The 114,674-nt window shown below is 57.6% G+C and carries 102 protein-coding genes, 1 tRNA gene, 1 other RNA gene and 2 pseudogenes (2 of these 106 running past the window's edge); 57 read left to right on the top strand and 49 right to left on the bottom strand.

What is annotated here, in order from left to right:
- The 10 genes from ACTNB1_RS04760 to ACTNB1_RS04715 all read left to right on the top strand — a co-directional run.
- Positions 1 to 571: the 3' portion of an N-acetylmuramoyl-L-alanine amidase gene (locus ACTNB1_RS04760; RefSeq protein ID WP_441168121.1), read on the top strand. Its footprint begins 359 nt before the window's first position; the window shows 571 of its 930 coding nt (coding positions 360-930); the start codon falls outside the window, past its left edge; it ends in the stop codon at positions 569 to 571.
- A 427-nt stretch (positions 572 to 998) separates the two neighbouring features.
- On the top strand, positions 999 to 1,331 hold the full coding sequence (locus ACTNB1_RS04755) for a hypothetical protein (RefSeq protein WP_441168120.1): 333 nt from the start codon (positions 999 to 1,001) through the stop codon (positions 1,329 to 1,331).
- A 103-nt stretch (positions 1,332 to 1,434) separates the two neighbouring features.
- Positions 1,435 to 1,626, top strand: coding sequence for a hypothetical protein (locus ACTNB1_RS04750; protein ID WP_441168119.1), 192 nt, complete (start codon positions 1,435 to 1,437; stop codon positions 1,624 to 1,626).
- 75 nt (positions 1,627 to 1,701) lie between these two features.
- Complete coding sequence (locus ACTNB1_RS04745) at positions 1,702 to 2,430, top strand: N-6 DNA methylase (RefSeq protein ID WP_441168118.1); 729 nt, start codon at positions 1,702 to 1,704, stop codon at positions 2,428 to 2,430.
- Between the two features lie 27 nt (positions 2,431 to 2,457).
- Entirely contained in the window at positions 2,458 to 3,027 is a 570-nt protein-coding gene (locus ACTNB1_RS04740) for a DUF6273 domain-containing protein (RefSeq protein WP_441168117.1), read from the top strand.
- Between the two features lie 57 nt (positions 3,028 to 3,084).
- Positions 3,085 to 3,291 (top strand): helix-turn-helix transcriptional regulator, encoded by a 207-nt coding sequence (locus ACTNB1_RS04735; protein ID WP_256151309.1) that lies wholly within the window; start codon positions 3,085 to 3,087, stop codon positions 3,289 to 3,291.
- Positions 3,291 to 3,473: a hypothetical protein gene (locus tag ACTNB1_RS04730; protein ID WP_256151308.1), complete on the top strand. Its 183-nt coding sequence runs from the start codon at positions 3,291 to 3,293 to the stop codon at positions 3,471 to 3,473. Before ACTNB1_RS04735 ends, ACTNB1_RS04730 begins: the two co-directional genes overlap by 1 nt.
- A complete protein-coding gene (gene folD / locus ACTNB1_RS04725) occupies positions 3,470 to 4,267 on the top strand; it encodes a bifunctional methylenetetrahydrofolate dehydrogenase/methenyltetrahydrofolate cyclohydrolase FolD (RefSeq protein WP_441168116.1) in 798 nt (265 codons plus the stop codon). The genes ACTNB1_RS04730 and folD overlap by 4 nt, the downstream gene beginning before the upstream one ends.
- 119 nt (positions 4,268 to 4,386) lie before the next feature.
- Positions 4,387 to 5,229, top strand: coding sequence for a SprT-like domain-containing protein (locus ACTNB1_RS04720; RefSeq protein ID WP_441168115.1), 843 nt, complete (start codon positions 4,387 to 4,389; stop codon positions 5,227 to 5,229).
- A 111-nt stretch (positions 5,230 to 5,340) separates the two neighbouring features.
- Positions 5,341 to 5,928: a hypothetical protein gene (locus ACTNB1_RS04715; RefSeq protein WP_441168114.1), complete on the top strand. Its 588-nt coding sequence runs from the start codon at positions 5,341 to 5,343 to the stop codon at positions 5,926 to 5,928.
- Positions 5,929 to 6,189: 261 nt separating this feature from the next.
- Here ACTNB1_RS04715 and ssrA read toward each other — a convergent pair.
- The 4 genes from ssrA to ACTNB1_RS04695 all read right to left on the bottom strand — a co-directional run bounded on the left by ssrA (position 6,190) and on the right by ACTNB1_RS04695 (position 8,164).
- Positions 6,190 to 6,537: a transfer-messenger RNA gene (ssrA, locus tag ACTNB1_RS04710) on the bottom strand.
- 51 nt (positions 6,538 to 6,588) lie between these two features.
- Positions 6,589 to 7,110: a peptidylprolyl isomerase gene (locus tag ACTNB1_RS04705; RefSeq protein ID WP_441168113.1), complete on the bottom strand. Its 522-nt coding sequence runs from the start codon at positions 7,108 to 7,110 to the stop codon at positions 6,589 to 6,591.
- 24 nt (positions 7,111 to 7,134) lie between these two features.
- Complete coding sequence (gene smpB / locus ACTNB1_RS04700) at positions 7,135 to 7,608, bottom strand: SsrA-binding protein SmpB (protein WP_441168112.1); 474 nt, start codon at positions 7,606 to 7,608, stop codon at positions 7,135 to 7,137.
- 61 nt (positions 7,609 to 7,669) lie between these two features.
- A complete protein-coding gene (locus ACTNB1_RS04695) occupies positions 7,670 to 8,164 on the bottom strand; it encodes a hypothetical protein (protein ID WP_441168111.1) in 495 nt (164 codons plus the stop codon).
- Between the two features lie 176 nt (positions 8,165 to 8,340).
- Here ACTNB1_RS04695 and ACTNB1_RS04690 point away from each other — a divergent pair, with 176 nt between their 5' ends.
- The 5 genes from ACTNB1_RS04690 to ACTNB1_RS04670 are packed head-to-tail and all read left to right on the top strand — an operon-like array spanning position 8,341 to position 13,607.
- Complete coding sequence (locus ACTNB1_RS04690) at positions 8,341 to 8,877, top strand: NUDIX hydrolase (RefSeq protein WP_441168110.1); 537 nt, start codon at positions 8,341 to 8,343, stop codon at positions 8,875 to 8,877.
- A 19-nt stretch (positions 8,878 to 8,896) separates the two neighbouring features.
- Positions 8,897 to 9,610 carry a response regulator gene (locus ACTNB1_RS04685; protein ID WP_441168109.1) on the top strand — a complete coding sequence of 238 codons (714 nt, stop codon included), beginning with the start codon at positions 8,897 to 8,899 and terminating at the stop codon, positions 9,608 to 9,610.
- Between the two features lie 36 nt (positions 9,611 to 9,646).
- Positions 9,647 to 11,437: an ATP-binding protein gene (locus ACTNB1_RS04680; protein ID WP_441168108.1), complete on the top strand. Its 1,791-nt coding sequence runs from the start codon at positions 9,647 to 9,649 to the stop codon at positions 11,435 to 11,437.
- Positions 11,424 to 12,770 carry a hypothetical protein gene (locus ACTNB1_RS04675; protein WP_441168107.1) on the top strand — a complete coding sequence of 449 codons (1,347 nt, stop codon included), beginning with the start codon at positions 11,424 to 11,426 and terminating at the stop codon, positions 12,768 to 12,770. Before ACTNB1_RS04680 ends, ACTNB1_RS04675 begins: the two co-directional genes overlap by 14 nt.
- Before the next feature lie 12 nt (positions 12,771 to 12,782).
- Positions 12,783 to 13,607, top strand: a complete 825-nt coding sequence (locus ACTNB1_RS04670) for a hypothetical protein (RefSeq protein ID WP_441168106.1) — start codon at positions 12,783 to 12,785, stop codon at positions 13,605 to 13,607.
- 53 nt (positions 13,608 to 13,660) lie between these two features.
- Here the strand turns inward: ACTNB1_RS04670 and ACTNB1_RS04665 are convergent, their stop codons facing one another.
- Together ACTNB1_RS04665 and ACTNB1_RS04660 are read right to left on the bottom strand one after the other, a co-directional pair.
- Positions 13,661 to 14,491, bottom strand: coding sequence for an NYN domain-containing protein (locus ACTNB1_RS04665; protein WP_441168105.1), 831 nt, complete (start codon positions 14,489 to 14,491; stop codon positions 13,661 to 13,663).
- 14 nt (positions 14,492 to 14,505) lie between these two features.
- Entirely contained in the window at positions 14,506 to 15,252 is a 747-nt protein-coding gene (locus ACTNB1_RS04660) for an NTP transferase domain-containing protein (RefSeq protein WP_441168104.1), read from the bottom strand.
- Between the two features lie 226 nt (positions 15,253 to 15,478).
- Between ACTNB1_RS04660 and ACTNB1_RS04655 the strand changes: the two genes are divergently transcribed.
- On the top strand, positions 15,479 to 16,948 hold the full coding sequence (locus ACTNB1_RS04655) for a carbon starvation CstA family protein (protein ID WP_441168103.1): 1,470 nt from the start codon (positions 15,479 to 15,481) through the stop codon (positions 16,946 to 16,948).
- A gap of 57 nt (positions 16,949 to 17,005) precedes the next feature.
- Here the strand turns inward: ACTNB1_RS04655 and ACTNB1_RS04650 are convergent, their stop codons facing one another.
- The 5 genes from ACTNB1_RS04650 to ACTNB1_RS04630 form a co-directional block, all read right to left on the bottom strand.
- Positions 17,006 to 18,157, bottom strand: coding sequence for an amidohydrolase (locus tag ACTNB1_RS04650; RefSeq protein WP_441168102.1), 1,152 nt, complete (start codon positions 18,155 to 18,157; stop codon positions 17,006 to 17,008).
- 146 nt (positions 18,158 to 18,303) lie between these two features.
- Positions 18,304 to 19,542, bottom strand: a complete 1,239-nt coding sequence (locus tag ACTNB1_RS04645; RefSeq protein ID WP_441168101.1) for a S1C family serine protease — start codon at positions 19,540 to 19,542, stop codon at positions 18,304 to 18,306.
- A 9-nt stretch (positions 19,543 to 19,551) separates the two neighbouring features.
- Positions 19,552 to 21,009, bottom strand: a complete 1,458-nt coding sequence (locus tag ACTNB1_RS04640; protein ID WP_441168100.1) for a sensor histidine kinase — start codon at positions 21,007 to 21,009, stop codon at positions 19,552 to 19,554.
- Positions 21,006 to 21,701, bottom strand: coding sequence for a response regulator transcription factor (locus tag ACTNB1_RS04635; protein ID WP_441168099.1), 696 nt, complete (start codon positions 21,699 to 21,701; stop codon positions 21,006 to 21,008). The genes ACTNB1_RS04640 and ACTNB1_RS04635 overlap by 4 nt, the downstream gene beginning before the upstream one ends.
- A gap of 96 nt (positions 21,702 to 21,797) precedes the next feature.
- Positions 21,798 to 22,964 carry a cation diffusion facilitator family transporter gene (locus ACTNB1_RS04630; protein ID WP_441168098.1) on the bottom strand — a complete coding sequence of 389 codons (1,167 nt, stop codon included), beginning with the start codon at positions 22,962 to 22,964 and terminating at the stop codon, positions 21,798 to 21,800.
- Positions 22,965 to 23,128: 164 nt separating this feature from the next.
- Here ACTNB1_RS04630 and ACTNB1_RS04625 point away from each other — a divergent pair, with 164 nt between their 5' ends.
- The 4 genes from ACTNB1_RS04625 to ACTNB1_RS04610 all read left to right on the top strand — a co-directional run bounded on the left by ACTNB1_RS04625 (position 23,129) and on the right by ACTNB1_RS04610 (position 28,135).
- The gene (locus ACTNB1_RS04625; protein ID WP_441168097.1) at positions 23,129 to 24,556 is read left to right on the top strand and encodes a sigma-54 interaction domain-containing protein; all 1,428 of its coding nucleotides are present in this window, start codon (positions 23,129 to 23,131) and stop codon (positions 24,554 to 24,556) included.
- 313 nt (positions 24,557 to 24,869) lie between these two features.
- A complete protein-coding gene (locus tag ACTNB1_RS04620; RefSeq protein WP_441168096.1) occupies positions 24,870 to 25,709 on the top strand; it encodes a 3-keto-5-aminohexanoate cleavage protein in 840 nt (279 codons plus the stop codon).
- 16 nt (positions 25,710 to 25,725) lie between these two features.
- On the top strand, positions 25,726 to 26,664 hold the full coding sequence (locus ACTNB1_RS04615; RefSeq protein WP_441168095.1) for a 3-hydroxyacyl-CoA dehydrogenase family protein: 939 nt from the start codon (positions 25,726 to 25,728) through the stop codon (positions 26,662 to 26,664).
- 76 nt (positions 26,665 to 26,740) lie between these two features.
- A complete protein-coding gene (locus ACTNB1_RS04610) occupies positions 26,741 to 28,135 on the top strand; it encodes a TIGR00366 family protein (RefSeq protein ID WP_441168094.1) in 1,395 nt (464 codons plus the stop codon).
- A 63-nt stretch (positions 28,136 to 28,198) separates the two neighbouring features.
- On the opposite strand, the gene feoB is transcribed toward ACTNB1_RS04610, so the two are convergent.
- The gene (gene feoB, locus ACTNB1_RS04605) at positions 28,199 to 30,289 is read right to left on the bottom strand and encodes a ferrous iron transport protein B (RefSeq protein WP_441168093.1); all 2,091 of its coding nucleotides are present in this window, start codon (positions 30,287 to 30,289) and stop codon (positions 28,199 to 28,201) included.
- Positions 30,280 to 30,522, bottom strand: a complete 243-nt coding sequence (locus tag ACTNB1_RS04600) for a FeoA family protein (RefSeq protein WP_441168092.1) — start codon at positions 30,520 to 30,522, stop codon at positions 30,280 to 30,282. Before ACTNB1_RS04600 ends, feoB begins: the two co-directional genes overlap by 10 nt.
- Before the next feature lie 217 nt (positions 30,523 to 30,739).
- Between ACTNB1_RS04600 and ACTNB1_RS04595 the strand changes: the two genes are divergently transcribed.
- The gene (locus tag ACTNB1_RS04595; protein ID WP_441168091.1) at positions 30,740 to 32,104 is read left to right on the top strand and encodes an MATE family efflux transporter; all 1,365 of its coding nucleotides are present in this window, start codon (positions 30,740 to 30,742) and stop codon (positions 32,102 to 32,104) included.
- A gap of 55 nt (positions 32,105 to 32,159) precedes the next feature.
- On the opposite strand, the gene ACTNB1_RS04590 is transcribed toward ACTNB1_RS04595, so the two are convergent.
- Positions 32,160 to 34,466 (bottom strand): vitamin B12-dependent ribonucleotide reductase, encoded by a 2,307-nt coding sequence (locus ACTNB1_RS04590; protein WP_441168090.1) that lies wholly within the window; start codon positions 34,464 to 34,466, stop codon positions 32,160 to 32,162.
- 142 nt (positions 34,467 to 34,608) lie between these two features.
- Here ACTNB1_RS04590 and ACTNB1_RS04585 point away from each other — a divergent pair, with 142 nt between their 5' ends.
- The 3 genes from ACTNB1_RS04585 to ACTNB1_RS04575 all read left to right on the top strand — a co-directional run bounded on the left by ACTNB1_RS04585 (position 34,609) and on the right by ACTNB1_RS04575 (position 38,292).
- A complete protein-coding gene (locus ACTNB1_RS04585) occupies positions 34,609 to 35,553 on the top strand; it encodes a lysostaphin resistance A-like protein (protein WP_441168089.1) in 945 nt (314 codons plus the stop codon).
- A 75-nt stretch (positions 35,554 to 35,628) separates the two neighbouring features.
- Positions 35,629 to 36,735 carry a glycosyltransferase family 4 protein gene (locus tag ACTNB1_RS04580; RefSeq protein ID WP_441168088.1) on the top strand — a complete coding sequence of 369 codons (1,107 nt, stop codon included), beginning with the start codon at positions 35,629 to 35,631 and terminating at the stop codon, positions 36,733 to 36,735.
- Positions 36,736 to 36,756: 21 nt separating this feature from the next.
- The gene (locus ACTNB1_RS04575) at positions 36,757 to 38,292 is read left to right on the top strand and encodes an O-antigen ligase family protein (protein ID WP_441168087.1); all 1,536 of its coding nucleotides are present in this window, start codon (positions 36,757 to 36,759) and stop codon (positions 38,290 to 38,292) included.
- Between the two features lie 42 nt (positions 38,293 to 38,334).
- On the opposite strand, the gene ACTNB1_RS04570 is transcribed toward ACTNB1_RS04575, so the two are convergent.
- A complete protein-coding gene (locus tag ACTNB1_RS04570; RefSeq protein ID WP_441168086.1) occupies positions 38,335 to 39,759 on the bottom strand; it encodes an AAA family ATPase in 1,425 nt (474 codons plus the stop codon).
- A gap of 181 nt (positions 39,760 to 39,940) precedes the next feature.
- Between ACTNB1_RS04570 and ACTNB1_RS04565 the strand changes: the two genes are divergently transcribed.
- Complete coding sequence (locus ACTNB1_RS04565) at positions 39,941 to 40,930, top strand: Ig-like domain-containing protein (RefSeq protein ID WP_441168085.1); 990 nt, start codon at positions 39,941 to 39,943, stop codon at positions 40,928 to 40,930.
- 52 nt (positions 40,931 to 40,982) lie between these two features.
- Here the strand turns inward: ACTNB1_RS04565 and ACTNB1_RS04560 are convergent, their stop codons facing one another.
- From ACTNB1_RS04560 to mobA, 6 genes are all read right to left on the bottom strand, one after another.
- Complete coding sequence (locus tag ACTNB1_RS04560; RefSeq protein WP_441168084.1) at positions 40,983 to 41,174, bottom strand: hypothetical protein; 192 nt, start codon at positions 41,172 to 41,174, stop codon at positions 40,983 to 40,985.
- Positions 41,175 to 41,243: 69 nt separating this feature from the next.
- Complete coding sequence (locus ACTNB1_RS04555; RefSeq protein WP_441168083.1) at positions 41,244 to 41,588, bottom strand: hypothetical protein; 345 nt, start codon at positions 41,586 to 41,588, stop codon at positions 41,244 to 41,246.
- Between the two features lie 61 nt (positions 41,589 to 41,649).
- Positions 41,650 to 42,435: an amino acid ABC transporter ATP-binding protein gene (locus tag ACTNB1_RS04550; protein ID WP_441168082.1), complete on the bottom strand. Its 786-nt coding sequence runs from the start codon at positions 42,433 to 42,435 to the stop codon at positions 41,650 to 41,652.
- A 13-nt stretch (positions 42,436 to 42,448) separates the two neighbouring features.
- A complete protein-coding gene (locus tag ACTNB1_RS04545; RefSeq protein WP_441168081.1) occupies positions 42,449 to 43,087 on the bottom strand; it encodes an amino acid ABC transporter permease in 639 nt (212 codons plus the stop codon).
- A gap of 70 nt (positions 43,088 to 43,157) precedes the next feature.
- On the bottom strand, positions 43,158 to 44,015 hold the full coding sequence (locus ACTNB1_RS04540; protein ID WP_441168080.1) for a transporter substrate-binding domain-containing protein: 858 nt from the start codon (positions 44,013 to 44,015) through the stop codon (positions 43,158 to 43,160).
- Positions 44,016 to 44,074: 59 nt separating this feature from the next.
- Positions 44,075 to 44,641, bottom strand: coding sequence for a molybdenum cofactor guanylyltransferase (mobA, locus tag ACTNB1_RS04535; protein ID WP_441168079.1), 567 nt, complete (start codon positions 44,639 to 44,641; stop codon positions 44,075 to 44,077).
- 124 nt (positions 44,642 to 44,765) lie between these two features.
- On the opposite strand from mobA, the gene ACTNB1_RS04530 reads away from it, so the two are divergent.
- The 8 genes from ACTNB1_RS04530 (at position 44,766) to ACTNB1_RS04495 (ending at position 56,709) form a co-directional block, all read left to right on the top strand.
- A complete protein-coding gene (locus ACTNB1_RS04530) occupies positions 44,766 to 45,899 on the top strand; it encodes a D-alanyl-D-alanine carboxypeptidase family protein (protein ID WP_441168078.1) in 1,134 nt (377 codons plus the stop codon).
- Positions 45,900 to 46,149: 250 nt separating this feature from the next.
- Positions 46,150 to 48,381 carry a 1,4-alpha-glucan branching protein GlgB gene (glgB, locus tag ACTNB1_RS04525; protein WP_441168077.1) on the top strand — a complete coding sequence of 744 codons (2,232 nt, stop codon included), beginning with the start codon at positions 46,150 to 46,152 and terminating at the stop codon, positions 48,379 to 48,381.
- Positions 48,382 to 48,539: 158 nt separating this feature from the next.
- Complete coding sequence (locus ACTNB1_RS04520; RefSeq protein WP_441168076.1) at positions 48,540 to 49,748, top strand: glucose-1-phosphate adenylyltransferase; 1,209 nt, start codon at positions 48,540 to 48,542, stop codon at positions 49,746 to 49,748.
- Positions 49,745 to 50,860 (top strand): glucose-1-phosphate adenylyltransferase subunit GlgD, encoded by a 1,116-nt coding sequence (gene glgD / locus ACTNB1_RS04515; protein ID WP_441168075.1) that lies wholly within the window; start codon positions 49,745 to 49,747, stop codon positions 50,858 to 50,860. Before ACTNB1_RS04520 ends, glgD begins: the two co-directional genes overlap by 4 nt.
- 76 nt (positions 50,861 to 50,936) lie before the next feature.
- Positions 50,937 to 52,373, top strand: coding sequence for a glycogen synthase GlgA (gene glgA, locus ACTNB1_RS04510; protein WP_441168074.1), 1,437 nt, complete (start codon positions 50,937 to 50,939; stop codon positions 52,371 to 52,373).
- Positions 52,374 to 52,486: 113 nt separating this feature from the next.
- Entirely contained in the window at positions 52,487 to 54,934 is a 2,448-nt protein-coding gene (locus ACTNB1_RS04505; protein WP_441168073.1) for a glycogen/starch/alpha-glucan phosphorylase, read from the top strand.
- Positions 54,935 to 55,042: 108 nt separating this feature from the next.
- Entirely contained in the window at positions 55,043 to 55,531 is a 489-nt protein-coding gene (locus tag ACTNB1_RS04500; RefSeq protein WP_441168072.1) for an RNA polymerase sigma factor, read from the top strand.
- Positions 55,528 to 56,709, top strand: coding sequence for a hypothetical protein (locus ACTNB1_RS04495; RefSeq protein ID WP_441168071.1), 1,182 nt, complete (start codon positions 55,528 to 55,530; stop codon positions 56,707 to 56,709). Before ACTNB1_RS04500 ends, ACTNB1_RS04495 begins: the two co-directional genes overlap by 4 nt.
- Positions 56,710 to 56,772: 63 nt before the next feature.
- On the opposite strand, the gene ACTNB1_RS04490 is transcribed toward ACTNB1_RS04495, so the two are convergent.
- From ACTNB1_RS04490 to ACTNB1_RS04470, 5 genes are all read right to left on the bottom strand, one after another.
- The gene (locus tag ACTNB1_RS04490; RefSeq protein ID WP_441168070.1) at positions 56,773 to 58,653 is read right to left on the bottom strand and encodes an S-layer homology domain-containing protein; all 1,881 of its coding nucleotides are present in this window, start codon (positions 58,651 to 58,653) and stop codon (positions 56,773 to 56,775) included.
- 70 nt (positions 58,654 to 58,723) lie between these two features.
- Positions 58,724 to 59,944, bottom strand: coding sequence for an ABC transporter permease (locus ACTNB1_RS04485; protein ID WP_441168069.1), 1,221 nt, complete (start codon positions 59,942 to 59,944; stop codon positions 58,724 to 58,726).
- Positions 59,941 to 60,675 carry an ABC transporter ATP-binding protein gene (locus ACTNB1_RS04480; RefSeq protein ID WP_441168068.1) on the bottom strand — a complete coding sequence of 245 codons (735 nt, stop codon included), beginning with the start codon at positions 60,673 to 60,675 and terminating at the stop codon, positions 59,941 to 59,943. Before ACTNB1_RS04480 ends, ACTNB1_RS04485 begins: the two co-directional genes overlap by 4 nt.
- A 3-nt stretch (positions 60,676 to 60,678) precedes the next feature.
- Complete coding sequence (locus ACTNB1_RS04475; RefSeq protein ID WP_441168067.1) at positions 60,679 to 62,334, bottom strand: HlyD family efflux transporter periplasmic adaptor subunit; 1,656 nt, start codon at positions 62,332 to 62,334, stop codon at positions 60,679 to 60,681.
- Between the two features lie 21 nt (positions 62,335 to 62,355).
- A complete protein-coding gene (locus ACTNB1_RS04470; RefSeq protein WP_441168066.1) occupies positions 62,356 to 62,976 on the bottom strand; it encodes a TetR/AcrR family transcriptional regulator in 621 nt (206 codons plus the stop codon).
- A gap of 275 nt (positions 62,977 to 63,251) precedes the next feature.
- Here ACTNB1_RS04470 and ACTNB1_RS04465 point away from each other — a divergent pair, with 275 nt between their 5' ends.
- Positions 63,252 to 63,974, top strand: a complete 723-nt coding sequence (locus ACTNB1_RS04465; protein WP_441168065.1) for a peptidoglycan DD-metalloendopeptidase family protein — start codon at positions 63,252 to 63,254, stop codon at positions 63,972 to 63,974.
- Positions 63,975 to 64,039: 65 nt separating this feature from the next.
- Here ACTNB1_RS04465 and ACTNB1_RS04460 read toward each other — a convergent pair whose 3' ends face one another.
- Both ACTNB1_RS04460 and ACTNB1_RS04455 read right to left on the bottom strand, forming a co-directional pair.
- Complete coding sequence (locus ACTNB1_RS04460) at positions 64,040 to 66,385, bottom strand: SpoIIE family protein phosphatase (protein WP_441168064.1); 2,346 nt, start codon at positions 66,383 to 66,385, stop codon at positions 64,040 to 64,042.
- 114 nt (positions 66,386 to 66,499) lie between these two features.
- Complete coding sequence (locus ACTNB1_RS04455) at positions 66,500 to 67,570, bottom strand: alanine racemase (protein ID WP_441168063.1); 1,071 nt, start codon at positions 67,568 to 67,570, stop codon at positions 66,500 to 66,502.
- A gap of 153 nt (positions 67,571 to 67,723) precedes the next feature.
- Here ACTNB1_RS04455 and ACTNB1_RS04450 point away from each other — a divergent pair, with 153 nt between their 5' ends.
- The 6 genes from ACTNB1_RS04450 to ACTNB1_RS04425 all read left to right on the top strand — a co-directional run bounded on the left by ACTNB1_RS04450 (position 67,724) and on the right by ACTNB1_RS04425 (position 73,360).
- A complete protein-coding gene (locus ACTNB1_RS04450) occupies positions 67,724 to 68,107 on the top strand; it encodes a GntR family transcriptional regulator (protein WP_191397910.1) in 384 nt (127 codons plus the stop codon).
- Positions 68,100 to 68,960, top strand: coding sequence for an ABC transporter ATP-binding protein (locus ACTNB1_RS04445; RefSeq protein ID WP_441168062.1), 861 nt, complete (start codon positions 68,100 to 68,102; stop codon positions 68,958 to 68,960). Before ACTNB1_RS04450 ends, ACTNB1_RS04445 begins: the two co-directional genes overlap by 8 nt.
- Positions 68,957 to 69,601, top strand: a complete 645-nt coding sequence (locus ACTNB1_RS04440; RefSeq protein WP_441168061.1) for an ABC-2 transporter permease — start codon at positions 68,957 to 68,959, stop codon at positions 69,599 to 69,601. Before ACTNB1_RS04445 ends, ACTNB1_RS04440 begins: the two co-directional genes overlap by 4 nt.
- Before the next feature lie 69 nt (positions 69,602 to 69,670).
- Positions 69,671 to 70,738 (top strand): type I phosphomannose isomerase catalytic subunit, encoded by a 1,068-nt coding sequence (locus ACTNB1_RS04435; RefSeq protein WP_441168060.1) that lies wholly within the window; start codon positions 69,671 to 69,673, stop codon positions 70,736 to 70,738.
- A 115-nt stretch (positions 70,739 to 70,853) separates the two neighbouring features.
- Positions 70,854 to 71,228 carry a BlaI/MecI/CopY family transcriptional regulator gene (locus ACTNB1_RS04430; protein WP_441168059.1) on the top strand — a complete coding sequence of 125 codons (375 nt, stop codon included), beginning with the start codon at positions 70,854 to 70,856 and terminating at the stop codon, positions 71,226 to 71,228.
- Positions 71,225 to 73,360, top strand: a complete 2,136-nt coding sequence (locus tag ACTNB1_RS04425; RefSeq protein WP_441168058.1) for a M56 family metallopeptidase — start codon at positions 71,225 to 71,227, stop codon at positions 73,358 to 73,360. The genes ACTNB1_RS04430 and ACTNB1_RS04425 overlap by 4 nt, the downstream gene beginning before the upstream one ends.
- 40 nt (positions 73,361 to 73,400) lie before the next feature.
- On the opposite strand, the gene ACTNB1_RS04420 is transcribed toward ACTNB1_RS04425, so the two are convergent.
- The 3 genes from ACTNB1_RS04420 to ACTNB1_RS04410 form a co-directional block, all read right to left on the bottom strand.
- Positions 73,401 to 73,916 (bottom strand): YbjQ family protein, encoded by a 516-nt coding sequence (locus ACTNB1_RS04420; RefSeq protein WP_441168057.1) that lies wholly within the window; start codon positions 73,914 to 73,916, stop codon positions 73,401 to 73,403.
- A gap of 142 nt (positions 73,917 to 74,058) precedes the next feature.
- Entirely contained in the window at positions 74,059 to 74,547 is a 489-nt protein-coding gene (locus ACTNB1_RS04415; RefSeq protein ID WP_441168056.1) for a hypothetical protein, read from the bottom strand.
- A 181-nt stretch (positions 74,548 to 74,728) separates the two neighbouring features.
- Positions 74,729 to 76,654, bottom strand: coding sequence for an ATP-dependent nuclease (locus tag ACTNB1_RS04410; RefSeq protein ID WP_441168055.1), 1,926 nt, complete (start codon positions 76,652 to 76,654; stop codon positions 74,729 to 74,731).
- A 304-nt stretch (positions 76,655 to 76,958) separates the two neighbouring features.
- On the opposite strand from ACTNB1_RS04410, the pseudogene ACTNB1_RS04405 reads away from it, so the two are divergent.
- A pseudogene (locus tag ACTNB1_RS04405) lies at positions 76,959 to 77,744 on the top strand (ParB N-terminal domain-containing protein); the annotation flags it as partial.
- 36 nt (positions 77,745 to 77,780) lie between these two features.
- On the opposite strand, the pseudogene ACTNB1_RS04400 reads toward ACTNB1_RS04405, so the two are convergent.
- Positions 77,781 to 78,053 (bottom strand): annotated as a pseudogene (locus ACTNB1_RS04400) (helix-turn-helix transcriptional regulator); the annotation flags it as partial.
- Positions 78,054 to 78,203: 150 nt separating this feature from the next.
- Between ACTNB1_RS04400 and ACTNB1_RS04395 the strand changes: the two are divergent.
- The 6 genes from ACTNB1_RS04395 to ACTNB1_RS04370 all read left to right on the top strand — a co-directional run bounded on the left by ACTNB1_RS04395 (position 78,204) and on the right by ACTNB1_RS04370 (position 83,532).
- Complete coding sequence (locus tag ACTNB1_RS04395; protein ID WP_441168054.1) at positions 78,204 to 78,875, top strand: response regulator transcription factor; 672 nt, start codon at positions 78,204 to 78,206, stop codon at positions 78,873 to 78,875.
- Positions 78,853 to 80,340, top strand: a complete 1,488-nt coding sequence (locus ACTNB1_RS04390) for an ATP-binding protein (RefSeq protein ID WP_441168053.1) — start codon at positions 78,853 to 78,855, stop codon at positions 80,338 to 80,340. Before ACTNB1_RS04395 ends, ACTNB1_RS04390 begins: the two co-directional genes overlap by 23 nt.
- Positions 80,341 to 80,478: 138 nt before the next feature.
- Positions 80,479 to 81,339, top strand: coding sequence for an ATP-binding cassette domain-containing protein (locus ACTNB1_RS04385; protein ID WP_441168052.1), 861 nt, complete (start codon positions 80,479 to 80,481; stop codon positions 81,337 to 81,339).
- On the top strand, positions 81,336 to 83,027 hold the full coding sequence (locus ACTNB1_RS04380) for a hypothetical protein (RefSeq protein ID WP_441168051.1): 1,692 nt from the start codon (positions 81,336 to 81,338) through the stop codon (positions 83,025 to 83,027). The genes ACTNB1_RS04385 and ACTNB1_RS04380 overlap by 4 nt, the downstream gene beginning before the upstream one ends.
- A complete protein-coding gene (locus ACTNB1_RS04375) occupies positions 82,949 to 83,143 on the top strand; it encodes a DUF4368 domain-containing protein (protein ID WP_441168050.1) in 195 nt (64 codons plus the stop codon). Before ACTNB1_RS04380 ends, ACTNB1_RS04375 begins: the two co-directional genes overlap by 79 nt.
- A gap of 14 nt (positions 83,144 to 83,157) precedes the next feature.
- On the top strand, positions 83,158 to 83,532 hold the full coding sequence (locus ACTNB1_RS04370) for a recombinase family protein (protein WP_441168049.1): 375 nt from the start codon (positions 83,158 to 83,160) through the stop codon (positions 83,530 to 83,532).
- A gap of 306 nt (positions 83,533 to 83,838) precedes the next feature.
- Here ACTNB1_RS04370 and ACTNB1_RS04365 read toward each other — a convergent pair whose 3' ends face one another.
- From ACTNB1_RS04365 to ACTNB1_RS04320, 10 genes are all read right to left on the bottom strand, one after another.
- Positions 83,839 to 84,801, bottom strand: a complete 963-nt coding sequence (locus ACTNB1_RS04365) for a hypothetical protein (protein WP_441168048.1) — start codon at positions 84,799 to 84,801, stop codon at positions 83,839 to 83,841.
- 537 nt (positions 84,802 to 85,338) lie between these two features.
- On the bottom strand, positions 85,339 to 85,551 hold the full coding sequence (locus tag ACTNB1_RS04360; protein ID WP_441168047.1) for a hypothetical protein: 213 nt from the start codon (positions 85,549 to 85,551) through the stop codon (positions 85,339 to 85,341).
- 1,239 nt (positions 85,552 to 86,790) lie between these two features.
- Positions 86,791 to 88,008 (bottom strand): tyrosine-type recombinase/integrase, encoded by a 1,218-nt coding sequence (locus ACTNB1_RS04355; protein ID WP_441168045.1) that lies wholly within the window; start codon positions 88,006 to 88,008, stop codon positions 86,791 to 86,793.
- 153 nt (positions 88,009 to 88,161) lie between these two features.
- A tRNA-Pro gene (locus ACTNB1_RS04350) sits at positions 88,162 to 88,238 on the bottom strand.
- Between the two features lie 96 nt (positions 88,239 to 88,334).
- On the bottom strand, positions 88,335 to 89,336 hold the full coding sequence (locus ACTNB1_RS04345) for an NAD(P)H-dependent glycerol-3-phosphate dehydrogenase (RefSeq protein ID WP_441168044.1): 1,002 nt from the start codon (positions 89,334 to 89,336) through the stop codon (positions 88,335 to 88,337).
- A 17-nt stretch (positions 89,337 to 89,353) separates the two neighbouring features.
- Complete coding sequence (locus tag ACTNB1_RS04340) at positions 89,354 to 90,055, bottom strand: glycerol-3-phosphate acyltransferase (protein WP_441168042.1); 702 nt, start codon at positions 90,053 to 90,055, stop codon at positions 89,354 to 89,356.
- 2 nt (positions 90,056 to 90,057) lie between these two features.
- The gene (der, locus tag ACTNB1_RS04335; RefSeq protein WP_441168040.1) at positions 90,058 to 91,383 is read right to left on the bottom strand and encodes a ribosome biogenesis GTPase Der; all 1,326 of its coding nucleotides are present in this window, start codon (positions 91,381 to 91,383) and stop codon (positions 90,058 to 90,060) included.
- 19 nt (positions 91,384 to 91,402) lie between these two features.
- The gene (locus ACTNB1_RS04330; protein WP_441168038.1) at positions 91,403 to 92,770 is read right to left on the bottom strand and encodes a DUF512 domain-containing protein; all 1,368 of its coding nucleotides are present in this window, start codon (positions 92,768 to 92,770) and stop codon (positions 91,403 to 91,405) included.
- 98 nt (positions 92,771 to 92,868) lie between these two features.
- Positions 92,869 to 93,063, bottom strand: coding sequence for a 50S ribosomal protein L32 (gene rpmF / locus ACTNB1_RS04325; protein ID WP_297288670.1), 195 nt, complete (start codon positions 93,061 to 93,063; stop codon positions 92,869 to 92,871).
- A 41-nt stretch (positions 93,064 to 93,104) separates the two neighbouring features.
- Complete coding sequence (locus tag ACTNB1_RS04320) at positions 93,105 to 93,608, bottom strand: YceD family protein (RefSeq protein ID WP_441168037.1); 504 nt, start codon at positions 93,606 to 93,608, stop codon at positions 93,105 to 93,107.
- A gap of 140 nt (positions 93,609 to 93,748) precedes the next feature.
- Here ACTNB1_RS04320 and ACTNB1_RS04315 point away from each other — a divergent pair, with 140 nt between their 5' ends.
- The 7 genes from ACTNB1_RS04315 (at position 93,749) to ACTNB1_RS04285 (ending at position 100,463) form a co-directional block, all read left to right on the top strand.
- Positions 93,749 to 94,711, top strand: coding sequence for an RluA family pseudouridine synthase (locus ACTNB1_RS04315; protein ID WP_441168036.1), 963 nt, complete (start codon positions 93,749 to 93,751; stop codon positions 94,709 to 94,711).
- Positions 94,712 to 94,851: 140 nt separating this feature from the next.
- Complete coding sequence (locus ACTNB1_RS04310; protein WP_441168035.1) at positions 94,852 to 96,024, top strand: ABC transporter ATP-binding protein; 1,173 nt, start codon at positions 94,852 to 94,854, stop codon at positions 96,022 to 96,024.
- Entirely contained in the window at positions 96,014 to 96,862 is an 849-nt protein-coding gene (locus ACTNB1_RS04305) for an ABC transporter permease (RefSeq protein WP_441168034.1), read from the top strand. Before ACTNB1_RS04310 ends, ACTNB1_RS04305 begins: the two co-directional genes overlap by 11 nt.
- The gene (locus tag ACTNB1_RS04300) at positions 96,859 to 97,719 is read left to right on the top strand and encodes an ABC transporter permease (protein ID WP_441168032.1); all 861 of its coding nucleotides are present in this window, start codon (positions 96,859 to 96,861) and stop codon (positions 97,717 to 97,719) included. Before ACTNB1_RS04305 ends, ACTNB1_RS04300 begins: the two co-directional genes overlap by 4 nt.
- Positions 97,720 to 97,799: 80 nt before the next feature.
- Positions 97,800 to 98,879 (top strand): ABC transporter substrate-binding protein, encoded by a 1,080-nt coding sequence (locus tag ACTNB1_RS04295; protein WP_441168031.1) that lies wholly within the window; start codon positions 97,800 to 97,802, stop codon positions 98,877 to 98,879.
- Between the two features lie 110 nt (positions 98,880 to 98,989).
- Positions 98,990 to 99,490, top strand: a complete 501-nt coding sequence (locus tag ACTNB1_RS04290; RefSeq protein WP_441168030.1) for an RNA polymerase sigma factor — start codon at positions 98,990 to 98,992, stop codon at positions 99,488 to 99,490.
- Positions 99,483 to 100,463, top strand: coding sequence for a zf-HC2 domain-containing protein (locus ACTNB1_RS04285; RefSeq protein ID WP_441168029.1), 981 nt, complete (start codon positions 99,483 to 99,485; stop codon positions 100,461 to 100,463). The genes ACTNB1_RS04290 and ACTNB1_RS04285 overlap by 8 nt, the downstream gene beginning before the upstream one ends.
- Before the next feature lie 43 nt (positions 100,464 to 100,506).
- Here the strand turns inward: ACTNB1_RS04285 and ACTNB1_RS04280 are convergent, their stop codons facing one another.
- Positions 100,507 to 101,769, bottom strand: a complete 1,263-nt coding sequence (locus ACTNB1_RS04280) for a diaminopimelate decarboxylase (protein WP_441168028.1) — start codon at positions 101,767 to 101,769, stop codon at positions 100,507 to 100,509.
- Positions 101,770 to 102,091: 322 nt separating this feature from the next.
- On the opposite strand from ACTNB1_RS04280, the gene ACTNB1_RS04275 reads away from it, so the two are divergent.
- The 3 genes from ACTNB1_RS04275 (at position 102,092) to ACTNB1_RS04265 (ending at position 104,825) form a co-directional block, all read left to right on the top strand.
- Positions 102,092 to 103,474: a uracil-xanthine permease family protein gene (locus ACTNB1_RS04275; protein WP_441168027.1), complete on the top strand. Its 1,383-nt coding sequence runs from the start codon at positions 102,092 to 102,094 to the stop codon at positions 103,472 to 103,474.
- 99 nt (positions 103,475 to 103,573) lie between these two features.
- Positions 103,574 to 104,116: a helix-turn-helix domain-containing protein gene (locus ACTNB1_RS04270; RefSeq protein WP_441168026.1), complete on the top strand. Its 543-nt coding sequence runs from the start codon at positions 103,574 to 103,576 to the stop codon at positions 104,114 to 104,116.
- A 136-nt stretch (positions 104,117 to 104,252) separates the two neighbouring features.
- Positions 104,253 to 104,825 carry an ECF transporter S component gene (locus tag ACTNB1_RS04265; protein WP_441168024.1) on the top strand — a complete coding sequence of 191 codons (573 nt, stop codon included), beginning with the start codon at positions 104,253 to 104,255 and terminating at the stop codon, positions 104,823 to 104,825.
- A 52-nt stretch (positions 104,826 to 104,877) separates the two neighbouring features.
- Here the strand turns inward: ACTNB1_RS04265 and galU are convergent, their stop codons facing one another.
- From galU to ACTNB1_RS04235, 6 genes are all read right to left on the bottom strand, one after another.
- A complete protein-coding gene (gene galU, locus ACTNB1_RS04260) occupies positions 104,878 to 105,747 on the bottom strand; it encodes a UTP--glucose-1-phosphate uridylyltransferase GalU (RefSeq protein ID WP_441168023.1) in 870 nt (289 codons plus the stop codon).
- Between the two features lie 36 nt (positions 105,748 to 105,783).
- Complete coding sequence (locus ACTNB1_RS04255; protein WP_441168021.1) at positions 105,784 to 106,311, bottom strand: QueT transporter family protein; 528 nt, start codon at positions 106,309 to 106,311, stop codon at positions 105,784 to 105,786.
- Positions 106,312 to 106,495: 184 nt separating this feature from the next.
- Positions 106,496 to 111,493, bottom strand: coding sequence for a chitobiase/beta-hexosaminidase C-terminal domain-containing protein (locus ACTNB1_RS04250; protein WP_441168020.1), 4,998 nt, complete (start codon positions 111,491 to 111,493; stop codon positions 106,496 to 106,498).
- Between the two features lie 147 nt (positions 111,494 to 111,640).
- Complete coding sequence (locus ACTNB1_RS04245) at positions 111,641 to 112,906, bottom strand: amidohydrolase family protein (protein WP_441168019.1); 1,266 nt, start codon at positions 112,904 to 112,906, stop codon at positions 111,641 to 111,643.
- Complete coding sequence (locus ACTNB1_RS04240; protein WP_441168018.1) at positions 112,903 to 113,193, bottom strand: NifU family protein; 291 nt, start codon at positions 113,191 to 113,193, stop codon at positions 112,903 to 112,905. The genes ACTNB1_RS04245 and ACTNB1_RS04240 overlap by 4 nt, the downstream gene beginning before the upstream one ends.
- A gap of 127 nt (positions 113,194 to 113,320) precedes the next feature.
- On the bottom strand, positions 113,321 to 114,674 hold the 3' portion of the coding sequence (locus ACTNB1_RS04235; protein ID WP_441168017.1) for a TraB/GumN family protein. 23 nt of this gene lie beyond the right edge of the window; 1,354 of the gene's 1,377 nt are visible here — the last part of the coding sequence; its start codon lies off the right edge, out of view; its stop codon occupies positions 113,321 to 113,323.

Here is a 114,674-nt window from a genome sequence, read left to right as displayed (position 1 = left end):
CGGTATCAAAGAGCTCAAGTGGAAGGCCGACAAGTCTCTTATCGGCCAGCCGGACAAGCAGAACATGACCGTGCACCGGTGGTTTGCGAATAAGAGCTGCCCCGGTACATACCTCTATGAACGGCACGCCCAGATTGCCTCTGAGGTCAACAAACACCTCGGGAGTACAAATATCAAGCCCGAGCCTGAAAAGCCGTCTGGGGGCTTGTATCGCGTCCAGACGGGCGCCTTTAAGGCCAAGGCAAACGCGGATGCCATGCTGGCTAAGGTCAAGGCGAAAGGCTTTGATACCTACATGGTAAAGGTCGGAGACCTCTACAAGATTCAGGTCGGGGCCTTCAAGGTCAAAGCGAATGCGGAGACCATGCTGAAGAAGCTGCAGGCGGCAGGCTTCTCGGGCTTCATCACTATCGAACAGGACTCGGCTGCGGGCGCCAGTAAATCGGTCGACGAGCTTGCCAGAGAAGTCCTGCAAGGCAAGTGGGGCAATGGCGCAGAGCGTAAGAAGCGACTTGAGGCCGCAGGGTATGACTACGCCGCCGTACAGAAAAAAGTAAATCAGCTCGCCTAAGAGATAAGGCCGGAGTCGTTCCTTCGCGGGACGGCTCCGGCCTTTTACTATTTGCGGTAAAACCGCAACGGAAAGTTCGCAGAATCCCGGCAGTTTTGCGCGCTCCCTTTTCTTACCAAACACGGTAAAATAATAATTGTCAAGGGGAAAACCTTGACAAAGAAAAGAGCCCCCGTTGCTGGAACAACGAGAGCTCAGAAAGGAGGTCAATCATGGACGGCTACCACACCGACTACGGATTCATGGGCTTGGTAAACGGAGAGTACATGCTCTTCGCGACAGACACCGAGTACCTTGAATACGTAACTGACGACTAACCTCGTCCGCTCGAGAGCTTAGCCGGTCACAAGACCGGCTGAGCTCGAGAGTGTTCATATATTATATCGCATTCAGGCGAGAAAGTAAACCCTAAGGAGGTAACGATTCTATGAATTTCCAACGCGCTTGCTATAGCTACTCCGCCTTGCTGCGATGCGCGGACGCCGTAAAGGCTACTAACTGGACCGTTCGCCGGTCAGCAGAGCATTTCAGCAAATGCTTTGAGGTAAAGAAGGTATTCGAGCTTTGCTATGACGAGACGCATTGCCTGCTCTTCGACCCGGACTTTTCCCCGTGGTATGATTACCTTAAAGCAGTTGACCGCAAATACACGAAGAAGGAGCTCGACATGAAGCTGCGTATGTGCCACCGCTTCCTTGCGAATGAGCTCAACGCGATTCTGGCCGCTATGAGAACTGGCGAGGTAGACGCGATTGACTGAAAGCGGTAGAACTGCAATGAAAAGTTCGCAGAATCCCGGCTGTTTTGCGCGCTCCCGAAAACAGTAAAACGCGGCATAATAAATAATACAAGGAGGCAATAACATGAAAGTTTACATCGTTCAAGTGATTCCCGAAGCAAGCCTCGGGAAAGTCAGTCAGGAGGGCTACTCGACTTTAGAAAAGGCGCAGGCCTTTGTCGAGAGCCGCTCCGACCGTCCGCAGCAAATCTCGCCGTACCTTTATCACACGGCAGACTTCACCGACTACCTCATTTACGAGGTCAATATCGTCTGAGAAAGATTCGCCCGCAAGGGCGTTTCTTTCGGACTGATTACTTTAGCACACTACTTTATTAAAGGAGGCAACTCAATGGCAAAAAGAGTCGGAAAGACCGATGACCAACCTTTTGTAAAGCTCTTCCGAGAGCTTACATACCGCTGGACTCCGTGGGAGGTCTGGCAGGACTTCGTTACAATGTATGCTTGCGCTATCTCGAACGCAGTCGACAAGTCTCACTTTGAAAAGCGCGAAGAGCTCTACCTCAAGCGGATTCAGAAGTACAGCAAGAAGGAGCAGGAGATTTTTCCTCAGCTCGCTGCGGAAGTGGTCCTTGCTCTCGAGAAGAATCCGGAGCAGGACTTCCTCGGAAGTATCTTCATGGCGCTTAACCTCGGCAATGACTCCGGCGGGCAGTTCTTTACGCCCTACGATGTTTGCCGAATGATGGCAGAAATGACTTGCAGCAACGTGCTGCCGACTATCGAGGCGAAAGGCTATATCTCAATTAACGACTGCGCTTGCGGTGCCGGCGCTACTCTGATTGCCGGCGTTCACGCTGCGGCTAAGCAGATAGGCAAGGCCGGTCTGAACTGGCAGAATCACATTCTCGTGACCGCGCAGGACGTTGACTACACCGTAGCCTATATGTGTTATATCCAGCTCTCGCTTCTCGGCGTCGCCGGTTATATCAAAGTAGGCAACTCGCTTACCGAGCCCATGTGCTCGGACGACTCATTGGAGAACTACTGGTTTACGCCGATGTACTGCTCCGATGTGTGGACTATCAGAAGGCTTCTCAAGGGCGGAACGCTCTTATAAGCAAATATTTTTCAGGAGGTTTTTATTATGGCAACTATCACAACGAAAGAGACCCGCGCCTTCAACTGGGCGAATCCGGGTATGCTCAAGGTCGGCGATGAAATCGTCGAGACTCTCAAGGACGGCCGCGAGGTCGTGTTCGTCGTCGTGGACGACGGTGTTATCGGACTGAAGAACCTGCTCGGCTACCACTGCATGAATGAGGACTGGACCAACAAAGGAGGCTGGCTTACCTGCGATATGCGTCGCTACCTCAACGAGGAAATTATCGCGCTGCTTCCTGACGAGCTCGTCGCGGCTATCAAGCCCCGCAAGTTCGGCAAAGAGGAGGACAAGCTCTGGCTCTTCTCAGAGATGGAGGTCTTCGGCGACCACGACTGGACCGAGAACGACCCTGACTGCGGCTTCCAGTTCGAGTACTTCAAGGACCGCCGCAACCGTATCAAGGTCGACGAAGACGGAGATGCGCACTGGTGGTGGGAGCGTTCTCCTAATGGGAGCAACTCCAACAGCTTCTGCACTGTGGGCAGCAACGGCTACGCGAACAATAACACCGCCAGCCACGCCCACGGCGTTTGCTTCGGCTTCTATATCTAATCATCAATCTATGAATCCGCGGGGCCTTGTGCCCCGCGGTGAAAGGAGAACGACACTTTGGGACTTAAAGATTTGCGGCTTGCGAAAGGCTATAGCCGCACCGAACTGGCGAAAGTCAGCGGAATCCGCTATCAGAAAATCCGTGATATTGAGGTCGGTATCATCAAGCCTGAGAATATCACGCTCAAAACGGCGCTCAAGCTCGCGCAGGCTCTCGACTGCCAGCCCGAGGACCTGACAAAACCGGATAAGGAGGAAGAATAATGGCTCGATATTTTAAGGTTACTGAAATCGACCGAGACAGCTTTATCGAGGCGGTCGGTGAAGATTTAGACTGCGCTCAGTTAGTTACCGCATGTGACGGCATTGGCTATGCTGCGGTAGATGATACCGAAGAGGATGAAATCGCCATTCCCCTTGATGTTTTTGAGGAGGAAAGCGAATGATTATTGACGGAAAAGCTATTGCCGCTCAGGTGAAGGCTTCTTTGCAAGGCTCTAACGCAAAGCTCGCCGTTATTATGGTCGGCGACGACCCCGCTTCCTCGGTCTATGTCCGCAACAAGGAACGCGCTTGCGCCGAGGTCGATATTCAGTCCTGCTCTCGCAGGCTGCCGGCTACGGCGTCGACCGAAGAGGTCATCGCGTCTATCGCAGAGCTCAGCGCATGGGCTGACGGTATTCTCGTACAGCTTCCTCTTCCGGAGCATATTGACGAGAAGAAGGTACTCGGTGCAATACCGCCGGAGAAAGATGTGGACTGCTTCCACCCCTATAATATCGGGAAACTATTGACCGGGGAGACTGGCCTCAGGCCCTGCACTCCAGCCGGAATCCTTCATTTGCTGGGAGACGTAAGCGGGAAGCGCTGTGTCATTGTCGGGCGCAGCAATATCGTAGGCAAGCCCCTTGCCCTTATGCTTCTGCAAGCCGACGCTACTGTTACCGTATGCCACTCTAAGACGAGAGACCTTGCGAGCTATACTCGTCAGGCTGACGTACTTATCTCGGCAGTCGGTAAGCCTCGCTTTATTACCGCTGATATGGTTAAGGCCGGGGCGGTCGTTATCGACGTTGGAATCAACCGGGACAAGAATGGTAAGCTCTGCGGGGATGTCGCTTTTGAGGAGGTCGCGGCAAAGGTGTCCGCGATTACTCCGGTACCCGGTGGCGTGGGTCCGATGACTGTCGCCATGCTGCTCAAGAACACCGTGGAAGCAGCTTCTTACCAAAAGCGGTAGAACTGCAACGAAAAGTTCGCAGAATCCCGGCAGTTTTGCGCGCTCCCTTTTTCTACTGAACACGGTAAAATATAATTGTCAGTTGGAAAACACTGGGAATTACAAAGGAGGCAAACATAATGAAAGACATGAGCATTATCGCTAACAAGAAGATTATTAACAAGGAAACCAACGAGGTCCGTCTGGTCGTGAGCATTGACGAGGAGAATCGCAAGATTCACTCTGTCCCCGTGGACGAGCCTAACGCCGAGCCGAGTATCATGACTGCTGCAAGCTATGACCGTCGCTGGAAGCTCTACGAAGAGCCTGAGACTACCGTTGAGACTGAGCCCGAGGCTACTGAGCCCGAAGTCAACCATGACGAGCCCATGAAAATGTCGGACGTCGTGACTAAGCTCGAGAGCCTGTTCGACATTCTGAATCGCGTCTACTTCGACAACGCGCTACCGAAACCGGTCATCACCGTTCAGTCCACCCCTAAGGCTTACGGCCACTGCTCTACTAAGAAGATTTGGAAGAGCGAGAACGACGGCCAGTATGAAATTAACATCGGCGCCGAGTTCCTCAATCGTCCGTCCGCTAACACGGCCGCGACGATGTGCCACGAGATGGTACATCTTTACTGCCTCGTGAATGAGATTCAGGACACTTGCCAGAAGGGCCGCTACCACAACAAGACCTTCAAGGCCGAGGCTGAGGCGAGAGACCTTGAAATCGGGTACGACCGTACCGTGGGCTTTTCCCACACAAATCCGACCGAGGCCTTTAAGAAGACCCTCGAGGATAACGGCTTTGTACTTGAGGTCCCGTTCGCCCGCGTTATGCCTGAGGAGAAAGCGAAGGCCGAATGCGAAAAGCCTCACCGCTACGTTTGCCCGGTCTGCGGGCAGGAAGTTAAGACGACCGCCGACCTCAGCCTCATTTGCGGTATCTGTGAGGTCGCTATGGAGAGGGCTGACTAAAAGGACTCCAGAATGGCCCGTATCGCGTCCAAAGTTTTCAGAGGGTAAATCTAAGGGCCCCTGAGCTAAAACGCGATACGGGAGGTCTGGGGCTTGCCCGGGGAGGTTTATATGAGAGACGAAGAGTACCTCTTCAAAGAAGATGTACGAGAAAAGGCGATAACGGCCCGGAGTGCTAAGAAGCGCATCAGCCACAGCGGTTGCCGCCTACCGCAATACACGGCAAAGGAGATGAGAGAAATGAGCGGTCCTACCTACACGCTCAACCTGAAAAAGCGTATCACTTACGCAGAGTTCAAGGCCCTTCCCGGGGGCTTGCAGAAGAGCTACGTGCAGAACATCGTTGACAAGTACCGCGTCGGGCCTTCTGCGCTCGCCGAGCTTATGGGCGCGAACGCCGGTGCGGTCGGCGTTTACCTGAGCAAGAGAGGCTTTTCCTTCAAGCGAGGTTTTCAGCCTACGAAGGACGACCTCGAGAGATTCCGAGAGGACTACGGTATCAGCGCGAATGCGCCGACAAAAAAAATAACTTTGGAAAACTTCTCGTTCTGCTTCTCCGGAGCCTTCAACGCGGCGAGCTTTGTAAAGCAAATCAAGGCCTTCGTCCCCGAAGGACAGCTCCTGCGGGTCTCCGTAGCAGTCGAGGTAGTCGAGCCCGAGCCCTCTGCTACTGAGCCTGCTACCGAAGAAAGTCCTTGATTTACAAGGCTTTTGGCCATCTGGTAGTGCTTGTAGTTCGTAAAAACTGAAAAGATTTTTCCAAAAAGTAAAGGGACTCAAAGCGCAATCTCGTCGCTCCCTCGTATTACACGTATATATAAGGAAAATTCGTTAAAACGGACTACCGACTACCAAAAGAAAAAGGACAGGCTCAAAGCCTATCCTTAATCTGGGTCACAAGTACGAAACCGTAAGGCAAGACGATTATCGTCACCTCAGGTGTTCGACCTGCGATTAAAATGGTGGAGGCGGGGGGAGTCGAACCCCCGTCCGAAAACGCTTCCTCAGGAACCTCTCCGGGCGCAGACGGTCGTTTACATTCCCTTACCCTGACGTAGGCCGTCAAACTTCAGGACTTGGTAGCTTCATTGTTCATGGTGCGCTCAAAGCTTTGCGCACACACGTGCACCACTAAACGACGCCCCATCCCGGACCGTGGTCCTTCCGGGTGGGACGGTCACGGCTTAAGCCGCGACAAGCTCAACGTTATCGTTGTTCTTTAATTTATAAGTTGCCCATTTTTAGGATGCTGGGCGCATCCGCCCGCTATTCCTGCCTCTACGTCCCCGTCGAAACCAGTACGCCCCCATGGAGCGGCGCGGCAAAACCGCGCCGCGGGACGAAAAAGTCAGGGTTTTATCAGCACTTCTCAGGAGCGGGATAGTCCACACCGAAGGTCTCCACGGTGACGGACTTCATCCGCTGATCCTCATAGGGCCGGTCCATCCGGTCCCGCTTGGTATTGACGATAGCGTCGGCCACGTCCATGCCCTCGATCACCTTGCCGAAGGCGGCATACTCGCCGTCCAGGTGAGGGGCCTTCTCCACCATGATGAAGAACTGGCTGCCGGCGGAGTTGGGATTCATGGCACGGGCCATGGACAGCACACCCCGGTCATGCTTCAGGTCGTTCTTCACGCCGTTGTGGGCAAACTCGCCGCGGATGGAGTAACCGGGGCCGCCCATGCCGGTGCCCTGGGGGCAGCCGCCCTGGATCATAAAGCCGGGAATCACCCGGTGGAAAATCAGGCCGTTATAAAAGCCAGACTTCACCAGGCTGATAAAGTTGTTGACGGAGTTGGGAGCCACCTCGGGGTAGAGCTCAGCCACCATTTTTCCGCCGTTTTCCATTTCAAAGGTCACGATGGGATTCTGTGCCATGTGAGTTCCTTCCTTTCTGTTGGTTCAATAGCCGCCCCGGCGCTGGGTCTTCATCGCCCGGTCCATCTCCCGCTTGGCGTCCTTGGCGGCGGCTGCGTCACGCTTGTCATAGAGCTTCTTGCCCTTGGCCAGGCCCACTTCCAGCTTCACCCGGGGACCCTTGAAGTAAATGGACAGGGGTACCAGGGCATAGCCGTCCTGCTTCACCTTGGCAAACAGCTTCAGGATCTCCCGCTTGTGCATCAGCAGCTTACGGGCGCGCAGAGGGTCCTTGTTGAAGATATTTCCCTTCTCATAGGGACTGATGTGCATGCCGTGGACGTGCATCTCCCCGTCCTTGACGATGCAGAAGGAATCCTTCAGGTTGACGTGGCCCTGCCGGATGGATTTGACCTCGGTGCCCGCCAGCTCAATGCCCGCCTCGTACCTATCTTCAATAAAATAATCATGGTAGGCCTTGCTGTTCTTGGCCACAATCTTGATACCCTTTCCCTCCATGGGTCCGCCTCCCTTCCGGGAAAATTCCTTGGAAATTTATTATACCATATCTGTCAATAGCTCAGACGGGGAAATAGGTCAAAATACCGGTCAGGGCATTTTTGTCCAGCACCCGGCGGCCATGCTCAGCCAGGCAAGCATCCAGGTGGGGCCGGTCAGTCTCACAGCGGCCGAACTCAGAAAGGAAGGCAGTCGTCTCCTGCTGGTCTCCGGGCAGAGAAAGCCACCACCGTTCCCCCCACCAAAAGAGCACTGCTTCCGGGCTTGGGCCGGACATACACCGGGCAGCGGCAGCCAGATCCTCCAGGCGCTCAAAGGAAAACCAGCTCCGCTCCGCTGGGCGCACATGGGCAAATACCAGCACCCCGCAGTTTTCCGGATAGGCCTCGATCTCGATCCCGCCTTCCAGCGTAATGCCCGCTTCCTGAAAGGCAGTGCGGGTCAGTTCCAGGGCCCGTTCCAGGGTTAGCTCCGCCGGAGTCAGTCCATATTCTTTTAAATCGGCGGGGGTGATGTAAAGCGCCACACTGGCGCTGCCGATGGATTGGATGGTCATAACGTTCCTCCTTAGGGTCATGGTCACATTATACCGGACAGATCGTGTGAGAGATAGCTGTAATCCTTGGAGAGATTGGAAAAGGAGAGACTGGAACCGCTCAGGAAATTGTGGTATACTATGGACATTCATACACAGCGCGGGCTGATGGCCCGGGCAGGAAGGGAGCGCGGAGCATGGAGCTGTGGGAAAAAACGGTGGATAGCCGTACTCTGTTTGAGGGAAAGATCGTCACGGTCAAGCTGGACCAGGCCCAGCTGGTCAACGGCGCAGTGGTAAGCCGGGAGGTTGTGGAGCATCCCGGCGGAGTATGCATTCTGCCTCTGTTCGACGACGGAACGGTAAGCATCGTACGGCAGTTCCGCTATCCCTTCCAGCAGGTGGTCACCGAGCTGCCCGCCGGTAAGCTGGAAAAGGGTGAGGCTCACCGCCCCGCCGCTCTGCGGGAATTGGAGGAAGAGGTGGGGGTCACCTGCGGCAAGCTGACCTATCTGGGCTGTCTGTATCTCTCCCCCGGCTTTTCCAGCGAGGTGCTGCACATGTATCTGGCCCAGGAGCTGAAGCAGGGCCAGTGTCATCCGGACGAGGACGAATTCCTGGAGACGGAGCGGATCCCCTTTTCCGCTCTGCTGGAGCAGGTCATGTCCGGAGAGATCGTGGACGCCAAGACCGTGGCGCTGGTGCTGAAGACAAAGCAGCTGTTGGGTCTGTAAACAAAATCAGGAGGCGGAAATGAGCAAACGCGTTTTGATCGTTGAGGACGAAAAGAACATTGTGGATATTCTCAGTTTCAACCTGAGCAAGGAGGGCTATGAGACTCTGGAAGCCTATGACGGCCAGGCGGGGCTCCAGCTGGCGCTGGAGCAGGACCCGGACCTCATCCTGCTGGATCTGATGCTGCCTAAGATGGACGGCTTCGACGTATGCCGTAACCTCCGCCAGGCGGGGCGGAGCACGCCGGTCATTATGCTCACCGCCCGCGAGGAGGAGACCGACAAGGTGCTGGGTCTGGAGCTGGGAGCGGACGACTACATCACCAAGCCCTTTTCCATGCGGGAGCTGCTTGCCCGGGTAAAGGCCAATATCCGCCGCAACGAGATGGCCGCGGCGTCGGCCTCCTCCGCCCCGGCCAAGCCTGCCGGCCAGCGTCTGGTGCTGGGTCGTATCACCATCGATCCTGAACTGATGGTAGTCTACAAGGACGACCGTCCCCTGGAGCTGACCCAGAGGGAATATGAACTGATCCGCTTTCTGGCCTCCCAGCCGGGAAAGGTCTTTTCCCGGGAGGCGCTCATGGAGCACGTCTGGAATTACGAAGGCTATGTGGGTGATGTGCGGGCCGTGGACGTGGCGGTGCGCCGCCTGCGTGAGAAAGTGGAGGATGATCCGGCGGCCCCTCAGTTTGTGGTGACTCGCAGAGGACTGGGTTACTACTTCAACGCCTGATCCCTATATTCAGAGAGAGGAGGTGTCCGCCGCCCCATGTTCCGCAGTCTGCACATGAAGCTGATGCTCATCATGACGCTGCTCATCATCTTGCTGATGACGGTGGTGGGCGCGTTCCTGATTAATTCGGTAGCCAACTACTATACCCAGGACTTCTATGCCCAGATGTCCGAAGCTTTTTCCGATCAGGACTTCTGGTCGGATCTCAACACCCCGGTCCAGGGCGAGGAGGACAGCGTCTCCAACATCGTTCAGATCCTGGACAACTATTACAGTGTGCTGGGTGTAGACAACCGCAGCCGGAAATATTACGTGCTGGACGGCAATGACGGCCGCCTGCTGGCCTGCTCCGACAAGCAGGAGAGCTCGACTCAGCTGGATATGGACTCCAGCAATCTGATGCAGGTGCTGGCTGGCGCGGACAAGAGCGACGACAGCGATCCCACCTCCCCCTACATGGATGTGGCAGTGGCAGTGCAGCGGGGCGCCAGCCGGTATATCATCTACGTCCGGGATGACGGCACCAACGCCGCCGCCCTGAACAGCGAGCTGATGACTCTCATCGTGGAGGCTCTGGTATTCGGCCTCATTATCTCGGTGCTGCTCTCCTTCCTGCTGTCCAAAACCCTTATCACGCCCATCGAGCGGCTGACCGAGGGTGCCGAACGGGTGGCCGACGGGGACTTTTCCCAAAAGCTGGAGGTTGCATCCCGAGACGAGATCGGTGTACTCACCGGCACCTTCAATGATATGGCCCAACAGCTGCGCACCACCCTGGAGGCCGTGGAAAACGAGCGCAACAAGCTGGGCACTCTGTTCCTTCACATGACCGACGGTGTGGTTGCCTTCTCCCGGGACGGATCGGTGATCCAGTCCAACCCTGCCGCCGAGGATATGCTGGGCCGGGCCATTCCCATCGGCGGCAGCGAGAACTACGACACGCTGTTTTCTGATGTAGCTCCCCTCCAAGGCGTGCTGGCAGTGGAATCTCCAGGTTATCTGGACGGCACCCGGACAGTAGATGGGCGCAGTCTGGAGCTGCTGCTCACCCCCTTTGATCAGGAGCGGCTTGGCGGCGTGCTGGTAGTGATCCACGACGTGACCGAGCAGCACAAGACCGAGGAGATGCGGCGCGAGTTTGTGGCCAATGTGTCCCATGAGCTGCGCACCCCCCTGACCAACATCCGCTCCTATGCAGAAACTCTGGTGGACAACGCCGGGGAGCTTCCCCCCAACACGGAGAAAAACTTCCTGGGGGTCATCCTCAACGAGTCCGACCGGATGACTCACATCGTCCAAGATCTGCTCACCCTCTCCCGGTTCGATTCTGGCCGGTCGGAGCTGAAGCTGGCTCCCTTCTCCTTCCCCCAGGCGGTGCATGACGTGTACGACGCCATATTGATGGAGGCTCAGCGGCACGGGCATACCGTTACGCTGGACATGCCGGATGGACTGCCGGAGATCGTGGGCGATCGGGAGCGCATCCTTCAGGTTATGATGAACGTAGTGTCCAACTCTATCAAATACACACCCGACGGCGGCAAGATCCGTATCTCCGCCGGCCAGTGGCCGGGCAAGGTTTGGATGGAGGTGGCAGACAACGGCATCGGTATCCCGGCGGAGGATCGTGACCGGATTTTTGAGCGATTTTACCGTGTGGACAAGGCCCGCTCCCGGGAGTCGGGCGGCACCGGCCTGGGGCTCTCCATCGCCAAGGAGATCATCGACCGGCACGAGGGTACCATCGAGCTGCTGGACCGCCCCGGCCCCGGCCTGACGGTACGTATCACCCTGTTGACGGAGGGACCGCGCCATGGACGGGAATAAGCGGGCCCGCCGCCGGCACCGGCGGGGTATAGAGACCCTCAAAAGCGTGCTGATCGTACTGCTGTCCCTGTCGGCCATCTACCTGGCACTGCTCAGCCTGGACTACAGCAAAGTATCCTGGGCGCCGCTCCAGGGCGTGCTCTCGCTGTTTGGAAGGCAGCCGGAACAGGCCGAAGCGGATCCCTTTACCCCTGGTCAGACTTCCATTACACCAAGACCGGTGCGCATCGCCGTATGTGACGGGGTAGACCGTTTTGCCTCTCAGTACGATACCCAGCAGACTGACCAGATGTTCGATGAACTCGTCATCCTGCTTACCGAGGGTTTGGCCGGAGCTTCCGCGCCCCAGGAGGTGTCGGAGTCAGTGTGGCGCCAAGCCCTCCAGGCCCCCGGCGTATGGTTTGATTTTCTCGGCACGTTCCCTCTGGATGCACTGTATGCCTGGCTGGGCGAAGGGGGCGTCAATCCCGCCCTCACACATTCCGCCCGTCAAATGGCGGTGGCATTGAACGAGGATGGCCAGGTGTGCCTATACTATCATAATGAATCTGACGGCCTGTATTATGCCTGCGTCACCACAGTGGTCTATCAGGGCCACATGGACGTTCTTGTCTCCGGCTATGGCAGCAACGGTGCCTCTTTTGTCTTTGAACAGGAGGAAGAAAGCGGCTACGAGGGGCTGGATCCCTATGTTCTGCTCTCAGCCAGTGCACTCCATCCGCCGGTCTATCACGCATCCAACCCTCTGGGTGAGGTCGACGACACCATGGTGAGCGAACTGCAGCAGGCTGTATCCTTCCAGCCCCAGAGCAATTCGGTCTATCCGGTAGCCAACGGCATCCGGATCCGGGAGGGGCGGGAAACACTGGAGATCAGTCGGGACGGCACCGCAGTCTATCATGCCGGCGACAGCGATTCCTTCCGCTATCCCATTCCGGAGGACGGCGGCGTACTTGCCCTGATCGAAGCCACCTGGCGGCTGGCCGCGGACACTGTTGGCCGCTGGTGCGGAGACGCCCGGCTGTATTTGATGGGCGTGGAGAACCTGGCGGACGGGAGCATACAGGTATGCTATGGTTATAGTTTGAATGGGGCGGAGGTATCTCTGCCCGACAGCGCCTGCGCCGCCGAGTTTATTGTCCAGGCAGGCCAGATCACAGACTACGCGCTGTACTTCCGCACCTATGAGGAGACCGGGCAGACCAATCTGGTAATGCGGGAGCTTCAGGCTGCCGCGGCGCTGGAGGCTTTGGATCCGGAGGGCCGGGAACTGGTCCTGTGTTACAGTGACGCCGGCGGAGACTCCGTCCAGGCCGGCTGGATCGCCAGATAAGCGGGAGGCATTATGGAATGGTCTAAAATCAAAACCATCATCCTGCTGATGCTGGTAGGAGTCAATGCGTTCCTCCTGCTGCTGGTAGGCATGCGGGCCGGTCGCGGGGCGCTTTACGAGGATGAAACCCGTCAGGCCGCCATCCAGGTCCTGGAGCGGGGCGGCATTGAATTTGGGCTGGAGCAGGTGCCCAAGGACATCGACCTGCCCACCCTTACTGTCGCCCGAGACCGGGAGAGTGAGCACAGCATGGCCCAAACTCTGCTGGGTGACGTGACCCAGACCGGTGAGAGCGAGGTGCGCCCCAGCTATACCAGCCAGATCGGCACGGCGGAGTTCTCTATGAACGGTTCCTTCGCCGTATCCTTTGTACAGGACCGATGGCGGTGTTCCGCGGGAGAGACCCTGAGTGAGGCCTCCCAGTCCTGCCTGGAACAGATCGGATTTACCGGCATTCTGGATCAGTCGGTCACCAAGGACAGCACCACTACACTCACCTATCTTCAGGAGTGGGAGGATTCTCCCATCTTTTCCTGTTCGGTCACTCTGGTCTGGGAGGATCAGGTGCTAACTTCCATGGAAGGCAGCCGTCTTGCAGGCACGGTAGACAGCAGCAGCACCCAGGCGCTGCTCTCCACGCCCACCATTCTGATGCGGTTTTTGTCCAGCGTCAGTGAGGGCGGCTCAGTTTGCAGCCGAATTGAAGCCATGACGCCCGGATATCTGACTGTCGGCAGCGGCCGTTCGGTGCAGCTCACGCCGGTATGGCGTATCCTCACCGACACCGGCGCCTATTATGTGGATGCCGTCACCGGCACTGTCACATCAGAATCCTGAACGAAAACGTAAAAAGCCCCGCCGTCTATTGGACGGCGGGGCTTCCTTTTCTGCTACTTTCGCGCCTTATCCCGCACATAGATGTGCTTAACATGGGGCAGGCTGGTCTGGCGCACATCCACCTCAAACCGGGGCAGATAGCGCACCAACTGGGTCAGTTTGGAAAAGCCAAAGTTCCGGGGATCGAAATCGGGCTGCTTCTTCACCAGCAGATTGCCCAGATCTCCCATGAAGGCGTAGCCGTCCTCGTCGGCCATAGTCTCTACCGCATCGGCAATCAGCTCCACCACTGCCCGGGGCACTTTGGATTCCGGCTCCGGCGGTTCGGGCACAGGAGTCGGAGTTTCTTCCTTCTTCTTGGCGGGCTTTTTGGCTTTGACCTGCTTCTCCAGTCTGGGCTCCTCCGGTTTGATCTCCTCCGCCCGTGCCTTTTCTGCCGCGGCGGAACGGATGACCTCGATATACACGAACTTGTCACAGGCCACGATGAAGGGGTTGGGAGTCTTCCGCTCCCCCATGCCGTACACCTTTTTCCCCGCCTCCCGCAGGCGGATAGCCAGGCGGGTGAAGTCACTGTCGCTGCTTACCAGCACAAAGCCATCCACCTGACCGGTGTAAAGGATATCCATGGCGTCGATGATCATGGCCGAGTCGGTAGAGTTTTTCCCAGTGGTATAGCCGTACTGCTGTACCGGCGTGATGGCATTTTCCAGCAGCAGCGGCTTCCAGGAGGCCAGGTTAGGCGTGGTCCAGTCGCCGTAGATGCGCTTGATGGTGGGTGTGCCGTATACCGCCACCTCCGCCATCACATCGCCGATGGCGGAGCGGGGCGCGTTGTCCGCGTCAATGAGCACCGCCAGGCGCAGGTCCTTCTGTTCCGCCATATGCTTTCCTCCGTTCAGTCCTGGCCGGCCTGTACGATGCGCTCCACCTGCTCCAGCTGCTCCACCGTGTTCACACCCAGCATTTCCTGAGGGGTGCAGGTTGGGCAGGCGTTTACCTTCCCGCCCTTGGCCAGAATATAGGCCGGGGCGTCGGTGAGATAGTACTCACCCTGGGCATTGTTGGGCTTAAGCTGGTCGATCGCTTCCCACAGGGCCGCTGCCTGGAAAACATATACACCCACATTCAGCTCCCGAATGGCCTTTTCCTCGGGGGTGCAGTCCTTGTCCTCCACAATGTGGGTAAAGGTCCCGTTCTTGTCCCGGACAATGCGGCCGTAGGGCAGCTCCTCGTCAGACACAGCGGAGAGCAGCGTACACTGGTTACCCTCCTCCCGGTGGGTGCGGATCAGGGACTCATAGGTGGCCCGGCGCATGAGGGGCATGTCGCCGTAGCACACCAGAATGTCTCCGTCAAACTGGCCCAGAGCCTCCCGGGCACACTGCACCGCGTGGCCGGTGCCCTTCTGGGGCTCCTGCACGGCGTGAGGGTAGTCGGGGAAGGCCGCAACCACTTTTTCCCGCTCGTAGCCCACTACCAGGACCACGTCCTTCTTGTCCAGGAAGGACAGCTCCTCCAGCACATAACCCAGCAGGGACCGTCCCGCCGCCTGCCGCAGCACCTTGGGCAGATCGATGCCTTCCGTACGCAGTCTGGTACCCTTTCCGGCGGCCAGTACTGCCGCTTTTACATGATATTCCATGGTCATCCTCCTTTTGGATTGCCTTTCCCTGTCAGTATAGCATAGCCCATTTTCACTGACAACGAAGGGCCAAAAATATTTTTTCAATTTGTTCGTTTCCCCTCTTGACTTTTCAAGGCACAGACCTATAATGTAGACGCTTCCGGTAGGATATCAGGGCCCATATTCCACTGGTAAAACCGATTCCCCCGCACATGCCCGGGAACCTTCTGGAGGACTGACTTTTATGCTCTCATTCTTCGCGTGCCTGATCCTGTTGATCGTGGGCTTTTTCACCTACAGTAAGCTGGTGGAAAAGATCTTCCGCATCGACGACCGGCCCACGCCCGCGGTGGCGCATCCCGATGGCGTGGACTATGTACCCATGAAAACCTGGCGTATTTTCCTGGTTCAGCTGCTGAACATTGCCGGTCTGGGGCCCATCTACGGCGCTCTGTCCGGCGCCTGCTGGGGACCATCTGTGTACCTTTGGATCGTATTGGGCACAATCCTGGGCGGCGGCGTTCACGACTTCCTCTCCGGCATGATGAGTGAGCGCAACGACGGCAAGTCTATTTCCGAGGTGGTAGGCCTCTACATGGGCAAGGTCATCACCTTCATCATGCGGATATTCTCCGTGGTGCTGCTGGTGATGGTAGGCGTCAACTTCTCCGTGGGTCCCGCCGACCTGCTGGCTAAGCTCACCCCTGAGGCCTTCGGCACCATGTTCTGGCTGGTGGTCATCATGCTCTACTATCTGGTGGCTACGTTCCTGCCTATCGACAAGATCATCGGCAAGCTCTATCCTGTGTTCGGCATCTGCCTGATCGTTATGGCTTTGGGTATCGGCGGCGGCATCCTGACCCAGATGGCCGGTGATATGCCGGAGATTACGCTGGCTAACCTGACCACCGTCCACCCCGACGGGCTGCCCAAGTGGTCCATGATGTTCGTCACCGTTGCCTGCGGCGCCATCTCCGGCTTCCACGCCACCCAGTCCCCCATGATGGCCCGGTGCATTACCAGCGAGAAGCAGGGCCGTACCATTTTCTACGGCGCTATGGTAGCCGAGGGCATCATCGCCCTGATCTGGGCCGCCGCCGGCGTCACCTTCTACACAAACCATGGTTCTCTGCTGGACGGTATGACTGGGCTGAGCAATGTAATCTCGGCCGAGGGCTCCGGTGAGGCCGTTTTCCAGATCTCCACCGGCCTTCTGGGCACTGTGGGCGGCGTTCTGGCCATCATCGGCGTCATTGCCTGCCCCATCACTTCCGGCGATACCGCTTATCGGGCCGCACGGCTCACCATCGCCGACTGGTTCCACATTGACCAGTCCAAGATCGGGCCTCGGGCTGCCCTGTCCATCCCCCTGCTGGGGGTAGGCGCCATTATCGCCCTGGCGCTGCCCTGGAACGTGCTGTGGCGCTACTTCTCCTGGTCCAACCAGACTCTGGCCATGATCGTACTGTGGACCGGTGCAGTGTTCCTGCATAAGTATGGTTTCCCGCCCAAGGCCTGCTTTATTGCCGCGCTTCCTGCCACCTTTATGTCCGCTGTGTCGGTGACCTACTTCTTCCAGGCTCCCGAGTGTCTGAATCTGTCCACTTCCATCGCCTACCCGGTGGGTATCGCGGCAGCCGCCCTCTTCCTGATTATTTTTATCTGGCGCATTCTGATCCTGGGCAAGAACGATATTGCTGCCAAGGCCTGCTGAGTTCTGCTGCAACCAAGAAAGGACGCTGCTACACAGCAGCGTCCTTTCTTAATTTGATTATCGGACCTGTTTTCCGTCGATAAAGACTGCCTTAATACGGCCATTCCAGTCAAAGGGATGGCCGTAGGTAACCACAACGTCGGCATCCTTGCCGGGAGTCAGGGTACCCACTCGCTTATCAATCCCCGCGATCTCCGCCGCAGCAGAGGTAATGGCTGCCAGAGCTTTTTCTTCCTCCATGCCGCCTCGCACCGCCATGGCAGCGCACAGGGGCAGATACTGGATGGGGGTTTCAGGATGATCGGTGCAGATGGCCACCTTGACCCCCGCCTTGGCCAGCAGCGCCGGGTTCTCCAGGGTCTGGCCCACCAGCTCCGGTTTGGAGCGTTCGGTAAGGCAAGGTCCGGTGATCACCGGTACGCCCTCGGCAGCCAACAGCTCGGCTACCTTGTATCCCTCGGTGCCGTGGACGATGACATAGTCCAGGCCGAACTCTTTGCTGAGCCGCACCGCCGTGGCGATGTCGTCCGCACGGTGGGCATGGAAGTGGGCGGGCACCTCTCCCTCCACTACCGGGACAAGGGCCTCCAGCTTGGCGTCGTAGTCCGGCATATCCGTATCCGGATCTTCATCGGCCTTAGACTGCTTGTCCTGGTACTCCTGGGCCTTGGACAGGTTCTCCCGGATGATAGCCGCTGTGGCCATCCGGGTCACCGGAGTCTCCTTGCGGTCGTTATACACCGACTTGGGATTCTCACCCAGGGCAAACTTCATGGCCGCCGGGGCCTTCACCACCATCTCGTCCACCCAACGTCCGTTGGTCTTCAGCGCCAGAAACTGTCCTGCAATGGGATTGGCCGATCCGGGTCCGGTGAGCACCGTGGTCACGCCCCCCTCCCGCGCCTCCTGAAAGCCGCGGTCCAGAGGATTCACCCCATCGATGGCCCGCAGCTGAGGGGTGCAGGGATCGGTAGACTCGTTGCCGTCGTCCGCCTCAAAACCCAGGGAGTCTCCAAACAACCCCAGGTGACAGTGGGCGTCGATGAAGCCGGGCAGGATATGTCCGCCCTGGGCGTCCAGGCCCTCAGGCTCGTGCTCCAGCTCCTCCATGGGTCCTACTGCCGTGATCTTGTCCCCCTCAAAGGCCACATAGCCTCTGGGGATGATCGGCCCATCCATGGGATGAACCACTCCGTTGTAAATGATCATATGACCGCGCCTTTCGACAAAACTTCTAATTGACATTTTATGGAATTCATATTATTCTATGAATACAGCTTATCCAATATGCGTGTACGATCCATTCTCCCGCAGACATCTGGATTTGGGCGCCTCCCAACGGAGGCGCCCCTTTTTTATGGTTCCAATGTATACTGTTCCACCAGAGCTACGTTCCGCTCCAGCCAGGTTCCCTCCCGCCAGAGGCGCAGGGAGAGGATATCCCCTGTCTGCAGCGCATCCTTGACTGCCATCAGATCATCGGTGGCGGCAATGGAGACCCCGTTGGCCTCCACGATGATGTCGCCCACCTCTAGCTTTCCATCTGCGTCAGAGCCGGCCTGAACAGACTCCACCCGCACTCCGGCAGGCGAGCCGTCGTAAGCTGCTACCGCCCGCACCGTGATGCCGATGGTAGGCCGGCCGGTGACCACCCCGTGGGCGATCAGCTCATCCACCACAGTTTTCACCGTGGCTGTGGGGATGGCAAAGCCCAGCCCCTCTACCGTGCTGTCGTAGGACTCCATCTTCAGGTTGGTAATGCCCACCACCTGGCCCCGGTCGTTGATGAGGGCGCCGCCGGAGTTGCCGGAATTGAGAGCGGCGGTGGTCTGGAGAAGCACCATGGTGTAGCCATCCACATATACGTCCCGGTTGATGGCGGAGATGATGCCGTCGGTCATGGTGCCCCGCAGCTCTTCTCCCAAGGGATTGCCGATGGCCAGCACGGTATCTCCTACCTGGAGGGCGGCGGAATCGCCGAACTCCGCCGGCTTCAGATCCTGGGCGTCGATCTTCAGCACTGCCAGATCGGTCTGCACATCGCTGCCTACCAGCAGAGCAGGAAACACCCGCTCGTCCTGGAGCACTACCTCCACCTCACTGCAGCCCTCGATGACGTGAGCGTTGGTGATAACGTATCCGTTCTCCGTCATGATGACCCCGGTACCGAAGTAGAGTCCCAGGTCGGAGGTGCCCCGGATGCTGACAATGGAGTCGATGTTTTCCTGATAGATCTCCTGAAAGCTGTGAGGCTCCTCGCCGCCGGTGGATACGATGGTGAGGGTAGTACCATCGCCGGTTGGAGCCCGCTCCACCGTAGTCTCGCCGGAAATCTCTCCCTCAGGCGTCTGGTCCTCTTGGTCCGTCCAGGGCTGACGCTCCTCCTGCCGGAACTGGACCTCCACCTTCTCCAGCCGGGTGGCGTCCCAGGCACCCAGGAGCACGGTTCCTCCTACCAGCACCAACAGGGTGCAGATAAACAGCAGCACCGCCGTGCCGCCCCCCCGCCGTCTGCGGCGGCGGGGCGGGGCGGCGGGCGGCGCAGGCCGGACAGGCGGCCTCAGATCGTCCTGATCGTAATAGTAGCCCCGCATACTTCCCCCTTACGCCAGGGTGAGCGTGAACACAAATTCAGTCACGCCGTCCTGGCTGGTCACAGTGATGTTTTCCTTGTGATTGTTCAGGATGGTCTTGACAATATACAGGCCCAGGCCCACACCCTCCCGATCCACGCTGCGGGATTTATCGCTCTTGTGGAACCGGTCAAAAATCATGGCCAGTTCGTCAGGCGGAATGGTTTGTCCTGTATTGCGCACGGAGACATGGGCCTTGCCGCTCTTGGTGGTGATGGAGATTCCCATGGTGCTCCCCTCTGTGGAGAACTTAATGGCATTGTCCAGCAGGTTATAGCACACCTGGGTGATGGCATCCGGGTCACCCCATACCATCACCGCATCGTCGGGCAGCTGGGTATCCACATCCAGATGGCGGGAGTTGATCTTGGTCTCCAGGCTCACCAGCACCCGCAGCATGACCTCAGATACGTCGAACTGCTCCTGAGCGGTGACGTTTTCTGCCGACTGGAGCCGGGACAGGTCCAGCATCCTCCGCACCAGGCGGGAGAGCCGCCGAGTCTCAGCGGAGATGGTCTGAAGGGCAGCCCGCTCCTTGTCCGGGGTAATCGTACCATCCAGGATGCCGTCGGAGAACCCGGCGATGGTGGTCATGGGCGTCTTAAGCTCATGGGAGATATTGGCCACAAACTCCGACCTGCGTTCCTCGCTCTTGGCGATGGAGTCGGCCATGGCGTTGAAGGCCTCGGCAAGCTCACCCACCTCGTCCTTCCGGTCTTCATAGCCCTTGACCCGCACGTCGTACTCCCCGTGGCCGAATTTCCGGGCGGTCTCGGCGATCTCCTGCAGGGGTCTGGTCTGCCTCAGAGAAGTCACCGAGCTGGTGAGGAAGGCGATGCACAGCACCACAATGGCGGTAAAGAAGAAAATAGAAGTGAAGGCCCTCCACAGCTCTGTCAGGCTGGAGACCTCCGCCGCCACATAGGCCACGCCCACCAGATTCTGCTGCGTTTTTCCGCTGGAAAAATCAACGGTCTTCACCGTAATGGGTGTGGCGGCCACATAGCGCTTTTCTGAGAAAAAGCCGCCCAAGTCGGTCATACCGGTGTAGCCGCCGCTCTGGGCCACCTGGTTGACGATGGACCGGGGCAGGTAGTTGCCTGCTAGGTCCTGATAGCCTCTAACGTTGATCCCATCGGTGGACACCACCAATTCCCCGTCCGCCTCGGTAATGATGACCACAGCGTCGGAGATCTTGGCAATGGTGGCGATCATGGCGATGTAGACCTCATCCTCCACACTTACGCCCAGGGAACGGGAAGTGGAGGTAAAATTTGCCACGTTATTGGCGTTGCGCTCCATGGAGTCTCTGGTCTGGCGGATGGTGTACTGATAGGAGAGGGTGAAAAAGGCGGTGCCCAGCAGGGCAAAGGAGATCAGAATCATCCCCGCCGTCAGGGCAAACTGCCGTTTGTACAGGCTTTTCATGAGCCGCTCACAACCTCGAACTTATAGCCCACGCCCCACACCGTCTTCAGGGACCACTGGCTGGAGACACCCTCCAGCTTTTCCCGCAGGCGCTTGATGTGCACATCCACCGTCCGGGAGTCGCCAAAGTAATCAAAGCCCCACACCTCGTCCAGCAGCTGGTTGCGGGTAAACACCCGGTTGGGGGAGGCGGCCAGATGGTACAGCAGCTCCAGCTCCTTGGGGGGAGTATCGATCCGCTTGCCGTCCACCAGCAGCTCGTAGGAGTCCAGGTTGATGACCAGCTTATCGAAGGACAGCTTCTTCTCCCCGCTGCCACTCTCGTCCCCGCCGAAGCGGCGGAGGACCGCGTGGATGCGGGCCAGCACTTCCTTCATCTCAAAGGGCTTGACGATATAGTCGTCCGCGCCCCCCTCCAGCCCGGCCACCTTGTCCTGGGTCTCGCCCTTGGCGGTGAGCATGATAACAGGGGTCTTGTCATTCTCCCGGATCTTCTTCAGCACCGACCAGCCGTCCATCACGGGCAGCATGATATCCAGCAGCACCAGGTCAGGGTGGAAGGAGCGGAACAGTTCCACACCCTTGCCGCCGTCGCCGGCCACTGCCGTTTCAAAGCCTTCCTTTTCCAGATAAAGATGGAGCAATTCCGCGATATTGGACTCATCTTCCACGATGAGGACTTTCTTGGCCATAACACACCGTCCTTTTCTTGCGTTTTCTTCAGAATACCTCTTTTTATTATAATCCGGCCGCGCCGGTTTAGGGTGAATATTTTGTAAATGTACGCACTATACGTAGGCCCGATCCAGCTGGAGCACCGCGTAGTAGGACGGGTCCAGTTCCCGGATCCGCCGGGTGATCTGCCCCACGATCTCCTCGTCGGACAGCTTACAGCGACGGGGCACCAGCACATCAAAAATCAGGTTGGTGTGCTGAGGGCCGCGGGTGACCCGGAAGTCGTGGATGGTCATCTCGCCATCCACCTCCTTTACCAACAGCCGTACCTGCTCCCGCAAACGGTTGACGTCCTCATCCTCGGTGGCGATGGGGTCCATATGGGCGGTAGTCTCCACCCCGTATTTTTCCAGAATCTCGCGCTCGATATGGTCGATGGCATCATGGGCCTCCATGATATCGGCATTCTGGGGCACCTCGGCGTGGAAGGAACACATCCGCCGGCCGGGTCCGTAGTCGTGGATCACCAGATCATGCATCCCCACCACCTGTTTATGGCTCATGACCAGTTCCTGGATTCCCTTCACCAGGGCGGGATCGGGGGCGCTGCCCAGCAGAGGATCCACAGTGTCCTTGGCCGCGCCCCAGCCGGCCCGCAGGATGAACACTGCCACCACCACACCGATCCAGCCGTCGATGCTCACGCCGGTAAGGCCGCCCACCAGGGTGCCCGCCAGAACCGCGGAGGTTGCCACCACGTCGGACAAAGAATCGGTAGCAGTCGCTTCCATGGCCGCTGAGCCGATTCGCTTCCCCAGCTTCCGGTTGAACAGGCACATCCACAGCTTCACCAGAATGGAGGCGGCCAGGATGCCTACCGACAGCAGAGAAAAGGCCACTTCCTCCGGATGGATAATCTTCTCAATGGAGCTTTTGCCCAGCTCCACGCCTACCATTAAGATAAGCAGGGACACCAGCAGGCCGGCCAGGTACTCAATCCGTCCATGCCCGAACGGATGTCCGTCGTCAGCCTTCTGGCCAGCCAGCTTGAAGCCAACCAAGGTGACCACTGAGGAACCTGCGTCGGACAGGTTATTGAATGCGTCGGCAGTCACGGCAATGGAGCCGGTCAGCAGCCCGGCCAGCATCTTGCCCACCGACAGCAGCAGGTTGAGGAAAATCCCCACCCCACCAGACAGAATTCCATACCGTTCCCGCACAGCGGGGTCTCCTACGTTCTCCCAGTCCGGGATAAAGCGCCGGACCAATCGCTCTGTCATAATACAGCCTCCCAAAAATAGGTTAACTTTAATTATCGCACGTCAAATACCTAACGTCAAGCAATGCTTCCCTCTCTTTGCCGATGCGGAAAAACCTTTTGTTGTCCCTCCCTATCCATGTTATAATGGACATAGCTGATCTCTGGAAGAAGGAGGCAACGAAAATGGATGATACCCCCAGCAGCCTGCGGAAAACAGAGTTGACCCAGGCTGATTTTCGTGAGATCTGTGAAAACCTGTATGACGGCATCCATGTGACGGATGGGGAGGGTACCATTCTCTTCATCAATGAGGCCTATACCCGCACCACCGGCATCCGGCCAGAGGATCTGCTGGGCCGAAAGGTACGGGACGTGGAACAGGAGGGCAAGCTCTACAAGGGCTCCGTCACCGACACCGTGCTGGCCAAGCGCACCCGTGTCAACTCGGTGGCCACGATCTTCCCGTTAAATAAGGAGGTCCTGGTCACCGGCACCCCGGTCTTTGATGAAAACGGCGCCATCAAAATGGTGGTGACCAACACCCGTGACTTTCCCGAGCTCAAGCGGCTGGAGCAGCAGCTGCTCACCTTGACGGAGGAGCGTCGGAAAGCGGATGAGGAGCTGGCCTACCTGCGCCTGCAGCAGGCAGGCGGCAAGCAGATGTACTATCGCAGCCAGTCCATGCGCAACGTGGTGGATCTGATCCACACCGTGGCGCCTACCGATGTCACGGTGCTCATCACCGGAGAATCCGGCACCGGCAAGGAACTCATTGCCAATGAGATCTATCAGAACAGCACCAGGAAAGGCAAGCCTTTTATAAAAGTAAACTGCGCCGCTATTCCCGCCGAACTGCTGGAATCCGAGTTGTTCGGCTACGAGGAGGGCGCCTTCACCGGCGCCCGGCGTTCCGGCAAAACAGGCATGTTCGAGCTGGCCAACAGCGGCGTCATTCTGCTGGACGAGATCGGCGATATGCCCCTTCCCCTTCAGGCGAAGCTGCTGCGGGTCCTTCAGCAGCGGGAAATCATGCGCATCGGCGGCAGTAAGACCATCAAGCTGGATCTGCGGGTCATCGCCTCCACCAACCTGGATCTGCAGGAGGAAGCCCGCCAGGGGCGCTTCCGGGAGGACCTGTACTACCGGCTCAACGTCGTTCCTATCGAGCTCAAGCCCCTGCGGGAACGAAAAGAGGACATTCCTTATCTGGTTGACCGCTTCTGTGAGGATTTCAGCAAGAAGTACGGAAAGGACACCCGCATCAGTGCCGCCGGACTGGACCTGCTGCAAAGCTACCGCTGGCCAGGCAACATCCGGGAGCTGGAAAATCTGCTAGAGCGCATCATAGTTACCAATCCCGGTGGCATCATCACCCGCGACGTGGTCTACGCCGCCCTGAACCCCGACGGCGGCTACTCCCACCTGCGCTCCTCTACCTCCGGCACCCTCCGGGAGCAGGTAGCCGAGTTCGAGCGGGAGATCATTCTCCGGGCCATCGAGCGGGAGGGTTCCCTGCGGAAAGCCGCCAAGGTCCTGGGTGTGGACCATTCCACGCTGGTCAAAAAATACCAGCGTCTCCACCCCGAGCCTGGTGAGCCCAGCGAACGGTGAATTTCGTCACCATGGGCGGTGATTTTTTTCACCGCTCGTTGTTTCCCTTGCTGCATCAAGCTTTTTGCCAAAATATCCTGCGCTCTTGCGCCGCGCTTCCATTTTACGTCCAGAAATTACCGGTGAATTTTTTCACCGGTAATTTTTTTGTATGCATTTTCTTACATGTCCGTTTTTCCTTGCGCCCCAATGGATAGCGGGTTATTTTTCTCTCTTTTCCTTTTTTGGCACAGCAGTTGCATTATAAGTAGGTGAATAAAACAGCGGCGGATTGTTCCGCCACCGCACAAAGAAAAGGAGAGGTGTTTTCATCATGGATAAGACCATTATTACTGTGGCTACTACCGGTGCCTGGCCCACCAAGGCCAACAACCCCAACGTGCCCATGACTCCCGAGGAGATCGCAGAAGACGTCTATGCCTGCTGGAAGGCCGGCGCCGCTGTCGCCCACCTGCACATGCGTGACGACGAGGGCAAGGGCACCATGGACAAGACCCGCTTTGCCAAGACCGTGGAGCTGCTGCGCACCAATCACCCCGACTGCGACATCATCCTGAACATGACCACCTCCGGCGACCTGAACGCCACTGAGGAGACTCGTCAGGCTCACCTGAAGGAGCTGCGCCCCGAGATGGGCTCCTATGACTGCGGCTCCATGAACTGGCTGCACACCTCCCTGTTCCTCAACCCCCCCAAGTTCCTGGAGGAGCTGGGCCAGAACATGCAGGCTTGGGGCGTGAAGCCTGAGATCGAGGCCTTTGACCCCGGCATGATCGCCAACGCCGCCTACTACCTGAAGAAGGGCGTGCTGAAGGCTCCCCTCCACTTCCAGTTCTGCATGGGCTGCGCCAACGGCATCCCCGGTTCCATGAAGAACCTGCTGTTCATGAAGGAGACCATGGAGTCCCTGTGCCCCGGCTCCACCTGGAGCTGCTTCGGCGTGGGCCACTCCGCCATGGAGATGCTGTACGGCGCCGTGGCTCTGGGCGGCCACATCCGCGTGGGCATGGAGGACAACGTCATGTACTCCAAGGGCGTGCTGGCTGAGAGCAACGTTCAGTTCGTGGAGCGCGCTCGCCGCGTCATCGAGGAGTACGGCAAGAAGGTCGCCACCCCCGACGAGGCCCGCGAGATCCTCAGCCTGAAGAAATAAGGGGAGGCATAAAGCAATGAAGACCACTCAGGACATTAAGAACATCCTGATCTGCGGCGCGGGCATGATGGGCAAGAACATCGGTTTTGTGTTCGCCTCCAACCCTGACTATCAGATCGGTATGTATGACCTCTATCCCACCGACGTGGAGGCCGGTATCCGCACCAACACCAAGCAGCTGGTGGACAAGGGCGTGATGACTGAGGCGGACATCAACGACCGTCTCTCCCGCATCCACTTCACCAACGACATCGACAGCGACCTGGTGAAGAACGCCGACCTGGTTATCGAGGCCGTGTTTGAAGACATGAATATCAAGCGCGAGACCTTTGCCAAGCTGGAGGCCCGCTGCGCTGAAGATACCATCTTCTGCACCAACTCCTCCGTCATGAGCCCCAGCGAGATCAGCCGCGACCTGAAGCATCGTGAGCGCTTCGTGGGCACCCACTTCTGGAACCCCGGTCACCTGATCCCCCTGGTGGAGGTGGTCAAATCCGACGCCTCCTCTGAGGAGACCGCCCAGACCGTGATGGACGTCCTGCGCTCCGTGGGCAAGAAGCCCGTGCTGTGCAAGAAGGACGTGCCCGGCTTCATCGCCAACCGCATGCAGCACGCCCTGTGGCGTGAGGCCATCTCCATCGTGGAGCACGGTATTGCTGACGCTGCCACCGTGGACGAGGCTGTGAAGTACTCCTTCGGTCTCCGTCTGCCCCAGCTGGGCCCCATGGAGAACGCCGACATGGTGGGTACTGACCTGACCTACAATATCCACGATTACATCCTCCAGGATCTGGAGGATACCCACACTCCTTCCCCCCTGCTCAAGCAGCTGCGTGATGAGGGCAAGATCGGCTTCAAGACCGGCGAGGGCTTCCAGAAGTGGACTCCCGAGCAGGTGGCCAAGTCCAACGCCGACCTGAACGAGTACCTGATCCGGATGCTTTACGGCAAATAATCTTCCCCCGCGCTTTCCGTTCCGTTGGAACGAGGGCATATAGATGAGAGAAGTTTGAGAGAAAGGAAGCGATCCCATGTCCCAGCAAGCTCAGACCAAGAAGCTGAAAGGAACTCCTCTGTGGAACATCAGTAAGAAGTTCAACTTTGCAGCCGAGAAGATCATTCCCGATTCCTTCGTATTTTGCGTTATCCTGATGATCGTCGTGTTCGTCCTGTCCCTGATCATCGGCAAGGGCCCCGTGGAGCTGCTCCAGGCCTGGTGGGGCGGCTTGAGCAGCCAGTTCACCCTGGCCTTCCAGATGGGCATCATGGTCTGCGTGTGTGCTACCTGCGCCCGCAGCCCTCAGGTCACCAAGCTGCTGAACGCCATTGCCAGCCACGTGCATAGCCGCTACACCGCCATCATCATCATGATGCTCTTCGGCTATGTGACCTCCATGATCAACTACGCGTTCTGCACCATCGTTACCCCCATCCTGTCCATGCAGCTGGCTAAGCGGGTCAAGGGCCTGCACTTCCCCATGATGGTTGCCGGCGGCTATACCTGCATGATCCTGGGCCAGTGCCTTGGGCCCTCCGCCACCCTGTACTCCAACCTGGCTACTGAGGGCAGCTCCTACGCCGAGATCGTGGGTCACACCATGTCCGTCCTGGAGACCTGCTACAACACCCCCAACGTGATCCTGTTCACCGTGCTGGCCATCGCCTTCATCCTGATCGTGCTGTTCACTCAGCCCGGCGAGGACGAGCTGATCGAGCTGCGCGACGTGGCTACCCAGGCCGACGTGGTTCCCAACGACTACAAGATCACCGGCAAGGCCACTACCTTTGCTCAGAAGGCCAACACCTGCAAGCCCGTTATGTGGGTCGTGGGCGCCTTCATCTTCATCAACATCATCTATGACTTTGCCACCAAGGGCTTCTTCGGCGCTCTGAACATGAACCTGGTTATCTTCATGTTCGTTGGCATCAACTGCTTCCTGTTCCCCCAGCCCAGCGCCTGGATCACCGCTCACGCCGACTCCATGCACCTGGCTACCGACATTATCATGCAGTTCCCCTTCTACGGCGCCATCATGGGCATGATGTACATCGAGGGCGGCCTGGGTTCCGTGCTGATCGGTGCCATCACTTCCGTGGCTACCGCTCACACCCTGCCCATCTTCACCTTCCTGTCCGCCTGCCTGGTTAACTGCTTCATCCCCTCTCAGGGTGGTCAGTTCACCGTTCAGGGTCCTCTGATCGTTCAGACCGTGCAGAACATCCAGGGTGCCGACCTGGCTACCTGCCTGAACGCCTTCGTTCTGGGCGACGAGTGCACCAACCTGCTGCAGCCCCTGTACGTCATCCCCGCTCTGTCCGTGGTGGGCATGAAGCTGAAGGATGTCTGGGGATTCATGGCCTTCATCTGTGTGTTCTGGATTGTGATCACCTGCCTGGGCCTGTACTTCATCCCCATGTTCGTCTAAGTTCCCTATACTCCCTTCTAACGACGGAGCCTGCCGCGTATATGCGGCAGGCTCCGTCTGATTTTATGCCAGACCCAGCAGTCGGGCGGCCGTGGCCACACAGAAGCACAGCAGCACACCCACCCCTGTGGGCAGGACCACTGCCAACGCCGTCCACTTGACGCTGCCGCTCTCCTTGGCAATGGAGAGACAGGTGGTGGAGCAGGGCCAGTGGAACAGGGAAAACAGCAGGGTACATACCGCCGTCAGCCAGGTCCAGCCGTTCTGCACCAGCAGCTGGTGCAGAGCGCCCAGTCCCTCCGTCTCCTGGATCGTACCGGTGGAGAGATAGGCCATGATGGCGATGGGTATGACGATCTCATTGGCGGGAAAGCCCAGGATAAAGGCCGTCAGGATCACCCCGTCCAGCCCGATCAGCCGGGCAAAGGGGTCCAAAAAGCCGGTTACGTGGTCCAGGATGGTCATGTCTCCCACCGTCACATTGGCGCACAGCCAGATCACCAGCCCCGCCGGGGCGGCAACCGCCGCCGCCCGGCCCAGCACGAAAATGGTGCGGTCCAGAATGGAGCGAACGATCACCTGGCCCACCCGGGGCCGCCGGTATGGTGGCAGCTCTAACGTAAAGGAGGATGGTACGCCCTTGAGCACAGTGGCGGAGAGCAGCCGGGATACCTGGAAGGTAGCCAGTACCCCCAGCACAATGACCCCTGTCAGCAGCAGGGCAGCCTGCAAACCCGCCCACAAGCCTCCCTCCGCTCCCACAAAAAACATGGTAATGACGGCGATGAGGGTGGGGAAGCGGCCGTTGCAGGGTACAAAGCTGTTGGTAAGCATGGCAATCAGCCGCTCCCGAGGGGAGTCGATGATGCGGCAGCCCACCACTCCGGCAGCATTGCAGCCAAAACCCATGCACATGGTAAGGGCCTGCTTGCCGCAGGCTTTGGCCTTCTGGAAGGCGTGGTCCAGCAGGAAGGCTACCCGGGGCAGGTAGCCGAAGTCCTCCAGCAGGGTAAACAGCGGAAAGAAGATTGCCATGGGGGGCAGCATGACGCTGATGACCCAGGCCAATACCCGGTACACCCCCAGCACCAGGGCACCGTGAAGCCATTCCGGCGCTCCCAGCCAGGCAAACAGCTCCGTCAAGCGGTCCTGGATCCAGAACAGGCCTTCAGACAGCAGAGCAGACGGATAGTTGGCTCCCTGAATGGTGAGCCACAGCACTCCAGCCAGCAAAAGAATCATCATGGGCACAGCGGTACGGCGGTGGGTGAGGATCCGGTCCAGTCGCCGGTCCCGATCCTCCTCCGGCCTCTTTTGCGCGTCCACCGCCGCCTGCGCGGTCTCCCGGGCAGTTCCCAGCAGGGCGGACACCAGCACGCTGTTAAGCTCCGCCGGATCCAGCCCAGCCCGAACCAGGTCCGCTCTGGCCTCTTCCACCGCCTCCTGCACTTCCATATCCTGTCTGGGGTCCCAGCCCAGGGCGGCGGACAGCGCGTCCAGCAGAGAGTCGTCCCCCTCCAGCAGCCGCAGCGCCACCCAGCGGGCGGGGAGCCGTCCCTTCAGCCTGCGTCCCAGCAAAGGCGTAAGGGAGGCCACCGCAAATTCCACCGGCGGCGGATAGTGCACTGTCAACGGTTTTGGCGGATCCTTTTGGGTCAGGACCTCTTCCACCTTGTCCAGCAGCTCCTCCAGCCCACGGCCCCGGCCGGCGGAGGTCCCCACCACCGGCACCCCCAGCTTTTCCGACAGAACATTTAGATCCACCCGGATTCCTTTTCGCTCCGCCTCGTCCAGCAGGTTAACACACACCACGGTACGGCTCTGAAGTTCCAGTACCTGGAGGGCCAGATTCAGGTTTCGTTCCAGACAGGTGGCATCGCACACCACCACCGCCCCGTGAGCGCCACCGAAGCAGAAGAAATCCCGGGCGACCTCCTCCTCCGGCGAACGCGCCATCAGGGAGTAAGTACCAGGCAGGTCCACCAGCATGTAATCCTGCCCCCGGTGTCGGCACCGCCCCTGGGCGGTGCCGACTGTTTTACCCGGCCAGTTTCCTGTGTGCTGGTGCAGACCGGTGAGGGCGTTGAATACGGTAGATTTACCTACATTGGGATTGCCGGCCAGGGCAACCACCCGTTCCTGATTCAGTTCCACGGCCCGCCTCCCAGCCGGACCCCCGCCGCATCCCTGCCCCGGATTGCAATGACCGCCCCCCGGATCAGATAGGCTGCCGGATCTCCGGCGGGGCTGACCGCAGTGCATGTAACGGCGGTGCCGGGCACCAGGCCCAGGTCAAACAGCCGACGGCGCATGGCGCACTCTCCCTCCACGCCGGCCACCACACCGCTCTCTCCCACCCTGAGGGCGTTGAGAAAACCATCGTTCATATCAGATCCATCTCCTTGTCAAAGGTATGGGAAGGTTTCTTTTCCACAGGATATCCTATGTCTGTTCCTGTCCGACGGTGCGGAAAAAATACGTTCTTCTCCTGAAAATGTCTTGACGAACTATTTTTATTCCGATACAATAAGAAATTATCCCTAATATGTGTGTGTTTGACCGCAGCGGCCTGCTGCGGTCCTATTTTGCGGCAGGAGGCGGAACATGTCACAAGTGAGCGAAAACAAAATGGGAGTTATGCCGATCAAACGGCTGGTCCTGTCCATGTCGCTGCCCATGATGATCTCCATGCTGGTCCAGGCGCTTTATAATGTGGTAGACAGCTACTTTGTTGCCAAGATCAGTGAGGATGCTCTTACGGCAGTAGGCATGGCCTTTCCCTTTCAGAACCTGATGATCGCCGTAGCGGTCGGTACCGGCGTAGGCGTAAACGCCCTGCTGTCCCGCAGTCTGGGCGCCAAGGACCAGGAGACCGCCAACCGTTCGGCGGAAAACGGCGTGCTGCTGGCCGCTATCAGCGCGGTAGTCTTTATGGCCATTGCCCTGCTGTTCGCCCAGCCCTTCTTTGAGCTGCAGAAAGCCACCCCGGAAATCGCCCGGCAGGGTGCCGCTTATCTGCGCATCTGCGGCGGGTTGTCCTTCGGTATCTTCCTGGAGGTCATGTTTGAGCGTCTGCTCCAGTCCACCGGTCGCACCTTCCACACCATGATCACTCAGGGCGTGGGCGCGGTCATCAACATCGTGATGGACCCGGTGCTCATCTTCGGTCTGGGGCCCTTCCCCAAAATGGGTGTGGCCGGGGCCGCCGCCGCCACCGTACTGGGCCAGATCGTGGCCGCCATTCTGGCTCTGATCTTCAACGTGGCCTGCAATCATGATATTCAGCCTTCCCTGAAGGGCTTCCGGCCCAGCGGCCACATCATTCGGCAGATTTACAGCGTAGGTGTGCCCACCATCGTCCTCAACTCCATCAGTTCCGTCATGACCTTCGGCATGAACCTGATTCTCATCTCCTTCACCTCCACTGCGGTGGCGGTATTCAACGTCTACTTTAAGCTCCAGAGCTTTGTATTTATGCCGGTATTCGGTCTGAACAACGGCCTGGTACCCATCGTGTCCTACAACTACGGCGCACGGAAGAAAAAGCGTCTGGTGGAAGCCGTCCGTTTCGGCGCTCTGCTGGCGGTAGGCATTATGCTGGTGGGCCTGGCCGTCATCCAGCTCTTCCCCGCCCCCATTCTGGGTATCTTTGAGGCTTCTGCCGATATGCTGCGCATCGGCGTGCCCGCCCTGCGGATCATCAGTCTGTGCTTCGTGTTTGCCGGCTTCAACGTGATCTGCTCCTCTACCTTCCAGGCCCTGGGCAACGGCGTGCTGAGCATGTTTATCTCCATCATCCGTCAGCTGGTGGTCCTGCTGCCCGCCGCCTTCCTGCTCTCCCTCACCGGAAATCTGGATCTGGTCTGGCTGGCCTTTCCCATTGCCGAGGTAGCCGCCGTATGTCTGAGTGTGGTGTTTCTTCGCCACACCTTCCGTACTGTGGTGGACCCGCTGGATGCGGAATCTTGATCATAAAAAACGCCCCACGTCCAATAAGGACGCGGGGCGTTTTTCTGTTTCTCTCTTATCCGCACTTGGAGTAGCCGCAGTCACGGCAGGTGACGCAGCCGCCCTCGTGCTCCAGCCGTGCTCCGCACTCGGGGCAGAACTTGGCCAGCTTGGCCTCGGCGGGAGTCATGCCCGGCCGGGGAATGGGCGCCGCCGCCTTGGTGGTAGCGCTGATGGGGGCAGGGGCGGGCTCGTGACCACCGCTCTGGGACACCTTCAGTACCTTCTCCAGGGCCTTGGCGATGGCGTCGGGGCAGGAGGTCACCGGTACCCCGGCCTGCCGCAGGCAGGAAGGGCAGCGGATGCCCTTGAGCTGCTGGATGATCTCCTTGGGATCCATTCCGGAGCGGATACCCACACTCACCAGGCGTGCGGTAGCCTCGCTCTGGCTGGGGCAGCCGCCGGCCCGGCCGGTGTTGGTAAACACCTCACAGATACCGTTCTCATCATAGTTGACGGTGATATACAGGTTGCCGCAGCCGATGCGCACCTTTTCAGTAAAGCCGGTGGTCACCGCGGGACGGGGACGGGGCAGGATGTGGCCGTACTCCTCCTGGGGCACCTGGCACTCCTCGCATACACGGCCGGCAGGCGCAGAAGCTTCCTTGCCATCGTTAACCTTGCCGATATTGAGCACCTGCTCATTGCGGCTGCCGTCCCGGTAGATGGTGGTGCCCTTGCAGCCCAGAGTGAAGGCCAGGCGATAGACCTCGGCCACCTCCTCCTTGGTGGCGGAGTTGGGGAAGTTCACCGTCTTGCTCACCGCGTTGTCGGTGTACTCCTGGAAGGCGGCCTGCATCCGCACATGCCAGATGGGAGAGACGTCGTGGGCGCAGACGAATACCCGCTTGATCTCTTCGGGGATGCCATCCACATGGGCCAGGGAGCCCTGCTCCACGATCTTCTGCATCAGCTCGTCGGAGTAGATCCCCGCCTCCACCAGCTTGTCCTTCAGGATCTGGTTGGTCTCAATGAGGTGGGTGTTGTCCATGACGTTGCGGATGTAGGCGTAAGCAAACACAGGCTCCACACCGGAGGACACGCCGGCGATGATGGACAGGGTGCCGGTGGGTGCGATAGTGGTAACGGTGGCGTTGCGGATGGGCTTACCATCCTTGAAGATGCTCTGCTCAAAGAGGGGGAAGGCGCCCCGGCTCTCAGCCAGCTTCTCGCTCTCCTGGTGACCGATGGTATTGATGGTATCCATGATCTCCCGGGCCAGGGCCACGCCCTCCTCGCTGTTATAAGGCACGCCCATGTAGAGCAGCATATCGGCAAAGCCCATGACACCCAAGCCGATTTTCCGGGTGGAGCGGGTCATCTGGTCGATCTCGGGCAGGGGGTACTGGTTGACCTCGATGACGTTGTCCAGGAAGTGGACGGCGGTGCGGATGGTCTTTTCCAGCTTGGCCCGGTCCAGCACCCAGCCCGCCACCGTCTTGGTGATGTGGTTGACCAGGTTGATGGAGCCCAGGTTGCAGCTCTCATAGGGCAGCAGCGGCTGCTCACCGCAGGGGTTGGTGGACTCGATCTCACCCTGGCCGGGCACCGCGTTGTCCCGGTTGAGCCGATCCAGGAAGATGATGCCCGGCTCGCCGGTCTGCCAGGCGGAGGTGACAATGGTGTCAAAGACCTCCTTGGCGTTGAGCTGGCCGGTGACCCGTCCGGTGGCGGGGTCCACCAGGTCGTACATGGCATTCTTCCCCGCCGCCTCCATAAAGGCCTCGGTGATACCCACAGAGATGTTAAAGTTGGTGATCTCACTGGTATCGTTCTTGCAGGTGATGAACTCCATGATATCGGGATGATCCACCCGGAGGATACCCATGTTGGCTCCCCGGCGGGTGCCGCCCTGCTTTACCGCCTCGGTGGCGGCGTTGAATACTTTCATAAAGGAGATGGGGCCGCTGGCCACGCCGCCGGTGGAATTCACCGTGGAGCCCTTGGGACGCAGGCGGGAGAAAGAGAAGCCAGTACCGCCGCCGCTCTTGTGGATCAGCGCAGCGTTCTTGATGGCGTCAAAAATGTCCTCCATGGAGTCGGCTACCGGCAGCACAAAGCAGGCAGACAGCTGGCCCAGGGGACGCCCCGCGTTCATCAGGGTAGGGGAATTGGGCAGAAAGTCCAGGTTGGTCATCATCTCGTAAAAGGCCTTGGCGGTAGCCACCACGTCAGCCTTGGGATCAAAATGTCGGTCGCCTTCGGCGATGGCGTTGGCCACCCGGCGGAACAGGCCATCCACCGTTTCGGTGGGGTTCCCCTGCTCATCCCGGGCCAAATAGCGCCGTTCCAGCACCGCCTTGGCGTTATCAGATATAGGCATGGTCCTCTCTCCTTCTATTTTTCTGAATAGCACAAGATATTGTATCACATAAACACAGCTTGTCAAACATTTTGTTTCTTGTCCCCGTACACCTTTCCTGATATAATAAAGAAAAATTGTTGCTTTTTCTGGAGGAAACCCTATGGAAGACTGGCGTATCACGCCCTCTGGGCATCTTGCTCCCAGCGAGCTGCGCGCACACTGCCAATATTTTTCTCGACTGGGCTGGGCTCTGTTCGCCCAAATGTTGTCCATGCTGGTCGTCCAGGTGGTAGTTTCAGTGCCTGTGGGACTGCTGTCGCCTCAACTGCTGAACGGCCCTGTTTTCCTGTGGGATCTCTCGGTGGTCTCCGTTTATGGCGTGAGCTTCCCTATTTTCTGTTTGGTGCTGCGGGGCGTCTCCGCACCTCCCCGGCCGGAGGCTCGTCCCCTGGGCCCTGCCCGTTTCTTTCAGGCTTATGTGATCTGTCTGTGTGTCATGTACGTGGCCAATTACTTCACTCTGATCCTCACGGACCTCATCGGTCTGCTGCGGGGAAATGCCGTGACCAACCCGGTAGATCAGATCGGCGCTTACCCTACCATACTCAATATCCTGCTTGGCTGCGTCATTGCCCCAGTGTCAGAGGAGCTGATGTTCCGCAAGCTGCTGCTGGACCGTCTCCGTCCCTATGGTGGACGCTTTGCAGTCATCGCTTCTGCTCTGTGCTTCGGTCTGTTCCACGGTAACCTGAATCAGCTGTTTTACGCCGTTGCCATCGGCCTGGTACTGGGCTACGTGGCCCTGCGCACCGGCCGGATCTGGCAAAATATCCTGCTCCACGCCATGATCAATTTCATCTCTGTGGGCCTGCTCCCCCTGCTGGAGCCTCTGGGGGAGTTCGGGACCCTGCTCCTGACCGCCCTGGTGCTGGGAGCCGTTGTCTTGGGCATTGTGTTCCTCACCGCCCTGCGGCGGGATCTGCGGTTTCCTCCATCCACGGTGGACTTGTCCGCCGGCTGGACCTGGCGGGTATTTTTTGAAAATCCCGGTGTGATCTGCTTCTGCCTGCTCTCCCTGGGCCTTTGCGTCACCTACCTGCTCTAAATGCCGGTTGATTTCCCTGGCCGTTTCCTGTAAAATAGGAGGCGCTGAATCATTCAGAAAAGGGGGTATCCTTCCATGATGAAGGTGCTCTATTTGCTCAATTTTGCCGGAAAAGCCGGCACAGAACGCTATGTGGAAACTCTGGTGCGCTACTTGTCCCAGGACGGACTGGTGCAGCCCTTCTTCGCCTATAACGAGGGCGGGCTGCTGGTAGAGCGGCTGGAGGAGATGGGGGTGCCCTGCCGTCGGGTGGAGATGCGCCGCCGGTTCGACAAGAAGGCCGCCAAGGAGCTGGCCAAGCTCTGCGAGGAGTGGGATATCGACCTGGTCCACTGCCACTACCTGCGGGAGCACTACACCGCCCTGCTGGCCAAGAAGTACAACAAGAAGATCCGTGTGGTGTACACCAACCACTTCGTGCTGGCCAATGACTTCGTCACCCGGCTGTCCAACCGCTTTATGGACAAGCGTCAGGACCAGATGATCGCTGTGTGCAACAAGGGCAAGGAGCAGCTCATTGCCAACGGCTGGAGCGGCGACCGGATCCAGGTGATCTTCAACGCGGTGGATATGGACGCCTGGGCGGGAGACCGCTCGGAGTCCACCATGCGGGCCGAGCTGGATCTGCCGGAGGATCGGTTCGTCATGCTGTGCGCCTCCCGTTTTGCTGAGGATAAGGGGCACAAGTACCTGATCGACTCCATTAAGCGGCTGACCGAGCTGACGGCGGTACCCTTTACCCTGGTGCTGGCTGGCGACGGTCCCCTGCTGGAGCCCTCCAAGGAGCAGGTGAAGGAGCTGGGCCTGGAGGAGCAGGTAAAATTCATCGGCTTCCGCAAGGACATCAAGAACCTGTACAAGGGCTCCGACCTGTATGTGAACTCCTCTCAGCATGAGGCCCTGTCCTTCCTCATCATCGAGGCCATGGCCGCCGGACTGCCGGTGATCGCTACCGATATGGGCGGCAACTCCGACATCGTCAACGACGAGGCGGGCTGCGGCATGCTGGTAGAGTATGACAACCCCGACTCCATGGCGGTGGCCATGAAGTGCTTCCTGGAGGATCCGGCTTTCGCGGCCAAGTGCCGGGAAAACGCCCTGCGCACCATTCAGGAGAAATTTGAGGTCCACAAGATGGCCAAAGCAACCTACGGCGTCTATGAAAAGGCGCTCCACGACTGATTCCAAGGAGTAAAATAACCCATGTCGATTACCGAAAGCAGTATTATTCTGCGGTTTTTCCTGGCCATCTGGCTGGGTCTGAAAAACGCAGCGGCCAACAGCGGCGCCAACCGGCTCTGCCTGCGACTGGAGCGGGGCTGGCGCCGCCTGCTGTCGGGCAGCGTCCTGTGGCGCTTTGCCTGGCGGGAGGGCGTGGTGTCCAAAGCCTGGTCGGGCAGCATTTCCTGCCGGCTGTTCACCGCTATCATCAACATCCCCTGCGCCATTGTAAAGGCGCTGTACAAGGTCGGCCGGCCGGTATGGGATGCCAGTCTGTTCTGCCGTCTGCTGCGGGCTTTGGGAGGAGCTTCCTTCTTCTTTATGGGCCTGTTCATGATGGTGATGCTGATGGCTCCCCACAGCATGTGGAACAACACCTACGCGCTGCTGGGCGCCATGGCTCTGACTGCTCTGTTCATTGCGGGCAGCGCCTCCCGGCGGCAGTACCGGCTGGAGCTGGACACTCTGGGGCCCTATATGACCATCTACATGGCCTTCATCTGCCTGGCTCTGCTGGGCTCCTTGTCCACCCACATGTCCCTGCGGTTCTTCGCCTTCCATCTGACCAGTTTCCTGCTGGTGCTGGTGGTGGTGAGTTCCATTCACAAATATGAACAGCTCCAGCTTATGGTCTCCCTGGCGGTGCTGGGTCTGTCCGTGGCCGCCCTGTACGGCTGTTATCAGGGCTATATCGGAGTGGAAGTGGTCCCCTCCCAGCAGGACATGGTGGTCAACGCCGGTATGCCCGGCCGGGTCTACTCCTTCTTCGACAACCCCAACAACTTTGCCGAGCAGCTGGAGATGCTGCTGCCTCTGGATCTGGCCCTGTTCCTCAACTGCCGCTGGCGTGGCAAGCTACTCAGCTTCATTTCCCTGTGTCTGGGCGTAGCCGCTATCGGCTTCACTTACGGCCGGGCCAGCTGGATCGGTCTGACTTTGGCTGTGCTGGTCTTTGTGGCTCTGCTGGACTGGCGGTGGATCCCGGTGCTCATTGTGCTGGGCCTGGCTGCTGTACCCTTCCTCCCGGAGACCATTTATAACCGCATCCTTACCATCGGCAACACGGAGGACTCCTCCACTCAGTACCGCTTCGCCATCTATGACACCACCGCTAACCTAATGAAGGATTACTGGGTGCGGGGCGTAGGCCTGGGCAGCGATATTATGAAAAAGGTGTTCCAGACCTATCCCACCAACTTTGACGGTTCCTATCCCATCCACACCCACAACAACTACCTGCAAATGTGGGGCGAGGCCGGCATCTGGGGTATCCTCTCCTTCCTGGGTCTGCTGATTTGGCAGCTGAAAAAGAGTGTCAAAGCCTTCCAGGCTGCCGCTGATCCTCGGGTGAAGCGGATGCTGGCCGCCGCTATCGGCGCCTTCTGCGGCATCTGCGTCATTGGTCTGGCGGAGTACACCTGGTTCTATCCTCGGAACATGTTCACCTACTGGTTCCTGTTCGGCGTCATCGCCGCCTGCGTCAAGCTTGTGAAGGCGGGAAAGGCCGCCAATGCCTGAATAAATAATGATCCCCCACCGGAGTCCCGGTGGGGGATTTTCTTATGCCTGGGCCGCTTCCTTCAGGTCTGCCTCAGTGAGAGCCATCAGAGCTTCCTTGTCCGGGTGCTCCAGCACCGCCACCCGGTCAGCCTGACGGGCCACTGCCCGCTCGAACAGGTTTCTCACATCCCGGGCATTGCCGAAGTTCTCGTCCCGGTTCTCATACAGATCGTGAAGCAGCTTGGCGGCGTATGTCCCGCCGCTCTCGTCCAGGGTATAGCCGTTTTTCTCGCACATGGAGCGGAAAATCTCCATCAGCTGGTCCCCGGTGTAGTCATCAAAATAGAAGTACTTGTTAAATCGGCTCTCCAGACCGGGGTTGGCGTGGATGAAGCGGTCCATCAGCTCGGTGTAGCCCGCCACGATGACCACCAGATCCGCCCGGTGGTCCTCCATGCCCTTCAGCAGGGTCTCAATGGCCTCTTTGCCGAAGTCGTTGGCGTTGTCCGAGCTGGCCAGGGCGTAGGCTTCGTCGATGAACAGTACGCCGCCCAGGGCCTTCTGGATCGCCTCGCCGGTCTTGATAGCGGTCTGACCCACAAAACCGGCCACCAGGCCGGAACGGTCCACCTCCACCAACTGGCCCTTGGACAGCACACCCATGGCCTTGTAGATCTGGGCCAGCAGCCGGGCCACAGTGGTCTTGCCGGTGCCCGGGTTTCCCATAAAGACCAGATGGAGGCTCATGGGCGGCACAGGCAGGTCGTGCTCCTGTCGGAGCTTGCGCACCTTTACCAGGTTGATCAGGCTCTTCACATCTGCCTTCACCTTTTCCAGGCCACACAGCCCGTCCAATTCAGCCAACAGCTCCTCCAGCGTAGGGGCGGGCTCCGCCTCCGCTGCCGGTTCCTCCTGGTTCTCGGCCTCGGTCTGCTCCTTGGCCTGCTGGGGCTGAGGCGCCGGGCGGGTCACAAAGTCTTTGACATCCAGCGGGGCCTTCTCCCCCTTCAGTCCGTCCTTATCGCACAGGGCGGACAGCGTGTCGGCGCAGGTGTTGACAAACCCGGCCTCCGCCTCGCTGACCTGGTCGTCCACCGCGGCAAAAAGCAGGAGCATCAGGGTGGTCAGGTCAATGAACCGCCGGGCCAGGTTACTGCCGGACACCTTGTCGCAGGCCCGCATCCGGGCAAAGAAATCGGGCACTTTGAAGCCGGGGTAGCCCAGTACCGCCGAAGATAACTCCCAGAACAGGATGGAGGGCACCGGATTGCCCTTGGCATAAATCGCGTTATAGTACTCCACATGGCGGGGCGTGATGGACGAGCCGTCTCTCTGCCACAGCCCCAGAGCACAGGCCCGGAAAAAGGTGTCTGCCTCCTGGTTGAACTTAGCCCGCAGGGCAGCGTCGGTAATCTGCCGCCGGAAGGCACTCACTCCCTCGCTGTACTGCTTGTGGGCCTCCGCGGCGCTGATGGAGCTTTTCATCCCGCCACACCTCCGTTTTTTACTCTGCTGTGCTGTATTATATCCGATTGCGGGAAAGAACGCAAGGCAGGACAAAGTTAACATAAATATTAAAAAACCTTTACATTTTCCTCCCCGCCGTTGACGGATGGCCGCTCGCCGTTGTAAAATAAGCTAAGAATGTCGATTGGAGGGATTTCCCATGGCATCCAGACGCGGAAAAGACGAGCGGCCTAAAATGATCCACTGTGAATACTGCGGGGAGGACTACTCCTCTACTTATAAGCACTGCCCCTTCTGTGATGAGGTGGAGCAGCAGGACTATGACGATCAGGAGGAGTATGAGGACAGCGCCCCCCGCTCTCGCGGCGGCAAGCGGTTAGTCACGAATACCCGTGGCGGCGGCTACGGCGGCAGTCCCTCGCCCCTGCGCACTGTGGGCATGGTACTGTCCCTGGCCCTGATCGTGGCGGCGGTCATTATTGTTATCACCATCATCATGCCCCTGGTAAGCAAGGGCCATACAGAGCCCGGCTCCTCTGTCCCGCCGGAGAGCTCCGCCCCCGTTACGGAAGAGTCCGAGACTCCCGGTCCTGAGGACTCCACCCCGCCGGCTGTGGAGTCTCCTGAAAACACCATTCCCGCTGAGCAGACGGCTACCGGCTTTACCCTGGACCAGACGGAGTTTTCCTTCTCCGACCGGTATCCCGATCCCATTACCGTCCACGTGACCTTTATTCCCGCCGGCTCTACCGGCACCATTACCTGGACCAGCAGCGATCCGTCCATCGTCTCGGTGGATGAAAACGGCAAGGTGAGCCACGGCACCACCCGGGGCAGCGCCACCATCACCGCCTCCTTGCCCGGCGCCGCCGACCAGACCATTCTGGTCTACAATCAGGTCACCAGCGGCACCTCCAGCAGCAGTGGCTCCTCTTCCACCGGCGGATCCACTTCTACCGGCACCCTGTCCCTCAATAAGACCGACTTTACTTTCTCCGCCAAGGACAACCCCTCGGTGCAGATGAAGGTGAACGGCACCAGCTCCACCCCCGTCTGGTCCATCGGCAACACCGCCGTGGCCACCATTTCCGCTGACGGCGTGGTGAAGCCGGTAGGCCCCGGCAGCACTACGATCACCTGTACAGTGGATGGGCAGACTCTGAAGTGCATTGTCCGTTGCTCCTTCTGAACAAACTAAAAAAGCGGCCGCCTCTTAGTGAAAGAGGCGGCCGCTTTTTTAGTTACACGAATTCATAATCGGCGAACTTGTCCTCGCCCTGCTTGTTGTCCTTGGTCTCCCCCACAAAGGTACCCATCACCTTACAGTCGGGGCACAGGCCGAAGGTGGCGTTGTCGGCACCCTCCAGCTCGTAACGGTATTTCTTCCCGCACTTCGGACACTCATAGAAAAAATAATAGGTTCCCCAGGTCATGGCTTGCGCCGCCTTTCTCTCAATTTACCAAGAAATACTATAGCACCATCCGCCGCTGAACGCAAGAGTTTACTCCGCCTTCTCCTGTTCTTTCATGGCCTGGCGGCGGGCATCCCTGGCCTGGATAGTTTCCGCCAGGGTCTTGGCAGGACGGGCGTTGATCTGCTCCTGCCAGCTGAGCGCCCAAGCTCTGAGCTGCTCCAGTCCCTCTTCCGTCAGGGGGAAGCGGACGGTCTCCTCCACCGTGCTGTCGGCCAAGTTCCAGGGACCTTCCCACACCTGGGCTTCCAGGGCCGCCCAGGCGTCTTCCTCCTTGATCGGGTCCACCCGGTAGCGCATCCGGCCACCGCTGGCCGTCCAGAAATTCCCGTTCTCAAAGTGGGAGAGCACGGGCAAAAACAGCTCCTGATCCATGCTGTCAGCTCCTTCCTAACAAAAACGCGTGGTATTATCATACCACGCGTTTTCCCGTTTTTCAATTCTCCGCATAGCGGGAGAGGAACTGCCGGGTGCGCTCCTCCCTGGGGTTTTCGATGACCTGCCGGGCGTCGCCCTGCTCCACGATGACCCCTTCGTCCATAAAGATCACCTGATCGGCCACGTCCCGGGCAAAGGCCATCTCATGGGTGACGATGATCATGGTGGTCTTCTGCTCCGCCAGAGAGCGGATGACCTTCAGCACCTCCCCGGTGAGCTCCGGGTCCAGGGCGGAGGTGGGCTCGTCAAAGCACAGGATGTCCGGCTTCAGCGCCAGGGCACGGGCGATAGCCACCCGCTGCTGCTGGCCGCCGGAAAGCTGGTGAGGATAGTGATCAGCCCGGTCGGAAAGCCCCATCTTGGCCAGCAGCTCCCGGCCTTCTACCTGAATGGCCTCAAAGAGCTCCTTCTTTTTAGACTTAAAGTCCGGGTTCTCCTGGGCCAGCAGTCTGGGCGCCAGGGTCACGTTTTCCAGGGCGGTATACTGGGGAAACAGGTTGAAGGACTGAAACACCAGGCCGAAGTGAAGGCGCTTTTTGCGCACCTCGCTCTCCCGCTGGGTAGCGGGGTCGTCGGCGTCAAAGAGGGTCTCACCATTGACCAGGATCCTGCCCTGGTTGGGAGTCTCCAAAAAGTTCAGGCACCGCAGCAGGGTGGTCTTGCCGGAGCCGGAAGAGCCGATGATGGCCAGCGCCTGCCCCTTTTCCAGAGAAAAGCTGATATCCTCCAGTACCCGGGTGGAGCCAAAGTGCTTTTCAATGTGCTGTACGTCCAGAATGGGCACAGGGCCCACCTCCTTACTTGAAATAGTTCAGCTTTCTCTCAAACCAGCCAAACAGCAGAGTGAGGATGCCGTTGGCCACCAGATAGAAGACGGCAGTGTAGAACAGAGGCCAGATCATGCCCTTTTTGATAAAGGACTCGCCCATCCAGATGATCTCGTAGACGGAAATGACCCGCACCAAAGCGGTGTCCTTCACCAGCGTGATGAACTCATTGCCCATAGGGGGCACGATGCGCTTGATAACCTGAAGGAGGGTAACCTTGAAAAAGATCTGACTGCGGGTCATGCCCAGTACCAGGCCCGCCTCCTGCTGACCTGCCGGCACGCCCTGGATGCCACCCCGGTAGATCTCGGAGAAGTAGCAGGCGTAGTTGATGACGAAGGTCACCACCGCCGCGGTGAAGCGGGGCAGCAGCGGCAGGTCGAACATCAGGCCCGGCCCGTAGAACACCACCATGATCTGGAGCATCAGGGGGGTGCCTCGGACGATCCACACCACGGTCTTAACCACCCACCGCAGGGGCGCGCACCGGCTCATGGAGCCGAAGGAGATCACCAAACCCAGAGGCAGTGCAAACAGGAGGGTCAGGAGAAAAAGCTCCAGGGTGACCACAAACCCCTCCAGCAACGTGAGCGTAACAGACATCAGCATAGTGTTTCCCTCTCTTGACCGGGGAAGGGCAGAGAGCGTTTCGCTCTCTGCCCCGTTCCCTCAGGATATCTTATTTCTCGATGACGGATTCCTGAACGCCATAGGTGGTAGCCGTCTCCATCACGGTGCCGGCGTCATAGGCATCTTTCCAGAAGCTGTTGAAGGCCTCGGTCAGATCGGAGCCCTTGCGGAAGGCCACACCATACTCCTCGTCGTTGAGCTGGACGGTGTAGGTCAGGTCGGGATAGCTGGTGCCCTCACCGATCATGGCGCCGGCCATCAGCAGGTCGATGACACAGGCGTCGGAGGCGCCGGAGGCCACTTCCATCAGGGCGTCGGCCTGGGTGGTCTTGGCCACATAGCTCAGGCCCAGCGCATCCAGCTGAGCGGCACCCTGAGAGCCGTTCTCTACAGCGAAGTTCAGGTCGGACAGGCTCTCCACAGTCTGATAGTCCTCAGCCTTATCGGCGGGGAGCACCACTACCTGGCCGTTGCGGCAGTAAGGCTCAGACACGGAAGCGCCGGCCTTTACCTCGTCATTGATGGTCATGCCGTTCCAGATAACATCGATGCCCTTGGTGTCCAGCTCCATCAGCTTGTTGTCCCAGTTGATCTCCAGGAACTCCACTTCCACACCCAGGCTCTCTGCGAAGGCCTTGGCCATGTCGGCGTCGAAGCCGATCCATTCGCCGTTCTCATCCTTATAATCCATGGGATTAAAGTCGGTCATGCCTACAATGAGAGTGCCCTTGTCCTGGACATAGGCCATATCGCTCTCAGCGGCAGGGGTATTGGACTCAGCAGCAGCGGGGCTCTCGCTGTTGCCGCCGGCAGGGGTGTTGGCGCTGCCTGTGGTGCCGCTGTCGCAGGCGGCCAGAGAAAGAGTCAGGCCCAGCGCAAGGGCCAGAGCAGTCAGTTTCCGTTTCATGTACATTCCTCCAAACCATGTATGTCGTGGTTGCTTTCGTATGTTACCACACTAAAGCATCATTGTAAAGAGGAATTTGAAATTTTCTCTGCACGGTGGTAGTCCGCGGGGGTATTTACATTTAACAGGAGCCTGTCCAGGTCAAAGTCGGGCAAATCCCTTTCCTCCAGTATCCGGCAGTCAAGCCGGTCCAGCAGGGCCCCCATAGCCCGGCATTCCTCATCCAGGCAGGCCTGGACATGAGGCAGGCAGGAGCGGCAGTAGGCGGCGAAGAGGGGCTCCAGCTTTCCGCTGTCTCTGCGGATCAGGCAAGCGTCCTTTCCCTCCAGCCCATCCAGCAGCAACTGGGCCAGGACAGGATCGGCGAAGGGCAGGTCCACAGCGGTAAGGAAGATCCGCTCCGCCCCTGTGCGGACAAAAACGGTTTCCAATCCCGCCAGAGGCCCCTGACCAGGACGCAGATCGGGCAGCCCCCCAGGGCCAGACACATAGATTCGATCAAATTTTTCCTGAAACCGGGCCACCAGTCGGGTAAGGAAATCCTGGCCGTCCAGAGGAAGGGCCGCTTTGTCCCGCCCCATGCGGGATGATTTTCCTCCCATCAGGATCACAGCTGCGGATTCCATCTTCTCTCCTCCTTTCGGCTTAGTGTAGCAGAAAAATTTACCCACGTCAAAATCTGTATAGAAGCCCTTGGGATTCCATATCCTTTGAAACAGAATGTCAGACGCATTGGAGGCTTGAAACGCTATGAAAAAACTGGCCGCGGCCCTGGTGGCCGCCCTACTGCTGGCCGTCCCCGCCCAGGCCGCCACCGCCGGGCCTGCGGTGGACGCGGGAGCGGCGGTGCTGATGGAAAAAGAGACGGGCACCGTCCTGTACGAGCAGAGCGCCCACGACAAGATGGAACCAGCCAGTGTCACCAAGATCATGACGCTGCTGCTGGTAATGGAGGCCATTGATAACGGCAGCCTGTCCACCGACGACATGGTGACGGTGTCCGCCTACGCCGCCTCCATGGGAGGTTCCCAGGTTTATTTAAAGGAAGGGGAGCAGATGACGGTCCACGATCTGCTGAAGGCAGTGGCGGTGGCCTCGGGCAATGACGCCTCGGTGGCTCTGGCAGAGCACCTGGCAGGCAGCGAAGAGGCCTTTGTGGAACGGATGAACCAGCGGGCAGCGGAGCTGGGGATGAAGGACACCTGCTTCGTCAACTGTACCGGCCTGCCGGCGGCGGGTCATCTCACCTCCGCCTATGACATCGCGCTGATGAGCCGGGAGCTCATCCTCAATCACCCCTCCATCCGGGAATACACCACCATCTGGATGGATTCCCTCCGAAACGGCCAGTTCCAGCTGGCCAATACCAACAAGCTCATCCGGTTCTATGAAGGCGCCACTGGGCTGAAGACCGGTTCCACCGACTCCGCCGGCTTCTGCCTGTCCGCCACGGCAGAGCGGGACGGCATGGAACTCATCGCCGTGGTACTGCACTGCTCTTCCTCCGACGCCCGCTCGGCAGCGGCCTCTTCCCTGCTGAATTACGGCTTTGCCAACTACACGCTGATGGACGTCTACCCCTCCCAGGCATTGCCGCCGGTAGATGTGCTGCTGGGCGAAAGTGAGACCGTCCAGCCCGTTTTGTCCACCTCCAGCCGGATTTTGGTGGAAAAATCCATGGTAAACCAGGTGACCACCCAGCTGGAGCTGTGCCAGGACGTGGAGGCCCCGGTGGAGGCGGGCCAGAAGCTGGGCGAAATGACGGTCTGGGTGGGAGACCAGCAGCTTCAGGCCATCCCAATTGTGGCCGACAGCGCCGTGGAACGGCTCACTGTCCCCGGCATTTTCGCCCGACTGCTGAAAACTTTGTTTATGGCTCAATGACTCAAGTGCACAGGCCGAAGACGGTACTTCCGTCTCCGGCCTGTGCGCATTCTTCCCAAAAGTTTATTGCCCTACTTTATGAAATTTTACGCACTCTTTCCCTTAGGCATCTTGACTATCCCGGCATATGGTTGTATAATTTCTACAAATAAGCCCAGATTTATTTGGATCTTATTTATGACCAATGACAAGATTCTTTGGTTTACAGTCCCCTGCTTTGGGGATTTTTACCAACAAGGAGAGGATACCTATGTCTTTAACGACCAATGATCCTGCCCTGACGGCCTTTTCCAATGGACAAAACGTTCGTGCACAGGAATTCCTTGGCTCCCACCCCACCGTGAAGGACGGCCAGGCCGGCTGGACTTTCCGGGTATGGGCACCTCACGCCACAGCAGTCGCCATTATGGGAGACTTCAACGGCTGGAACGATTCCGACCATCCCATGGAGCTTCTGGGCGACGGCGTGTGGGAGGGTTTCGTCCCCGGCTTGACCCAGTATGACAACTATAAATATGCTGTCCATACCGCCGACGGCCGGGTCCTGGCCAAGTCTGACCCCTACGCTTTCCACGCCGAGACCCGCCCCGGCAACGCCTCCAAGCTGTATGATCTCTCCGGCTATCAGTGGGGCGATCAGAGCTGGATGGACTACCGGAAGGCTAATCCCATCTATGAAAAACCGCTGAATATTTATGAGGTCCATTTGGGCTCCTGGCGCCGCACCGGCGACGACCAGATGCTGTCTTACCGGGACATCGGAAAATACCTGGTCCCCTACGTGAAAGAAATGGGCTTCACTCATGTGGAGCTGCTGCCCGTCACGGAGCATCCCCTGGACGCCTCCTGGGGCTATCAGTGCACCGGCTATTTTGCTGCCACCAGCCGGTACGGCACCCCCCACGACTTTATGTGGCTGGTGGACCAGCTCCACCAGGCCGGCATCGGCGTGATCCTGGACTGGGTGCCCGCCCACTTCCCCAAGGACGCCTTTGGCCTGTATGAATTCGACGGCCAGCCCTGCTATGAGTATGCCGATCCCCGAAAGGGTGAGCACGCCGACTGGGGCACCAGGGTCTTCGACTACGCCCGGCACGAGGTTCGCTCCTTCCTGTTCTCCTCTGCCATGTTCTGGCTGGAGCAGTACCACATCGACGGCCTGCGGGTAGACGCTGTGGCCTCTATGCTCTATCTGGACTATGGCCGGCAGGGCGGCGAGTGGACCCCCAACGTGTTCGGCGGCCACGAGAATCTGGAGGCGGTGGACTTCCTCCAGCAGCTCAATGGCCACATCTTTATGGCTCACCCCGACGTGATGATGATCGCCGAGGAATCCACCGCCTGGCCCCGGGTGTCCCACCCGGTGGGTGAAGGCGGCCTGGAGGGCGGCCTGGGCTTCAACCTGAAGTGGAACATGGGCTGGATGAACGACATCCTCCACTATATCAAGCTGGACCCCTATTTCCGTCAGTTTAACCACAAGGACATCACCTTCTCCCTGATGTACGCCTTCTCGGAGAACTTTGTGCTCCCTCTGTCCCATGACGAGGTGGTGCACATGAAGGGTTCCCTCATCAATAAGATGCCGGGCACCAACGAGGAGAAGTTTGCCGGCGTGCGGGCTTTCTACACCTACATGCTGACCCATCCCGGCAAAAAGCTGCTGATGATGGGCAGCGAGTTCGGTCAGTGGAACGAGTGGCATTATGAGCACTCTCTGGACTGGCACCTGCTGGATCCCGAGGCGGAGTGGGCCAAACCCCACCGTCAGCTGCAGCAGTTCTTCAAGCAGGCCAACGCCCTCTATCTGGCCCATCCCGAGCTGTGGGAGCTGGACTTCTCCTGGGAGGGCTTCGAGTGGATCGAGGCCAACGACAACCAGGCCAATACCATCGCCTTCTTGCGGAAGGATAAGAAGGGTGACACTCTGGTCATCGTGTGCAACTTCTCCCCGGTGGACCGCACCGGCTACACGGTAGGCGTCCCGGTCCCCGGCGTGTATACCTGTATTTTCTCCACCGACGATCCTGCCTTCGGCGGTAAGGGTCTGGGTGATACCGAGCCGGTGAAGAGCCAGTATAATGAGAGCCAGGGCAAGGAGCAGTCCATCACCCTGAAGCTGCCCGCCATGAGCGCAGCCATCTACCGCTGCACCCGGAAGTTCCCCGCCCGCCGCAAAAAGGCTGACGGAAGTGCGCCGGCCAAGAAGGCTGCCAAGGCTCCCGCGAAGGAAAAGGCTCCTGCCGTCAAAGCCAAAGCAGCCACCCCGGCAGTGAAGGAAAAGGCAGCCAAGCCCGCCGTTAAGGAGAAGGCTCCCGCCCCTGCGGTAAAGGAAAAGGCGGCCAAGCCCGCCGTCAAGGCAAAGGTTCCCGCCCCTGCGGTAAAGAAAAAGGCAGCCACACCCGCAGTAAAAGAAAAGGCCCCCGTACCGGCAGTGAAAAAGCCGGTCAAAAAAGCGAAAACAGAGAAAAAAGAGAAATAAGCTCTAGTCCGGAGCGGAAGGAGAGGAAAGATCCGCGGGCAATCTGCCGCAGCGGCGCTTTCCGGCCATTCTTGCATCCACCCAGAATCATCCATCGTCTGGTACGACCTATCCATGCTATAGTAGTTAAGATCCAGTTCAATGACTGAGGTGATAGAATGAAAAAGGAATGTGTCGCCATGTTGCTGGCAGGAGGACAGGGCAGCCGTCTGCACGCCCTCACCAGCCATGTGGCCAAACCCGCGGTCCCCTTTGGGGGTAAGTACCGCATCATCGACTTTCCCCTGTCCAACTGCATCAACTCCGGTATCGACACCGTGGGCGTGCTGACTCAGTACCGCCCCATGGAGCTGAATGCCTACATCGGCAACGGCGAGCCCTGGGATCTGGACCGCTCCTACGGCGGCGTCCACATTCTGCCTCCCTACATGCGGGAAGGCGAGAAGGGCACCTGGTACAAGGGTACCGCCAACGCCATCTACCAGAATATCAACTTCCTGGAGACCTATGACCCGGAGTACGTGCTCATCCTGTCGGGCGACCACGTATATAAGATGGACTATGCCCAGATGCTCCGCCGCCACAAGGAGGTGGGCGCGGCCTGCACCATCGCCGTGCTGGAGGTCCCCATGGAGGAGGCTCCCCGCTTCGGCATCATGAACGTGGATGAGAACGATGACATCTACGAGTTCGAGGAGAAGCCCAAGAAGCCCAAGAGCAACCTGGCCTCCATGGGTATTTACATCTTCTCCTGGAAGAAGCTGCGGGAGTATCTGATCGCCGATGAAGAGGATGAAAAGAGCTCCAACGATTTCGGCAAGAACATTATCCCTGCCATGCTGAACAACGGCGAGAAGATGACCGCCTATCGCTTCCAGGGCTACTGGAAGGACGTGGGCACCATCGACTCCCTGTGGGATGCCAACATGGATATGCTCTCCCCGGACAACGGTATTGATCTGTACGATACCGAATGGCCTATCTATGCCCGCACTCCAACCAAGCCCCCGCATTTCATGGGTAAGAGCGCCAAGGTGGAGCACTCCATGGTCACCGGCGGCTGTGAGGTGTACGGCACGGTGGAGAATTCCGTGCTCTTCCATTCCGTCATCGTGGAAGAGGGCGCGGTGGTGCGCTACTCCATCCTGATGCCCGGTACCGTGGTAAAGGCGGGCGCCGTGGTGGAATACGCCATCGTGGCGGAAAACAGCGTCATCGGCGAGCGGGCCAAGGTAGGCGCCTCTCCCGACGGCAGTGAGGACTGGGGCGTGGCCGTGGTGGCTCAGCACCTGACCATCGGTCCCGACGCCGTGGTCTCCCCCAAGGCCATGATCACTCGTAATGTGAAAGGAGGTGGGGTGAAATGATGAACAAACTGCATGGCATCATCTTCTCCTACCTTTCCAACCCCGACCTGCGTGAGCTGACTCAGAACCGGAACACCTGCTCCATCCCCTATGGCGGACGGTACCGCGTCATCGACTTTATGCTCTCCAGCATGGTCAACGCCGGCATTTCCGATGTCGGCATGATCGTCCACGCCAACTATCAGTCCCTGCTGGACCACGTGGGTTCCGGCAAGGACTGGGACCTGAGCCGCAAGCACGGCGGCCTGCGCATCCTGCCTCCCTTCGGTTACTCCGGTAAGCGGGAAGGCGTGTACCGGGGCCGCATGGACGCTCTGGCTGGTGTGCGCTCCTATCTGCAGAACATCCGGCAGGACTACGTGGTGCTGGCCGGCGGCGACGTGGCGGTGAACCTGCCGCTGCGGGATATCTTTGACGCCCACATCCGCAACGACGCCGACATCACCGCCGTGTGCACCACCCATCCTATGGGTGACCCCAAGGAGTCTGACTACTTCTCCATCGGGGCCGGCGGACGGATCACCGACGTGGCAGTGCATCCCTCCATCGCCCAGGGCTGCGAGTCCCTGGAGGTCTACATCCTCTCCAAGGCCCTGCTGCTCTCCCTGGTGGACCACTGCGCCGCCCACAACATTCCTTCCTTCAGCATGGGCGTGCTCCAGGCCATGGCGGGCAAGCTGAAGATCTGCCCCTATGTCTATGACGGCTATGCCGCCCGGCTGCAGTCGGTGGCCGGCTACTTTGCCCGCAGCATGGAGCTGCTGGACCCGGATATCCGCAGCCAGCTGTTCGTGCCCGAGCGTCCGGTCCGCACCAAGGATCGCTCCGACCCCTCCACTTACTACGGCCCCGACTCCAAGTCCATCAACTCTCTGGTAGCCGACGGCTGCATTATCGAGGGCGAGGTGGAGAACTCCATCCTGTTCCGGGGCGTGCGGGTGGAAAAGGGCGCCCGTGTGTCCGGCTGTGTGCTGATGCAGGGCACCACCATCCAGGCCGGTGCTGTGCTGAAATATGCCATCACCGACAAGAACGTGCGGGTAAATCCCGGCCGTATGCTGATGGGCCACAGCACCTATCCCCTGGCCATCGCCAAAAACGAGATCGTATGACGGGGTTGGCGGGCCTGCCGTTTTCCGGCCGGCCCGCCTCCTCTGTGCATACACATCACTTTGATTGGAGAATAATATGAATATTTTGTTTGCCACCTCGGAGTGCGCTCCCTTTATCAAGACCGGCGGTCTGGCCGACGTGGCCGGCGCGCTGCCCAAGGCTCTGGCCAAGCTGGGCCATGACGTACGGGTGATTCTGCCTCTGTACGAGGGTATCGGTCAGGAGTGGCGCAGCCAGATGACCTTCCTGCAGTGCTTCCATATCACCGTAGCCTGGCGCACTCCCTACTGCGGTATCCTTGAGCTGAAGCAGGACGGTGTCACTTACTGGTTCGTGGACAACGAGTACTACTTCAAGCGGGCCAATATTTATGGCCACTATGACGACGGTGAGCGGTTCGCATACTTCTCCCGGGCTGTGGTAGAAGCGGTGGGTTACCTGAACTGGCACCCCGATGTGCTCCACTGCAACGACTGGCAGACCGCTCTGGTGCCCATCTACCTGCTGGAGGAACGTCACCGCATTCCTCAGCTGGCTGACACCAAGAGCGTGTTCACCATCCACAACATCGAGTACCAGGGCCGTTACGGCAGCCAGACCCTGAAGGATCTGTTCGGTCTGAATCAGGGCTACTTCAACGAGCATATGCTGGAGTATCACGGCGACGTGAATCTGATGAAGGGCGCCATCTACGCCGCCGACTACGTCACCACCGTGTCTCCTACTTACGCCGACGAGCTGCAGTACAGCTTCTACGCCCATGGGCTGGAGGGCGTCATCTCCGACAACCGCCACAAGCTGAAGGGCATCCTCAACGGCATTGACACCGAGATCTACGATCCCGCCAAGGATCAGGGTCTGACCAAGCACTTCTCCGCCAAGCAGATGGCGGGCAAGAAGGCCTGCAAGGCCGCCCTGCAGCAGATGTCCGGCCTGCGGGAGAATCCCGACACCCCCATCATCGCCTGTGTCTCCCGGCTGGTGAAGCACAAGGGCTTCGACCTGGTCACCGCCGCTATCCATGACATCATGGGCATGGATGCCCAGATGATCGTGCTGGGCACCGGCGACTGGAACTTTGAGGAGTCCTTCCGCCAGGCTCAGAACCAGTACCCCGGCCGGTTTGCTGCCCATCTGATGTACTCCCCCAACCTGTCCACTGCCATCTACGGCGGCGCCGATATCTTCCTCATGCCCTCCATTTCGGAGCCCTGCGGCCTGAGCCAGATGATCGCCATGCGCTACGGCACCGTGCCCGTGGTGCGGGAGACCGGCGGTCTGCGCGACTCCGTGGTTCCTTATAACAAGTTTACCGGAGAAGGTACCGGCTTCTCCTTCTCCAACATCAACGCCCACGAGATGGCGGGCGTGCTTGCCGAGGCGGTGGAACTCTATCACAACGACAAGAAGGCTTGGAAGGGCATCCAGAAAAACGGCATGACCGCCGACTTCTCCTGGGACAAATCTGCCCAGGAATACTGCCAGATCTACAGCTGGGTAAGCGGCAAGTAAAGATCAACTTCCTTCTCTTGACAAATCAGATACGATTGTGATAAAATTCCGCTCCGCAGGGGGATTTTGCCTCCCTGCGGAGCGCTTTGATGCGATCCCAACCAGAATAGGAGATGTCTGCGTTGCACAATTATACCAAGAAAGAACTGATGAACCTCATCACCGGCAAACTGCGCCGCAACTTCGGCCGGGACGTGGAAGAGGCCACCAGTCTGCATATGTTCAAGGCCTGCGCCATGGTCCTCCGGGACATCATGTCCGAGCGGCAGATGAAGACCGCCGACAAGGTGGTGGAGGAGCATCAGCGTCAGGTCCATTATCTGTCTCTGGAGTTCCTGATGGGCCGTTCTCTGATGAAGAACGCCTACAATCTGGGCGTGGTGGATCAGCTGAAGGCCGCTGTGGAGGCTCTGGGCTTCTCCGCCACCGACCTGTTCGAGACCGAGCCTGACGCCGGTCTGGGCAACGGCGGTCTGGGCCGCCTGGCCGCCTGCTATCTGGACTCCATGACCACCCTGGAGATCCCCGCCACCGGCTACTCCATCTGCTACGAGCTGGGTATCTTCAAGCAGAAGATCGTGGACGGCCAGCAGGTGGAGCTGCCTGACAACTGGCTGGGTCTGGGCGATGCCTGGCTCATCCCCAAGATGGATGAGGTGGAGGAAGTCCACTTCGGCGGTAAGGTGGAGGACGAGTGGGACGACCAGGGCCGCCACCGTGTGAAGCACACCGGCTACGACACCGTGCTGGCAGTGCCCAAGGACATGGAGATCTCCGGCTACCACACTGAGCACGGCAACCTGCTGCGCCTGTGGGACGCCAAGAGCCCCACGCCGGTGGATATGAACCTGTTCTCCTCCGGCCAGTATCTGAAGGCAGTGGAGCAGCAGGCCATGGCTGAGTCCATCTCCAAGGTGCTGTATCCTGAGGACAACCACTATGAGGGCAAGTCCCTGCGTCTGAAGCAGCAGTACTTCTTCGTGTCCGCTACCATCCAGTCCATCGTGCGCAAGCACCGGGCGGAGTACGGTACCCTGCGCAACTTCCATCTGAAGCACGTCATTCAGATCAACGATACCCATCCCACCCTGGCCATCCCCGAGCTGATGCGTATCCTGCTGGACGAGGAGGGCTACGGCTGGGAGGAGGCCTGGTATATCACCACCCACACCATCGCCTACACCAACCACACCGTCATGGCGGAGGCGCTGGAGCGCTGGCCTCAGCAGCTCATCGAGTCCCTGCTGCCCCGGATCTGGCAGATCCTCATCGAGATCTCCAACCGGTATCAGGAGGCTCTCACCGCTTACTTCCACGGCGACCTGTCCAAGGTTGCACCCATGGCCATCATCTGGGGCGGCGAAGTGCGCATGGCCAACCTGTGCGTGTGCGCCTGCTTCAAGGTCAACGGCGTGTCTGCCCTCCACTCTGACATTCTGAAAAAGGACGTCTTCCACGACGCCTACGTCCGCACCCCCGACAAGTTCACCAACGTGACCAACGGCATCGACCACCGCCGCTGGCTGGCAGAGAGCAATCCCAAGCTGGACGCCCTCATCCGGGAGTGCTGCGGCAAGGATAAGTACCTGCTTCAGCCTCAGGCTCTGAAAGATCTGGAAAAGTACCAGGACGACGCCGGCGTGCTGTCCCGACTGGGCGAGATCAAGGCCGAGAACAAGAAGGCCTTCGCCGCCTGGGTCCAGCGTGAGAGCGGCATCGTGCTCAATACCGATGCCATCTTTGACGTGCAGGTAAAGCGGCTCCACGAGTACAAGCGTCAGCTGCTCAACGTGCTGCACATCATCTACCTGTACCAGCACATGAAGAACGATCCTCACTTCGACTTTGCCCCCCGCACCTATCTGTTCGGCGCTAAGGCTGCTCCCGGCTACGCCGTAGCCAAGCGGATCATCCGGCTCATCAATTCTGTATCCCAGATGATCGAGAAGGACCCCATCTGCAAGGACCGGCTCCAGGTTGTCTTCTTGGAGAACTACCGGGTGAGCCTGGCGGAGAAACTGATGCCCGCCTCCGAGCTCAGCGAGCAGATCTCCACCGCTGGCAAGGAGGCCAGCGGCACCGGCAACATGAAGTTCATGATGAACGGTGCTGTGACCATCGGTACCCTGGATGGTGCCAACGTGGAGATGCACCAGGTGCTGGGCGACGAAAACATCTTCCTCTTCGGTCTGAAGGCCCACGAGGTGGCCGAGCTGAAGCAGAAGGGCTACAAGTCTTACGAGTACTATGTCCACAACCCCGACCTGCGGGCTGTGGTGGATCAGCTCAATGTGGGCTTCGGCGACGGCGTGGCCTATGACGACATCGCCCGCCGGCTGCTCTTCGGCGACGGCGGCGCCGCCGACGAGTACCTGCTGCTGGCCGACTTCGAGAGTTATCGGGACGCCCATGTCCGGGCTGGCCGTGCCTATCAGGACCCCAAGGCCTGGAACAAGATGTCCCTGCTGAACATCGCCCGGTCCGGCATCTTCGCCGCCGACCGCTCCATCAGCGACTACGCCCGGGATATCTGGAACGTGCCCGTGCGGGAGATCAAGTAAACAGCACACTGAAAGTGGGCGGCTTATAAAAAGCCGCCCACTTTTTTCTGCTATCATGCAATCATTTCCCCTGCCTCAGCGCTTTCTTGACAGAAGGGAGTGAATGGTATGCCCAGTCTCAATGGAATTCCCCTCTCCTGCGAGGAGATCCTGGACCGCTGGGGACCTCTGGTCTTTCGCATGGCCGTCCAGGGTACCGGAAGCCGTGCCGATGGAGAGGACGTGGCCCAGGAGGTTTTTGTCAGTCTGATCCAGTCTGACCCCGCCTTTACTGACGAGACCCACCTGAGGGCCTGGCTGATCCGGGCCACTGCCAATCGCTGCAAAAGCTGGGGCCGGTCTCCCTGGCGGAAGCACACCGTTCCCCTGGAGCTGAGCCGGGATGCCGCTCCGCCGCCCTCCGAGGGTCCCAACGTATTGGAAGCGGTGGCCGCTCTTCCCGCCAAGTACCGCTGGCCGGTGTACCTCCACTACATTGAGGGGTATACCGCCGCCGAGATTGGCCAGCTGCTGGGCTGCCCCCGGAACACGGTACTCTCCCGGCTGAGCCGTGCTCGAGACAAGCTGAAGGACGCGCTGAAGGAGGAATGGTCATGAACAGCGAACAGCGCTATCGCAATACCCTAAGGGGGCTGACCCCCTCCCCTGACTGGCAGAAGAACACTCTGGAAGCGATGAAAGCAGCTCAAGGGAAGCGAACGCACCTCCGTTCCCGCCCCATGGTTTTCGCCGCTGCGGCGGCGGTCTTGGCCCTGGCGTTCACCGGCGGTGTCTGGTGGTCCAGCCGAATGGAAACAGGCCCCGATGATCCCGGCGTGGCCCGCACCCCGGAACCGGCGGTCACACCCACCCCCTCCCCAAACGGTCCCATCTGGAACGACACCTTTTCTATCGTCACTGACGCCAGCCAAGCCATGGGGAACTATCCCACCGTCGGGCGTCTGGAGGAGCTGGCCCAGCTGCCGGTGTACGAAAATCCCATCCCCACAGAGGCCGAGCAGCGGGCCTTGCTGGACCAGTGGGTGGAGGTACTGGGCCTCACCATCACCAAAACCGACTGGTACCCCTCCCAGGGTGCTGATACCATGGGCCGGGAACCCACCCTGGAGGCGGAATGTACCGACGGCTCCTGGCTTTCCCTCCATGGGCTGAACTCCCTCACCATCTATGAATCCCCCAACCAGGCCCAACTGGAGGAAACAGCCCTGGCCTACCTGAGGGAAGCTGGAGTTGAGACCGCCCAGGAAGTTACAGAAAGCTATTCCTACACGGCGGAGCAGTTCTCCATCCAGACCACCTGGTGGATGGATCCTGACGCCTCGCTGGAGGAGCAGCTCTATTCCTACAGCTTCCGGCGCACGGAGGACACCTATGGTGCCAAGCTGACCATCTGGCTCCCGCCTACCACCAGCGGAGTTGATTATCCTCTCTGCTCGGCGGAGGACGCCATAGCCTCCTTCCGCTCCGGGGACTATTGGGGAAGCGACTACACCGCCTATCCCGATCAGGCGGAAATTCTCCAGATCACGCTGGAGTACGACATCGGCTCCGGCCAGCCCTATCTCCAGCCGGTGTACCGCATCCTGTTCACTCAGGACTATTGGGTTGAGCTCATCCCCGCTCTGCTGCAAAACGACGGGCTGGATGCCTCCATTTTCACAGGAGTAGGCACCGCCTACGTCCCCGCCATAGAACCGGAATATCAGGACGAGGTACCCTATCGGCGGTACTTCAACGACGGCCTGGCCCACCACACCCCCGAAGATCTGCCCTGACAGGCATGCAAAAAGCGCCGCGGTACAGTTCACTGCTCCGCGGCGCTTCTATTTTCTCTGCGTTTACCGGGCCACAATCACCCGAATACGTCCGCCGGTGCTTTCGTCCTTGTCGTACCAGCCGGTGAGTGTATAATCCCCGCCCTGGATTCGGGACAGAGTGGAGAGCTGATACTCCCCATTCACCACCACATAGACTGCCACAGTCTCGGACAGGGCGTACTCTCGGTTATCGGTGCCCACAGCGATACTCCCGCTGACACTGTCCAGCTTGCGCTGGCTCAGATTTACCAGGCGTTCCACATTGGTGTCGCTGTCCATTTTCACCTGGCAGGGCCCCTTCTCCAAGTTATACACAGCGGAGGAGGAAGCAAACACCAGTTCCTGCCCGCCTACATCATAGGTATAGGCAGAGCTGAGCACAAAACCGCCGCCGGGAATGGACACATCCACCTCTTCCACATCGGTGATAACACCATACTGGTGAATATCTCCGGTGACATCATTCAGGATCAGGTGGCTGATCTCACCCTGAGCGTTGAGCACATAGTACCGCACCATATCACCGCTGAAGTTCACCCCGGCCAGCCGCTTGGGATAGACCCGGATGGGGGTGCGCTCCTCATAGGTGTCGATGATCTGCACATCGTCCGCCAGGGTGTAACTGCCCAGCTTGGTACCGTCGCTGTTCATCTTGCCGGTGAGACGGGTCTCAGACAGTCGGGTAACGGAACCCTCGCCGCTGGTATCCACCCGTACCAGATCGCCCACATCCAGATTCTTGTTGTCGGTCTGGTAGCGGTAGCTGCCGCCGTTGGTAGCGGATACCGTCACGGTGCGGGCGGTATAGGTACCGCCCTTCCCATCGCTGTAGGAGGTATTCTCCGCCTTGGTCACCACGCCGTACAGCACGCTGCCCGCGCTCTGGCTGTCGGCCACCGCCGCCACACCGCCGGAACGGCCCAGCAGCAGAGTCACGGTATCACCGATCTGCCAGCCTCCCAGATCGGACAGGGCATAGGCGGCGTCAGTGGTCTCAATGGCATAGGTCTTGCCCGCCACGGTAACGGAGGTGGGAGCGGTGATAGAGGGCGAGGCCGCCTCATAGGTACCAGTGACCTTATCACTGTATGCCCACACAGTGCGCATGGACTCCGACCAGTAGACCACGTCCTGAACCTGGACGGCGTTCAGAGTGGAAGTCTTGCCATCCCGGTAGACCTTTGCGGTAGAGGAAGAGAAGGGCAGCTGACTCTGCCAGCCGGCAGTCGCCACCACCGGACCGTCCATGGCGGAGTTGATCAGAGCCACACGGTCCAGCTCTCCGGAGGCACTCACCAGATTGAGGGTGGGCTCCAGCACATTGAGGTAATAGGTACCCGCCTTATTCTTGGTGAGCAGCAGGTTGTAGAAGAGGTACATGGCGTCCCGCCGGGTCATATTGCTGTCCTGGCCCAGGGAGATGCCCTGATCCAGCTTCAGAGCCCGATACTGAGCCATCTGACCGGAGGGCCAGACACCGGTGAACTCGCTGTCCTCATAGCCCAGCAGGCGGAGGACTACCGTCACCGCCTCGGCCAGAGTGATGGTACGGTCCGGGTTGAAATAGCCCCGCAGATCGCCCTGCACCAGGCCCAGATCCACTGCCGCCTTGATGTAGGGGGCAGCCCAGTGATTCTGAGGTACGTCAGGGTAAGGCTTCACCGCCACCGTGTCTCCCACGGTGTCCCGGCTGGTGGAGGCAGCCACCGCCAGCTTGGTGAACTCCGCCCGGGTGAGGGTACGGTCCAGGGCCAGATCCCCGTTCTGATCTCCCACCATGATGTCCAGTGCCGCCAGAACCTGAGCAGCCTCATCCTCCGACGGGGCAGCGGCCAGGGCGGCAGGGGCCAGGCCCAGCAGCAGCACCACAGCCAGCAGACCGGATAACAGTCGTTGTTTCATCTTTTTTCTCCTTCCCACGGAAATGGAAGCGTGTGTCTTTATCATATACCAACCGCCGCCGTGAGGCAAGTCAATCATACCGCAGTGCATCGATGGGATTGAGCTTGGCGGCCTTGTTGGCCGGCAGGTAGCCGAAGAGGATGCCGATACCCACACTGACCCCGAAGGACACTGCGATGCCTCCGGCAGTGGGAACAGCGGCGAAGCCCTCTGCACCGCTGACCAGGGCACCCACCAGGGTGGTGAAGAGATTGGCCAACAGGATGCCCAGAATGATACCCAGGACTCCGCCGATGGCGGAGGTGGTACCCGCCTCGATAATGAACTGGCTGCGGATATCCTTGCCCTTGGCGCCCAGGGATTTGCGGATGCCGATCTCCCGGGTGCGCTCCGTCACCGACACCAGCATGATGTTCATGATGCCGATGCCGCCCACTACCAGGGATATGGCGGCGATGACGATGAGGATGGTCATCAGCACATCCAGCATGGAATCCATCATATCCATCATCTCAGACATGGTCATGACCATGTAATAGCTCTCATCCTGATAGATCCGGTAAAGCATGCTCTCAATGACGCCCTTGGCAGCGGAGGACGTGTCCTGGCTGGTGCTGGTCACCAGATAGGTCTGCATTCCCATGCCGCCGGCCCCCAGCTGCTGAGCCAGACCGTAGGGCAGATAGATGATATCGTCACCGCTGCCTTCCGTGGAGTCGGCCTTCTGGTCCAGCACACCAATGACTGTGTAGGGCGTACCGCCGATGGTGAGGGTCTGCCCCAGGCCCTTTCCCTGGAACATATCCTGGTTCAGGTAATCACCGATGACGCACACCTTCTGCTCCCGCTCCACGTCTACATAGCTGAGGAAGCGCCCTTCCTTCAGCTTTTCACCGTTGACGGTCTGGTTCTTCTCCGGGTTATACAGGGTCTCGCTGACCCCGTAGACACTGGTGTGGTCATATTCATCGGTGCCGTGTCGCACCGCAGCGGAGGCGCTGAGGTAAGGGGAAACCGAGTCCAGATACTGGGGATATTTTTCCGCCAGATCATAAAAATCGTCCGGCTTGACCTCCCGGTTGCTCCCCATAGGGTAGATCATGACCTGGATCAGGTTGACGCCCACCTGCTCGAACTGGGCATTCATGTACTGCTGCATGCCGTTGCCCAGGGAGACGATGATGATGACCGCTGCCACGCCGATGATGATGCCCAGCATGGTGAGCAAAGCCCTCATCTTGCTGGTCATCAGGCTCTTGATGGCCATGCGGAAAGACTGACCCACTTTCATACGCCCACCTCTTCCTGCTCCTCGGGCTGGACCACCGCCTGGGGATCATGGGCGTCCCCGTCATAGATGATCCTGCCGTCCTGAAGGCGAACGATGCGCTTGGCTTTCACGGCAATGGAGTTGTCGTGGGTGATGAGTACCACCGTGTCCCCCTCTGCGTTGAGCTTTTGGAGAAAGCCCAGTACCTCCCGGCCGGTGCGGGAGTCCAAAGCGCCGGTGGGCTCGTCGGCCAGGATCACCGACGGGTTGCCTGCCAGTGCCCGGGCAATGGACACCCGCTGCTGCTGGCCGCCGGAGAGCTGGCTGGGCAGGTTTTTGCACTTATCTGCCAGGCCCACCCGCTCCAGAGCGGCCATGGCCCGCTCCCGCCGCTGGCTGGCGGACACCCCCGCATAGAGCAGGGGAAGTTCCACATTCTCCAGCACGTTGAGCTTGGGAATCAGGTTGTACTGCTGGAAAATGAAGCCCAGCATCTTATTGCGCACCTCGGCCTGCTGGTCGTCGTCCATGGTGGACACGTCCACGCCTCCCAGGTGATAGGTGCCGGAGGTGGGCACATCCAGACAGCCGATAATATTCATGGCAGTGGACTTGCCGGAGCCGGACTGGCCCACGATGGCCACAAATTCACCCTGATCCACCGTCAGGGAGATGCCGTCCAGGGCGTGGACCGCCTCGTCGCCCATCTGGTAGATCTTATACACGTCTTTGAGTTCAATGAGATGTCCCATGGCTTATCCCATCCCCATTGCGCTCATAATGCTGGATCCCTGGGGACTAAGGGCCACTACCACATCTCCTTCTTCCAGACCGTCCACGATCTCAATGTAGTTGTCGTCGTTGCGGCCCAGGGTAACCTGGCGCTCCTCGGTGGCGGAGAGGTCGGAGATGACGCCATTCTCATCCAGGCAGCCAGGGAGGGCCACCAGCACGGTGTCGCCCCGCTCCACCGCCTCCACCGGCAGGGTGAGCACATTGCCCGCTTCCTCCACGATGATCTTGGCGGACACGTTCATACCGGGGTAAAGCTCCTCCGGAGCACCATCCACCTTGATGGTCACCGGGTAGCTGGTGTTGCCGTTGACGGTGGTACCGTTGATGTTCACCTTATCCACCACGCCGGTAAAGCTCTGACTGTCCAGAGCGTCGGCGGTAATCTCCACCTTCTGACCCACCTGGATCTTGCTGATGTCCCGCTCGTCAATGTCCATATCAAAGGTCAGCTCGGAGCGGTCGTAGATCACCGCCGGATAGGTGACGGTGGAGCCGCTGGAGCTCATGCCGTTGATGTTGTCGCCCACGTCCAGGTTCTTCTCAATGACCTCGCCGGTGATGGTGGAGGTGATGGTGTAATCCTCCAGCTTATCCTGGGCGTTTTTCAGGGAAAGCTGGGCATTCTCCAGAGAAATGCGGGCATTCTCGATCTGGGTATCCAGATCAGCCTCGGAGATGACGCCGATGACCTGACCCTCAGTGACCCGATCCCCTTCCTTGACGGACAGGGTATCCAAATCGCCGGAGGCCTTGGCGGTGATCTGTGCGGAAGAGGCGTATGTAAAGGCTGCACCGGAGGCGCAGGCCGCACCGCCCACAGAGGCGGAGCCCTGGCTGGTCTCGGACAGCACACCGGGATTATTCACCAGGATGGTCACCTGCCGCACCAAGGTGCCGCCGGGACCCACCTCGTCGGTGGCCGCGATCTCATTTACAGTACCGGTGATGGTCTCAGCCGTGCCGCTGACGGTAACGGTGGCAGACTGGCCGATGTAGAAGCTCTTGGCGTCGGCGGAGTGGAAGGGCACCTTCAGCTTCATGTGATCCCGGTCCAGCACGTCGGCGATGACGGTGCCCACGGTGACGCTGTCCCCCTGGTCCACATAGAGCTTGGTGATGACGCCGGCGTCCTCCGCCTTGACGTTCCGGTCCTTCTGGTTGTCGCTCTGCGTCTTCAGCAGGTCGTCCAGGGCCAGCTGAGCGGAGCGAACATTGAGCTGGAGCTGCTGGATATTACTCTCCAGATCCCGGGCGTCGATGCGGAAGAGCACGTCGCCTTTCTGAACGGTCTGGCCCTCTTCAAAGGGTGCCTCCAGAATCTCACCGCTGACCAGCGTGGTGACCTTATAGGACTGGATGGGCTCGATAGTACCGGTGCCGGACACCGAAACGGTCATATCCCGCATTTCCGCCGTATAGGGCAGATAGGCGCTGCTGAGGAACTGCTGGCCCGCTCCCATACACCGGGAGAGCAGAAACGCCAGAAGCGCCACAATGACCAGAATGATCACCAGGCGTTTGACCCACTTGCGCTTTTTCTTTGGTGCTTTGAACTGCGGTGCCTGCTTTTCCGGCTCCGCCGCCGGGGCAGCCGGCTTGGTCTGGGTTGCTTCCATACTGGTTTCTCCTTTTCCTTGCTATGATTCTGAACAGCAGAGCTCTTTGGACAAAGCGCCCCGCTGAAGGATCCCGAACATACGCTCCAGCCGCAGCCTGGCTCCGGCCCGGTCGCCGGTGCTCCCAGCCGACATGAGCGCCCCTGCCACACCGAATACCAGCATGTGGAACAGGTCAGTCAGATCAGTGTCTGTCCGCAGGTCCAGTCGGGACAGAGCAACTCTGTCCCGCAGGCGATCCAGGATCGCCCCCGGGCCCTGCCGATCCAGAAAGGCCCCCGGCTGCATCTGCCGGTTCTTCCGAACGATCTGGGACAGCTCCCAACAGTCCCCGCTTCCCCAGTGGGTGCTGATATCTTCATACAGGTCCAGAAATGCGGCGAACAGATCGCCCTCCGCCTGGTCCAACAGCTGACCCAGCCGCTCCTCCAGCATCCGGCCATAGTTCTCCATCAAATAGCGGAAGAGATCTTCTTTATCGGTAAAATACATATAAAAGGATCCCCTGGGGATACCCGCCGTCTGAATGATCCGGTTGACGGAGGCGTCCTCATAGGGTACCCGGGCAAATTCCATCCGGGCTGCCGCCAGCAGCCGCTGGCGCTTCTCCTCGGGCAAATTAAAAAACGTGGTGCTGGGCATGGAGGCCCCTCCCATATGACAAGTTGTCACAATTGTACGCCCCGCCCGCGCGGCTGTCAACGCTCCAAAGTTAAATTTATCACTTCGTTCACATTTCTGCCGCGCCTCCCATAGGATACCAGCATTGTGTATAAGACGCCATCAAGGAAGGATTAAAGTTTTCTTAAAATATGAGATACACCTTCTCCCTGGTGGAAAGTCAAGAAAAATTTTCATGCTTTCAGGTATATCACCCCGCCAGGTTGTCCACAATAGGCTCGGAGGTGCTAATCAGCATGAAAAAACCGTTTGTTCAGCGTTTCGGCGATTTCATAGAGGGGAAAGGCTTCTACATCGTCCTGCTCCTCTGTGTCGCCGCCATCGGCGTATCGGGCTGGTATCTGTTCTCTTCCTTTGCTCCGGATCAGGAGGATGTAGCGGCCGGCGGCCCGGCTCAGGTCACTGTAACTCCCACGCCCAAGGTCACCGCTCCTGCAGTAACGGCGGAGCATACTGTGCCTACGCCTACACCCACACCTGTGACCAAGGCCACGGCCACACCGGCTCCCACCCCTGCGTCTACACCCTCTGCCACCCCCGCTTCCGCGCCCACCACCTATCTGTGGCCGGTGCGGGGAGATATCCTCACTTCCTACAGTGTGGACGCCCTGGCCTATGATCCCACCATGGCCGACTGGCGGGCCCACACCGGTATCGACATCGCCGCCAGTGCCGGTACGGAGGTCCGGGCGGCAGCGGCCGGTACGGTGGCCTCCGTCACATCTGACGTGATGATGGGCACCACGGTGGTCCTGGACCACGGTGGCGGCATGACCACCACCTACGCCAATCTGGCCGCCACGCCTACCGTGGAGGCGGGAGATACCGTATCCTCCGGCGACATCCTGGGCAGCGTGGGCAACACTGCCATTGCGGAGAGCGCCCTGGCCGACCATCTCCACTTCAGCATGGAGCTGGACGGCGCGTCCGTGGACCCGCTCTCTTACCTGACCAAATAACTCCTTCCTTTCCTCTCTTGCGGCAAGGGGCGCTCCCAAAACGGGAGCGCCCCTTGCTGCTTCTCTTATCGCCGGGCGATCTTGATGACCAGTACTGTGCGGTCATCCGCCGCGCCGCTCTGCTTTTCGCCCTCCTCCAACAGAGCCTGGGCCAGTTCCTTGGGGCTGGCGCCGTCAAAGGCGGCCAGCTTATCCCTCAGCCACTGATCGCTGCCGCCCCCGGTGACTCCATCGGTAATGAGGACCACGCAGTCCCCTGCATCCAGCTTGAGCTGGCTCACGTCGGGCAGTCCGCCTTCTCCGCCCGCCAGGCCGGCGGGCAGGGCCGCGCCGGTCACCCGGCTGACCGCGGCACCCTTTTTTATGTAGGTGGGAGCTGCGCCGTACTTGTACACCGACGCGTCTCCGCTGAACAGATCCACCCGCAGCAGATCCACGGTGGTGAAGCCGATCTCCTCCTCACCCCGGAGAGCCAGGGCGGCGCTCACCGTCCGCAAAGCGTTTTCCGGCCGTACCCCCGCCCGGAGGAACTGCTCCAGCAGCCGCACCGCCAGGGAACTCTCCCGCTGAGCCAGCCGGCCGGAGCCCATGCCGTCACACAGCAGCACGTAGAGGGCTCCGTCGTCGTGCTTGAACCAGGCACCGGTATCTCCCGACACCATCTGTCCGTCTTTTCGTTTGCTGGCAGCCCCTGCTACCGCCATCAGCGGCTCGCTCTGCACCAGCACCAACCGGTCCCTCCGGTCTCCCTCCACCACGCGCAGAGGAAAATTCACCAGCTTGGACAGTTTTTCCACTCCCGCAGCCTGCCGCAGGGGGGCCAGCCCCGCCCCTTCCAGCTCCAGCCGCAGGTGGCCCGCCTCGTCGTAATAGGCCGCCAGCTCACACTCGATGCCCTGGGCGGTGAGGTACTGGCGCAGCCTTTTCTCCCGGACAGGGTCTGGGATCAGTTCCGCCCCCAGCTCCGCCGCCGCGGTGCCCAGCACCTGGGCCAACTCCCCATACTGGCGGCACACCGCCGCCCGATTCTCCCGCATGCGGCTCTGGTACTGCCGGCGGTAGAGCAGAGCCGCTACCTCCTCATTGGCCGCCGCCAGAAATTCAGAGAATTTGAGGCAACGGTTGGAGAAGTAGGCGGGGAAGTCGCCCCCCTCTCCTCTGCCCCGCTCCAGCATGGCGGGCAGGGCGTCGTTGAGGGCGTTGAAGGTGGACACATAGTCCCGCTGCCAGCAGGCGTTCTGGAGGGAGCAGTGCTTGCATACCCGGTCCGCCGCCCGGTCAAACACGGCGGCGGAGTCGCCGTCGTTGGGCCGCCCCGACCGCAGGGTAAGCCGCATGGACTCATACAGCCCCTTGAAGGCGGCGGCAGTCTCCTCCAGCCGGGTGCGAACATAGGCCCTGGCCCGCTCTCTGGTATCCTGCCGGGGCTGGGCGGCAACCAGGGACCCCACCTGCCGTAAAGCCCGCTCGGGCAGCAGCATGAAAATCACTGAGGCAGCAAACACCTCATAGAGCAGGGCGATGTGGAGCCCGTCCTCCCAGCTCCACAACACCGCCAGGCCGTTAGAGAGCACGTAGGCCGCCGCCGTCGCCAGCCGGCCCTGCCGGTGGAAGGCTCCTGCCATCACTCCGGACAGGGCGTAAGCCATGGCGTAAAAGGGCATGCCGCCGGCGGCCAGATCCATGCCCAGGCCTACGGCTATACCCACCGTAGCCCCTACGCCAATGCCGCCCCGACTGGCAGTGGCCATCACCGCCAGCGCTGCTGCCAACCGCCCCACGGACAGTTCTCCAGGCAGCATCAGGTTAGACAGGGTAAGCAGCAGGGTGCCCGCCAGGATCAGCAGGCTCACCGTCTGCCGGGAGGTGAGTCCCTCCTCCTCCCGCTTTTCTGTCCAGGGGGTAAAGGCGATGCGGTAGAAGTAGGCCGATGCCCCGCACAGCAGCAGCTCGGTTCCGAAAAAGATCAGGCTCTCCCGGGTCCAACCCTGGTCAGATAAGTAGACAAAGCCGGTTACGGCGTCCATACCCCCAGCGGCCAGAGGCATGAACCACGGCTTGCGGTAGGCCTTCACATCAAAGAAGGCAAAAGCCACCGAAAATACCAGGATACAGGCCGCCGTGTACCGCAGGCCCTCCGGCAGCCCCTGCATAGTCAGGTAGCCAAAGCAGGCCCCCAACAGGGCGCAGAAGCCGTCCAGCCCCGAGCCGGAGGCTCCCACCAGTCCCAGTCCAAAGGGGGCATAGCCTCCAAAAATCTCCGCTCCCGCCAGCAGCGCTCCCAGCAGGAACCGGATGACGCACTCCGCTGTCCGCACCAGGGCCGGAGCCCGGAATACCACCTTTCCCGTCTCCCGGGCCTCTTCCCGCAGCCGGGCCGCCTTGGTCCTTAACTTCTCCTTTGTCGCCATGGTCCCTGTCTCCTTTGTTCCGGGCTTGTCCGCCCAGTGTGTCAGAGACAGTATAATCCATATTTTGGAAAAATAGCGTCGGAACCGGGAGGACTATGCCTCCCGGTTCCCCGTTTAACGTATCACAATATCCACATAGGCGGAGGTCGTGGCATCCAGCACCGCCATATAGCCGCACCGGAACTCCATCCAGTCCCCCACCCGTACCCGCCCGCCGCAGTCCTCCACATCCACGATCAGATGGTCGGAGCTGGCTCCGATCATCTCCGCCCCCGGCAATACGGGGGTGAGGGCCGCCCAGGCCACATCCTGCTTTCCGGCGGCACAGATGGCCCGCAGACGCACGCCCCGGTCCGGATACTCCGGAGTGTCCCCCTTTCCGTCCCGGCCCAGCTCCCCGATGGGCACCGACGGCTTGCGGCGCAGCTCCACCACCTGAGCCTTAAAGAGGAACGCGTCGTGGTGATAACCCTCCAGGAACCGACTTCCGGTGGTGTCCTCACCATAGAGCACCGCCTCTCCTACCCGCAACTGGTTGATCCCGTCAGGCATGGTCCCCTCCTCCAGCAGCTTAAGGGCGCAGGTACCCCCTGCCGACAGGACAGAGATGGAGCAGCCATAGGTCTGATTGAGGTAGTCCCGCAGCTCCACCAGGATTTTGGTATTGGCCACCGAGGGCAGCACACTGCCGTAACACCCCACGTTGGTACCCAGCCCCACCAGCTTCACACCGGGACAGGCCAGGATCTGGGGAACGATTTCATCCAGCTGCTCCCGGCCGAACACTCCTTCCCGCAGATCTCCCACATCCACCATTAAAATGATGGGGTGGACCTTGCCCTGCCGGAGGGCAGCCTCCGACACTGCCTGAATCACCTCGATCTGGCTCTGGAGGCTCCAGTCCGCCCACTGGACCACCTCCTCCGCCTCCGGGATGGCGGGGACGCGGATGAGCAGGTACTTCAGGCCGGGTATGGCCTTCTTGGCGGCAATGATATTTTTTATCCGGCTGTCGGCAAAGGAGGTGATCCCCCCTTCCATGGCCGCCCGGATCACCTCCGGCCGGGCGGAGAACCCCTTGGTGACGAAGGTCAGCTCCACCCCCCGTTCGGTGCAGAATGCATGGAGCTTTCTGGCGTTTTCCGTTACTTTTTTCGTGTCGATCTCCAGGATAGGCGCATACATAAAGGTCCCTCCGTTTCGATCTCTTGATAGGTTCATGATACCTGTTCTCACCTGCTCTGGCAAGAAAATCTTTCCGGCTACTTGACAGGCGTGTATATCTGTGTTATTACTGTATATGTCAAGTATATACAGTATGACAACAAGAGGTGCACCATGGATATTATCATCAGCAACTCCGGCGGCGTGCCCATTTACGACCAGATCACCCGGCAGATGAAGGGCCTCATTCTCCGGGGAGAGCTGGCCGAGGGGGAGGCCCTTCCCTCTATGCGGCTGCTGGCCAAAGAGCTGCGCATTTCCGTTATCACCACCAAGCGGGCCTATGAGGAGCTGGAGCGGGAAGGCTTCATCACCACCGTTCCCGGGAAGGGGTGCTTTGTTGCCCCCCGGAACCTGGAGCTGGTGCGGGAGGAGACCCTCCGCCGTGCCGAGGAACATCTGTCCCAAGCGGTGGACATCGCCAAGACCGGCGGCATCACCCTGGCCGAACTCACCGAAACCTTACATCTTCTGTATGGAGAGGACGAACATGAATAACGCATTGGAGATATCCCATCTCACCAAGGATTACGGCTCCTTCAAGCTGGACGACGTATCCTTTACTGTGCCCGGCGGCACCATCATGGGCCTGATCGGGGAAAACGGAGCGGGCAAATCTACCACCATTAAGTGCATCCTGAACCTGGTCCGCCGGGATAGCGGCACCATCACCGTCTTGGGGATGGACAATTTAACAGAGGAGCGGGCGGTCAAGGAGCAGATCGGCGTTGTGCTGGATGAAGTACTGTTTCACGACATGCTCCGGCCCCGGCAGGTGGGAAAGGTTCTGGCCGGACTGTACCCAAACTGGGACATGGCGCTGTTTGACCACTACCTAAAGAAATTTGACCTTGTGGGGAAAAAGACGGTGAAGGAGTTCTCCCGGGGCATGAAAATGAAGCTGGCCATCGCCGCCGCCTTTGCCGCTAAACCCCGGCTGCTGATCCTGGACGAGGCCACCTCCGGCCTTGATCCGGTAGTGCGGGACGAAATTCTGGACGAATTTCTGGAATTCATCCAGGACGAGGATCACGCCATTCTGATCTCCAGTCACATCACCAGTGACCTGGAGAAGGCGGCGGACTACATCACCTACCTGCACAACGGGCGGGTGGTGGTATCCGGGGCCAAGGATGAGCTGCTGGACACCTACGGCAAGCTGGTATGCAGCAAAACCGACCTGGAGCGTGTGGACCAGTCCCTGCTGGCAGGCAAGCGGGTGGGCCAGTTTGGCTGTGAGGCGCTGGTGAAAGACCGGCACACCTTTGCTCGGCGCTATCCGGCCCTGACGGTGGATCCGGTCACGCTGGAGGATATCATGGTCTTTACCGGAAAGGGGGATGCCCAATGAAAGGACTGCTTTACAAGGATATTGTGGTGCTGAAAAAGCAGATCTCTACCCTGCTGGTCTTTGTGGTAGTCTACGGCGGCTTCTGCGTGGCCGGGGTATTCGACTTCTCCATCATCGGCGCTCTTATCGCCGTGTTTGGCCTCACCATCCCCATGTCCTCGGTGGCCATGGATGACACCGCCCATTGGGACCGGTATGCTGCCGCCACCCCCGCCGGTCGAAAGGGCATTGTGGCGGGGAAGTATCTCTTCACCCTGCTGGTGATCCTGATCAGCATTCTGGCGGGCACGGCGGCAATGGTGATGCTCTCCCTGGCGGGGCTCACCGACACCCCTCCCACCGAGCTGGTGGGAATCTCGCTGTCCTGCGGCACGGTTACCCTGCTGCTGGACGCCATTCTTCTCCCCTTTCTGCTGAAATATGGGGCAGAAAAGGCACGCATCATCAGCATGATTACCTTTGTCATCATCTTCGGTGGGGCCATTCTGCTGGGCGGTCTGGCCAACAACGGTGTCAACATGCCCCAGCTCCCCGACTGGCTGGTGACCGCCTTGCCGGTGGTATTCGGCCTGGTAAGCGTCGGCGGTTTCGCTCTCTCCTTCGCCGTGTCCCTGGGTATCTACGCCCGGAAGGAGTTCTGACCAACTTGACAGACCGCCTCTTTCGCTGTATGGTGGTAGACGAAAACCAACGAAAGAGGCGGTCTTACCATGGATATTTCTCCTAAACAGATCTGTAAGCTGGCCCCCAACAAGGTGGATTACCTCATCCCCGGCGGGGAGATGATCAACGAGTTTCTGGAGGAGGGCCCAGAGGCAAAGGTGTGCTCTCAGATGTGGGTGGCCTCCCTGGTCACCTCCGCCCTCTGCCCCGGCACCAACGTGGGCCTGTCCCGGATCGCCGGTACCGATCGTTTCTTGCGGGACTGTCTGGAGGAGGATCCGGCGGCCTGGCTGGGTGAAGCCCACGCCAAATACTGGGGTGCCGACCTGGGCTTTCTGCTCAAGCTGCTCAACTCCCGGGACCGGCTGCTTATCCAGACCCACCCCGACGGGGCCAAGGCCATGAAATATTTCGGTCTGCCTCACGGCAAGGAAGAAGCGTGGTATGTCCTTGCCGCCCGGCCGGGCGCCTGCATCTGGCTGGGCTTCCGCCCCGGCGTGACGGAGGCGGATTTCCGTGCTCTTATCGAAGCCCAAGACTCCGCAGCCATGCTGGACTGCCTCCACAAAATCGAGATCCACCCCGGCCAGGTCTACTTTATCCCCGCCGGCACCGTCCACGCCCTGGGCAGCGATTCCCTGGTGGCCGAGATCCAGGAGCCGGTGGACCTGACTCTGCGGGCAGAGTACATCCGACCCGACGGCTCCCGGCTGCCTAAGGAGAGCATGTACGGCGCCGCCGGTATGGACGGCATGATGGACTGCTTCACCTTCGACTGCCTGAGCCGGGAGGAACTGCTGAACAAGCACCTGTCCGCCCCCCTGCCGGAGAAAGGGGAGCCTTGGCGGAAAAAGCTCATTTCCCAGCAGCAGACCAACCGCTTCTGGATGGACGAAATCAACCTGGGGCCTGACTGTCCGTCTATGGATGCCACCAACCCGGCTTTCCAGGTCTGGCTGGTGCTGGAGGGCCAGGGGGAATTTCAGTGGGAAGGCAACTCCCTGCCGGTCAAAAAGGGCGACGAGGTCTTTATCCCCCACGGTGTGACCGCTTACCGCTGCACCGCCCACACTCCTTTCCGGGCTCTGGCCTGCGGTGTGCCGGGACACAACTGAAGCAAAAGGACGGGAGCAGACACTCCCGTCCTTTTTTATGAAAACCGCTTGACAAATAAAGTCTACTATCGTAAACTTTATTTAGACTACAACAGTAAACTTTCAGGAGGTTGCCATGTGTACAGGTGCGGAAAAGATCCAGGACGCAGAGCTGGAAGTGATGCAGGTGCTGTGGAATTCTCCCCAGCCGGTCCCTCTTATCGAGATCCGGCGTACCCTGGCGGACAAGTGCGGCTGGGAGGACTCCACGGTCAAGACACTGCTGCGCCGCCTGTGTGAGAAGGGGGCGGTGGAACTGGAGCGTCGGGGGATGTACCGTGCGGTCATCACCCAGGCGGAGTACAGCCGGTGGTCCGCCCGGCGGCTCATTGGCAAGGTATTTGAAGGGAGCGCCAAAAAGCTGGTGGCCTCCCTGCTGTCGGACGGCCAGCTGACCGAGGCGGATATCGCCGAGTTGTCTGCCATGCTGCACGGGGAGGAGCTAAAATGAAGGAGTTTCTGCTTACGCTGCTCTCCCTCTCCCTGTCCGGCGTCCTGCTGGGGGTACTTCTGCTGGTGATTCAGCGGATAATGGGAGGGCGGCTGCCCAGAGCCTTTTGGTACTACGCCTGGCTGTTAGTGCTGCTTCGGCTGGTGGTTCCCCTGGGCTATGGTCTGCATCTGCCCCAGCCAGCCCGGCCTTCTGTAGAAGATACTCAGCAGGAAACCGTTCTCCCCATCTCCCCCAGCCAAAACCAGCAGGAACCCTCAGCCGCCGTAGCTGACACACCGGAAGTCCTTCCAACGGTACAGCCCAATCAAAGCACTGAGCCGTCTTCCCCTGCCCTCACCCTTGCAGACGGACTGTTTTTCCTGTGGCTGCTGGGGGCGGCGGGCAGTCTGGCCTGGCATCTGGCAGCCTACCGTCGATTCGCCCGCAGGGTCCGCCGATCCCTCTCCCCGCCGCCCCCGGAGGCGCTGGCTCTGTTTGAGCCGCTGCGAGCGGGACGACGGGTAGAACTATCCACCAGCGATCAGGTAGACACCCCCATGCTGATGGGGCTGCTGCGGCCGGTGATCGTTCTGCCCCGGGACGGTCCCGTCCTTCAAACAGGGGACCTGTCCGCCGTCCTGCGCCATGAATTGACCCACTGCAAGCGGAGCGACGTCCTCTATAAATGGCTGGTGGTACTGGTGACCTCCATCCACTGGTTTAATCCCCTGGTCCACTGGCTGGGCCGGAAAATCGCTCTGGACTGCGAGTTATCCTGCGACGAGGCGGTGCTGGCCACCCTGCCGCCGGAGGAACGGCTGGGCTATGGCGATATGCTGCTGGCTTTGGCCGCCCGGCGCAGGCTGCCCGCTGGTGTGACCGCTACCACCCTGTGTGAGGAGAAAAAGCAGCTGAAAGCCCGGCTCCAGGGAATTTTGGGCTACCGGAAGCCTTCCCGGGCAGTTCTCTGCGGCGCTTTGGTCCTGGGGCTGGGCCTGACCTGCTGCGCCTGCGGCGTGCTGGATCTGACCGGCCAGGCGGAAACACCGTCCGCGCCCTCCTCGCGGGAGCCTGAGGAAGCCGTCAGCAACCCCTATGCGGCTCTTCTGTCCCGGTACGAAGAGGCCCTCACCCTGCGGCAGCCGGACGACTACCCGGACCTGCCCATCAGCCTGACCAACCCCTACTGGGCGTGGACGGACACAGACAGCCTGCTGGACCGGACAGGATACGTTCAGATGGACTTGAACGGCGACGGATCGCCGGAGCTGCTACTGGGCTGGCTGGGCAATGAGTTCTGGAATCTGAACGAGGGCTATGTGTTTGCCATCTACACCCTGGTGGACGGCCAGCCTGTCCTGGCGGTGGAGGGCTGGGAGCGTAGCACCTATGTGCTGGGGGAGGACGGTTTTCTTTACCACTGCGGCTCCAGCGGCGCCGATCGAACCGAGTGGAACAAATATCGCTTTGACCCGGCGGCGGAGGGATATCTGGAGACTGTGGAGCATGTTTCCGAGCCGGAGAACGGCCAGGAGGCCGTAGAGATCGGAGAGGGTTGGATGGCCTCTGGGGCCTCCCTCCCCTATATTTCCTTTGGGTCCTCTGAAATCAGGGATGTTCTGTTGGGCAGCACCTCCTTCCTCTACTGGGCGGAAGGCTCTGAAGTGTTGGAATCCAAAGCGATCTCGCAGGTTCCTGCCCTGTTCAGCCCAGACAGCGACTACGCCCACATCTACCAGTTTGCGGTGCTGGACCTGGACGGCGACGGCAAGTCGGAGGTGGTTCTGGAGATCTCCGATGTGGCCAGCGATATGGGCGGCTATCTGGTTCTCCGCCAGGTGGGCGGCACGGTTTACGGCTACCCCAGCGGCTGGCGCACCTTCTGGTACCTGAAGACCGACGGCACCTTTGTATATTCCTATCAGGCGGGAAATGAGGATGGCGCAGCCTCCGTCCGCTTCACCGGGACGGGCATGGAACTGGAAAAACGCATCTGCGGTCAGGGAAAGCAGTTTGAGTTTGACACGTTTCTGATAGATGGTCAGCCGGTTTCTCAGCGGGAGTACGAAGCCGCTTGGGATGCTCAGAATCAAAAATCAGATGCAGAATGGTACGAGTTTACCGAGGAAAATATCCGAATGGTCTTCTGAAAAAGCAGGGGTGGGAACAAAAGTTCCCACCCCTGCTTTTTTAAGCTTTCTTTTCCACCTTCACCGCAGTACCACTGACAAGAACGATCATGTTGTTTGCACCGCCGGGGGAGGTCAGCGTAACCGACGTGCCTACCACGGCATTGCCGCCCCGCTCTTTAGCCTTTTTGAGCATTTTTCCCTTGGCGGCGTTGAAGGCGTTTCCGAACAGGTTCTCCTGATTGGCCATACCGCCACCCAACACGCCGCCCACCAGATAGATATCCGTTCCGGTGACCACACCCAGATACTCGGTGATCTCGGCGTTATCAAAGTGGTCGGTGGTGGTGATGGGGTACTCGGTCTCCTGAAAAGTAGGGCCTCCCACATCGGGGCTGCTTTCCCGGACCTTGTCCACGGCGGCCTGCCTTTCCTCTTCGCTCAGCGCGTTCCATTTCTTCGGCGAGCTATGCAGAAGGACCAGATTACCTCCGCAGCCAGGGCACTTGGCCGACGCGGCAACGATTTGCACCTTCTTACAGTTGGGGCAGTAATATACCATATCGAACATACCCATCATTCATCTTCTCCTTTCCTCTTTGCCGTAGGCTAATTTTAGTATAATCCATCCGGTCGGTAAAACAATATCCTGGCAGCATAGTGTTTTGCCTCTATCAAATAACGCAGGGGTGGGAACTATTGTTCCCGCCCCTGCGTTATTATGTCAACTCCCCAATATAGACAATAATCTTTTCGCCCTCTACATCAATATACTGAATCTTCAGATGCTGCCCATCATGGGTGACAACGCCGCCCCAGGACGCCGCACAATGATAGCCCGTCTGAAGCACAAAATTGGAATAGGAAAAGGAAACTCCATCGATCTCAAAGGACTCCATATCGTGGCCCGTGACGGGCATGGGGTGATAGTTTTCCACATAGCCCGTCACCTCTGATACTTCTCCACTCTCCCATAGTCGTCTGCATGCGGCATACATGAGGATGCTGCTCCCCATCACAAAAACAAACACTACCAGCATCACCAGGGCGGTGATTTGAAATACCAGCCTGCGTTTCCACGGTTGGCATGCCGTGTTGTTTTTCATCTGTCTCCCTATAAGGAAAAAGCCAATGGACAGCGTCAAGGGAATGAGCAGGAACAGACCATCTATGTAATTGATGTGCAGTTCATAGAGCACCTGTTCCATGGCATTCACCTCCAAGGTATGACAAAAAGGGCACTTGCATTTCTGCAAGTGCCCTTTGGTCGGAGTGTAATTATAGGACTTGGAAAAATCCAGCCATATCAATGGTTTGCAAGCCGTCAGCAAGAGGTTTAATTCCTGAAAAGTACACACATTTTTAAGATATAGTAGTTCTAAATTTAATTTAAGGGGTTAATAGAGCGTTCAGATCACTAAACATTTTCTCAAAACGATCTAATGCCGGTGCAATATCTTGAGCATCCCACACATTTGGATGTTCGATAAGATATACACTTGGGGCATAATGGTTAAATGATACCCCCTCAATTACAGACATTTTTTCTTCGACGTAACTTAACACTTTCCCAGTTTCTGTTTCAAGTAAAGGTATCTGCCGTTCATCATCAAGGTTATAACACTTATTTACCAATTTGATATAAGCATTACTTCCTATCACATCCTCAATATCACTGGTACGCAACCCAGTATAATCACTTGCTATTAGAATGTGGCTTGCCGCAAGAATACCAGAAGATTTTAACCTATCTATTTTTTGACGATCCTTTTCATGATAGTCAGTTAGAGAAGCAACCTTTAAGGCGTTACCACTAAACAATGAAACAAAACTTTGAATTTTGTCAATTCCACCGGAGGGGCATATTGTCCAGTCTTTATTAAGACAGGTGCGTTGATTATTCCGTAGATAATTAGAAAAATAGTTTATATACAGAATATCTGAAGGGCCTTCTACTAGCAGCGTGTTCTTTCCGATAAATAAAGTCTGGGTAATATCATATCCAAATGCTGCTTGTAGCGGGAAAATAGTATCCTTATCTTTACTTAAAACCCGTGATCCAACTTTTGTACCAAGCACTTCCTCATTATCTCCAGTAGCATCCTCAACTGTTCTGGCAGAAAGAATATCAGAAAAGTCGAGCATAAACGGAGAGTGCGTTGTATAAATTAGTTGAAACTTTGTAATGATCTTTTCTTTAAAGTATCGCAGTAAATCAGCTTGGGCTTTTGCGTGGAGGGTAAGACCTGGTTCATCTAAAAGTACAAATAGATTTTTGTTTTCCTTTTGCAGTTTATTAAACCACACAAGAAAAGAAAAAAACCATACAAAACCAGCACTGCGATCATCAAATGATACTGTTGAATCGTGTCTTGTGTTCTCAATTCGCGTTGAAAAAATGTAACCAGAATTAAATGGTGCTTCATCTCCTGGTTTGCCCATATCATAGCGGAAATCAACTCTTAGGTGTTTATTCTGGCTCCAATATTGAAAGATCTCTTTTGTTATTTTACTTGATACTCCCCTGGTTTTGTTAATCAAATCTTCTAACTTGTTTGCTTTTTTTATATCTTCAATAGAAGTGTTAGCAAGAGTCAATAAAGCCTCAAATACTTTTTCATTAGACGTCAATGTACCATTTTGACTTTTGGAAATATAGTTATCGATGGCAATTCTCCCGGGCATTTTTTGATACTCAGAAAAATACATGAATTTGGGAAGGTATAAAAGCAGCTCTTTTTCGGCAAAATCGGAAACATCGTTTTGAGGGAAGCAACTGTTAAACCAAGTAATAAAGGATTGCTCTGGAGCAGATGCTGTACTAATGGCTTTTATCTCGCCCCGGACAGTTTCGATACTCGACATATCAGAAAAATGTGCAAAATCAGGCTGTGAAAAACCCAATTCTTCCATTTTTGTTGCAAATATTACTTTGAAGTCAAAAGAAACGCTCCATTTCCTTTTGTTGTCATAACCTGAAGTCACTATTATTGTATCGCCTTTGAGGGAACCGCTACCCCATTTGCTTTCAAATTCAGTTTTTTCGGAATTACCCATAGTCCATGTAGAAACTACAACCGTATTCCCATCTTCAATATCGCCGGATTCGTAATCTGTTAAATACATTTTAGGATAGTCATACAAAGCATTATATTTTTCATTATTGTCCACTGGATTTAGCTTATATAACGCTTGAAGAATCGCGCTCTTTCCTGATTCATTCTTACCAACTAAACAGGTCAGTTGATCAACAGAAAAGTCTGTTGAATCCAAAATACATTTGAAATTTTTTATCCGTAAATTAACGAGTTTCATAAACCGGCTCCTCTCTCTAACTCACATAGAGATATTTAGACGAAATTCTTATTACAATTATATCATCTGGGAGTATTTGCCGCAATATGACTTTTATTTCAATGAAAAACTTATGCCCAATGGGACTACGGGCAGCGTTTTCATATAGAAAAATTTGAAGGGAGGAGATAACACCACCGGCCAGCCGTGAGGCTGGCTTTCTCCATTTTACGACAAAGAAGGTTTTTCATTGGCTGACGACAAAAAGAATATTCCCAATGCTGGAAAGGTAGACGAGCCCGCAAAGGCGGAGAACACGGAGCCCATGAAGGCTGATCCCGCTGTGCCGGAACAGCCCGCCCCATCCAAACCGGAGACCCCTGCGGTAGGGGATGCGCCCAAGGCAGCGGTGCCCCCTGCGGTAGAAAAGTCTCCCGCTCTTGGGGCAGAGCAACCTGCTCCGTCCAAAGAGAACAAGCCCCAGCCGGGCAAAACGGATCAACAGGTCACAATCCCCGGCATGGGAGATCCCACCCCCGCTGGAAAGGTGGTGGATTTCACCGCCGCCCGTGATGGGACAGCGAAGGGCAAGCCCCCGGAAAAAGCTGCAGCCCCGGACAAAAGCAAGCAGCCGGAGGCATCCACGCGCTGCCGGGGCCGCCCGCCCAAGGATAACAAATCCGTTCCCGGCAAGACGGCCCCTCGGGACAAGAAGTCCCAAGGCAAGGGTGCCGGGCTCTCGACTTCGGCAAAAAAGAAGGATTCCCGCACTTCGGACGGCGGCAAGACCCCTACCGTGGAGCCTAAACCACCGCTGCCAGAACAGCCCAGCGAGCCCAGGGACGCCACCCGCCCGGTCAAGGAGGAGATCGTCTATCTTGACCTGTCCGAACTCCACGCCTTTAAGGATCACCCTTTCGAGGTGCGGGACGATGCGGAGATGCAGGCCCTGGTGGAGAGTGTCAAGACCGGCGGCGTAAACCAGCCCGCCCTGGTCCGCCCCCGTGAGGGCGGCGGCTATGAGATCGTGGCGGGCCACCGACGCCAGAAGGCCAGCGAATTGGCCGGGTATCGGAATATGCCCTGTATCGTCCGCAACATGACGGATGAAGAGGCCATCCTTACCATGACGGACGATAATCTGCGCCATAGCATCAATCCTTTTTCTGCACTCGCTGCCTTTGTTCTTGGACGGATAGAAATACTGATCTACCGATATATCGAACATTGTCACCATCTGATAAAAGGTGTTGAGGCTGGGGTGCTGGCCATCATTCTCGTTATACATGATGGTACGCGGAGCCCGATCAACAATATAGGCCAGTTGCTCTTGCGTCATCCCGCTGGCCTCCCGCGCACGCTTGATGGCGAGCCCTATATCGTGAAAGTCAAACCGTCGTTCATCTCGCTCTATTTTCATAACATCACCTAAACTGATTTTACATTTCATGTCTGGCGTCTTGAACGATTTATGATTTCACTTTTATTACTATTTTATTTCATGCTTGATTTGGAATTCTCCATGTAAAATTCATAATTCCATGTTACACTCAAAAAGAGGTGATTCGATTTGAGAAAAATCTTGATTATAGAAGATGAGCCGGATATTCAGGAACTTTTGGCTGCATATCTTCGAGATGCCGGTTACGAAATAGTGATTGCGGGAGATGGTGTGGAGGCGCTGGCCCAATTTCAACAAGGTGCATTTGACATGATCCTTTTGGACCTGATGCTACCTAAAATTGACGGGTTTGGTGTGTGCGAATTGATACGCCGGGAGTCCAGTGTACCGATTCTGATGCTCACCGCGCTGGACGGTGAACAGGAGCAGTTGCGTGGATTCCAGATGGAGATTGACGATTATGTGACAAAACCATTTTCTATGCCTATCTTACTGCAAAAAATCCGTGCAATTCTTCGTCGCACCGCAGGAGGCATGGAAAATAACAGATGCTTGCATTACCGTGATCTAACTTTGGATTTAGACGGAATGGAGGCTGTTCTGGCAGGACGATCTTTGGATTTAACAACCCGGGAATTTGAATTGCTCCAGGCGTTGATTTCCAGTCCGGGGAGGGTGTTCACCCGTGAAGTTCTGCTGGCCAAGTTGTGGGGCTACGACTTTTTTGGGGACGAGCGTGTGGTGGATAGTCACATTAAAAACCTACGGCACAAGATGGGTACTGACTATATCGAAACTGTAAGAGGGGTGGGGTATCGTGCTGCAAAAGAAAATCCGTGAAAGTTTGACAGTCCGTATTTTTCTGATAACGGCCCTCATTCTGCTAGGGGCAGGAGCCATTACTTTTGGGCTGATTGCCTGGGCAACCCCCAGTACCTATACCGCTGTGATCAATGATGATTTGACCAAACAGGTAAATGCGCTGGTGGAAAAACTGGCGGACACCACACTGGAGGATTGTGGGTCGGTACTGGATGCCTTTCTCAGGGACTCTGGAGCAGATGCGATGCTGGTGGGCCCCGACGAGCAAATTGTCAATACCGGCTCCCAGTTTGCACTTCAATCGATCTATGAGGACACTGGCAAAATGACTATGGCAGCGGACATCGGTTCCACGGTTACTTATACCACCGACCGCTTAGATACAGAAGATTCTGTAACTGTCACCATGTCTGAGCAGGCTACCATTACGGCTGATGTGCGCTTTCTTAACCAGTCGGATTCCTACACGCTTTATGTGACACCTCGGCTGAAGGCAGAAAATCTGGCGGTACAGGCGCTGATTCAAATGGCTTCTTGGCTGCTGCTACTTTTACTGATCTTCTCCCTGCTGTGTGCGCTGGTCTACTCCAGATATATCACCCGCCCCATTGTCCGGCTGAGCGGGATCGCTGGGAAAATGGCCGATTTAGATTTTGGATGGACCTGTGAGGAGACCAGGCAGGACGAGATTGGGAATTTGGGCCGTAGCCTAAACCAAATGGCACAAAAGTTGTCCGGTGCCCTCTGCGATCTAAAGGCATCCAATGAGGCGCTCCGGGGAGAAATGGAGCAGGAGCGGGAAATGGATCGCCAACGCATGGCCTTTTTCTCTGCCGCATCCCATGAACTAAAAACTCCTGTTACCATTCTGAAAGGCCAGTTGTCCGGTATGCTGGATGGAGTGGATGTCTATCAGGATCGAGAAAAATACCTGGCCCGTTCTCTTCAGGTAAACGCCCGGATGGAAAATCTGATTCAAGAAATCCTGACCATCTCACGGGTAGAGGCTCATGGCGGCGCGTTTGTTCAAGAACTGGTGGACATTTCTGAAATAGCAAAACGGCAGTTGGAATTGGATACAGATTTGATACAACAAAGAAATCTGAGGGTAACCGTTGATCTGTGTCCTGGGCTGACAGTAAAAGGAGAACCCTCAATGCTGGCAAAAGCCATTGGCAATCTGATCTCCAATGCGGCGCTTTACTCTCCAGAGGGCGGAGAAATCCGTATTTGGTCTGGCCTTCAGCAAGATACCCCTGCCCTGACAATCGAAAATACTGGCGTCCATATTGGGACTGAGGCTTTGCCGCATCTGTTTGAGGCTTTTTACCGGGAGGAACAATCCCGCAACCGGCGCACGGGCGGCAGTGGTCTGGGGCTCTATCTAGTACGGATCATCCTGGAGCAGCATCGAGCAAATTGCCGGATCGAAAATACGGAGGATGGCGTTCAGGCTACAGTCAGTTTTAATCCTCCCAAGTAACATACAGTGAAGAAAGCGTGCATCTGATTTTCCATCAGATGCACGCTTTCTTCATATAAAACACAAATTGGCTTCAAGTCCTCTCCATACAGGCTCGGTATCCTATGGATGAAATCCAAAAAGAAAGGACACCAACCCATGCAAATTGAACTTCAAGACCTGAATATGACCTATCCCAACGGAAAACAGGCCCTGCAACATTTGAACCTTGCGCTGAAGGCTCCCAGCCTGATCGGATTGTTGGGGCCAAATGGCGCGGGCAAGTCCACACTGATGAAACTGCTGGTGGCAGCTCTCATGCCTACGGGCGGCGCGATCCTGGTGGATGGGCAGCCTCTCGCAAAGACAGAGCATATGTTGAAGTCCAAACTTGGCTATCTGCCCCAGGACTTTGGCCTGTTTGACGAACTGACGGTGGCACAATTTTTAGACTACATGGCCGCTCTCAAAGGGCTTCATGATTCCAAAAAGACCATTCAAGAAGTGATCCGAGCTGTCAATCTGGAGGAGAAGGCTAAGGCAAAAATCCGTACACTCTCCGGCGGTCAGCGTCAGCGGGTTGGAATTGCCCAGGCTCTACTGGGCAATCCGCCTTTTCTTATCTTTGACGAGCCTACAGTTGGACTTGACCCGGAGGAGCGCATCCATTTCCGAAACCTGTTTTCCCGCACAGCCCAGGATCGGCTGGTACTGCTCTCAACCCACATTATTGAAGATGTACAGTCGGTATGCAATCAAATTGTTGTGATTGATCATGGCAAGGTGCTGTTTACCGGCACACCCGAAGAACTGATCCAAACTGCTGTGGGCCATGTGGGAGCATTTTGGGAACGGGATGCCAAGCAGGAGCAGGGGCTCCATATCACAGCGCGGGTCAACACCAGTCAAGGGATTCGATGCCGTGCGGTTGCTGACAGACTTCCAACCTATGCCAAAGTGGAAGAACCATCCCTGGAGGACGCTTATCTCTATTTGATTTCCAGGGAGGCTGCCCAATGAAAACACTCTGCCTATTTCCTCTGGAATTGCGTCGGCTTTTCCAAAGTCGGCTTACCTGGCTGATCGTCGGTCTGACCGTGCTCTCACCTGCGGTGGGCCTAATTCTCTACAAACCGGCTACAGCCAGCACAATGCTCTCCATGTATCTCGCCAACCCCGCTATCGCCGGAGGTGTTGTAGGCGGCATCCTATTCGGTCTGCTGTCTGTCTTTGAGTCGGACCGGGCCACCCGGAGCCGTGTGGATGTCCTGATGGATGCGGCAGTTTCCCCTCTGACGATGGCATTAGTACGCCTTTTGGCTCTGTTGGCAGCGTCGGTGGTGACCGTGGCCGTTACGATGCTGGTTTGGCTCCCCATCAGTGCGGGGCTGATCGGTTCGGTCTTTGGCGGTGTGGATTATATCTTAGCCTACCTGCTCCTTATGGGGTTGTCCTTGCCGATGTCTATTCTGGCCGCAGCATCCGCCTATCAGTTCACACGGCGGGTGGATCTTTCCTTGGTGCTGTTTGCCGCATTTTCGGCACTGAGCCTGACGGTATGGGCGGATGACTGGCAGCTATGCTGGCTGAATCCATGTGTATGGGCCCTGTCGGATGATTTTTCAAACTTCCGCATCTTCCGCTCGGTGGCCTGGATGCGTCTGACCTGGCTGGTAGCGTTGGCCGGGGTCTGGACGGTTTCTTATCTCTGCATCCGGCAATACGGCAAGGGTGTGTTCGGTTCTCTGACCCGGAACGTGCGGCGGGTCTATCGCCCCATCATCGCCCTGGCGCTACTGGTCTGCTCCGGCACGGCATACGCCGCCCAGCCCCTGGTAGACAGCAGCAATCCGGATCAGATGGCCATGACCTTTTACGAGATCCCCTATGTGGAGGGGGTGGTCTGCACCGGGCGCAGTGCCCAGGTATTCCCGGATACATCTGTCGGCTCCGTTACCGGCACGGCGTCCTATCAATTTCAGAACACATCCGATCAGGAGCAGAATGTGGCTTTCGGCATTAATCCCGGCTATACCATCTCAAATGTGCAGGCCAACGGTGTGAACGTTCCTTTCTCGGTGAGCGACTATCAAGAATACAATGAGGCTATGCTGGAGGTGACGATTCCCGCCGTGGAACAGGTGGAGCTGACCATGGAGTATAGCGGATTCCCCCAGGAGAGTTACAATATGTCCACCATGCAGGGCAGCACGGAAATCAGCTCTGAGTACCTGTGCCTGGAAAACTCCGTTCTCTCGCCCCGTCTGATGAATGTTCTGCCAGGGGAGAACGGCTACCCTACTACCATTGAAATCACACTGCCGGAGGTCATGACAGCCATTCCTTTCAACTCCAGCGAGGCGGAGGTCATCGCGGAAAATGAGGATGGCACGAAGACCTGGCGCTATGAGGCCAACAGTGCTGGCGGGATTCTGTATGCCGGCGACTATGTCCGGGAGGACATTGAGGCCGGCGGCATGACCATCGAATTTTACTATGGCCGCAAACATCAGGCTGTCATGGAGTCCGCCGGGGCGGTGGATGCGGTCAAATCTGTGGTGGATTACTGTACCGAGCATTATGGCCTGTTGTCTTTCGGTATACCAACGCCGCCAAGATCACCAAGCGCATGGTGGGAGAACTCATTGACCACATTGACGTGTATCAAGCGGAAAAGCAGGACGGCGTTACCACTCAGCGCGTCGTGATCCATTACAACTGCATCGGTGCCTTTGATGTACCGGACCGCCGGAAGATACCGGAGGCCGACATTATCATGGAAACGAGAAAGGGCGTAGCAGTCAGCTACGCCCCGGCGGTGTAAAGGTGGTGTGGGATATGAGAGCATTTCTCTATTGCCGTGTCGCCCATGAAGATTCTTTCGCATTGGAACACCAGCGGTTTCTGCTCCAGCTCTACGCAAAGAAGGCGGGATATGCCATCATCGGCGCTGCGGACGAATACGGCAGCGGTCTTACATTAGACCGCCCGGCGCTCCAGAAAGTGACCGAGGCCGTTGTTGCTGGAAGGGTGGATGTAGTGTTAGTCCATAACCTGGCCCGGATAGGCCGGGAGTGGGGGATGACCCAACGATACATTGACCTCCTCACCCGGCACAAGGTAAAACTCCTGTGCATCCGGGATCGGCTGCTGTTCGATGAAAACGGTGCTACCCCAATTTTGACAATAAAAAATGCGGAGTGTCCTTTGTAGGATACTCAGATCCTATAAGGACACTCCGCATGGTCCGAGTGACTGGATTCGAACCAGCGGCCTCTTGAACCCCATTCAAGCCGATGTGCCGCAACAGCGGCACCAGGGGGGAATTTCAGAAGCCACGGGCAAAGTCCCAAAAGCCTTGATACGCCTTGATTTTTACGCTTTTAGTATATCACACATTTACCTAAATTACAATCATTCCTTGCTTGAACAAGGCAAGAAAAAGCGCACAGATTTTTGAAGTCTGTGCGCTTTTTGTGCGCTTTGCGCGGCAAAGGGAAGGCCGGGATTTCTCTCGATCTAATCTGCATCAAAGTAGTCTATAATTTCAGTCAGCGTATTATAAGCTAATCTTTGCGCCGAATTTACGTTGTCGTAATCTGGGGTTTCCATATCCAATTCAGAGATCATGACTTCTATACACTCTGAAACCGTTGTAATCTTGTCTACAACCTCTGGCCAATACCTTGATACGCTTTCTTTTTGGAAAACCGGCAAGTCTTCGCTGACGATTGCACTGCCACAAGATACCCCCCATGTTGTATCTTCGGAAAACAACGCTCCGCAAAGTGCAAGTTGAGTGTTTCTGTTAAGCGTATCTCCATTATGTTCTGCTTGCGATGCTGTTTCAAGTGCTGTTTTACATATCTGCGCTCGATTTTTTATAGAATGTGCAATTTGATACATTTCCGGGTCATCTTCTACAGCAAAAACCCCATCTAATAAGTTAATTGTTTGAATATCTGCCGCCGTTATAGTAGTGTTGCCTTTTATGTTATTTGATAACTGAAAGTTAATTTCGACCGTACAATCGTCTTTAATATCATTTCCGTTAACCGCAAATGCTGCAATCATGCGGACAGACCCGCTCCCGCCCCATAAAGTCCCATAGCTGGTGGAAACAGAATAGCCGCAGTTTTCTCGAAAGCTTTTCAGCACCATGCCTTCGCTTGAAAACAACTGCTCATAGGAATTGGTATCATTCATAGTCAGCGTAATACTATCGGCAAAACCAGACAGTTCTTCATTCCTATCGCTATTGTTTACAACATCATACACAAGCAATAAGTAACGTTGTGCGGGGTCAAGTTCTTCTGTTGATAGGTCTAATTCCTCCGCAGGGTCTAAAAAAAACAATCCTTTCACTTCAATACTGGATGTTTCATTAAGCTCGTGAGAGTTTGTGGTATTACTGGAATTTCCGCAAGCACATAGAAACATGAACATCGTAAACATCAAAATTAGGGATAATCTCTTTTTCATGCTCATTCTTCTTTCTCTATACATTAATTGTAATAAGGCTACAACAAAAAAGCGTGTAGCCCCAAACGGAGCTACACGCCGAAAAACACACAACTCCGTTTGTTGCGACACAAACTTTTGCATACCATAGGGAATGACAAAATGGAGAGTGCGTTTTTACCAAATAGTAAAAACACATTCCCTTGTGGTATGCCATCATTAAGTTTGTGTCGCAGAAATACTGTATCACAACCTTGTATATAATTCAAGGGCTTATCTTTTGTCATAAACTAATGGGCCTCCCGGTACAGGCCGGGGGCTATAAAAAAGAAACGGCAAGGTAATCCCTCGCCGTTTCCAATATCAGACTTTCCGAATCAATTCTTTTGTGGTGTGCCGAACAAGAGCAGGGCAATCTTTCATCTTTATGTATCTGCGGACGGTGCTTGCGCTCCGTCCCATGCGTCTTGCCACCTCCGCCGCGTTTCCTAATTCATTGTAAAGCCTGTGCATTTCCGCAAACTCGGCGGGCGTTACTCGCGGCGCTCCCATACGCTATTACTTTGTGCCCGGTTTTTTCCCGGTCACTAAACACTTGTCGCTGTCTGCCATGCATTCTTTCCAGATCTCGTCAATATATCCTTTGAACGACTTTTTCTTTGATTCATCCCCGGATATTTCCATCACCATCTTGTTGTACTCGTCCAGTTTGGCTTGATAGTTCCATGGAACGGTGATAGTTTTCTTGTCAGTGTCCAAAATGATACGCACAGCAAAGCACCTCCAATAAAATTTAGTCTATAATTCTGCCATCTTTTGTAATATTGTACTATATCCCACTTAATTTTTCAAGTATTAACAGATATTCAAACGATTTTCTCTAATTACAGTCGAAAATGCAACGAAACTTGCAGATATAAACAAAATATAGTATAATCTTTATATAATCAATAAGAATTTTCCATTATATGTCTTAATTCTTGCATTTTATCTTGTTCCAATGCGTTTTCAATCAATCCGCACTATTTTCGCGGCATTCCGCCGTATTTATAATAGATTTCCTTCCGTAACTTGTCTCCGCTCTCTCCCGCTCCGAGTCTGGCGTAAAACTCCCGCCATGCTTTTCTGTATTCTTTCTCCGGCATTTCGCGGGGCTGTTCTCCCTTGCGGCAAAGATAGTATTTTACATTCTCCTTGTCCTTTGCAATCCAATTCCTATTGATAAGCAGCTTCTACCAGTTCCGCAAACTCTAGTCTGAAACCGTTATCCCGTAATTCGTTTCTAAAAACTCCACCTAATGGTTTGATGGCAAAAACTAATATTCCGGGTGGTAGAACAAGAGGAAGAAATGTTGTTGCATCGCCGGAAAGTCTGTTTGCGGGCCGCATGCAAATTCTCGCTTTACAAACTCCTCAAAGGGCGCGGGCGGCTCTGGCAATCCTGTGATTGTGATTGTAAACTCTTTGCCCCGCCCGCCGCTCTTAAAGGTATATCCCGCTCGTTGCAGACTTCTCTTGATGGTATCTGTGCGGGTTGTATGGAATATTTCTTCTAACTCTGCGCGGGAATAAGTGCGCAGCTGTAACTACTGCATTCGTCTCTCCTTTCTTCCACCGGACTTTTGTTTTTCTTATATTACTATATATAACAAAAAGTCCGGTGGAGAATCTGAAACCGCCGCCCCCTGCGGCGTATCATTTAGGCTAATTTGTTTTATTTATCTCCATTTCCATATAATAATTATAACATTTTATATGGATTAAATAAAATTGAGAAAAAGGCTGGCGGGGCGGTTTGTCCTTGTCAGATACGGCGGCCCCGCCGCCTATCTTCGGGCCAAAGCCCCGCCCCTTTCTTATTCGTTTGGCGGGGGAAGGAAAATGGATTTCATAGGACTGTGGGCCAGAATAGGGGCTTATCCTGGCTTTTGATTTTAATTATCCCGAAATACCCCCCCGCTCCGGCAGCAGAAAAAGAGGGCAGGGCTTTGGCCCTGTCCTCTTGATAGTTTATAGATTAAAGGCGGCTGCGTATTTCTCCGTTGCGGCCTGCATTTGTCGCAAATCCGCTTTGACGTAGAAATTGAGTGTCGTGCTTGCGTCTGCATGACCTAAAATCTCTTGTACGCTTTTGATGTCTGCACCTTGGGAGAGAAGCAGGGTCGCGCAAGAATGGCGCAGATCATGCGGGGAGAGATCAGGCAAGCCGTTCCTTCGCATGAATCGTTTTACTTTGCAGGTAACAGAATTGGGATCACGGGGAAGAAATAAATCCTTTTCGCCGTGGAATACAAAGACCTCTTTCAAAATAGTATCCGGGTACTTTGCCTGTGTCTGTTGTTTGAGCTGTTGCAGCAATTTCAGCGTACTTTGCATGATAGGAATGGTGCGTATGCTATCAGCGGTTTTAGGGGTGCTGATGATGATTCCGCTTTCAGGGGTATAGACCACGCTCCGCTCTATGGTGATTGTCCCGGCCCGCTCGTCTATGTCCTTCCATTTCAGGCCGATACACTCGCCCCGCCGTATGCCGGAGGTGACAAGCAACTGCAACATACAACGGAAGTCCAGAGGGCTGTCCAGCAAGAGGGAAAAGAATTGCTTTGCCTGTTCCGGGGTAAGCGCGTCCACAGGCTTCTTGTCCTTCTTAGGCGCGTCCACCTTCTGCATGGGATTTGCGGCTATCACACCTTGCTTTTCCGCGTAAGCAAATATCAGTCCCAGCACGTTGTAATAATGGCGGATGGTTTTGGGCGAGAGAGCCTTCCCTTGTCGGGTTTTATATTCTCTGCTCAAGTAAGCAAGAAACTTCTGAATGTGCAGGGGGCTTATCTCCTGCAAGACCTTTCCGTCGAAGTATTCCACAATCAGCTTTTTCATGTTCTTGTAGAAGGTGACTGTTGTCTGCTTGTCGTTTCCGTTGCAGATTTGAAGGGGAAACCACACGTCATTAACAAAGGTCGTAAAACTGTCCCGCCGCTTCTCTGGCGGGAGGGTGTACGCCTGGCCCAATTCTTTTTCCTTTTGGTATTCTTCCCTTGTCTCCCGCTCCCAAGTGTCTGCCGCCCGCTCTGCGGCTTTTCTTGCCTTTGCAGGTGTTAGGCCCTCCGGAATATCCCAAGTCGTGTACCGCCGTATCTGCCTGTTGTTTGCGTCCCGCCCTAGACAGACCGTAAAGCGGTAGGAAATGAGTTTTCCGTCTCTCTTGTTTTCTCTGATGTTTGCCATTTGATACACCTTTCTTTCCAGCGTATCAATGGTTTCTATCACTCTTTTTCGGAGTTGTGCGCTTTTTTGTGCGCTTTGAAAAAGCCGCAACACGCATTTTTCTCTGAAAAGATACAAAAAAGGCTTGAAATCTCACGATTTCAAGCCTTTTGTTGGTCCGAGTGACTGGATTCGAACCAGCGGCCTCTTGAACCCCATTCAAGCGCGATACCAAACTTCGCCACACCCGGAAATCGCCGCCTTGTTTCAGACGGCTTGATTATATTACCACGGACGCAGAAAAAATGCAAGCCCTTTTTTCAATTTTTTTTGCTTTTTTTCTTCGCTCACACCCAGCTGTCTTCCAGCTCGTGTTTACGCTCCCGGGTCATCAGCTCCACAATCACCGCATGGGGATCTTTGCCATGGTACAGGACCTGGTAAGCGGCCTCCGTGATGGGCATCTCTACCCCTGCCTTCTGGGCCAGAGCCCTGGCGGTGGCCGCAGCGTAATAGCCCTCTACCACTGCACCGATCTCCTTCACAGCCTGCTCCGCTGGAGTACCCTTACCGATCAGGATACCGCAGCGGCGGTTACGGGAGTGCATAGAGGTACAGGTGACAATCAGGTCGCCTACGCCGGTGAGTCCGGCAAAGGTCTCCCGCCGTCCGCCCATCGCCACACCCAGCCTGGCGATCTCGGTCAGGCCCCGGGTCATGAGAGCGGCCTTGGTATTATCGCCGAAGCCCATGCCGTCACACACGCCGGCACACAGAGCGATGACGTTCTTCAGGGCGGCGCCCAGCTCCACGCCCACCACGTCGTCGGAGGCGTACACCCGGAAACGTTCATTCATAAACAGATCCTGCACCAGTTCAGCGGCGGCACGATCCTTGGAGGCGGACACCACCGCGGTAGGCACCCGGCGGCCCACCTCTTCCGCATGGGAGGGACCGGACAGGGCCACGATGGGGTGAGACTCCCCCACCTCCTGGGCGATGGCATCAGTAAGGGTAAGGGAGGTATCCTTCTCGATACCCTTGGACACGGAGACCAACACCGCACCGGCATCCAGCAGAGGTGCCACCGTCCGGGCAGTGGTGCGCACAGCAAAAGACGGAGTGGCCAGCACTACTACACCGCAGCCTTTCACACAGTTGGTATCAGAGGTGAGCTTCAGCCCTTCAGGCAAGGCTACCCCCTTCAGCATGGGGTTCTCCTTTTGTTCCTTGAGCACGGCGGATTCCGCTTCAGTATAAGACCAGAGGGTCACGTCGTGGCCGTTTTCCAGCAGTACCAGGGCCAGAGCCGTACCCCAGCCGCCGCTGCCCATGACAGAGATCTTCATGTTACCGTCCCCTATCCTTATTTCTTATGATGCAGGCTGAATTTGGATTCGGTGCCGCTGAGGATACGCTTCAGGTTGCCCCGATGCTTCCAGACAATGAGGCCACCCAGGAAGATGGCCAGCACCAGCAGCAGCCATTCATGGTAGACGAACCAGGTGACAAAGGGGAAGGATGCCCCCGCCCAAATAGACCCCAGAGACACCCACTTGGTGAGGATAGCCAGCACCAGGAAGCCGCCCCACACCACCAAAGCGATGCGCCAGTCGATCATGATGGCTATGGTGCCTCCAGACAGGATGCCCTTGCCGCCCTTGAATCCAAACATACAGGGGAACATATGGCCCAGCAGGCAGAACGTTCCCGCCCAGTACTTGCCCAAGGCGATGACCAGGCTGTCGTCGGCAATGAGGTATTTAGCCGCCAGGATGCCCACCCACACCGCCACAATGGCCTTGAACACATCGGTGAGAATAACCACAAAAGTCAGGGGTCCCCCGAAGGTACGGTGGAAGTTGGTCAGGCCCGCGTTGCCGCTGCCATGCTTGCGGACGTCATCCCGCAGAGTATATTTGGAGACGATCACCGCACCGTTGAAGCAGCCGCAGAAATAGGCGATCACCGCCACCAGAATGGCGGGAAGCACCACGGAATGGGTCGCAGCGGCCAGGGCGGCGGTCAGGTCAGGGGCGATCCCCGCAGGAACAATGGTGGGGTCCATCGTTAGCCCTCCTTATCGCTCTTCTGCCGGATGGTGAGCCGTACAGGGGTGCCCTCCAGTCCGAAGGTGGAGCGAATCTGATTTTCCAGGTACCGCTGGTAGGAGAAGTGGAACAGCTTGGCGTCGTTGCAGAAGCAGACGAAGTGGGGCGGCTTGATGCCAATCTGGGTCATATAGTAGATCTTCAGCCGCCGTCCCTTGTCCGTGGGAGGCTGCACCCGGGCGGTGGCGTCAGCCAGCACCGAGTTCAGCATGCCGGTGGTGATGCGCAGGGAGGCCTGGTCCACCACGTAGTTGATAAGATCGAAGAGCCGGTCCACCCGCTGGCCCGTCAGGGCAGAGATGAAAAGGATAGGGGCGTAGGTCATATAGCTCAGATCCCGGCGGATGTCCTGCCGCATCCGGTCCATGGTCTTGTCATCCTTCTCGATGGAATCCCACTTGTTGACCACGATGATGCACGCCTTGCCCGCCTCGTGGGCCAGGCCGGCCACCTTGGTGTCCTGCTCCGTAACGCCCTCATTGGCGTCGATCAGGATCAGGCACACATCCGCCCGCTCGATGGCCATGGTAGCCCGGAGGACGGAGAACTTCTCAATGGGATCATCCACCTTGGATTTCTTCCGCATGCCGGCGGTGTCGATGAGCAGATATTTGCCCTTCTTGTTCTCAAAGTAGCTGTCCACCGCGTCCCGGGTGGTGCCCGCCATGTCGCTGACAATTACCCGCTGCTCCCCCAGGATGCGGTTGACCAGGGAGGACTTGCCCACATTGGGCTTGCCGATAATGGCCACTTTAATGACGTCGTCATCCACTTCCTCCTCGTCCTCCGGGGGGAAGTATTTGAAACACTCATCCAGCAGGTCGCCGGTACCGTGGCCGTGGACGGCGGAGACAGGGATGGGATCTCCCAAGCCCAGGTTATAGAACTCGTAGATATCCGGATTGGTGTGGCCCACCTGGTCCATCTTGTTTACCGCCAGCACCACCGGCTTGCCGGAGCGCAGCAGCATATTGGCCACCTCCTGGTCAGAGGCGGTGAGGCCGGTCTTGATGTCGCACAGGAAGATAATGACGGTGGCATTCTGGATGGCGATCTCCGCCTGCTGGCGCATAAAGGCCAGGATCTCGCTGTCGGTACCCGGCTCGATACCGCCGGTATCCACCAGGTCAAACTTCCGGTTCAGCCACTCGGCTTCGGCATACAGCCGGTCCCTGGTGACGCCGGGGGTGTCCTGTACGATGGACAGCCGCTGGCCCACCAGCTTATTGAACAGCATGGACTTGCCCACATTGGGCCGGCCCACGATGGCAATTAAAGGCTTCATAGTATCTTCTCCCTTCTGATCAGGGGTTATATCTGTAATATTCCGCCTCCGGCGGCAGGACAGGACAGCTGGGCTCCAGCTCCCGGCCCAGGATGGCGTCGGCCAGGTCGAAGCCGCTGTCAGCGGGCACGGGGATCACCGTCACGCCCAGAGCTTCCTCCAGCTGCTCCACAGTCACGTCGTCCAAAAACACCCGTTCACCTGCCCGGAGCATATTGTCCGGAATGAGCAGCCGCTCTCCCAGGTCTTTACCCTTCAGCTGCTCCAGCAGGTCGGTTCCAGTAATGAGGCCGGAGACGGTGATGGTCTCTCCGAAAAAGTGGTTTACAATAGGATAAACCATTCCTTTTATATTACCACATTTTTCCCGGGCGTTGTCAACAATTTCCTGCACAAAGGGCGCGGCAGACACACCGGTAGCAATGGAGAAGGGAACTGTTTGCTCCGGCTCCTCATCCTCCATGGCCAACTCCGCCTGGTGGTGCAGCAGGCGCAGCATACCCACGCCGTTTTCCAGCTGGTCCATATCCTCATAATAGCTTTTGTCTGGCAGTGCCCTTCCAGCAATGAGGTAGAACTCATCGGAGCACCAGGCCAGGCTGGTGCCGTGCTCCGCCAGGAATCCGGCAGCAAAGGCCTCCACCTGGTCAATGAGGGCGGCGGCCTGCTCCCTGGTATAGGGCTCGATCTTGCACAGGCCCTCCCGGAATTTGGTGACGCCCACCGGCACCACCGCCACACTGGTCACCGCCGGATGCAGCGCCCCCAGCTCCCTCAGGGTGCGGTCCAGGGCGGGGCCATCGTTGACGCCGGGACAGGCCACGATCTGGCAGTTCATCTCGATACCCGCCCGGGCAAATTCTGTCATGATCTCCAGACACTCTCCCGCCCGGGGATTTTTCAGCATTGCGGTGCGCAGCTCGGGATCCGTGGCGTGGACCGAAATATTGATAGGACTGATCCGCAGATCGATTACACGCTGTATTTCCCTCTTGGATAGATTGGTAAGCGTAATATAATTTCCCATCAAAAAGGACAGCCGAGCGTCGTCATCCTTAAAATAAAGAGTCTTTCGCATGCCTGGGGGCATCTGGTCCACAAAGCAGAAGATGCACTTATTGGCACAGGAACGGGCCCGGTCCATCAGATAGGTCTCAAAATTCAGGCCCAGGTCCTCCCCCTCCTCCTTGCGGAGGCGAACAGTGCGGCTGCCTCCGTCCGGGCCGGAAAGAGTGAGCTCCAGCCGGGGGTCATAGGCGTAAAACTTATAGTCCAGCACATCCACGATGGGGTGGCCGTTGATGTGGGTCAGGGTCTCCCCCGGCCGCAGGCCCGCCCGGTCCGCCGGACTGCGGGGATCCACCGATGAAATCTTTGTCAGGCTCATGGATGTGCTCCTTTTTGTAAGCATTATTTTTCTTATTCTACCCCAATTCTGGGCAAAAAGAAAGAGGGGCTTGTCTCCCCTCGTTCTTTTCAGGCTATTTACTTCGCCTCAGCGGTTTCCACCTTGCCCAGCTCATGGCCGTTGTAGGTCATGCAGCTCTTGCACATCCGGTGGGGCAGACGGAACGCACCGCACTTGGGGCAGGTGGTGACGCCGGGAGTCTCCAGCTTCCACACGGAGCTGCGGCGCTTATTCCGGCGCTGCTTGGACACTTTACTCTTAGGGACTGCCATTTATGACACCTCCTTAGGTTCATGCCCTGGCCGGGCAAAACTTACTCATTCTCTTTATCCAACAGCTGCGCAAGTGCAGCCAAACGTGGATCGATCTCTTTCCTGCATCCGCAGGGGCCATCGTTCAGGTTGGCACCGCAGGTGGGACACAGTCCCTTGCAGTCCTCTGAACAGACATGCTTGGCGTCCATGGACAGCACCAGGGCGGTGGTGAAGATCTCGTCCAGATCGGCCTCTCCATTTTCCAGAAGCACGATCTCGTCGTTCTCCTCGTCCTCTAGCTCTTCCGCCAACAGGGTACTGACCGGCAGGGCCAGGTCCTGGGAGAAGGGCTTCAGACAGCGGTCGCAGGCCAGCTCCAGCGTGGTCTCCGCCGTTCCCTCCAGCAGCAGGGCATCGGCCATATTGCGCACCGTACCGCTGACACGGACGGGATGGGCAAAGGGCTTTTCCCCGTAAAAATCCAGCCCAGACAGGTCCAGTTCAAACTGGAAGGGCAGGGATGCACCGGGGACATGGATGATAGACCTGAGATCAAATCGCATGATACACCTCACACAATGGCACAGCAGACATTATACTCAAAATTGCTGCGATTGTCAAATACTTTTTCACTTTTTCCGTAATTTATGATATAATACCGTCACCATACCGGCCTCGTGCCGGTTTTTCAGGAGAATTGCCCATGAAGGAATTTACCATCGGTAAAAATGACGCCGGGCAGCGGCTGGATCGCTGGCTGGCCAAGACCCTGCCTCTGCTCCCCGGCCCCCTGGCTCAGAAGTACATCCGCCTGAAACGGGTGAAGGTCAACGGCAAGGGTTCTCAGCGGGACGTACGGCTCCAGGTAGGGGACGTACTGCAATTATACATCAACGACGAGTTCTTTGACCAGCCCCGGGAGGACAATGCCTTCCTGGCGGTGTTCAAGCCCAAGCTGGACATTGTCTATGAGGATGAAAACCTGATGCTGCTCAACAAGCGGCCGGGTCTGCTGTGCCACGCCGACGAGCACGAGAAGGTGAACACCCTCATCACCCACATCCAGGCCTACCTTTATCAAAAGAAGGAGTGGAACCCCAAAGACGAGCACTCCTTTACCCCCGCCCTGTGCAACCGCATCGACCGGAACACCGGAGGCATCGTCATGGCAGCCAAGAACGCCGAGACTTTGCGCATCCTGAACCAGAAGATCAAGGACCGGGAAATCGCCAAGTTCTACCTGGCCATCATCCACGGAAAAATGACGCCGCCCCAGGGCAAGCTGGAGGGGTTCCTGCTGAAAGACGAGGACAAGGCCCAGGTGAAGGTGTTCCGTAAGCCGGTGCCCGGCGGCAAAAGCGCCGCTACCTTATATAAGACGCTGAAAGTCAACCGGGGACTGTCTCTGGTGGAGTGCGAGCTTCTGACCGGGCGAACCCACCAGATCCGGGCCCAGTTCGCCGCCGCGGGCCATCCCCTGCTGGGAGACGGCAAGTATGGCCGGGAAAAAGATAACAAACAGTATGGCCGCTCCTTCCAGGCTCTGTACTCCTACAAGCTGGAATTCACTTTTCCCACCGACGCGGGAATTCTGGAGTATCTCCGGGGCAAACTGTTTACCGTAGACAACGTGGATTTCGTATCGGAATATTTTCCAAACAACTGACGTAAAATCCCTGAAAAAATCACGGTTTTATTATTGACATTTTTCGCAATAACATATATATTTGTTTCGTCAATAGGGCGTACCCAACCGCCGGTTTGGGTACGCCTTTTACTACCTTTTTCAGAAATGGGGGAGGATACATGTCCAAGGAACTGATCCGCCTGTCGGATTGCTTCATGAAATTTGACGACGACGTCATTCTGGACCACATTAACCTTTATATTAACGATAAGGAGTTCCTCACGCTGCTCGGTCCTTCCGGGTGCGGCAAAACCACGACGCTGCGAATTATCGGCGGCTTTCAGAAGCCCACTTCCGGCGATGTGTATTTTGACGGCGTGAGGATTAATGACGTTCCCCCCCATAAACGGAAGGTCAACACCGTCTTTCAGAAGTACGCTCTGTTCACCCATATGAACATTTTCGAGAACGTGGCCTTCGGCCTGCGGGTGAACAAGGTGCCCGACCCCAAGGATCCCAAGCGGATGATCAAGGTTCCCGAATCGGAGATCAAGGAGCGGGTGGAGGAAGCCCTGGCCCTGGTGAACCTGGCGGGCTACGGCAAGCGCTCCGTCAACTCTCTCTCCGGTGGACAGCAGCAGCGTGTGGCCATCGCCCGGGCCATCGTCAACCGGCCTCAGGTGCTCCTGCTGGACGAGCCGCTGGGCGCTCTGGATCTCAAGCTGCGCAAGGACATGCAGATCGAGCTCAAGCGCATCCAGCAGCAGGTGGGCATTACCTTTATTTACGTCACCCACGATCAGGAGGAAGCCCTCACCATGTCCGACACCATCGTGGTGATGAACGAGGGCAAGATCCAGCAGATCGGCACTCCTGAGGATATCTATAACGAGCCCAAGAACGCTTTCGTGGCCGACTTCATCGGTGAGAGCAACATCATCGACGGCATCATGCACGAGGACTATGTGGTGGGCATGTACGGCCGGAAGTTCAAGTGTCTGGACAAGGGCTTCGCCCCCAATGAGCCGGTGGATGTGGTCATCCGGCCGGAGGATATCGACATTGTGCCCGAGGCGGAGGGCCAGCTTACCGGTACCGTCACCGAGGTCACCTTCAAGGGCATCCATTATGACATTATTGTAGATTTCCGTGGTTTCAAATGGCTGATCCAGACCACGGACTACTCCCCCGTGGGGGCAAAGATTGGGGTGAAGATCGACCCCGACGGCTTCCACATCATGAAGAAGAGCCAGTACTCCGGCACCTTCGGCGACTACAGCTCCTACTCCTCCGAGTATGACGAGCTCAACGAGGACCGGTTGGAGGATGAGGAGGACGGCGATGAAGAATAAATGGCTGGCCGCCCCCTATGTGGTGTGGATGGCTATTTTCGTGGTGGCGCCGCTGATTCTGGTGGTGATCTTCGCCTTTACCGATAAGGCGGGCGGAATCACCCTGGACAACTTCAGCAATATGGCCACCTATATTCCCGCCTTCCAGCACTCCTTCGTGCTGGCCATCGCCGCCACCGTCATCTGTATCCTCATCGGCTACCCCCTGGCCTACTTTCTGTCCCGGGAGAGTCTGATGGTGCGCAAGGTGGCTATGATGCTGATCATGCTGCCCATGTGGATGAACTTCCTGCTGCGCACCTACGCCTGGATGTCCATTCTGGACGACAATGGCCTGATCAATCAGTTCCTGGCCAACATCGGTTTTTTTGATCTCATCAACAGCATTTTCGGCACCAACCTGCAATATATTCATATGATCAACACCCAGGGAGCCATCGTGCTGGGCATGGTGTATAACTTCCTGCCCTTCATGGTACTTCCCATCTTCTCGGTCATCGACAAGATCGACCACCGGGTCATTGAGGCGGCTCAGGATCTGGGCGCCAACGGCGCCATGGTGTTCCGCAAGGTGATCTTCCCCCTGTCTCTGCCCGGCGTGCTCTCCGGGGTGACCATGGTGTTTATCCCTTCGGTGTCCACCTTCGCCCTGTCCCGCCTGTTGGGCGGCGGCAAGACCCTGCTGCTGGGCGACCTCATTGAGATGCAGTTCCTGGGCAACGCCTACAATCCCCATCTGGGTTCGGCCATCGCCCTGGTGATGATGGTCATCGTCCTGGTCATGATGGCGATTATGAACCGCTTCGGCGAAGGTGAAGAGGGGGTGGCGGTACTGTGAAAAAGCATTATATCCCCTCCCGGCTCTTCACCCTGCTGGTGTATATTTTCCTGTACGCCCCCATCGTGCTGCTCATCGTCTTCTCCTTCAACGCCACCAAGAGCAACCGGGTTTGGGGCGGCTTCTCCACCCAGTGGTATGTGGAGCTGTTCCACAACACCCGCCTGCTGGGGGCATTGCGCACCACCATCATTCTATCGGTGCTGGCCGCTGTCATCGCCACCATCCTGGGCACCGCCGCCGCTATCGGCTTTTACTCCATGCGCCGCCGGTCCCGGGGTATCTTTCTGGCGGTAAACAATATCCCGCTGACCAATGCGGACATCATCACCGGCGTATCCATGATGCTTCTGTTCGTGTTTGCCATCGGTGTGTTCAACAGCAGCGCGATCAGCGAGGTGCTGGGTATACGGTGGCGTACGGGCTTCGGCACCCTGCTCATCGCCCACATCACCTTCAACGCACCCTATGTGATCCTATCGGTGATGCCCAAGCTACGGCAGCTGGATCCCAATATCTATGAGGCGGCCCAGGACCTGGGCGCCTCGGGCCTCCTGGCCTTCCGGAAGGTCATCCTGCCCGAGATCATGCCTGGCGTGCTCAACGGTCTGATCATTGCCTTTACCATGTCCATTGACGATTTCGTCATCAGCTACTTCACCAAGGGCTCCGGCGTCACCACCCTGGCGGTGGAGATCTATACCATGATAAAAAAGCCGGTAACTCCCGAAATCAACGCCCTGTCCACCCTGATGTTCCTTGTGGTGTTCGCCTTGCTGCTCACCGTCAACATCCGTCAGGCCCGACAGGAGACCGCTTCCGCTCGTCGGAAGGCCAAGCTGAACCCCGGGCGGTAAGACTGCCCATGTTGTGTGTGGTAACTTGCCTGCAAAGGCCGGTTATAGATCAAATTTCCGAAAGGGGATAAAGAAAGAAATTGAAAAAGTCTCTCGCACTCCTGAGCGCAGCTGCTCTCACCCTGGGTCTGCTGTCCGGCTGCGGCAGCAGCAACTCCGGCGACGCCAAAGATCCCGGCACCGCTGATAAGGGCGTGGTCAACGTCTACAACTGGGGCGTCTACATTGACGAGTCCGTGTTGGATGACTTCACCGCCGAGACCGGTATCAAGGTCGTGTACGATACCTTCGAGAGCAACGAGGCCATGTACGGCGTCCTGAAGAACGAGGGCGCAAGCTATGATGTGGTCATTCCTTCCGATTATATGATTTCCCGTATGATCGAAGAGGATATGCTGGAGCCGCTGAACTTTGACAATATTCCGAATTTTGAGGATGTGGACCCTGCCCTGAAGAATCCGGATTATGATCCGGAGAATCTGTACAGCGTGCCCTACATGTGGGGTCTGCTGGGCGTGATCTACAACACCACCATGGTTGACGAGGCCCCCACCAGCTGGGACATCATGTTTGACGAGGATTATGCCGGTCAGATCCTGATGTTCAACAACTCCCGGGACGCCATCGGCATCGCCCTCAAGGAGCTGGGCTACTCCTACAATACCACCGACGAGAACCAGATCAAGGAGGCTGTGGACCTGCTCATCGAGCAGAAGCCCCTGGTGCAGTCCTACGTGATGGACGACATTTTTGAGAAGATGCAGAGCGGTTCCGCCGCCATCGGCGCTTACTACTACGGCGACTTCCTGACCATGCAGGAGGTCAACCCCGATCTGGCCTTCTGCCTGCCTGAGGAGGGCACCAACCTGTACGTGGACGCCATGTGCATCCCCAAGAACGCCGAGAACAAGGAAAACGCTGAGATCTTCATCAACTATATGTGCTCCACTGCCGCCGGACTGAAGAACTGCGAGGAGATCTGGTACTCCTCTCCCCTGCTGTCCGTCCGTGATGAACTGGACCCCGAGGTCTCCGGCGATCCCTACGCCTACCCCGACGAGTCCATCCTGGCCCAGTGTGAGAGCTTCAAGAACCTGCCCGCCGACACTCTGGCCCTGTACGACTCCGAGTGGACCCGGCTGATGCTGGCTTCCAACTGATCGAATCTAAAAAATACGCCGCGGAACTATTCCGCGGCGTATTTTTTTGCTATCCTATGTAACGAAAGATCCGTTCAGGAAACCAATAGACAGAGAGGGGGGAGCACACCATGGTCTGGAACGGCGAGGACATGTACCAAAAGCATGCTGAGGGCGTCTACCGCTACCTGTTCGCCCTGTGTCGGGAGGCGGATACGGCAGAAGAACTGACTCAGGAGACCTTCTATCAGGCGCTGAAAAGCCTGAAGTCCTTCCGGGGCGACTGTGCTCCCCAGACCTGGCTGTGTGCCATCGCCAAGCGGCTGTGGTACAGGGAGCTCTCCCGACGGGGCCGCACAGCGCCCATGGAAGAGGAGGCGCTGGAGCAGGTACCCGCCGACGACGACCCAGCTAGAGAGGCAGAGGAAAAAGACGACAAACTGCTGCTCTACCGGGCCATACAGAAGCTGGACCAGGACACCCGGGAGGTCATCTACCTCCGTCTTGCAGGAGACTTCACCTTCCGGGAGATCGGCACTATTTTGAACCACACAGAGGTATGGGCGCGGATGCGGTTCTACCGAGGCAAGGAAAAGCTGGTAAAGCTGATGGGAGGGAAGGAACATGAGTGAACACAAGCTGGACTGCTGCGTGGTGCGGGATCTGCTGCCGTCCTATGTCGAGGAGCTGACAGAACCGGAGACCGCCGCTCAGGTGAAGGAACATCTGGCGGACTGTTCCGACTGCCGCAAGGTGGAGGAGAGCATGCGTTCCGGCCTTTCCGCTGTGGAGCGCGCCCCCGAGCCGTCTCTCAATTTTCTCAAGCGGGTGAAGCGGACCCGGTTGATCGCCGCCGTGCTCACCGTAGTGCTGGCCCTGTGGTGCATCTGGTGGCTGTACGACACCCAGGCCTATCACTACCCCAACACCGAGGCCGGGCGGCTGGAGGCGGTGGAGGACTATGTCCCCAGCGCCCCCAACTCCACCATCCGGCATGTGGTGGAGGGCGACCCCCTGCGAGTGCTGGGCTGGGTTGAGGATGGTAATATGCTCTACGTGGCCTACGCAGCAGACAACGCCGACAATGTCCACGGCATTCTCCGCCTGGAGCAGGGGCTCAACGGCAAGTACTGGCCGGTGGGTTCCTCCATGAGCCCCTTCCCCTATACCGCCGGCATCGACGCCCAGTCCATCAGCGCCGGGAACGGGGACGGCTGGCTGTTCTTCCTGGTGGGAGACAGCTGCCGGGATATCTACTCCGCCAAAATTACCTATGGCGTGTCTCTGGAGGGCTCAAACCAAGATCAGTTCTATGAGACCACCTACCAGATCACAGAGCCTGACTTCCTGTGGCAGATGGACTTTGCCAGGCTGGAGGAGGAGCTGAGTATCCCGGCAGGAACTATGACTGGGGTCTTTGTAGAGGAGATCATTTTGTATGACAAAGACGGGCAGGATGTAACTGAGCAATACAAAGATCCCACGGTTGAGCAGTCCTGGAGCGGCGGCAAGGGAACAGCGGAGCGGTTCCTGCTCTACGTCTACATTGCCATCGTCATCGCCCTGGCGGCCATATTCGTCCGCTACTTTCTGCGGAGAGATTAAAAGAAACAGCCCCCGAAGCAAATGCTTCGGGGGCTGTTTTTATTCAGTCCTCAAAAATCATGGTGGCAAAGTAGTCCTCCGGAGTTTCCGCCCGGCGAATCAGCTTGGCGGTGCCGTCGGTCTGGAGGAGTACCTCCGCCGAACGGAGCCGGCCGTTGTAGTTATAGCCCATGGAGAAACCGTGGGCGCCAGTGTCGTGGATCACCAGCAGATCCCCGATCTCCACCTCCGGCAGCATCCGGTCGATGGCAAATTTATCGTTGTTCTCACACAGGCTGCCGGTGACATCGTACTTATGGTCGCAGGGAGCGTCCTCCTTGCCCATGACAGTGATATGGTGGTAAGCCCCGTACATGGCGGGCCGCATCAGGTTGGCTGCGCAGGCGTCCACCCCCACATACTCCTTATAGGTGTGCTTGAAGTGGAGTACCTTTGTCACCAGGCAGCCGTTGGGCCCCAGCATGAACCGGCCCAGTTCGGTACAGATGGCCACATCCCCCATACCTGCGGGCACCAGGATCTCCTCAAACTGCTTGCGCACACCCTCACCGATGGCGGCGATGTCGTTGGCCTGCTGATCGGGCTTGTAGGGGATACCCACGCCGCCGGACAGGTTGATGAAGCAGATGTCACACCCGGTCTCTTTCTCCAGCTCCACCGCTAGCTTGAACAGGATGCCCGCCAGAGTTGGATAGTACTCGTTGGACAGGGTGTTGGAGGCCAGGAAGGCGTGGATACCGAAGCGCTTGGCTCCCATGGCTTTCAACTTTTTAAAACCCTCAAAGAGCTGTTCCCTGGTAAAGCCGTACTTGGAATCACCGGGATTATCCATCACCTGAAACCCTTCGGCGGACTCCCCCAGAGTGAACAGCCCGCCGGGGTTGAACCGACAGGAGATAGTCTCGGGAATGGTACCGATGGTGTCCTTCAGAAAGTCGATGTGGGTGAAGTCGTCCAGATTAATGATGGCGCCCAGCTCATGAGCCAGCTGAAACTCCTCCGCCGGGGTATCGTTGGAGGAAAACATGATCTCATTTCCACCAAAGCCGCACCGGTCAGCCAGCATCAGCTCGGTGAGTGAGGAGCAGTCGGCCCCGCAGCCCTCCTCCCGGAGGATTTTCAGAATGGCAGGGTTGGGGTTGGCCTTTACGGCAAAATATTCCTTAAAGCCGGGATTCCAGGCAAAGGCAGCCTTCAGCCGCCGGGCGGTCTCCCGGATGCCGGTTTCATCGTAGAGGTGGAAGGGGGTGGGGAACTGCCGGACGATTTCCTCCAGCTGTGCCCCTGTCACAAAGGGTCGTTTCATAGGGTCACCTTCTTTTCTTTTGCGTTTTACTATAATAAAGTTTATGGCGTTTGTCAATGCGCGGATCAGCAGGCTCTGCCCAGTTTTTTCCGCTGTTCTTGAGAAATATCTCCAAATTGCGGCCAATTTATACTTTCCTCTTGCCAAGCGCGTTCTGATTTGGTATAATGCTTTGAAATTTGAATGCAGGCAGGAGGGATATGCCATGAGTAACATGCTTACAAAGATGCTCAGGGTATTCCCTTTTTTGAACAGCAATTGTTTTTTCATTTGAAAAAGCAGTTGCTTTTTTTCTGCCTGCGGGAAAAGAGAGGAGAGCAATATGAACGACAAGAAGATGCCGGGCAGTGAGCCTGTCCGGGACGCCCGGGTGCTAGGCATACCCAAGATGCTGATCCTGGGCCTGCAGCACATGTTCGCTATGTTCGGCGCCACCGTGCTGGTGCCCATCCTGGTACAGGGCTACGGCCTGCCCCTGTCCATCCAGACCACCCTGTTCTTCGCTGGTATCGGCACCCTGTTCTTCCACGTGTGCACCAAGATGAAGGTGCCCGCCTTCCTGGGTTCCTCCTTCGCCTACCTGGGCGGCTTTGCCGCCGTGGCCGCCCTGGACACCGGCAAGTACGCCGGTATGGACCCTGCCGTCAAACTACAGTACGCCTGCGGCGGCATCGTAGTGGCCGGCCTGCTGTATGTAATCCTGGCCGCCGTCATCAAGCTGGTGGGCGTGAAGAAGGTCATGCGCTTCCTGCCCCCGGTGGTTACCGGCCCCATCATCATCCTCATCGGCCTGAACCTGGCCCCCTCCGCCGTGTCCAACGCCTCCACCTGCTGGTGGCTGGCTATCGTGGCTATGGCCATCATCGTGGTGGCCAACATCTGGGGCAAGGGCATGATCAAGATTATCCCCATCCTGCTGGGCGTGGTGGGCTCCTATGTGGTGGCCCTCATCGCCAACGCCATGGGAGCCACCGCTCTGGATGCCGCCGGCAATGTGGTGCCCCTCATCGATTTCTCTGGAGTGGCTGCCTCCGCTCCGGTAGGCCTTCAGCCCTTCTTCCTGGCCAAGTTTGACCTGACCTCCATTTTCGTCATGGCCCCCATCGCCATCGCCGCCATGATGGAGCACATCGGCGACATGTCCGCCATTTCCGCCACTGTGGGCCGTAACTTCATCGAGGATCCCGGTCTCCACCGCACCCTGGTGGGTGACGGCATCGCCACCTCTCTGGCCGGCCTCTTCGGCGGCCCCGCCAACACCACCTACGGCGAGAACACCGGCGTGCTGGTGCTCTCCCGGGTGTATGATCCCAACGTGGTTCGTCTGGCTGCCATTTACGCGGTGATCCTGTCCTTCTCCCCCGCCTTCGCCGCTATCGTCAACTCCATCCCTACCGCTATCATCGGCGGTGTCTCCTTCATCCTCTATGGTATGATCTCCGCCATCGGTGTGCGCAACGTGGTGGAGAACCGGGTGGACTTCACCAACTCCCGGAACCTGATCATCGCCGCCGTCATCCTAGTGTGCGGCCTGGGCTTCTCCGGAGGCATTACCTTCGCCATCGGTGAGATCCATGTGACCCTCACCAACCTGGCCATCGCCGCCATTGCCGGTATCGCCCTCAACGCCATCCTGCCCGGCAAGGACTATGAGTTCGGCGCCGACGTCACCGAGGGCCGTTCCGGCGATTTCGGCCGGTATTAAGCCCGGTGTAAAGGCTTGTTGCGGAAGTGACATCTTTTTGCGGTGGCTCCGCACCCGGCTTTTTGGTAAGATAGGACCAGAAAACCAGGAGGTGCGTTTATGAAACTGCCCGAAAAGATCGTGACCCTTCGGAAAGGGCGTGGTCTGTCCCAGGAGGCTCTGGCGGAACAGCTGGGCGTATCCAGGCAGGCCGTCTCCCGCTGGGAGCAGGGCTCCGCCCAGCCCGACGCAGGCAACCTGTTCCAGCTCAGCCGCCTATTCCAGGTATCCGCTGACTACCTGCTGGACGACGCCCTGGATCAGCCTCCGCAGTCTGCCGCCTCTCCGGTGGCGGATCCTCTGAGAAAGCGCCGGCTGGCCGGGATCCTGCTGGCCGCTGCCGGGCTGCTGGGCAATCTGGTCATCTATATCCTGTCCCGGGCGGTAGCTGTCATGGTGCCCGTCATTACCTATGAGCAAGGTGTCACATGGTACAACTGGAGCAGCGACCACACAGGCCACAGCTGGAAGTTTTTTATCCAGACCTATGATCTGGAACTGCTCACTGCCCTGTTCTGCCTCCTGCTGGCGGGTGGCGTGATCCTCTTCCTGGCCTCCTGGCCTCCAATCCGGGCACAGATGTCTCGCTTTTTCCACCATTGAATGAAACTGCCGCGGCTTTTGCCGCGGCAGTTTTTCCGGCTAACTGACCTTATCGTTTTTTCTAAAACTGGTCATTTAAATAGGGTCAGTATTGTCCTATAATAGCTCCATCAAGAGAAGATCGGAAGTGGTTCCTATGAACAAGAAACCGTGGATGACCGTGCTGCGGCTGGCCGTGCTGGCCATGATGACCGCCCTGGTATTTGTCAGCAACTATCTGCGGGTCACCATCCCCATCAACATCGGCGGCAACACCTCCTTCACTTTGGCCAACATCATGTGCTGCCTGTCCGGGCTGCTGCTGGGCCCCATCGGCGGACTGGCCTCCGGTCTGGGCTCCATGCTGTTCGACTTTACCGATCCCCGGTTCATCTCGGAGTTCTGGATCACCTTCCTCACCAAAGGGGCTATGGGCCTGGGAGCAGGGCTGGTAATGCTCTCCGCCCAGAAGCGCAGCGAGGCGGGCTATGTCCGCTGTCTGCTGGGTGCCATCCTGGGCTGCGTGATCTACTACATCCTCTACTTCACCAAGAGCTACTACTACAATGCCCTGCTGGTGGAGGGACTCCAGTCCGGACCGGCACTAGTCACCCTGGCCGCCAAGGTGCCCGCTTCCCTGTTTAACGGCATTATTGCCATTGCCGCCGCGCCTCCTCTGTGTCTCGCCATTCGGCAGGCCCTGAAACGTGCCCACCTGTCCCTGGACTGAACGAAATAAAAAAGGACGGACGCCTGCGCGTCCGTCCTTTTTTATGTCTGTATCACAGCTGGGCTGCCTTCTCCTTCAGGAACTGCCGGAGCCACGCGGCAGTGGCTTTATGCTCCAGTGCGAAATCAATGGTGGCTTCCAGGAAGCCGCAGATATTGCCGGTGTCGTACCGCCGGCCCTCGAAGTCCACAGCCACCATGCGGTTCTTCTTGCACAGCTCCCGCAGACCGTCGGTGAGCTGGATTTCCCCGCCGTAGCCAGGCTTCACATTCTCCAGAATATCAAAGATATCTGGTGTGAGCACATAACGGCCCAGAATGGCGTAGTTGGAGAACATCTGCTGGGGGGTGGGCTTCTCGTTCATGTCGGACACATCGAACACCCGCTCCTCCAGAGGGGAGACCTTGACGGAGGAGTAGCGGGAGATAGCCTCAGTGGACACCTTCTGCACGCCAACGGCAGAAGCGCCATACTTCTCCGCCGCCTCCACCAGCTGGAGCGTCACCGGCTTCTGAGCCCGCATAATATCGTCGCCCAGCAGCACCGCAAAGGGCTCGTCCCCTACGAAGCGTTTGGCACGGTAGATGGCGTGGCCCAGGCCCTTGGTCTCCTTCTGACGGACATAGAAGATGTTGGCCAGATCAGCGGCCCGGCGGACCTCTACCAGTTCCCGCTCCTTGCCGGACTGGAGCAGGCGAGTCTCCAGCTCAGGGTAGTAGTCAAAGTAGTCATCCATGGCGGATTTGGCCCGGTTGGTGACGATCAGGATGTCCTCGATACCGGAGGCTACCGCCTCCTCGATGATATACTGCACCACCGGCTTGTCCACCATGGGCAGCATCTCCTTGGGCACAGTCTTGGTTGCGGGCAGCATCCGGGTGCCCAGTCCAGCGGCAGGAATGACGGCCTTACGGACTTTCATAACAGATCCTCCTTGTCATATGCCGGGCTGACCGCCTCAGAACTGTGCCAGGCGGCGCTCCGGAATCATTGTACGGAAGTAACGGACCTTGGACATGGTCTTCAGCAGTACAGTGCCCAGAACGTAGCAGGCCACGGCCTCGCCCACTACAAAGGTCCACAGATTCAGCACATAGGCCGCCCAGAACACGTCGTTCAGGGCGCCCGCCTGTGCCCAGGCCCACATGGGGGGCAGCAGCAGGGCGTTCATCACAATGGGCGGCAGGCCAGCCAGATACCACCGGGGCATCTTCGTGCTTAGGAAGGCGGCAATGGCGGTGGCCAAGGTGCCCACAATCATGTCAATGGGACCATAGGGAGAGAGAATGTTGGTCAGCAGACAGCCCAATGCCAGGCCAGGAGCGGTGGCAGGAAACAGGAAGGGCAGGACTGTGAGTGCCTCTCCCAGCCGGACCTGTACCGGTCCGAAGGTGAGCTGAAAGATGTTGCCAAAGTAGCACAGGACGAAGTAAATCGCCGCCACCATGGCCGCCAGGATCAGGTCTTTCGTGGAAAACTTGCGCATGATACTTGATTCCTCCATTTTGGTATTTAGAGAACCGCGGGCGGCCTTTGGGCCGAAGCCGCGGAACGAACACGGCATTGCCGTGCTTGGACCGGGTGTGGAGACCAGTCGGAGGTATTGTACCATGTTTTATCCGGGAAGTAAAGCGACCCCGGCGGACACAGTCCGCCGGGGCCTGTTTGGGTCATTGTGCGATGGTTACAGAGTTTGTCAGGGGTTTCAGCGTACCAGGCTCCAGGAGGAACACCTTCACCTGCGTACCCTTTTGGGCCAGGGGCAGATCGACCTTGTTCACTCCATTCAGCAGTTCTCCCTCCAGACAGGCGCGCCCCAGCATCCGGCCGCTGTCATCATAAGAGGCCGCCATCAGAACGACACGCTCCAATCTCTGGCCGCTATACACCTGGGCACTGTCTCTACTGTATCCCAGGATCCGCAGGCCGTCACTCTGCCACGGGAAGTAAGGCAGTCTGTCGTTCTCTATCTCATCCCAGATCCAGACCTGTCCAAAATTCCACCCGGATTCCTCATACCACTCTTGCGTATGGGAATCTCCCATGGAAACAGGTTTGGTCGCCTTTTTGTCCAGGATGCCTTCTCCGGTGGTGGTAATTCCCTCCTGGTAGTAACATTCGCTGAACGGATTCGCATCCACGCCTATGACACTGGCCTGGAAGGGGCCCCGGCCGCCGCTGCTGCCCAGCACGTAATCCTTATGGGCACTGATTTCGGGACTCAGAACCACGCAGTGTTTGGCATACAAGTAGAAAGAGTTTTTGAACACCCTGCCCACGATGCCGCCGGCGCAGGCAACATCCTGAGCCCGCGCTACCACCGTGCCGGTATTATAGCATTCTTCCATAGACTTCGTTCCGCTGTTGCAGTTGTCAAACTGGCCCATAATCCCGCCGCTCGTCATATAACGATAGGCATTGTTTTCAGACCATTCGCTTCCGATATCTCCCCTGTTGTAACATTCATTTACAACAGAGTAACAGAATCCGGCGATGCCGCCTATAAAAGCCGAACAGCTATTGGCGCCCCGGGGCGTCAGCCAGATATCGGCGGTGTTGTAGCAGTGACGCAGATCCACATTGCTGTCCAGATAGCCCGTAATACCCCCAGCGTAGAGGCTGCTGCCACGGCAGGAGGGCGAGAGCGCGCCGGAGTTGAAGCACCGCTCAATGATGTAGCCCTGGACGGTTCCGGACTGAGGAATGCGCCCGGCGATACCGCCCAGGCCCAGACTATCGCCCTGGGTAGTATCGATTTTCCCGGTGAGGGACGCCAGATTAAAACAATCGCTGGTATGGGAGGCCAGCTCCCCCGCCATGCCCCCCATCCAGAGCCTGCTTTTCACGCCCAGGTCAGCGGTGATCTCACCGGTCACATAGCAGTTGCGCAGCTCCGAGCGGGCTACGGCGGTATAGGTGTTCGCAAACTGGCCCACGATGCCACCCACATAGTAGGTGGCAGAACTGCCGGTTACCGAGATGGACACATCCTCCAGTCCCAGGTTCTTTATCCTGCCCTCCTCATTGATCCGGCCAAACAGACCCACATAGGTATCCCCTCCGCTGTAGGTCAGGCCCCGGATCACATGGCCCTGGCCGTCAAACGTTCCGGAGAAGGGGGCTTTTTCGCCGCCAATAGGAGTCCAGTTTCCGTAGTCTGACAGATCCAAATCGGCAGTAAGTATATAGGAACCGTTGAGAGGATATCTGCTGTCAACGCCAATGGACGCCAGCTGCTCCGGCGTGGAGATAAAGATCGCATTCACATCCGGCTGGCCAATCTCTCCCTGGAAGATTCCATTTGATCCTGCTGCCGGCATCACACGCTGGAACACCGGGGTCACGGATACGGCATTGGCCGGCATGGTAAAGGTCAGCTCCGGGCTGGAGAGATCTCCGGGAGTGGCTCCGCTGACCTGCCAGCCCATAAATTTGTAGCCTTCGTTCGCCTGGGCGACAAGGGTAATGGCAGTTCCCGCCTCATAATTGCCGGCAGGGGTGCCGGATACTGTTCCGTTGGCCGTCTGCTGAACGCTGAGGGAGTAGGTCTGTGCCTGATAGGTAAAGGTGCCCTCTACCCCGTAGCGAACATAGTCCTCGATCCGAGAAATGGGCACCGCCCGGATGGTCAGGCCATGCTCCACCTTCACCGTGCTGCCCCGCTGGGCCGTCTCACTGGTCGTGGGATCACTGCCGTCGGTGGTATAGTAAATCCGGAAGGTTCCGTCGTCATACTTTTTACTTTCTTCACTGATGGACAGGGTCACATCAAACGGGGTGGCGTAGGTACCAGGCTGCGGAGAGGCCGTTACCTCCGGCAGCAGCAATGTATAGGTAAACCCGTCACTGACCCACACCCGCTGCGTGCTGCCCGGCATAAAGGCCGCCACCTTCAGGGTGGAGGTACGGTTGATGGGAATGGGCTGATCCGGCTGATACAGTGCAGAGTTGGCGGCAGGCGTGCTGCCGTCCAGGGTATAGCGCAGTTCCAGCCCACCCAGCGTGCAGGTCAGGCTCACCTTCAGCCGTTCGGTTTTGTTGCCCGGTTTTTTGTCGGGCGTCACACTGATCTCCGGAAGAGTATAGTTCAGCGTCTCGGTTTTGATCACCTGTCCCCGGTACCGCAGCTGCACCCGAAATTCGCAGTTCTGATAGATGGAGATATCCTGTTCCGATTTATATTTCTGGAAGGAGCCGCTGAAATCAGTGTAGATCTCCACTCCGGCCGTGGGGCAGGACAGGTTCAGGTAAAAGGCCTCCTGATAGCTTCCGGAGGGATGGCTGATGACCAGTTCCGGCTGGGAGATCTGATATTGGAAGGAATGAACCTCTCCCCAGCCTCCTTTCTTGCAGGCCGCTGCTTTCAGGGTGCAGGAGCTGCTGATCGGAGCCTTGGTGCTTTCGGTGTAGAGCCGTCCGTTTTCCCTGGGGTCGGTACCGTTCAGGGTGTAATAAATGGAAAAGTCAGACGCTCCGTCCTCCAGGGACAGAGTCACGTCCGTCGGCCCGTCCAACTGTCCTCCCGCCGGCTCGGCGGTCATGGCCGGGGAAATCACATACGCAAAGCTCTGCACATCTCCCCATACCCCATTGACCTCAGCCGCCGCCCGAATGATAACGCTGTGGTCGACCACCACTGCGCTTCCCTCAGCGGCTGTCTCGCTGACGGTGGGATCGCTGCCGTCGGTCGTATAGAAGATATCACCTGCCGGCGCCTCAAGGGGCACCATAATGGTGCCGGAATAGGTACCCGGCTTCTTGCCTGCAGACACGGGATAGCTGGCGATCCGATAGTCAAAGGAAGTCACCGGGCTGCTTCCCGCCCCATATTGGGCATAGGCCTGGAGGGTACAGCTCTGGCTGATCGGGATGGATCCGGAATACGTGTCCCACTCTCCCTCCTCCCCCAGCCGGTAAAAGATCTGCTGGGCATCCGGCGCAGTCAAAGATACAGACAAGGCTTCTGTATAGAGGCCGGGCTCCTTGTCCGCCCGGACGCAGGCATCCTGGCACATCCAGTCCAGCACCGGGCAGCCGCCGTTGACGTTTGTCAGATCCGCATACCACTCTCCCGATCCCACATTCAGTTTGACCAGAGCGGTGCCGTCTGTAAATGCCTCCGCTGAGAGTCCTTCGCAGTCGGTCACTATGCCAACAGACGAACGGCTGCCAACAGCCCCCTGGGGTACGCGCTCCCCTTTATACGTCTGCCAGAGGCAGTTGCTGACCGGTACAAGCTCGTCGCTCAGTTCGCCCGCGATCCCTCCGACATAGAAGTATTCAAAACTATCGGTTAAGCTCACTTTTCCGGCGCTGTAGCAATTCTGAACGCTGCTCTTCTTGCCCCCTATTTTTCCCGTGATGCCTCCCGCATATATATTCCAGACTCCCGCCATCCCCTTCACGACCACGGTACCTTTATTGAAGCAGTTAATAATACGGGTGTCTTTTGATGCACTGCCCAATATACCGCCTAAAGTATAGCCTTTTTCTATGACTTCGGCGCTGATCGTCCCTTCGTTATAGCAGGCGATAATCTCGCCCAGAAAACTGGGGTAGGGATACACACTGACTGTTTCAGAGCCAACAATTCCGCCTCCCGCCCAGCCTGTTGTCGTGACGTCGCCCGTGTTCCAGCAGCGCTCCAGCACATAATTGTATCCTTCACCCAGGATGCCGCCAACCACGTTTCCGCTGCAGTCCCCGGTGTTGACACAGTCCCAGGCCAGGAAACAGAAGGCATCCCCCACTATACCGCCGCTGGATGTCCATCCATACACCGTTCCCTCATTCCGACAGTTCCGCATCTCATTGTCAGCGGCGCCTTTGTATACCGAGGTCGCACCCACGATGCCCCCGGCAGCACCGCTTTCTCCCTCTACTTGAGAATAATTCACACTCTCCGCTATATCCCCGTCCAAATAACCCACAATCCCGCCGGCAGCTTTCTCGCTATAGAGATAAGCCGTGCCCGCGAAGACAGACTGGCCCAAATTGCGGCAATCGCAGATGGCTCCATCGGACTTGCCTGCGATCCCGCCGACGTACAATTCTCCTGATAACTTTCCATCGTTTGCGTTGCTTGCGGAGACGGTACTGCCCGCTTCCAGCGTGCAGCCTGTAATTCTGCTGCCGCTTCCCACAATACCGCCTAATACAAGGCCGCCGCTTTTTTCATATGAAGTCCATTTCTTGATTTCAGCTATCACCTCACCCTGAACAGAGCAGTTTTCCACCCTGCCGCTGCCCCGGTTTACCAGGGCAGCGGCATACTTTGTGCCGCCCGGATGCTCCGTGATATAGACAGACACATGCTCCATGCGTACGTTCCGGATAACGCCGCTATTCCATTCGAACAGTCCCCCCAACGTAGAATGATAATTCAGGATCCGGTATCCGCCTCCATTATAAGAGCCGGATTTGCCGATGGAGATGGTGTTCTCATTCCACCAGTCGCTCTCTGCCAGATCGATGTCGTTGATCTGGAGGAAGTGGGTGTTACCCTGATCGCCTATATTCTGCAGATCCTCAACCGTGGCGATCAGGTAGGGATCCTCCGCCGTACCGCTGCCGCCGGAGAAGGCGTACCCCTCCGCCGCCCACGCTCCGGCCGGCAGCAAAGTCAAAAGCAATGCGCAGGTCAGAATCCAGGAAGCCATCCGTTTCATTACTGTCACCTCTCAGGTATTTGGTTGTCTCCATTGTAGCATCTCGGCATTTTTCCCACAATATGCTGGCAGCATAGTGTTTTCCTTCCAGATGCAAAAAAGCAGACGGACCATGGCTTTCCATGATCCGTCTGCTCTTCATTTTTATCATCTAAAGGGCTGTTCCACCAGTGCGCCGCCGCAGTAGCGAGCGGCAATATGGCGGTCGTCCCCGTCGTAAAGGAACTGCTCCAGCCGCTCCACCGGGGTGCGCTCCAGCAGGTCGTCCACCGGGTCGGGAGTGATCACCAGGGCATCCAGGTCAAACCCCGGCTCAAAGCAGCCTACCTGGCCGAAGAAGGCGCCGCTGGCCCGTGTAGCCAGGTAGAAGGTCTCGGTCACCTTCAGGTGCCGCTGTTCCGGGTGGCTGAGCCAGTTCACCTTGGACAGGGCGGCAGCGGCAGTAACGCTGCGGTTCATGGCGGCGGTATGGCCGCCCGCCACGTCGCTGGCTACACAGCACCAAAGCCCCTCTTCCAGGTCCTTCCGCAGGGGCATAACCCCGCTGGATACATTGCTGTTAGAGAAGGGGCAATGCGTCAACAGCACATGCTTCTCCCGCAGGATGTCCTGCTCCCCATCAGACAGGTAAATGGCATGGGCCATAATGGTCTTGTCTTTTCGCAGCAGGCCGAAGTTCTCATACACCTGGGTGTAGGTGGGGATATCCGGGTGGAGCTCCTTCACCCACTGGATCTCACTGGGATTCTCCGACAGGTGGGACTGTACCGGCACATCATATTTCTCCCCCAGCTGTCCCAAACCATCCATCAATTTGGCTGTGGTGGAAGGCACAAACCTGGGAGTAAGGATGAAGCCCACGTGCTTCAGCTCCTCCCGGCTGCGGCAGATCAGCTCCTCGGTGTCCGCCAGGGACTGCTCCGTAGTCTCCCGCAGGTCATCGGGAGAATTGCGGTCCATGTTCACCTTGCCCACCAGAGCCCGGAGGCCAGCCTGTTCGGTGAGCTCCATCAAACGCCAGGCGGCATCCTTGTGGATGGTGGCAAAGGCGGAAAAGCGCAGGGTACCCGTAGCCCACAGGCGGTTCAGAAACCGCTTCCATACCTGCTCGGCAAAGGCGGTATCCCGATAGCGGGCCTCCAGGGGGAAGGTGTAGGTCTCCAGCCACTCCAGCAGCCGCACATCGTAGCCGATGCCCCGGTTCACAAACTGGGGAGCGTGGATGTGCATATCATTGAAGCCGGGAATGATGACAGCCTCTCCCCAGTCAGTCACCGGCTGGCCTGCGTATTCCGGGGGCAGCTGATCATACAGGCCGACGATCTTTTCACCCTCGGACACCAGATAGGCGTGCTCCCGCACCTCCAACCGATCCAGCTCTGGCGCCCAAATAAAGTTGCCCTTCAGGATCATGCCTGTCCACCTCTGTTTCCCCGAAGGATCGCCCGGGCCTGTTCCAGCAGGTCCTCACTCACCTCCTGGATGAGTACCACCTGTTTCACCTCCGGTACCGCCTGGCAGACTTCCTCCTGGATGAGCTGCTCCGTGGTAATGGTAGCGGAGGGACAGCCGGAGCACTGGCCCAGCAGCCGTACCCGCAGCACACCGTCTTCCAGGCCCGCCACCTTTACCTCGCCGCCATGTCCGTGAAGATAGGGCCGAACCCGCTCGTCCAGCACCCGCTCGATCTGTTCCATCATGGTTTTTCTCTTCCTTTCCGGACGGCAAGGCGGCCGCCCCGTTCCTTTTCTCTATCCTACCATGCCCGGCGGTCGGGGTCAATGGAAAAGGCGGAGGGGAAATTCCCCTCCGCCTGCTTTCGGCAATTTACTTCACCAGTTCCACGGTGTAGCCCAGCTCCCGCAGACCAGACACGATCCCGCCCGGATCCATCATGTGGCCCGCGCCTACCGCCAGGAAGAAGGTGTTCTCCCCCTCCGTCTCCAGGTAGGAGGCGGCAGCCTGGATCATGCCCGGGTCACGTTCGGTAAAGAGCTTGGAATTGAGCTCGTCATCGCTGTTAATAATGGATGCCTTATCATATACCTTGGCAAAGGCCTCCGGATCCCGGCTCTTCCAGGCGTCGAACATACCGGCCAGCATCTTCTCCTGCTCCTGAGCCGCCTGCTCCAGTTCCGGGTCCACCTTCCCGCCCTGGGCCATCTCCAGCAGAGACAGGGAGGAATCCAGATAGATCTCCTGGTATTCAGCGGAAAGTCCATCAAAAATGCCGCCCTGGAAGGCATAGGTCTCCACCGCGTCGATGGTCTTGCCCGCATTCGCCGCCCGGGCATTCACATACAGGTCGATGGCCATGGCGTTAGTGCTGGTAGTATCGTCGGCCATGCTCATGGTGCTGAAGCTGTTGGCCAGAGCCCAGGGTTTATAGGCATCCAGCCCGTTGGGGCCCATGCCCAGCGCCTCGGACTGCGCCTGTACCCGGGCGTACAGCTCGGGACTGATGTGATCGGCCAGGGTGGTGCCGTCATTGTAGGTCTGGAGTGCCTGGAACTCGGCCAGGCCTGCCTGGTCGTTGAAATCCAGCTCAAAACTCACGGTCTGGGAGGCGTCGATGGCATCCCGGAGCGATTTGTGGAGGGGATAAACATTGTTCCGATCCAGGTGGATGGTACCCAGCAGATAGAGGGTATTATCCCCGTTGACGGCCTTCCACAGCAGGCCCTTGGAGCCGGCATCGTTGGCGTCATACACCGCCAGGATCAGCCGGTCGGCCATGACCATGGCCTCCTGATAGGTGCAGGTGCGCTCCAGAGCCAGATCTCCCGTCTGGTCACCCTGCACCACACCCAGGCCGGAAAGGAAGGCTGCGGCCCCCTCCTCCACGCCAGGCAGCTGGTAGGCAGCAGCCTGCTGATACAGCGCGTTCATCACACCGCCTCTGGTGCCGTCCACCACCAGGCCCACGGCATCCGCCGTCCGCTGGGGCAGCTCCAGCAGCGCCAGCTTGTCGGCCACGATCTTGCTCATGCTGTCCAGCTGCTCCATAGTCACCGGACTTTGGATGTAGGTTGTATAGGAATCGTCCACCAGACCCATAGCGTAGCTGTCTGCCAGGGCACTTACCGCCCAGGCGTCCGGCAGCTGGGGCTGAGAAGTCTCCTCTGCCGCCATGGCAGGAATGGCCAGCAGGGCTGCGGTCAGGACTCCGGCCAGGGCTCTT

The organism is Flavonifractor sp. HCP28S3_F3, assembly GCF_052065355.1.
Taxonomy (GTDB): Bacteria; Bacillota; Clostridia; order Oscillospirales; family Oscillospiraceae; genus Flavonifractor.
The sequence above is the reverse complement of the archived record's forward strand: the minus strand, read 5'-3'. Positions and strand labels throughout refer to the sequence as shown.

Bases quoted from the DNA above. Each gene is read 5' to 3' on its own strand.
- ACTNB1_RS04755 (WP_441168120.1), top strand. From the start codon at position 999: ATGAATTTCCAACGCGCTTGCTATAGCTACTCCGCCTTGCTGCGATGC.
- ACTNB1_RS04750 (WP_441168119.1), top strand. From the start codon at position 1,435: ATGAAAGTTTACATCGTTCAAGTGATTCCCGAAGCAAGCCTCGGGAAA.
- ACTNB1_RS04745 (WP_441168118.1), top strand. From the start codon at position 1,702: ATGGCAAAAAGAGTCGGAAAGACCGATGACCAACCTTTTGTAAAGCTC.
- ACTNB1_RS04740 (WP_441168117.1), top strand. From the start codon at position 2,458: ATGGCAACTATCACAACGAAAGAGACCCGCGCCTTCAACTGGGCGAAT.
- ACTNB1_RS04730 (WP_256151308.1), top strand. From the start codon at position 3,291: ATGGCTCGATATTTTAAGGTTACTGAAATCGACCGAGACAGCTTTATC.
- folD (WP_441168116.1), top strand. From the start codon at position 3,470: ATGATTATTGACGGAAAAGCTATTGCCGCTCAGGTGAAGGCTTCTTTG.
- ACTNB1_RS04720 (WP_441168115.1), top strand. From the start codon at position 4,387: ATGAAAGACATGAGCATTATCGCTAACAAGAAGATTATTAACAAGGAA.
- ACTNB1_RS04715 (WP_441168114.1), top strand. From the start codon at position 5,341: ATGAGAGACGAAGAGTACCTCTTCAAAGAAGATGTACGAGAAAAGGCG.
- ACTNB1_RS04705 (WP_441168113.1), bottom strand. From the start codon at position 7,110: ATGGCACAGAATCCCATCGTGACCTTTGAAATGGAAAACGGCGGAAAA.
- smpB (WP_441168112.1), bottom strand. From the start codon at position 7,608: ATGGAGGGAAAGGGTATCAAGATTGTGGCCAAGAACAGCAAGGCCTAC.
- ACTNB1_RS04695 (WP_441168111.1), bottom strand. From the start codon at position 8,164: ATGACCATCCAATCCATCGGCAGCGCCAGTGTGGCGCTTTACATCACC.
- ACTNB1_RS04690 (WP_441168110.1), top strand. From the start codon at position 8,341: ATGGAGCTGTGGGAAAAAACGGTGGATAGCCGTACTCTGTTTGAGGGA.
- ACTNB1_RS04685 (WP_441168109.1), top strand. From the start codon at position 8,897: ATGAGCAAACGCGTTTTGATCGTTGAGGACGAAAAGAACATTGTGGAT.
- ACTNB1_RS04680 (WP_441168108.1), top strand. From the start codon at position 9,647: ATGTTCCGCAGTCTGCACATGAAGCTGATGCTCATCATGACGCTGCTC.
- ACTNB1_RS04675 (WP_441168107.1), top strand. From the start codon at position 11,424: ATGGACGGGAATAAGCGGGCCCGCCGCCGGCACCGGCGGGGTATAGAG.
- ACTNB1_RS04670 (WP_441168106.1), top strand. From the start codon at position 12,783: ATGGAATGGTCTAAAATCAAAACCATCATCCTGCTGATGCTGGTAGGA.
- ACTNB1_RS04665 (WP_441168105.1), bottom strand. From the start codon at position 14,491: ATGGCGGAACAGAAGGACCTGCGCCTGGCGGTGCTCATTGACGCGGAC.
- ACTNB1_RS04660 (WP_441168104.1), bottom strand. From the start codon at position 15,252: ATGGAATATCATGTAAAAGCGGCAGTACTGGCCGCCGGAAAGGGTACC.
- ACTNB1_RS04655 (WP_441168103.1), top strand. From the start codon at position 15,479: ATGCTCTCATTCTTCGCGTGCCTGATCCTGTTGATCGTGGGCTTTTTC.
- ACTNB1_RS04650 (WP_441168102.1), bottom strand. From the start codon at position 18,157: ATGATCATTTACAACGGAGTGGTTCATCCCATGGATGGGCCGATCATC.
- ACTNB1_RS04645 (WP_441168101.1), bottom strand. From the start codon at position 19,542: ATGCGGGGCTACTATTACGATCAGGACGATCTGAGGCCGCCTGTCCGG.
- ACTNB1_RS04640 (WP_441168100.1), bottom strand. From the start codon at position 21,009: ATGAAAAGCCTGTACAAACGGCAGTTTGCCCTGACGGCGGGGATGATT.
- ACTNB1_RS04635 (WP_441168099.1), bottom strand. From the start codon at position 21,701: ATGGCCAAGAAAGTCCTCATCGTGGAAGATGAGTCCAATATCGCGGAA.
- ACTNB1_RS04630 (WP_441168098.1), bottom strand. From the start codon at position 22,964: ATGACAGAGCGATTGGTCCGGCGCTTTATCCCGGACTGGGAGAACGTA.
- ACTNB1_RS04625 (WP_441168097.1), top strand. From the start codon at position 23,129: ATGGATGATACCCCCAGCAGCCTGCGGAAAACAGAGTTGACCCAGGCT.
- ACTNB1_RS04620 (WP_441168096.1), top strand. From the start codon at position 24,870: ATGGATAAGACCATTATTACTGTGGCTACTACCGGTGCCTGGCCCACC.
- ACTNB1_RS04615 (WP_441168095.1), top strand. From the start codon at position 25,726: ATGAAGACCACTCAGGACATTAAGAACATCCTGATCTGCGGCGCGGGC.
- ACTNB1_RS04610 (WP_441168094.1), top strand. From the start codon at position 26,741: ATGTCCCAGCAAGCTCAGACCAAGAAGCTGAAAGGAACTCCTCTGTGG.
- ACTNB1_RS04600 (WP_441168092.1), bottom strand. From the start codon at position 30,522: ATGAACGATGGTTTTCTCAACGCCCTCAGGGTGGGAGAGAGCGGTGTG.
- ACTNB1_RS04595 (WP_441168091.1), top strand. From the start codon at position 30,740: ATGTCACAAGTGAGCGAAAACAAAATGGGAGTTATGCCGATCAAACGG.
- ACTNB1_RS04590 (WP_441168090.1), bottom strand. From the start codon at position 34,466: ATGCCTATATCTGATAACGCCAAGGCGGTGCTGGAACGGCGCTATTTG.
- ACTNB1_RS04585 (WP_441168089.1), top strand. From the start codon at position 34,609: ATGGAAGACTGGCGTATCACGCCCTCTGGGCATCTTGCTCCCAGCGAG.
- ACTNB1_RS04580 (WP_441168088.1), top strand. From the start codon at position 35,629: ATGATGAAGGTGCTCTATTTGCTCAATTTTGCCGGAAAAGCCGGCACA.
- ACTNB1_RS04575 (WP_441168087.1), top strand. From the start codon at position 36,757: ATGTCGATTACCGAAAGCAGTATTATTCTGCGGTTTTTCCTGGCCATC.
- ACTNB1_RS04570 (WP_441168086.1), bottom strand. From the start codon at position 39,759: ATGAAAAGCTCCATCAGCGCCGCGGAGGCCCACAAGCAGTACAGCGAG.
- ACTNB1_RS04565 (WP_441168085.1), top strand. From the start codon at position 39,941: ATGGCATCCAGACGCGGAAAAGACGAGCGGCCTAAAATGATCCACTGT.
- ACTNB1_RS04560 (WP_441168084.1), bottom strand. From the start codon at position 41,174: ATGACCTGGGGAACCTATTATTTTTTCTATGAGTGTCCGAAGTGCGGG.
- ACTNB1_RS04555 (WP_441168083.1), bottom strand. From the start codon at position 41,588: ATGGATCAGGAGCTGTTTTTGCCCGTGCTCTCCCACTTTGAGAACGGG.
- ACTNB1_RS04545 (WP_441168081.1), bottom strand. From the start codon at position 43,087: ATGCTGATGTCTGTTACGCTCACGTTGCTGGAGGGGTTTGTGGTCACC.
- ACTNB1_RS04540 (WP_441168080.1), bottom strand. From the start codon at position 44,015: ATGAAACGGAAACTGACTGCTCTGGCCCTTGCGCTGGGCCTGACTCTT.
- mobA (WP_441168079.1), bottom strand. From the start codon at position 44,641: ATGGAATCCGCAGCTGTGATCCTGATGGGAGGAAAATCATCCCGCATG.
- ACTNB1_RS04530 (WP_441168078.1), top strand. From the start codon at position 44,766: ATGAAAAAACTGGCCGCGGCCCTGGTGGCCGCCCTACTGCTGGCCGTC.
- glgB (WP_441168077.1), top strand. From the start codon at position 46,150: ATGTCTTTAACGACCAATGATCCTGCCCTGACGGCCTTTTCCAATGGA.
- ACTNB1_RS04520 (WP_441168076.1), top strand. From the start codon at position 48,540: ATGAAAAAGGAATGTGTCGCCATGTTGCTGGCAGGAGGACAGGGCAGC.
- glgD (WP_441168075.1), top strand. From the start codon at position 49,745: ATGATGAACAAACTGCATGGCATCATCTTCTCCTACCTTTCCAACCCC.
- glgA (WP_441168074.1), top strand. From the start codon at position 50,937: ATGAATATTTTGTTTGCCACCTCGGAGTGCGCTCCCTTTATCAAGACC.
- ACTNB1_RS04505 (WP_441168073.1), top strand. From the start codon at position 52,487: ATGTCTGCGTTGCACAATTATACCAAGAAAGAACTGATGAACCTCATC.
- ACTNB1_RS04500 (WP_441168072.1), top strand. From the start codon at position 55,043: ATGCCCAGTCTCAATGGAATTCCCCTCTCCTGCGAGGAGATCCTGGAC.
- ACTNB1_RS04495 (WP_441168071.1), top strand. From the start codon at position 55,528: ATGAACAGCGAACAGCGCTATCGCAATACCCTAAGGGGGCTGACCCCC.
- ACTNB1_RS04490 (WP_441168070.1), bottom strand. From the start codon at position 58,653: ATGAAACAACGACTGTTATCCGGTCTGCTGGCTGTGGTGCTGCTGCTG.
- ACTNB1_RS04485 (WP_441168069.1), bottom strand. From the start codon at position 59,944: ATGAAAGTGGGTCAGTCTTTCCGCATGGCCATCAAGAGCCTGATGACC.
- ACTNB1_RS04480 (WP_441168068.1), bottom strand. From the start codon at position 60,675: ATGGGACATCTCATTGAACTCAAAGACGTGTATAAGATCTACCAGATG.
- ACTNB1_RS04475 (WP_441168067.1), bottom strand. From the start codon at position 62,334: ATGGAAGCAACCCAGACCAAGCCGGCTGCCCCGGCGGCGGAGCCGGAA.
- ACTNB1_RS04470 (WP_441168066.1), bottom strand. From the start codon at position 62,976: ATGCCCAGCACCACGTTTTTTAATTTGCCCGAGGAGAAGCGCCAGCGG.
- ACTNB1_RS04465 (WP_441168065.1), top strand. From the start codon at position 63,252: ATGAAAAAACCGTTTGTTCAGCGTTTCGGCGATTTCATAGAGGGGAAA.
- ACTNB1_RS04460 (WP_441168064.1), bottom strand. From the start codon at position 66,385: ATGGCGACAAAGGAGAAGTTAAGGACCAAGGCGGCCCGGCTGCGGGAA.
- ACTNB1_RS04455 (WP_441168063.1), bottom strand. From the start codon at position 67,570: ATGTATGCGCCTATCCTGGAGATCGACACGAAAAAAGTAACGGAAAAC.
- ACTNB1_RS04450 (WP_191397910.1), top strand. From the start codon at position 67,724: ATGGATATTATCATCAGCAACTCCGGCGGCGTGCCCATTTACGACCAG.
- ACTNB1_RS04445 (WP_441168062.1), top strand. From the start codon at position 68,100: ATGAATAACGCATTGGAGATATCCCATCTCACCAAGGATTACGGCTCC.
- ACTNB1_RS04440 (WP_441168061.1), top strand. From the start codon at position 68,957: ATGAAAGGACTGCTTTACAAGGATATTGTGGTGCTGAAAAAGCAGATC.
- ACTNB1_RS04435 (WP_441168060.1), top strand. From the start codon at position 69,671: ATGGATATTTCTCCTAAACAGATCTGTAAGCTGGCCCCCAACAAGGTG.
- ACTNB1_RS04430 (WP_441168059.1), top strand. From the start codon at position 70,854: ATGTGTACAGGTGCGGAAAAGATCCAGGACGCAGAGCTGGAAGTGATG.
- ACTNB1_RS04425 (WP_441168058.1), top strand. From the start codon at position 71,225: ATGAAGGAGTTTCTGCTTACGCTGCTCTCCCTCTCCCTGTCCGGCGTC.
- ACTNB1_RS04420 (WP_441168057.1), bottom strand. From the start codon at position 73,916: ATGGGTATGTTCGATATGGTATATTACTGCCCCAACTGTAAGAAGGTG.
- ACTNB1_RS04415 (WP_441168056.1), bottom strand. From the start codon at position 74,547: ATGGAACAGGTGCTCTATGAACTGCACATCAATTACATAGATGGTCTG.
- ACTNB1_RS04410 (WP_441168055.1), bottom strand. From the start codon at position 76,654: ATGAAACTCGTTAATTTACGGATAAAAAATTTCAAATGTATTTTGGAT.
- ACTNB1_RS04385 (WP_441168052.1), top strand. From the start codon at position 80,479: ATGCAAATTGAACTTCAAGACCTGAATATGACCTATCCCAACGGAAAA.
- ACTNB1_RS04380 (WP_441168051.1), top strand. From the start codon at position 81,336: ATGAAAACACTCTGCCTATTTCCTCTGGAATTGCGTCGGCTTTTCCAA.
- ACTNB1_RS04375 (WP_441168050.1), top strand. From the start codon at position 82,949: ATGGTGGGAGAACTCATTGACCACATTGACGTGTATCAAGCGGAAAAG.
- ACTNB1_RS04370 (WP_441168049.1), top strand. From the start codon at position 83,158: ATGAGAGCATTTCTCTATTGCCGTGTCGCCCATGAAGATTCTTTCGCA.
- ACTNB1_RS04365 (WP_441168048.1), bottom strand. From the start codon at position 84,801: ATGAAAAAGAGATTATCCCTAATTTTGATGTTTACGATGTTCATGTTT.
- ACTNB1_RS04355 (WP_441168045.1), bottom strand. From the start codon at position 88,008: ATGGCAAACATCAGAGAAAACAAGAGAGACGGAAAACTCATTTCCTAC.
- ACTNB1_RS04345 (WP_441168044.1), bottom strand. From the start codon at position 89,336: ATGAAGATCTCTGTCATGGGCAGCGGCGGCTGGGGTACGGCTCTGGCC.
- ACTNB1_RS04340 (WP_441168042.1), bottom strand. From the start codon at position 90,055: ATGGACCCCACCATTGTTCCTGCGGGGATCGCCCCTGACCTGACCGCC.
- der (WP_441168040.1), bottom strand. From the start codon at position 91,383: ATGAAGCCTTTAATTGCCATCGTGGGCCGGCCCAATGTGGGCAAGTCC.
- ACTNB1_RS04330 (WP_441168038.1), bottom strand. From the start codon at position 92,770: ATGAGCCTGACAAAGATTTCATCGGTGGATCCCCGCAGTCCGGCGGAC.
- rpmF (WP_297288670.1), bottom strand. From the start codon at position 93,063: ATGGCAGTCCCTAAGAGTAAAGTGTCCAAGCAGCGCCGGAATAAGCGC.
- ACTNB1_RS04320 (WP_441168037.1), bottom strand. From the start codon at position 93,608: ATGCGATTTGATCTCAGGTCTATCATCCATGTCCCCGGTGCATCCCTG.
- ACTNB1_RS04315 (WP_441168036.1), top strand. From the start codon at position 93,749: ATGAAGGAATTTACCATCGGTAAAAATGACGCCGGGCAGCGGCTGGAT.
- ACTNB1_RS04310 (WP_441168035.1), top strand. From the start codon at position 94,852: ATGTCCAAGGAACTGATCCGCCTGTCGGATTGCTTCATGAAATTTGAC.
- ACTNB1_RS04305 (WP_441168034.1), top strand. From the start codon at position 96,014: ATGAAGAATAAATGGCTGGCCGCCCCCTATGTGGTGTGGATGGCTATT.
- ACTNB1_RS04290 (WP_441168030.1), top strand. From the start codon at position 98,990: ATGGTCTGGAACGGCGAGGACATGTACCAAAAGCATGCTGAGGGCGTC.
- ACTNB1_RS04285 (WP_441168029.1), top strand. From the start codon at position 99,483: ATGAGTGAACACAAGCTGGACTGCTGCGTGGTGCGGGATCTGCTGCCG.
- ACTNB1_RS04280 (WP_441168028.1), bottom strand. From the start codon at position 101,769: ATGAAACGACCCTTTGTGACAGGGGCACAGCTGGAGGAAATCGTCCGG.
- ACTNB1_RS04275 (WP_441168027.1), top strand. From the start codon at position 102,092: ATGAACGACAAGAAGATGCCGGGCAGTGAGCCTGTCCGGGACGCCCGG.
- ACTNB1_RS04270 (WP_441168026.1), top strand. From the start codon at position 103,574: ATGAAACTGCCCGAAAAGATCGTGACCCTTCGGAAAGGGCGTGGTCTG.
- ACTNB1_RS04265 (WP_441168024.1), top strand. From the start codon at position 104,253: ATGAACAAGAAACCGTGGATGACCGTGCTGCGGCTGGCCGTGCTGGCC.
- galU (WP_441168023.1), bottom strand. From the start codon at position 105,747: ATGAAAGTCCGTAAGGCCGTCATTCCTGCCGCTGGACTGGGCACCCGG.
- ACTNB1_RS04255 (WP_441168021.1), bottom strand. From the start codon at position 106,311: ATGCGCAAGTTTTCCACGAAAGACCTGATCCTGGCGGCCATGGTGGCG.
- ACTNB1_RS04250 (WP_441168020.1), bottom strand. From the start codon at position 111,493: ATGAAACGGATGGCTTCCTGGATTCTGACCTGCGCATTGCTTTTGACT.
- ACTNB1_RS04245 (WP_441168019.1), bottom strand. From the start codon at position 112,906: ATGATCCTGAAGGGCAACTTTATTTGGGCGCCAGAGCTGGATCGGTTG.
- ACTNB1_RS04240 (WP_441168018.1), bottom strand. From the start codon at position 113,193: ATGATGGAACAGATCGAGCGGGTGCTGGACGAGCGGGTTCGGCCCTAT.